The organism is Acinetobacter sp. 24-47-64, assembly GCF_057737055.1.
The window spans coordinates 2,248,223-2,363,565 of sequence record NZ_CM173215.1; the positions used below are offsets into that span (position 1 = coordinate 2,248,223).

The window sequence follows — 115,343 nt, forward strand, 5'->3', positions numbered from 1 at the left end:
TTCGAACTGAGGTTTCATCTCATTAATTTCCGCCACAATATGATTGGCGATTTGATAAATCTCAGCATCGGAATTCACCTTAGATACCTTCTTTGAGAATTTTTCAATGAGTTGCTGAATTTCAGCCACGAGAATATCAGGATAATATTCATCGTCGAACATCGGGAGAAGTACATCATTCAACATATTAAAGCTCAAGTAATAGCATTAACAAAAACCGAGCTTATATAACACAAGCTAGACATTAAACCAACAATAAAAACGAGGAGTAAATCTCACTTTTGATCAAAGTATAACTAAGCTAATATTTTCATTGATGATTTTAACCGTCTTAAATCTGCCTTTAATTTAACTAACACTATTCATTGCTGCCCAAATTTGAATAGCTTGCACCATTTCTTTTACATCATGTGCTCTGACCATACATGCTCCTTGCTGTATGCTTAACAGATGCCCCGTCACCGAACCCACTGCACGTTCATGGGCAGGTACACCACCTAAAGCTTCACCAATAAATCGCTTACGAGATAATGCAGAAAGTATTGGATATCCCAACTCATTTAATTTATACAACTCTTTTAATAATTTCAGGTTTTGATGTGCATTTTTTGCAAATCCGAAACCCGGATCAATCATGATATTTTCAGGTTTAATTCCCGCATTTAATGCTGCATCTAATCGAGTTTGCAATTCTGAAATCACATCTAAAGTAATATCATCATATTGATCCAACTGGTTCATTGTGGTTGGCTCACCACGCATATGCATGATAATGACTGGAATATCTAATTCCGCAGCTGTTTCTAAAGCATGTGGCTTTGTTAATGCTCTGACATCATTCCAAATATGCGCTCCAGCTTTAACCGCCTTTTTAATCACTTCTGGTTGGGAAGTGTCGATTGAGATCACTACATTCAATTTTGACAACGCTTCAACGACCGGAACTACACGATCTACTTCATCCTGAACATCAACAGCAGATGCGCCAGGGCGAGTTGACTCACCACCTACATCAATAACACTCGCCCCTTCAGCAATCATTTGCTTTGCTCTCTCTAGTGCCGCCTCTACACTATTGTGTTTACCACCATCACTAAACGAATCTGGCGTTACATTTAACACACCCATTACATGAGGCTTTGACAAATCAAGTTCCAATGCACCACATTTAAGAATCTGATTAGGTAAAGAGATAAGTTGCATATTGATGTCCCTAGAAAATCCATTCACATGATATCAAGTAAAATTTAAACATGAGGGATAATTTCAACACAAAAAAAAAGAGCCTCATAAGAGGCTCCTTCATTTTAGCTTGCAGGCAACGGTGGAGGCGTTGAAGGACCATCTGTAGGGGTTACATCTACGATTGGATTCTCAGCCACATATACCTTAGGTGGTTGAGGTTCACGACCTTCCATAATGTCACGGATTTGATCACGATCAATCGTTTCCCACTCAAGCAAAGCTTTTACCATCGCATGGGCAATATCTTTATTATTTTCTAAGATATCACGTGCAACTTTGTACTGCTCATCTAGGATACGGCGAATTTCACGATCAACTTCAAGTTGAGTCGTTTCAGAAATAGTACGACCACCTAGACTACCCATAAATGACTGTTGAGCATCTTCTTCATAAACCATGACACCCATCTTGTCAGACATACCGTACTTAGTCACCATTGCACGCGCCATTTTTGTTGCACGTTCAAAGTCGTTAGAAGCCCCAGTCGACATCTGATTAATGAAAATTTCTTCTGCAATACGACCACCAAACAGAATAGAAAGCTCATTCAACATTTTGTCTTTGTAATGACTGGTTTGATCAAACTCTGGAAGCTGCCAAGTTACACCTAATGCCCAACCACGTGGCATGATCGTGACTTTATGTACTGGGTCTGTGCCTGGAAGCATTTCAGCTACAATCGCATGACCTGCTTCATGATAAGCCGTTGCGCGACGCTCTTCTTCACGAAGAACCATTGATTTACGCTCTGGCCCCATATAAAGCTTATCTTTTGCATCTTCAAAGTCATGCATATCGACCGTATTTTTATTACGACGTGCAGCAAATAACGCAGCTTCATTGACTAAGTTTGCCAATTGCGCACCAGAGAACCCTGGAGTACCACGTGCCAATACTTTGACATCCACACCAGTCACTGAAGGTAATTTTTTCAAATGCACATTCAGGATTTGCTCACGACCTTTAATATCTGGAAGTCCAACCATCACTTGACGGTCGAAACGTCCCGGACGAAGTAAAGCTTTATCTAGCACGTCAGCACGGTTAGTCGCAGCAATAACGATGATACCTTCATTACCTTCGAAACCATCCATTTCTACCAACATCTGGTTCAAGGTTTGTTCACGCTCATCATGACCACCGCCAGTACCTGAACCACGATGACGACCTACCGCATCAATTTCATCAATGAAAATGATACACGGCGCATGGCGTTTCGCTTGCTCAAACATATCACGTACACGTGATGCACCAACACCAACGAACATTTCTACGAAGTCTGAACCTGAGATACTAAAGAATGGAACCTTAGCCTCTCCAGCAATCGCTTTCGCAAGTAAAGTTTTACCTGTACCCGGTGGACCTACCATCAGGACACCGCGAGGAATGCTCGCACCAAGACGCTTAAACTTTGTTGGATCTTTCAAGAAATCAACAATTTCAACGACTTCTTGTTTCGCTTCGTCACAACCCGCAACATCTGTGAAAGTGACTTTGATTTGGTCTTCTGAAAGCATTTTTGCTTTTGACTTACCAAAACTCATCGGGCCGTTTTTACCACCAGCACCGCCACCCATGTTGCGCATAAAGAACATGAATAACAAAATGATTAAAAGTACTGGAAAGCTTGCGATCAAAAGCTGCATCAATAAACCTTGACGTTGCGGAGCAGTGCCCTCAACAACGACATTATTTTTGATGAGATTCGGCATTAACTCAGGATCTTGAACCGCAGGACGAATACTCTCAAATGGAGAACCATTTACTTTTTCGCCACTAATTCGTTCACCGTCAATGGTAACTTGTTTAATTTGACCAGCATTAACCGCTGCAACAAATTCTGAATAGTTCAATGCAGCAGGCTTATCACGGTCACTAATGTTGCTGAAAATTAATATCAGCACACCAAGTATAACAAGCCATAAAACGGCATTCTTAAAGAGATCGCTCAAAGCTTTATTCCCATATCAATCTAATTTGATCATGCCCAAAATTGGGTGACCTTTAACAAAAAGCGAGTAAATCAATTTCGCAATAAAATATTCAAAAGGTACAAAATGCACATTTTTTAGCGACTTGGCAAGTCACTTTATTGCGATTTCTTTTTACGGCCCTGTCCAATTAAAAAAACTTCCTTCGAACGAGCACGCGAGGCAGCAGGCTTTGCAGTTTTTAATACTTCAAAACTGTCTACAACTTCCTTACGGAATTCGTCAAAACCAGTTCCTTGGAAAACTTTGACAACAAACTGTCCTTTCGGACCTAAAACTTTATTGGCAAAGTCTAATGCAAGTTCACACAAATAAATTTGTCGAGGTTGATCAACGGCCTTATTACCTGATGTATTGGGGGCCATATCTGAAATTACAACGTCTACAGTTCGTCCATTTAAAATATTTAACAATTTTTCGAAAACTTCCTCTTCTCGAAAGTCTCCTTGCAGGAACGTCACATCTGGAAGTGCATCCATTTCCAAAATATCTGATGCAATCACTAAACCTTTATCACCCACTAATTTTCCGGCGATTTGGGACCAACTACCAGGTGCAGCACCAAGGTCCACGACAGTCATACCAGGTTTAATGATTTTGTATTTCTCTTGGATTTCAAGCAATTTATATGCAGCACGCGCACGATAACCTTCCTTTTGTGCTTTTTTCACAAACGGGTCATCTAAATGCTCTCTCATCCACGCACGACTACTTTTGGATAACTTCTGATTGGTAATGCGTGTTGCCATAACTCTTTAAATACACGTAATCTTCTAACTTTTTATTGTACGTGAATTTTATCCCCCTTGCAGTATTCATCTGTATCTAATTCAAGATTATCGTTTATGTTTTTTTGATTTAAGTTGATCGATTATTTCTGAGAAACATAAGCGTTTGATCTCTTGATTTGCTATACTAAGTCGTTTTTAAAATTAGGTTATCTTTATGGCGGCTTTATCAATTCAGGAACGCAAACGTTTGCGTCAAATCGGACATGCACTTAACCCAGTGGTAATGTTAGGTGGTCAAGGTTTAACTGAAAATGTCATTGAAGAAACTCAACGTGCTTTAAATGATCATGAGTTAATTAAAGTAAAAATTGGCGGTGAAGATCGTGATGCTCGTGCAGCAGTCATTACTGAAATCGCCGAAGTCACTGGTGCAGAGGTTGTTCAAACCATTGGAAAGATTGCACTTTTATATAAGAAAGCGGCAAAACAAAATCCTAAACTTTCGAATCTTGTTCGCCACGCACATCTTTCTAATTAATTTGAGTTGCATTGAATGGCAAGTTACGAACTAAATTCTTTTGACCGTTACTTTGATATCTCCTTGGTTGGTGCAATTGAACAAGCGAGTCCATACACACTAAATGTGGGCTATTGGTTACGTGACCCAAATCAATACTTAGTTTATCCGGAAATTGTAGCTGGTCATCCACGACGAGATTTTCTTTGGGAAGAAACCTGCTTTGAAATTTTCATTGGGGTGAAAGATCAGGACTTTTATCGTGAAGTCAATCTCTCCCCTTCTCAAGCTTGGCAAGCGTATCAATTTGAAGAGTATCGTTACCCTGAAGATATGCCACCTCAAGCAGCTTATGACATAGAACTGAATTCACTCAAAAAGACGCACTATGGTTTAAATGTGAGCCTTGATCTAACGGAGTTTATGTTAAAACATAAATTGAAATGGCAGGATATTTTTATTGGCTTATCCGCTGTATTAAACACATCGCAAGCTAAACATTATTATGCGATGCAGCATAGTAGTCCTGAAGCTGACTTCCATAACAAGCGCGATTGGTTGCATCAGTTTTAAAAAAAATAGTGAGATTTAATCTCACTATTTTTTTACCCCAATATTTAAGTTCTATAGTTGTAGACTCTTCCGACCTCTTTTAGAGTTAAGTTTTATACAGCTGATCTCAACGTGTTATATCTAGTTATATTTGTAATTCCTGTTATTCATTTCTAATTTCAAAATTGTCCTTAATCACTTGAACAGCCAAATCTGCTCTTAAATATTTCTTCACAAACACCGAAGTAGCGTCAAATCTCTTTAAATTCGATCTCGGTTTAATTTTTAAAACCCAGCATGCTAACTACCAATTTCATCTTTGAATAATTGAACCAACGCTTTTAACAAGCAATTCAATATTTACCTCTATTTTCCATATTTAATCAGTCCTTTCTAAAATACTGGTAAATTGACCTAATCAGTACTTTTTTCGAACTTTTAGGAAGCATTTGGAGCAACTTCAACATTTGTTCTATTTAACAAATCAGCTTTTTGGAAGCTTTGTTATTCTGTTTCATAAACTTAGCTTATTAATTGTAAGTCTACATAAATTTTGATACATCGTGATAAAACTTAACTTTTGAATTATTAAATAATTCTTACATTCTTAGACTTTTGTCCAAAGTTTAAAAAGCAGACTTTTAAACAAATTACAAGGTATATATCTGACGAATTCAGGTTTATTTACGTGGACTTTATCAAGGTGTTTGCGTATAATGCCGTGTTAAGTTCAAGCGAGCAGATGTAAGGAGGGTGGGTTTTAAAGTAGCCTTCCTTTTTTTTCGTCTACTCGCTTTTTTACAGCCTAAATTTCAGGAGCTTTGGTTTGAGCACCCCAGCAATTTTAGCCCTTGCCGATGGTACGATCTTTAAAGGAACGTCAATCGGTGCATCGGGTAGTACGACTGGTGAAGTCGTTTTCAACACTGCCATGACTGGCTATCAAGAAATTTTGACTGACCCAAGTTATGCACAACAGCTTGTTACGCTTACCTATCCACACATTGGTAACACAGGTTGTAATGATGAAGACGCTGAGTCAGGTCGAATTCATAAAGTATGGGCAAACGGATTGATCATTCGTGACCTACCTTTATTGCACAGCAACTTCCGATCTACGCAATCTTTAGGCGAATACTTAAAATCTCACAATGTTGTCGCTATCGCTGACATTGATACACGTAAACTGACACGTATTTTACGTGCTAAAGGTGCACAAAACGGTTGTATCTTAGCTGGTGAAAATATTACAGAAGAAGAAGCTTTAGAAAAAGCTCGTGCATTCGGCGGTCTGAATGGTTTAGACCTTGCGAAAGAATGCTGTGATCCAAACGGTTTCGAATGGACTGAAGGTTCTTGGAAATTAGGTCAAGGTTTCTCCCAACCAGAAGCAAAATTTCATGTTGTCGCATATGATTACGGTGTCAAAACCAACATCTTACGTATGCTCGCAGACCGCGGTTGTAAATTAACTGTTGTGCCTGCACAAACTCCTGCTGAAAAAGTTCTTGCTCTAAATCCAGATGGCGTATTCTTATCGAATGGTCCTGGCGATCCTGCAGCATGTGACTATGCAATTGAAGCTGTAAAAACAATTGTTGAAGATGCTCGTAACGTACCTGTATTTGGTATTTGTTTGGGTCACCAAATTCTTGCTCTCGCTTCTGGCGCTAAAACGGTGAAAATGCCTCATGGTCACCATGGTGCTAACCATCCTGTACAAAACATCGAAGATGGTACAGTGATGATTACTTCTCAAAACCATGGCTTCGCAGTGGATGCAGAAACTTTACCTGCAAACCTTAAAGCGACGCACAAATCATTATTCGATCAAACTCTTCAAGGGATTCATCGTACAGATAAGCCTGCGTTTAGTTTCCAAGGTCACCCAGAAGCAAGCCCAGGTCCACATGACTGCGCACCTTTGTTCGATCATTTCATCGAACTTATTGAAGCATCTAAGAAGTAATTGAGGAGCAAATAATGCCAAAGCGTACGGATATTAAAAGCATCTTAATTATTGGTGCTGGTCCAATTGTTATCGGTCAGGCGTGTGAGTTTGACTACTCAGGCGCACAAGCATGTAAAGCATTACGTGAAGAAGGTTACCGTGTAATTCTGGTAAACTCTAACCCTGCAACGATCATGACTGACCCTGCAATGGCAGATGCAACGTATATCGAGCCAATCACTTGGCAAACTGTTGCAGCGATCATTGAGAAAGAACGCCCAGACGCAGTTCTTCCAACAATGGGTGGTCAAACTGCATTGAACTGTGCCCTTGCCCTTGATGAGCATGGCATTTTAGAAAAATTCAATGTTGAATTGATTGGTGCAACGAAAGAAGCGATCGAAAAAGCGGAAGACCGTAAACTTTTCGACCAAGCAATGCGTAAAATTGGTCTTGAATGTCCAAAAGCAGCAATCGCTGAATCGATGGAAGAAGCTCTAGAAATTCAAGCACGTTTCGGCTTCCCAGTGATTATCCGTCCATCATTCACCATGGGTGGTTCAGGCGGTGGTATCGCATACAACAAAGAAGAATTCCTTGAAATCTGTGAACGCGGTTTCGATCTTTCTCCGACCAAACAATTATTGATCGATGAATCTTTAATTGGTTGGAAAGAATATGAGATGGAAGTTGTTCGTGACAAAAACGACAACTGTATCATCGTCTGTTCGATTGAAAACTTTGACCCAATGGGCGTACACACAGGTGACTCAATCACTGTTGCACCTGCACAAACATTAACAGATAAAGAATATCAGTTAATGCGTAATGCATCTTTAGCAGTGTTACGTGAGATTGGTGTAGAAACAGGTGGTTCTAACGTACAGTTTGGTATTTGTCCAAATACTGGCCGTATGGTTGTGATCGAGATGAACCCACGTGTATCTCGTTCTTCTGCATTGGCTTCAAAAGCAACTGGTTTCCCTATTGCGAAAATCGCTGCGAAATTAGCGGTTGGTTATACCCTTGATGAGCTTAAAAACGACATCACTGGCGGTACAACTCCAGCATCTTTCGAACCTGCGATTGACTACGTTGTAACTAAAGTTCCACGTTTCAACTTTGAGAAATTCCCACAAGCTGACGCAACTTTAACCACACAGATGAAATCTGTTGGTGAAGTGATGGCGATTGGTCGTAACTTCCAAGAGTCTATGAACAAAGCACTTCGTGGTCTTGAAGTGGGTGCAACTGGCTTTGATGAAAAAATCGAAGTGGGTGCTGAAGGCGCGCGTGAGAAAATCTTACAAGAACTTCGTGTTCCGGGTCCTGAGCGTATTTGGTATGTTGCTGATGCATTCCGTCACGGCTTTACATTAGAAGATGTATTCCAAGCGACTAAGATCGACAAATGGTTCTTGATCCAAATCGAAGACATCATCAAAACAGAAAACCAAATCAAAACTTTAGGTTTTGGCGATCTAAATGCGGACAACATCCGTTCATTTAAACGTAAAGGTTTATCTGACCTTCGTATTGCGAACTTGATGGGTATTTCACAAAAACAATTCCGTAAACACCGTTGGAACTTGGGCGTAACGCCAGTTTACAAACGTGTAGATACATGTGCTGCTGAGTTTGAATCAGACACAGCCTATATGTATTCAACTTACGATGAAGAGTGTGAATCTAATCCGTCTACCAAAGACAAGATCATGGTCATCGGTGGTGGTCCTAACCGTATTGGTCAAGGTATCGAATTCGATTACTGCTGTGTACACGCGGCGCTTGCAATGCGTGAAGACGGTTATGAAACAATCATGGTGAACTGTAACCCAGAAACGGTTTCTACTGACTATGACACATCTGATCGCCTGTACTTCGAACCAATTACACTTGAAGATGTGTTAGAAATCGTACGTATTGAGAAGCCAAAAGGCATCATCGTACAGTACGGTGGTCAAACACCACTTAAATTGGCTCGTGCTTTAGAAGAAGCTGGTGCACCAATTATTGGTACATCTCCTGATGCGATTGACCGTGCAGAAGACCGTGAACGTTTCCAACAAATGATTCAACGTCTGCAACTTCGTCAACCAAACAACAGCATTGTAAAATCTGCTGAAGAAGGTATGGCTGAAGCAGCGAAAGTTGGCTATCCACTTGTAGTACGTCCATCATATGTACTTGGTGGTCGCGCGATGGAAATCGTATACAACGATGAAGAGTTACGTCGCTATTTACGTGATGCTGTTCAAGCTTCTAACGATGCCCCTGTTCTTCTTGACCGCTTCCTAGACGACGCGATCGAAGTTGACGTAGACTGCGTATCTGACGGTAAAGACGTGGTGATCGGCGGTATCATGCAGCACATCGAACAAGCAGGTATCCACTCAGGTGACTCTGCATGTTCGATCCCTCCTTACTCTCTTTCTAAAGAGATTCAGGACGAAATGCGCCGTCAAACTATCGCGATGGCGAAAGAGCTTGGTGTTGTTGGTTTAATGAACGTACAGTTTGCTGTTAAAGGCGAAGACGTTTACATCTTAGAAGTGAACCCACGTGCATCACGTACAGTTCCATTTGTATCTAAGTGTATCGGTGAGTCTTTAGCGAAAGTCGCTGCACGTTGTATGGCGGGTCAATCTTTAGAATCTCAAGGATTCACTACAGAGATTATCCCTGAGCACTTCTCTGTTAAAGAAGCAGTGTTCCCATTCAACAAGTTCCCTGGTGTTGATCCAATCCTTGGGCCTGAGATGAAATCTACAGGTGAAGTAATGGGTGTTGGTAAAACATTTGGTGAAGCGTTCTATAAAGCTGTATTAGGTGCAAATGAGCGTTTACCAGGTCTTCCAACGGAAGGTGAAGTTAAACATGCGTTCATCTCTGTACGTGATTCTGATAAACCGCGTGCAGCTGGTATTGCAAAACAACTTGCTGACTTTGGCTTCAAAATACTTGCTACTGGTGGCACTTACGATGTCATCAAAGCGGCTGGTATTGAATGTGAACGTGTAAATAAAGTGACTGAAGGTCGTCCAAATATTGTGGACCGCTTGAAAAATGGCGAAATACACCTCATTATCAATACAACAGAAGGTAAACAAGCTCAGCAGGATTCGTTCTCAATCCGCCGTTCTGCACTTCAAGGTAAGGTCTATCATACGACTACCCTTAATGGTGCAGATGCAGTTTGCCAAGCTTTAGCAATCAAATTGCCAATGGATGTATATCGTTTGCAAGACTTACAAACAGTAGGTTAATACACTACCAAGAAGTCCCGCCACCTCTTGGTGGCGGGCTTTTTTTCATTTATAGACTTAGTATTTTTCATACTTACTTTTTTGAGGGACAACTATGCAACGTTATCCTATGACACCTCAAGGCAAAGAAGCGCTTGAGAAAGAATTACACCAACTTAAAACGGTAGATCGTCCTCGTATTACAGCAGCGATTGCTGAAGCGCGTGAACACGGAGATCTCAAAGAAAACGCGGAATACCACGCTGCACGTGAGCAACAAGGTTTCTGTGAAGGCCGTATCCAAGATATCGAAGGAAAATTGGGTGCTGCACAAGTGATTGACGTTAAAGAACTTGAGCAAAATGGACGCGTTGTTTTTGGCGTGACTGTCACAATTGAAAATTTGGATACTGAAGAACGTAAAACGTATCAAATTGTTGGTGACGACGAAGCAGATTTTAAAATTAACAAAATATCTGTGAATTCTCCTATCGCTCGTGGTCTTTTGGGTAAAAATGAAGGCGATGAAGTTAAAATTACGACACCTCAAGGTGAAGTTGAATACGAAATTGTGAGCGTAGAATATCTCTAATTCTTGATATTTTAGGCTATAAACCCCTCTGATGAGGGGTTTTTTTATACTCTTTTTAATTGATTCATTGTTTTTGCTAGATGCACTTTTCCAGCTTCATGAATCTTCGTAATAACATTACGAAAATCTTTTTCCTCTCTATTTTGACTTAGTTTTGATTTAGCGATGATTCTTTCAATTTTAATTTCAAATACAACCAAATGGTTGAGCATTTCCATCAAGTAATCTTTAGGTGCATCTGCCATTTTCCAAGCATTTTTACCATTCGTGATACGTTCATGTTGTTGAGTGAGTTGACCTAATACTGCAAGTTTAGTTTTCTGATCATGAAAAAACTGAATTTCACCATTAATGTGTACAACTTGATAATTCCAAGTAGGTACTTTTTTGTGATCTTCAAATTTTGAAGGATAATAATTCGGTGAAATATAAGCATCTTCTGCTTTAAAGATACATAGTATTTGGTTATTCAAAATCGAATGATTGAATAGTGCATTCTGTAATGAAACATGTCCTCTCAATGTTTGTTCATCAACTAATATGAGCGGGATATGTTCAGCAATTAACCCTGTTTGGGTCTGTGCGACCAAAGATGCAAGAGGATACTCCTTTATTATTCTATATATTTCTTCAGGTCTATCTTCTCTAAATTCTGTTTCAACAAACATAGCTTTTCCGTTCTTCTAATGCTCAATGAATATAAAAGTTTTCATTCAGGATGTAAGTTTTAATTGGTATATAATGCCCTAAAATCTTCTCCTTTTATTTCATCATGTCTGAAAAGTTGATCAACTCGCCTGTCAATCATTGGTGTGAGTTCGAATTTATTTCTAAAACGGTAAAAAATCCGAATATCCATATCAAAGGCAATTATAGTTATTACTCAGCCTATTGGGATCAAGGTTTTGAGCGTTGTGTGGTGCGTTACCTACATGACAAACCTTCCACACCTGAAAAACCCATCGATCAGCTTTATATTGGCAATTTTGTCTGCTTTGGCGCTGAGTGTGTCATCATGATGGGTGGAAATCAGTTACACCGTACCGACTGGATTTCAGCATTTCCTTTTGATACGCGTAGTTTTGTGCCTGCTGGCGACACGATCATTGGTGATGGTTGTTGGATTGGTAGTCGTGCCATGATTATGCAAGGGGTAAAACTTGGTGAAGGTGCAGTCGTTGCTACAGGTGCAGTCGTGACCAAAGATGTACCGCCTTATGCTGTAGTCGGTGGTGTACCTGCTAAAATTATTAAATACCGTTTCCCTGAACAAGATATTAAAAAATTGCTTTCTCTTAAGCTATATGACTTAGATGAAAAGCAGTTTTTAAAAATGCGTGAACAGTTGCAGACGGATGATGTTTCAAGGTTAATTAACTATTATACTCAACATACTAATTAACCATCATTTACTTTTTTTCCAAAATTAAATATTGAAAATGATCTGCTTGCATGTTGAGTATGTGAAACAGGATTTAATTTAAATGCTTCTAGATTGGTATCTAGCAATTTAATTTTCAGTTCATCAGCTCCTTGGACACCAAGTTGTTCCAATTGTTCAATTTCAGCTCTGTAGCGCTCATAGGATTTAGCTAATGACTCTTTATGTGAATACTCTTGCTCAAGTCTAGAAAATCTATTTAAGTTTACATTCGCTATCGTTGCAATCCATATCAGAGGTGCATTAATAGTTACTTTAAACAACAAGGTATGCAGTTCCATATTTTTAAAATCATCAGCATCAAAAAGCCAAAGATTAAAGCCAAACATACATAAAACCGTTACCACAAAAACAACCAAACTTATTAGACGAGCTGTATTTGCTTCTTTTCGTTTGGCAACAAACCCACCTGCCAACCCTGCTTCGCTCGATAAATCAATCGTAGCTTTAGCTCTAGTTTCTATATCTTTTAAATTTTCCAACCTATTATCTAATTCTTGTTTTAAAGATGGTATTTGTTTTTCTGTGTCCCCATAGACTCTTGAATAAAATTGATCTATTTTCTGCAAACGATCATCAATTAATTTACTTTTAATATCTCCATCTTCATCTTCAGTAAAATATTCATCCCACATTTCCTCCAATTTCTTTATTTTGGATTCCATTTCTTCAAATAAGTTTTCTCCATCAGCATTGTACTCTTCAAAAAGATTAGTATATTTTTCTTCTATTTCTTTTATTTTTGATGAAAGTTGATCTACTAGTACTTTTTGATTTTCATCTGCTTCAAATAACTCATTATATTTATCTAGAATTTCCTGCTTAGAATTTTCAATCTCCTCGATGCTTTCATCAGATATTAACTCCACTATACGATCGTATGAAGAAACACCCTGCTCATCTACTGCTAGTTTTCCTTCTATTTCTTTTATAGTTTCCAAACACGCTTGTATTTTTTCTTTGACTTTTAATGTTTCATCACAAGCTTCTGCCAACCTCTGCTGATTGCTTCTAATTTTATCCAATTCATCTTGAAGTAATTTACCAACTGTAAAAGATCTATTATTTAAATCCCTTAAATCTGCACGTAATGAATATTTAGACCCTAGAGAATCATTTAACTCACTCAACTCCTTTAGCATATGTTTCAGACGAGCTTCATCTTTGCTTCTTATCTCAAATATCCCCATATTTTTAATGCCTTATTAAAATCTAATTATTAGGTTAATTATTACACAAATATTATTTAAGCCATAAAAAAAACCTCTCAATCGGAGTTGGTTTTTTTAGAATATGGAGTCTAAATTAAGACTAATACTTTTTTAATTCTAAACATCAACTCCATACTCTATAGAGATGTTACGCCCCCTTAATTACATCTCTACCCATCACAATATTTTCAAATTGATCTTTTTATGATTCAGTTAATCAAATTTCATTCTTCATAGTTCGTTACCATCTTATATCTCTAAAATTTTCAGATAATAAATTAAAAACAATAACTTAATATAAAAAACCATAGCTTTACACTTGGTTTTATTTTGAACAATTTAGGTCTATGATGAACTTATACACTTTTAAATAGAACGGTTAAAAAGGAGAACAACATGAGTTATCAACATATCCTTGTTCCAGTGGATGGTTCAGAAGTAGCACTCAACGTCGTTCAGCATGCTGTTGAATTGGCTAAAGCATTTAACAGTAAAATTACTGTTGTTCAAGTGATGACACTCGATCCCTATATCGCAGCCGAATATCTCTCAGATGGGCAGTCAAATCTTTTAATTGAACGAGCACGAAAATTTATTGAAGATAACCTAGCTCAAGCTAAGGCAAAGTTTAATGAATATGGAGTAGACGTAGAGACAAAAATACTCGAAGGAGAAAGTATTCACCGTACCATAATGAAGTCAATTGATGAGCTTAATATTGATCTGATTGTTATCAGCTCGCACGGTCGCTCAGGATTCAAGAAATTAATTATGGGCAGTGTCGCACAAAGCCTCATCACTGAAGTCAATGTACCTGTTTTTGTCGTAAAGCAATAATAACTGATAGCTCCGTATATCGTCATACGGAGCTACTCGAACCATCCAAAAACCTTGAAATCTATTTTGCCATTGTTAAACACAACCCCCTCTTCAAGCAATCTAGCTTCCTGGCAATTAAAACCTTGATCATCCAAACGCTGATGACTAATTTTACCTTGTGCATTAATGACACGATGCCAAGGCAAGTCGCTACTCACATCTAATTGATTCAAAACACGACCAACCAAACGGGCATGTTTAGGCAGTCCTGACATCGCAGCAATTTGACCATAACTGGCTACTTTCCCATAAGGAATTTGTGATACTGTGGCCAAGATCAACTGTGCCATTTCCGCTGATACTGATCGATTCATCAATAATTGACCTATAGTTTATCGGATGATTGATTTGAGCAAATGCATTTCATAACAGACTCACTTAATCTAAATTTGCACAATAACAATACACAGAGAAATACAATGAAAAGGATATTTTCACACTTACTTGCTGCTTCAATTGCAGTCGGTACAATCTCTATTACATCGACGACTCAAGCCGCGCCAAGCAGTATAAATATACAAAATATTTTACAACAAGAACGTGCTTGGGCTGGACTGAATACCAAGCGCATTAAAGTCTCCGACATCGATTGGGCTTACAGTGAAGGTGGAACCAAAGGCAAATCAGTACTTATGCTTGTGCATGGTCTTGCAGGCAGTCGGGATAATTGGAACCGAGTCGCTCGCTATCTGACACCACATTATCACGTCATTATCCCTGATTTACCTGGACAAGGTGATAGTAAAGTAGCTGCAGATTTTGATTATTCAATTCCAAATCTAACCGAAAAATTACGTCGCTTTGCCGAAGCCATTCATGTTGATCAAAATCTAAATGTTGCCGGTCACTCCATGGGCGGTGCTGTAGCATTACTTTATGCAGCTCAGTATCCAATCGATACTAAATCATTACTACTCATTAACAGTGCAGGTGTATTTAAATCTGCCAATACGCCTTACTTAAAAGACCCAAACTTACTCAAAAATTTTATCGTTTCTAAACCTGGAGATTTTGATCGATTATTTAAAATTGCTACGCAGCAACCTCCATTTATACCGAACGAACTGAAAGTCGAACAAGAAAAGCTCATGATATCCAATGTTACGAATAACACGAAACTCGTTGAGCAACTTATTCTCATGTCCAAATCATTTACACCTGAAACATTTGCGCTAGCTGCTCGTTCAATCGATCAACCAACACTCATCATTTGGGGAGATCGTGATCAAATTATTAATGTAGAAGCTGCAGCTGAACTGAAAGGATTACTGAAAAATGCTCAAGAGCCTATCATCTTAAAAGGTGTAGGTCATACACCAATATTGGAACAAGAACAAATCCTCGTACAACATTATTTAAATTTTCTTAATCTACTCAAATAAGTTATAGACAATGAATGGGACATTTTAAATGTCCCATTTTTTTTATTCTTGAATAAAAAAAGAGGAACCGAAGTTCCTCTTTTTCACATTAGTCTATTAGAACAACAAGTGGTTTTTGTTCAACAAGTCTTGAAGTGAAACATCAGTATTGTTGAAAGTAATTAGGTCAACCTTGTTATAAGTTGTACCTGCGCCATCACGATCAATACTTAACTTCGTATTGTTTCCGTCTTTCTCGACAAAGATGAATTTATCAATGTTTTGAGCAGTTGCACTATCAGATAACAACTCAGAAACATCAATCTTCACATTGCTGCCTAATTGGAAGTCATTGATTGTGTCAACGCCATTACCACCGTTATGGCTGTTGTCATTTAACACATTAAAGATCAACTTATCCAAACCTTTAGCAGAAACTGTTTCATTCAAGTAAGTAGAATTAAACTTACCTGCTGTTTCATTCGCCAATGCATCAGCATCATTCGCGTTTGCTTCTGGTGTGAATTTGCTCCAAGCCAATGGTGAACCTGATTTAGAATCAATTTGAAGTACTAATTGAGCTGTATCAGACTTACCAGTTACAGGATCAGTAATCGTGTATTTAAATACATCCGTTTTACCAATCGCGTTAAGGTTTGCATTTGGCTTATAAGCGTATGTACCGTTTGCATCGATAGTTAATGTACCAAACTCACCTTTAATTGTTGTTGCACCATTAATCGCAACACCATTTACAGCTTTCACAACAGCACCGGAAACTACAAGATCTTTACCATGTATAGGATCAAGATCAGTAATCACATTACCCTTCGCTTCAGTGATTGACTTCACTACAGGCGTTGTACTTGTATTAGTTTCTTTAATTACTAAATTAGTCTGTACATAACCTGGTAAAGAAGCAAGGTTACCATTACTCATTTCTATGCAATATTTACCTGCAGGTAAATCTTCTAAATTGATATGAGCAACTTCTCCAAATAAGCCGATGAAATCAAATAATCCTGCAGATTTATTATTGGCAATTGGTACCCACTTACCAGAACTATTTTGCTGGTAAAGAACAATTGATACTGAGTCTAATAATGTTCCCCATGATGCTGATTTTACTTGAAGCTGCACATCTGCAGTTTTGTTTGCACCAATTGTAAACTCTGTAGCACCACTTGTTTTACCAATCGCAAAACCGGCGAAGCCAATCAACCAATTATAAGAAATTGCATCTTTAATGAATTTCTCTGTAACAGGATACTCGTATTCAATACCAGCTTTAGCAACATTATCAATGGCATCCAACGGAATGTTTGGAGCAGTCACTTGACGTGGTGCAGATTCACCCGCTACATCCGAAGCGGTCACATATACATTTTGTCCATCGTTTAAACTTGGTATCAACTTAATTGAGTAGTTTCCATTGCTATCCGCAGTGGTTGTACCAATCACGTTGTTGTTTGCATCTTTTACTTTAACAGTTGATAAAGCTTGTGCAGTACCTGTTACTAATGAACCATCTGCATTAAATGTTGCCGTTGGCGCATCTGGAGGAGTCACATCCAAATCGAAGCCGATGCTTGATGAAGGACCGACATTTCCAGCTTCATCAATCGCTTTAGCTTCAACGATAATTGTACCTTCTGGTAAATTATTGTTGATTGGATATGTCCAATTACCATTTTGATCAGCAGGAACAAGTGCAGAATCAATAATTCGACCTGTAGAGTCCTTAATCACTAATTCGACAGTAGTATTCGCTTCAGCTTTACCTGTTAATACTGGTTTCAAGTCACTTGGATCTGTAATTGGATTAATAATCACAGCATCAGGAGCTTGAGTATCAACTGTTAATTGCTGAGTTTCAGTTGTTTTGTTCTTAGCTAAATCAGTAGATGTTACTTCAACTGTGTAATTTCCATCCGCTAAATCTCTTGGCGGTGTAAATGTCCAATTGCCTGAGCTATCTACAGAAGCTGGTGCATCTACAACAGTATTTCCATTCTTATCTTTGATCACGACTTGAACTTTAGAATATTGTTCAGTTGAACCAGAAATTGCTGGAGTAGTATCGTTTGTAGGATATAACTCTTCAACTGACAAATCAGGTGAAAGTGTATCCACTGCAAACTTTTGAGTAACTTTAGCACCACTATTGCCTGCTTTATCTCCTGGTACAGCTTCCAATACATATACACCATCGGCTAAAGGCTCAGAAGGCTTATAAGACCATCGATCAGCTGTCAATATTGCAAGACCACTGGAAACCACCACACCATTTTGATCCTTAATTTCAACATTAACTTGTGATGGATTATTCTGAGTTTTACCACCAAAAGTTCGTTGCGGATTGTTAGTGTAGTTTAATGATGGATCAACCGCCGTTACTTGAGCTGCTTTTACTACTGGTTCAGCTACAAATAATGAGCGTGCAGCGAAAGCAGAGAATGCAGCAATTTGAGGCTCAGCAGCTAATGATACTGCCTGTACAGATGCAGCTTCACTCACATCCCATGCAGCTTCTTCATCATCCCAAGGATCGATATCTAACCAAGGATCATTATCATCTTCCCACGGATCAATATCGATATCTGGTGGTGTCAAGTCGATTACAAAATCTTGTTCAGTTGGATTACCTACGTTTCCAGCTTCATCCTTAGGAGTAGCTTCGATTTTGTAGTCACCTTCTTCCAACTCAGCTTCTGGCTTATACGACCATTTACCATCTTCTCCAACTTCAACAGTTGCCTTCTCTTCGAAGCCATCTGGACCAGTGATCACGATATCCACTAGCGAACCTTTCTCACCTGTTCCTGTAATTTCCGGTTGAGGATCATTCGATTCGAAATCATCACCACCAATTGGATCAATAGTAATGTCAGAAGGAGGTGTTGTATCAACTTCTAACTGTTCTTTAGAAGTATCACCTTTGTTACCCGCTTTATCAGTCGGAGTTACTTCAATATCGTAATGACCTTCTGGTAATTCTTCAGTCGGTGTATACGTCCAGTTACCTTCTGGATCAACTTCTGCTTTACCTTCAGAGACAATTTCACCGTCTTTGTCTTTGATCACAACATCAACTATCGCTCCTGGTTCTGTTTTACCAGTAATTTCAGGAGTGGTATCGTTTGTTGGCTTAAGCTCATCGATGGTTAATTCAGGCGCTACTGTGTCAACCTCGAAGCTCTCTGGCTGAGATTCACCTGTGTTACCTGCTTGATCTGTTGCTTTTGCAACCACGTCATATTCGCCATCTGCCAATTCAACTGATGGTGTATATGTCCATGTGTCACCTGTAACTGTCGCTGGACCTTCTGCAACAACTTGACCGTCTTTGTCTTTAACAACGACATTTACTGTTGTTCCTGGTTCAGTTGTACCTGTGATTTCTGGTGTTGTATCGTTTGTATCCGCAATTGGATCAATCGTTACATCGGTATCAGATGGTGCAGTTGTATCTACAGTTAATTTGCCATCCGCAGTTTCAGTAGCAGTATTACCCACCGCATCTTTCGCTTCAGCTTTAACTGTATATTCACCTTCTGGTAATTCTTCAGTCGGTGTGAACGTCCAGTTACCTTCTGGATCTACAGTCGCATCACCTGTTGCTACAGGGTTGCCATCTTTGTCTAAGATTTCAACTTTTACTGTTGCACCTGGCTCAGTCTTACCTGAGATTGTTGGTGTAGTATCGTTTGTTGGCTTAAGCTCATCGATGGTTAATTCAGGCGCTACGGTGTCAACCTCGAAGCTCTCTGGCTGAGATTCACCTGTGTTACCTGCTTGATCTGTTGCTTTTGCAACCACGTCATATTCGCCATCTGCCAATTCAACTGATGGTGTATATGTCCATGTGTCACCTGTAACTGTCGCTGGACCTTCTGCAACAACTTGACCGTCTTTGTCTTTAACAACGACATTTACTGTTGTTCCTGGTTCAGTTGTACCTGTGATTTCTGGTGTTGTATCGTTTGTATCCGCAATTGGATCAATTGTTACATCGGTATCAGATGGTGCAGTTGTATCTACAGTTAATTTGCCATCCGCAGTTTCAGTAGCAGTATTACCCACCGCATCTTTCGCTTCAGCTTTAACTGTATATTCACCTTCTGGTAATTCTTCAGTCGGTGTGAACGTCCAGTTACCTTCTGGATCTACAGTCGCATCACCTGTTGCTACAGGGTTGCCATCTTTGTCTAAGATTTCAACTTTTACTGTTGCACCTGGCTCAGTCTTACCTGAGATTGTTGGTGTAGTATCGTTTGTTGGCTTAAGCTCATCGATGGTTAATTCAGGTGCTACTGTGTCAACCTCGAAGCTCTCTGGCTGAGATTCACCTGTGTTACCTGCTTGATCTGTTGCTTTTGCAACTACGTCATATTCGCCATCTGCCAATTCAACTGATGGTGTATATGTCCATGTATCACCTGTAACTGTCGCTGGACCTTCTGCAACAACTTGACCGTCTTTGTCTTTAACAACGACATTTACTGTTGTTCCTGGTTCAGTTGTACCTGTGATTTCTGGTGTTGTATCGTTTGTATCCGCAATTGGATCAATCGTTACATCGGTATCAGATGGTGCAGTTGTATCTACAGTTAATTTGCCATCCGCAGTTTCAGTAGCAGTATTACCCACTGCATCTTTCGCTTCAGCTTTAACTGTATATTCACCTTCTGGTAATTCTTCAGTCGGTGTGAACGTCCAGTTACCTTCTGGATCTACAGTCGCATCACCTGTTGCTACAGGGTTGCCATCTTTGTCTAAGATTTCAACTTTTACTGTTGCACCTGGCTCAGTCTTACCTGAGATTGTTGGTGTAGTATCGTTTGTTGGCTTAAGCTCATCGATGGTTAATTCAGGCGCTACGGTGTCAACCTCGAAGCTCTCTGGCTGAGATTCACCTGTGTTACCTGCTTGATCTGTTGCTTTTGCAACCACGTCATATTCGCCATCTGCCAATTCAACTGATGGTGTATATGTCCATGTGTCACCTGTAACTGTCGCTGGACCTTCTGCAACAACTTGACCGTCTTTGTCTTTAACAACGACATTTACTGTTGTTCCTGGTTCAGTTGTACCTGTGATTTCTGGTGTTGTATCGTTTGTATCCGCAATTGGATCAATCGTTACATCGGTATCAGATGGTGCAGTTGTATCTACAGTTAATTTGCCATCCGCAGTTTCAGTAGCAGTATTACCCACCGCATCTTTCGCTTCAGCTTTAACTGTATATTCACCTTCTGGTAATTCTTCAGTCGGTGTGAACGTCCAGTTACCTTCTGGATCTACAGTCGCATCACCTGTTGCTACAGGGTTGCCATCTTTGTCTAAGATTTCAACTTTTACTGTTGCACCTGGCTCAGTCTTACCTGAGATTGTTGGTGTAGTATCGTTTGTTGGCTTAAGCTCATCGATGGTTAATTCAGGTGCTACTGTGTCAACCTCGAAGCTCTCTGGCTGAGATTCACCTGTGTTACCTGCTTGATCTGTTGCTTTTGCAACTACGTCATATTCGCCATCTGCCAATTCAACTGATGGTGTGTATGTCCATGTATCACCTGTAACTGTCGCTGGACCTTCTGCAACAACTTGACCGTCTTTGTCTTTAACAACGACATTTACTGTTGTTCCTGGTTCAGTTGTACCTGTGATTTCTGGTGTTGTATCGTTTGTATCCGCAATTGGATCAATCGTTACATCGGTATCAGATGGTGCAGTTGTATCTACAGTTAATTTGCCATCCGCAGTTTCAGTAGCAGTATTACCCACCGCATCTTTCGCTTCAGCTTTAACTGTATATTCACCTTCTGGTAATTCTTCAGTCGGTGTGAACGACCAGTTACCTTCTGGATCTACAGTCGCATCACCTGTTGCTACAGGGTTACCATCTTTGTCTAAGATTTCAACTTTTACTGTTGCACCTGGCTCAGTCTTACCTGAGATTGTTGGTGTAGTATCGTTTGTTGGCTTAAGCTCATCAATGGTTAATTCAGGCGCTACTGTGTCAACCTCGAAGCTCTCTGGCTGAGATTCACCTGTGTTACCTGCTTGATCTGTTGCTTTTGCAACTACGTCATATTCGCCATCTGCTAATTCAACTGATGGTGTATATGTCCATGTATCACCTGTAACTGTCGCTGGACCTTCTGCAACAACTTGACCGTCTTTGTCTTTAACAACGACATTTACTGTTGTTCCTGGTTCAGTTGTACCTGTGATTTCTGGTGTTGTATCGTTTGTATCTGCAATTGGATCGATCGCTACATCTGTATCAGTTGTATCTACAGTTAATTTGCCATCCGCAGTTTCAGTAGCAGTATTACCCACCGCATCTTTCGCTTCAGCTTTAACTGTATATTCACCTTCTGGTAATTCTTCAGTCGGTGTGAACGTCCAATTACCTTCTGGATCTACAGTCGCATCACCTGTTGCTACAGGGTTGCCATCTTTGTCTAAGATTTCAACTTTTACTGTTGCACCTGGCTCAGTCTTACCTGAGATTGTTGGTGTAGTATCGTTTGTTGGCTTAAGCTCATCGATGGTTAATTCAGGTGCTACTGTGTCAACCTCGAAGCTCTCTGGCTGAGATTCACCTGTGTTACCTGCTTTATCTGTCGCTTTTGCAACTACGTCATATTCGCCATCTGCCAATTCAACTGATGGTGTGTATGTCCATGTGTCACCTGTAACTGTCGCTGGACCTTCTGCAACAACTTGACCGTCTTTGTCTTTAACAACGACATTTACTGTTGTTCCTGGTTCAGTTGTACCTGTGATTTCTGGTGTTGTATCGTTTGTATCCGCAATTGGATCAATCGTTACATCGGTATCAGATGGTGCAGTTGTATCAACTTTAAATGAGCCATTAGATGTCGCTTCACCAACGTTACCAGCTTTATCTTTCGCTTCAGCTTTAACTGTATATTCACCTTCTGGTAGTGCTTCAGTCGGTGTGAACGTCCAGTTACCTTCTGGATCTACAGTCGCATCACCTGTTGCTACAGGGTTGCCATCTTTGTCTAAGATTTCAACTTTTACTGTTGCGCCTGGTTCAGTCTTACCATTAATTTCAGGAGTTGTATCACTAGTATCTTCTAGAGGATCGATTGTAATTTCCGGATCGATTGTATCAACTTCAACCGTAGTTTTAGCAGGTTGACTTACATTTCCTACCGCATCACGAGCTGAAGCCTCGACACTATATGTACCATCTGGTAATGCTTTAGATGGCTTATATGTCCAGCTACCATCGGCTGCAACATTCACAACTGCAGATTGAACAACCTTGCCAGCTGCATCCTTGATTTCAACACGTACTTGTGTTGCACCATCTTCAGTTTTACCTTTAAAAGTAGGCGCATCAATGTTAGTAAGTGGTAACTCTTCAATCGTTACTTTAGGTGGAGTAATATCCACAGTAAAGCTTGAAGTAGCGACTTTACTATTACCAGCCGCGTCATATGCTGTTGCTTCTAGTTTATAGTCACCTTCAGCTAATGTTACAGGTGATTTAAACTGCCATTTACCGTTGGTCACTGTAGCAGGACCTTCTGCGATAATCTTACCTGAACTATCGCGAATCACTACTTTTACGCTCTCACTATCTTTAGTGGTTCCCGTAAATGTAGGAGTTTGATTTTTAGTTGTAGTCACTGGATTATTCTCCGATTCCGAAAGAGTATTTGCGATTGCAGCGATTGCAAAAGTTGATTGATTCGTTGCTGTATCCCAACCCTCAGGTTCAGGATCAGTAGGGATTGGATCGATGTCTATGTCTGGAGGAGTTAAGTCAACATTGAATTCTTGTTTTTCTTCTTCACCTTTATTTCCTGATTTATCAATAGGCGTTACGATAACTTCGTATTTACCTTCATCCAGGTTTTTCTCAGGTGTATATTCCCATTTACCATCTTTATCAACAGGAACAGTTTCTTTATCAACCACGTTCCCATCTTTATCTTTAATTTCTATTTCAACATTAGATTCTGGCTCACCTTCACCTGATAATTTAGGTGTTTCTGAGTTTGTTTCACCCTTATTTCCAATTTCATCAATAGTGATGTCTGATGGTGGGACAGTATCAAGCGTGATTGTCTTAATCGGTGATTTATCACTTTCTTGACCACTTACAGTTTGTGTGACAGAAAGCTCATAGATACCATCTTTTAAATCTTGATCAGGTGTAAAACTCCAATCACCATTAGACAATGCAACCGTCTCACCAATTAGTTCATCGCCATTATAGATTTTGATGATTGCACCAGGTTGAGCTCCAGAACCTTTGATTTCTGGACGAGCATCATTTGTTACACCACCATCAGCAACTTCACCGATATGCTCTGGCACATCATCAATGACGATTGGTGCATTTAATAATGCACTTGGCTTTGGCTGAGGCGTAGGATTAGAGTCAGAACCATTATCTGCGACTGCTGCAATTGCACCAGCTGCACCAGCACCAATTAACCAAGGGAGAATACCACCGATAAAATCATCGGAATAAAGAAGAGGTTCGATTTCTTCAATTGGGTAATACAGAATTGTTTCTGCAATTGAGCCATCTTCATTGGTAAATTTAACCCAATAAAGTTGACCACTTTCATCTTGGAATACGAGGCTGTTATCAGCAAATGAAGGATTGAAATAGTTTTCAATCACAATCACTTCACCATTACGCAAATTGATTAGAGCATTATTATTATCACGAGTGATTGAAGCTACATCATCTTTAGATACTTGAACGACAACTACAGAGTTTTCGTTAAGCCCCACTTGACTAGAGTTGACATTCTCTAATACCTGATGACTCTCTTTAGATATTACGGAGATATTAGCCATGGTAAATTCTCACTTATAAATTTTATTTTTATCGATCTTTCTACATCTAAGATACAAAAAAGATAGACACTATTATCTATAAGTGAGATTTATATCACATTTTTAAGATTTAATGCGAATAGATTTTGCGTATTTTATCAGCTTTTTGTAACCGCTCATCCACAATCAAAATATATCTTTTATTTACAAATACTTATGACATAAGAATTAATATTTTTACTTACTTTTAGGATATTTCAGGTCACCAAATTTCAAAGGCTTACTTATCATAATTTCTGCTATATTTAGCTTAACTACATACGGTAACTTGCTCACCTAACATTTTAATGTTAGTAAACTAGTATACTTTTCATTTTATATTGAAAATTAATACTAACTTTTTAGTAAGTTAAGAAATAAAATTTGCTTTAAATATGATGTAATTTTCACATATTAATTTTATATTTCATCGATAAAATTCTGCGTAACTGAATAAAATATTTAAACAATATCACTGTTATCTTCTGCATTGATCATGCTTAATTCATAAAAAAAAGAGCAAGCACTATCATGCTTGCTTCAATTAGATATAATTTTTTTAGAAATTTTCTGGATTTTCTAACTTCTTCACCTCTTCAGCTTTAGCGGGATGATGGACGATTGCCACACCATCATCAGAAGTCCGATCTAATATCACTTCAGGATTATAAATCGTAATAATCTCATTACCTTTACTATCTTCACCAACAATATATTTAAATCCTTTACGATTAAGCTTATTACATAATCGCTGATATATTCCCTTTAAGCCCTCTTTTTCCTCATTAGGGTTGTAATAGAAAGCATTCATGACTGCTGGCAAACCTAAACCACATACTACGCCCGATAATAAAACAACAATAAAAGTATAACCAATCAAGATACTACTGTATTGCCTTAACTCTGGGACATTAGCAACCGCAAGAATTAGAGCCAATGAAATCCCCCCTCTTACTCCCCCCCATGATAAAATTGCTAGGCTACCGTTATAGCTTTTCTTACGAAACGATGGGAAAAATGCAAAAGCCAGAAAGTTCGCAGCAAAACGTGAAATATGTAAAATTACAAATGCGATAATACCGCCAAGTATCATGCTGGCATTAAGATCAAGAATAAACAGCTCTAAACCAATTAAAGTAAATAAAAAAGAATTAATGATACCTTCAACTGTATGCCAAAAGTGATTTACTTCTTGGATTTCACGATTTTGTAAAATTTCTTTCCATTTATTACCAACAATAAGTCCACCAATCACACATGCGATTGGTGCTGATGCATGAGCAAATAAAGCAACCAAATATGAACCACAAGCCAGTAAAGCTGTCGTTAGGATTAATGATTCCATTTCATGCTTCCCGCGAAGCAATCGTAAAATCCCCCAACCAAATACCAAACCAATAATTACAGCTACCACAATTTCATAAAGGAGTGTTTGTAGTGTCAGCAACAGACTAAAATGCTCGCCTTCAAGCACATTCAACAATGTCATAAATACAGCGATACACATTGCATCATTGAACAGTGATTCACCCTCCAATTTCACCATTAAATGATGTGGTGCACGTACAGAACTGAGTACCCCTTTGATTCCGATTGGATCTGTAGCCCCTAAAGCAGAACCGAGTAATAAAAGTACGAGTATTGGTACAGGGTTACCAATCAAATATTGAAATCCAAATAATAATCCACCAAACAATGCTGCACACAAAACCAAAGCAATAGTGGCAAGAATACTAATTGGCTTCCAATACACTTTTAGATCAGACACTTTAAATTTCAATGCCGACGATGTAAGAATGAAGCAAATAACACCATTTACGAGAAAATCATAAAAATCAATATGACGAACTGCTTCTTCAATATTTGCCAAATTAATGGTGATAAAACGATTATCCCCTAATAAATTGGCAGCCCATTGCAGAATAAAGACAAAAATTGCTGAAACAATTGGCACCCCTATCGCTTGGGGAAAACCTAGAATTCGTTTATTGAATATGGTGGTGGCAATTGAGAGGGCAAAAACCACTGTAAATACTTGGAGAAAAAAAAAGTTGCCCATTTTGCACTCTATGATATGTTTTATTTAAATGAGATCATTTAAATTTTAAATGAAAAAACTATAGCCATTTATTTATTTTATATAAAGAATGTTTACTCGCAATCCCTTTTTTTTTAAAGATGTGTAGCCTTCCTAATAAATTATTCCATTAGCAGGCTACATGTATTAACTTTGCAAAAAAATCAATCGATTCTGCTTGGTAGATTTAGATTGAGGTATTGAATGTATCACATTGGTTCACATCACCTGTTTTCATGCCACGATCGAACCAATACATTCTTTGTTGGCTTGTGCCGTGGGTAAAGCTATCAGGAACCACATGTCCTCTAGCCTTTTTCTGAAGATAATCATCACCAATCTTATGCGCCGCATCCATTGCCTCTTCAACATCACCTTGCTCCAAGAATTGAGTTCGTTGATGTGTATCTTTTGCCCACACACCAGCTAGACAATCAGCTTGCAATTCCAAACGGACTGATAATTGGTTCCCTTGAGCTTCAGTAGCTCGTTGTCTAGCTTGTTGGACTTGAGTTGAAATACCTAAAAGATTTTGAATATGATGTCCGACTTCATGCGCAATCACATAAGCTTGTGCAAAGTCACCAGCAGCATTTTGTGTAGATAATTCTGATTGATTTCGTTCACCCGATATACCCATTTGCTGACGCATATCTTTAAAAAAATCAGTATCAATATAGATTTTTTGGTCTGCAGGACAATAAAATGGCCCCATCGCTGACTGGGCTGTACCACAGCCTGAATTGACTACACCACTAAACATCACTAGTTTCGGTGCTTGGTATTGCATTCCCTGTTTTTGAAAAACGGTGGTCCATGTATCTTCAGTATCAGCGAGTACCGTACCAACAAATGCCGCTGTTTCTTGTTGCTCGGGTGTTGGGTTTTCAATCCCTATCGCTTGTTGCTGATTGTTAGAAGTCACTTGTTTAGTTGCCTGATAGGCTTGTTGTGGATCAACCCCAAAAAATTTCCAAGCAACAAATGCAACAACTAAACCGAGAATACTAATTCCACCAGCTTTAGCCCCACCGCCTCCACGGCGATCTTCTAAATTACTACTTACTCTCCGGCCTTTCCAACGCATAATCTCAGCCCTTTTTAATCATATAACTTCATATAATACGTTATTTCATCAAACTCTAAACTTTTCTAGCGTTCCATAGTTTTTGTATTCCTGAAACAACGACCAAAACGATAAGTCCTGCAATAAAACCTATGACAAAGTTTAAGAGCGTCGGGGTTAAAGCACCGATGATACTGCCTACATTTGGAATATGTTCAATATAATCGACTGAATCTTCAGTAAAGTGATGAAATAATGGAATGGTATGATTAATAATACCGCCACCAACCAAGAACATCGCGATTGTTCCGACAATGGTTAGTGTCTTCATAAGTTTAGGCGCAAAAGCAAGTAAGCCCTGACCAATTCTTTGTTTCAATGTAGACGTTTGCTTGACGAGATAAAATCCCAAATCATCAATTTTAACAATCATAGCAACCAAACCATAAACACCAATCGTCATTAAAATTGCGATGACTGACAAAACTGCAACCTTAATTCCAAAAGTAGCTGCTGCAACTGTACCCAATGAAATCACGATAATTTCAGCAGATAAAATAAAGTCTGTTCGTATCGCGCCTTTGATTTTATCTTTCTCAAAAGTTGCTAGATCTACATTTAAGTTTTCGAGTTCTTTTTCGGCCTGTTCAGATGTTTTAGCTTTTTTATGGTGTAATGAGTGAATTACTTTTTCTACACCTTCATAACATAAAAATAATCCACCTAACATCAATAAAGGATTTATAAGCCAAGGTGCAATCACACTAATTAATAATGCTAATGGAACCAAAATTAATTTATTAACAAATGAGCCTTTTGCAACAGACCAAACGACAGGCAATTCACGGTCGGCTTTCACACCACTAACTTGTTGAGCATTGAGTGCTAAGTCATCACCCAATACACCGGCCGTTTTTTTTGCAGCCATTTTACTCATCAGCGCAACATCATCAAGAATGGTGGCTATATCATCTAATAGCACCAATAAACTATTTGCCATTATTGTTATCCTTCTTTGTTTTTTGGAATTTTATTCTTCTATTTCAATTTATTCTGTATCAACATTATTAAAAGTATCTCAAATAAGGTGTTTTTAATTCGATTCTTTCGATGCTTTATGCTGACATAAAAAAAAATAATGCCGTACAATATTGCGAAATTTTAAAAATTCAGCCCTAGTGTTGATGACTTTGGTATAGAAAATGAGTAATCAAGATAATCGCCCTGTTATTTTGACAGGTGACCGTCCAACTGGACAACTTCATTTAGGCCACTTTGTCGGTTCTTTACGTTCACGAGTAGGTTTGCAAGATTCCCATCACCAACATCTATTATTGGCTGATGCACAAGCTTTTACAGACAATGCTGATAACTTCGAAAAAGTTAGACGTAATATTATTGAAGTTGCAACTGACTATCTCGCTGTTGGGATCGACCCGACAAAAACAACAATTTGCGTTCAATCAAGCTTGCCAGCTTTGAATGAACTGACCATGCTTTATTTAAACTTTGTCACAGTTTCAAGACTAGAACGAAATCCTACGATTAAGTCTGAAATACAAATGCGTGGGTTCGAGCGTGACATCCCAGCTGGATTCTTATGCTATCCAGTTGCTCAAGCAGCTGATATCACTGCTTTTAAAGCATCGATTGTGCCCGTGGGTGAAGACCAAATTCCAATGATTGAACAAACAAATGAAATTGTTCGTCGTTTAAATCGTCAGATTGGTCAAGAGCTTTTGCCTGAATGTAAGGCACTGCTATCGAATGTTGGTCGATTACCAGGATTTGATGGTAAAGCTAAAATGTCTAAATCATTGGGCAATACAATTGTTTTAGATGCTTCTGATAAAGACATTAAAAAAGCGGTAAATGCTATGTATACAGATCCTAATCATCTTCGTATTGAAGATCCAGGTCAGGTGGAAGGTAATGTTGTATTTACTTATTTAGATGCTTTCGATCCAAATCCAGAAGAAGTAGCAGAGCTTAAAGATCACTATCGTCGTGGTGGTTTAGGTGATGGCACAGTCAAAAAACGCCTTGAAGGTGTTCTAAAAGAGTTGATCACGCCTATTCGTGAACGTCGTATGGAGCTTGCTAAGGATCCTGATTATATTATGGATATCTTAAAAACTGGTACTGACAAATGTCGTGATATTACGCAAGCAACATTGGATGAAGTTAAAGCAGGATTAGGTGTTTTTAAATTTTAATCCCTAAAAATAAGCAAACTTAAAGCCGCATCACATTGCGGCTTTTTTTATGGTTATTTATTAGTCTATTTAAAATTAACCTTCAATTAAACTTATTAACGTAATCTTACACGTTTTAACCCGACTACCAATGAGTTGCTAAATGAAATTGAATATCATTTAATTACTGTTATGAATACCCCCAAAATTCATAACATTTCTCCTTAACCGAAACTGTGTAAGCAGATTCGTTGTTCTGCGCAGTGATCACCCCAATCACTGCGTATTTTTTATGTTGAATCCATTCAAAATGAAATCAATATTATATAATTGATAATTACGTCACTTTATTTTATTATTTTGATTAAAATTTGATAAAAATTCTAATATCTATAAGAGACTACCCATGTGGGACATGTTTATAAATCCGTCGAACCTATTCTTCAGTATTAGTATCTGCTTGATGTTTTTTATAGGCATTCTTGAAGTCTTTCTATTAATAACAGGTCTCAGTATTCAAGGATTTTTAGAGCAATTTCTACCTAGTTCATTAGATTCTTCTCCTGAAATGATCGTTGACCATCAATCTAGTATTTGGATGCAATTTTTAGATTGGCTTTATCTTGGACGTATTCCTGTATTAATTTGGCTGATCATCTTTCTCACGACCTTTTCAATTGTTGGCTTCTTAGCCCAATCTATCATCCATCATGTATTTGGATCATTTTTAACAGTCTGGCTCATTACTCCACTGGTACTTGTGGTCTGTATGCCATTCGTACGGCTATTCTCAAGATGGATAGCAAAAATCATCCCTAAAGATGAAACCACAGCAATTCATAGCGACGATTTAATTGGACTTCGAGCAGAAATCATTTTAGGCACTGCTCGACTGCACTATCCTGCGCAAGCAAAACTCAAAGATCGCTTTGGTCAAACACATTACATTTTGGTCGAACCTGAAGCTGACGAAATATTCGTACAAGGTCAGCAAGTCTTACTTACACAACGTAGTCTCAAAGGCTTTCAAGCAATTTCACAATAAATCAACTTAGAGAAAAAAATGTTTAGTTCAAGTTTTTATCAAATTATTATAATTGCAGGACTTATTCTCATTGCACTGGTTGTCATCGGAACCATTATTGCACGACTATATAAACGCTCTAGCAAGGAAGTTTCATTTGTCAGAACTGGATTTGGTGGGGAAAAAGTTATACTAGGAGGTGGTGCAATTGTACTTCCTGTTTTACATGAAGTCATTCCTGTCAATATGAATACCCTTCGCTTAGAAGTTAAACGTGCAGCTGATCAAGCCTTGATTACGCGTGATCGAATGCGTGTAGATGTGATGGCTGAGTTCTATGTTCGTGTTAAGCCAACAGCTGAATCGATTGCTACCGCAGCACAAACTTTGGGTCAAAAAACCATGTCACCAAATGAATTAAAAGATTTGGTTGAAGGTAAATTTGTAGATTCCCTGCGTGCAGTAGCAGCAGAAATGGCTATGGAAGAGTTACATGAAAAACGTGTCGACTTCGTTCAGAAAGTTCAACAAGTAGTTTCAGAAGATCTGTTCAAAAATGGTTTAGAACTCGAAACTGTATCTTTAACAGGACTTGATCAGACCAGCTTTAAATTTTTTAACCCACAAAATGCATTTGATGCAGAAGGTTTAACAAAATTAACAGAAACTATTGAAGATCGACGAAAAAAACGTAACGATATTGAACAAGATGCTGACTTAGCCATTAAAGCGAAAAATTTAGAGGCTGAACAAGCACGCCTTCAAATCCTGCGTGAAGAAGAATACGCAAAGATGCAACAAGAGCGTGAAATTTCGATTCGAAAAGCTGAACAACTTGCTGAAATTGCAACGCAAGAAGCTGCCAAAAAGCGTGAGGCAGAAGAAGCCCAAATCGCTGCAGAACGTGAAATTGAATTAAAACGTATTTCAGCTGCACGTGATGTCGAAAATCAAAATATTCAAAAAGCACAAATTATTGAACAAGCGCAAGTAGAACAAAAGAAAACCATTGAACTTGCGGAACAAGATCGCGCAATCGCGATTGCCGAGAAATCTCGTGCTGAATCTGAAGCCAAAGCACTTGCTGACCAAGCTCGTGCGCAAGCAGTGAAAGCTGAGGAAGAAGTTGTGACTGTTCGTGAAACACAGCGAGCTGAGCGTATTAAAGCGGTTGAACTTGTTGCTGCAAAACAGGCTGCAGAAACTGATGCTATTTCAATTACTGTGGCTGCCGAGGCATCAAAACAAGCTGCTGTAGATGAGGCTGAAGCTGTGCGTACTGCGGCTGAAGCAGAAGCAGAAAAAGTTCGCCTAAAAGCTAAAGGTGAAGCTGATGCTAAAATTTTATTGGCTCAAGCTTTAGAAAAACAATACCAAGTCGATGCTGAAGGGACACGCGCAGTCAATGAAGCAAATAATATCTTGTCGAGTGAACAAGTTGAGATGCAAATTCGTTTGGCGCTTTTAAAGTATTTGCCTGAAATCATACGTGAAAGTGTTAAACCAATGGAAAATATTGATGATATCAAGATATTACAAGTGAATGGTCTGGGTGGCATTACTGGCGCCACAACTTCAGCTGATCAAGCAGATCAATCACAATCTGTTGCACTTTCAGACCAAGTGGTGAATAGCGCACTCAGATATCGTTCACAAGCCCCTCTTATTGACAGCTTAATGAGTGAACTCGGTATTCAGGGTGGAGACATCAACGGTCTTACACAAAACCTAAAACCTAAAACCAATTAATGATAAAAGCCCTGATTTTCAGGGCTTTTATTCGCTTTACTGCTAGCTATTGCTTTTCTTATTATTTTTAAGATAACAAATATTATTTTAGGATTGATCAGTTTTCCCTACCCGACGATCTTATGCATTTTTCTTTTACTCCTGCTTCAGCAATTGATGCAGTCACCTTATGACGTTATGTATCTTTATTCTAGGCGCAATTTTTGCTGGATTTATTCAAGGTCTCATAGGTTTTGCCTTCGCTCTTATTGCGATGTCTTTTTGGGTATGGATTCTACCGCCTCAGATCACCGCCCCCTTGGTCGTTTGTGCATCACTATGGTGTCATATCATTTCAATGTATAAAGAACCAAGAACCTTTATAAAGCCTTCTATCGTTTGGGTCTATATTATCGCTGGCTTAATTGGAGTACCTTTGGGTACTTTTTTGCTTCATTATATCAATGCAGACACGTTCAAATTACTACTTGGGATATTTTTATTAATTTGGTGCCCACTCATGTTCTTTAATCCGCAACTACATTGTTTAAAAGATACCAGACTCAGGATGGACGGCTTGATTGGTTTTTTGGGTGGAATTTTAGGTGGGCTCGGTGGATTCTGTGGTGCAATTCCCTCGGCTTGGGTGATGCTTAAACAACTTCCTAAACATGAGCAACGCAACATTCTTCGACATTTTAATTTTGCCATCCAACTGTTTACTTTGATCATCTATTTATTTAACCAGACCATTAACGTGAATCACTTGTCTTATTTGTGGATTTTGATCTTTGCAGTTAGCCTACCTACGATCATTGGTGCAAAAATTTTTTATCAAATATCTGAGCAAAAATTTAAATCGATTGTCTTAACTTTATTGTTTTTTTCAGGCTTTATTTTAACCTTAAACGCAATTTTCTTGTATTAAAAAGGCAGATTGTTCTGCCTTCTCCATATATTAACTGTTGTGTGAATATCGTTGGTCAACACTAAATTTTTCGGGGAATTTAGCTGAAATCTTTGAATAAAATTCCATAATTTCTGCCATATCCACTTCTATATCTCCAGTAGGATAAATAATTTTACCTACACCGCATTTTTTTTGACTGTAATCCATATATGCTAAAGCGATTGGGACATTCGCTGTAATTGCTACATGGTAAAAACCCGTTTTCCATTTTTCTTGTTTTGACCTTGTTCCCTCTGGCGTCACCAACATGACCAATTTTGGATGATCTTTAAAAAGATCTGCCATTAATTGCACCATGCTTGGTCTTTCCTCTCCCTCTTTCTTTGGTCGGCGATTAATTCCGATCCCTCCCATAGCCCGGACAAAAGGACCAAATGGAAACTTCATATAGCTGTCTTTGATTGTAATTCTGACATTTACACCTAAAGCTTTGAGCGCTAATCGCGCGTATAAAGCATCCCAGTTACTGGTGTGTGGTGCAGCAATCATGACACATTGGTCTAAATCTAAGGGCCAATGGTTATCAATTTCCCAACCTAATGCATTTAAACTCTGTTCAGCAAATTTTTCAAACATATAAATATACAAATGTAAATTTTCGGGATTGTAACAGCTTTGGCATTACTTTTATTCAAAATATGTATTCGGTTTTACTATCGCTGTTTTTCTATCTATACATCAATTAAATTGGCTCATGTATTTAGTTAAATCATTGCATTGACAATAAAAAAACCCTGCTTACGCAGGGTTTTTTTGAATCAGTTCAGTGCTTATGCAGAGAATTGGTTCATTGTATTTTTCGCATCGTCACCCGCTTTAAGCGCGTTGTCGCCAGCGAAGATTTCTTTATGGTCATCACCGATGTCTGAACCAGCCATTGCTTGGTGTTTAACACAAGCGATACCGCCACGGATTTCTTTACGTTGTACACCAGCAACATAAGCCAACATACCTTCAGAACCGAAGTAACCTTCTGCAAGCTCATGTGTAGAAAGCGCAGCAGTGTGGTAAGTAGGAAGTGTAATCAAGTGATGGAATACACCTGCTTCACGAGAAGCATCAGCTTGGAACGTACGGATCTTCGCATCAGCATCAGCAGCTAATTCAGTATTGTCATACTCAGCGCTCATTAACTTAGCTCGGTCGTAAGCAGATACGTCTTTACCTTCAGCAACCCAACGGTCGTAAGCTTGTTGACGGAAGTTTAACGTCCAGTTGAATGATGGTGAGTTGTTATAAACAAGTTTTGCATTTGGCACAACTTCACGTACACGGTTCACCATGTGAGCGATTTCTTCAACGTTTGGCGTTGCAGTTTCGATCCAAAGAAGGTCAGCACCGTTCTGTAAGCTTGTTACACAGTCAAGTACAACACGGTCAATTTGAGTACCTTCACGGAATTGATATAGACCAGAAGCTAAACGCTTAGGACGGTGTAATTTACCATCACGTTTGATTAGGATTTCGTCTTCTTGCGCTTCTGAAATATCAATTTCAGTGGTGTCTAAGTAGCTGATGTATTGAGAAGCGATATCGCCTGGCTCTTTAACCACTGGGATTTTTTGAGTCAAGTCAGCGCCTTCAGAGTCAGTACGTGCAACGATGATACCGTCGTCAAGACCCATTTCTAAGAATGCATAGCGAAGTGCATGGATTTTCGCAATGAAGTCTTCGTGTGGAACAGTTACTTTACCTGCTTGGTGACCACATTGTTTCGCGTCAGAAACTTGGTTTTCGATTTGAAGTGCACATGCACCCGCTTCGATCATTTTCTTCGCAAGTAAGTAAGTTGCTTCTTCGTTACCGAAACCAGCGTCGATGTCGGCAATAATTGGCACAACGTGAGTTTGGAAGTTGTCGATTTGTGAAGTAATTTCAGCAGCTTTAGCAGTGTCACCCGCTTCTTGCGCTTTTTTAAGTGCACGGAATAAGTCGTTTAATTCTTTTGCGTCTGCTTGACGTAAGAATGTGTAGATTTCTTCGATCAATGCAGGAACTGAAGTTTTTTCGTGCATAGATTGGTCAGGAAGTGGACCAAACTCAGAACGAAGTGCAGCAACCATCCAACCAGAAAGGTAGATGTAACGGCGTTCAGTAGTACCGAAGTATTTTTTGTTCGCAATCATTTTTTGTTGTGCGATGAAACCATGCCAGCAACCCAAAGATTGAGTATATTTGCTAGAATCAGCATCATAAGCAGCCATATCACGACGCATAATCGCAGCTGTGTATTTCGCAATATCTAAACCCGTTTTGAAACGGTTTTGAAGTTGCATACGTGCAGCATCTTCAGGACTGATGTCTGCCCAAGTGTTGCCGAATTTTGCTTTTAATTCGCGGATTGCATCAATCGCTGTTTGGTATGTAGTCATGATATTTTACCCTGTATATAATTTTAGGATTTATCAATCGAAGGACTAAATCTACTCGGTATTAATTGTTCAGATTTAGAGCGCTTCGTTGCTATGGACTTAGCTTAGATTGACTCTAGAAATTAATCCAATATTTTCGTTTAATTCTCAGTATTTATTTAAAAAATATGTAGATTAAAGTCGTAATATAAATGAAATACCATTCAATAAATTATTGATTTTAATAAAATTTATAAAATAAGTCTTTGTACACTTTTAACACAATTTGAGTAATTCTTATTCATTAGACTTAAGTATCAAGCTCACCATTACGTTTATTTTTTCTTCAAACATCTTTAGATTTTACCGTTCAATTGACTTTTTTGACAGAGCATTATTAATAAACTGTTAGTTTTAAATGAATATTTTTTAAACTGTGAACCATATTGATGGAATCAACAATAAAGCATTTAAATTGAGATAAACCTAAAAACAATTTAGAACATAGCATGGTAATTTCAAAAACAACTAAAGCCCTATTTTTTAAATAAATGTATAGGGTCTGTCTTATGACAAAAAAAACGTAAATTTGATGAATATATGTTAAATTATGCTGAAAAAATCAGCATAAAAACACACAAACCTAAGCGCTTATGGCATAATTCCCCACGATTTCAAAAATTTATTTTCGGTATTTTTTTTATGAATCTTGAGCGGGTTGATCTCAATCTCTTAATTTACTTAGATGTTCTTTTGCGAGAGAAGAATGTTACACGTGCAGCAGAACAATTGGGTGTTACTCAGCCTGCAATGAGTAATATTTTACGTCGTCTTCGTAACTTATTTAATGATCCGCTTTTAATTCGCTCTTCTGAAGGAATGACTCCTACAGAAAGGGCTTTAGAACTACAACCTCGTATTCGTGATGCCCTTTCTGATCTATCTATGATCTTAGAACCACGAACAGAATTTAGACCTTATACGTCAAATCGTGTTTTCCGCATCATGACTTCAGATTATGCTGAAGCTACACTTGTGCCTCGCTTAGTTAAGGCTCTGCGTTCTGAAGCACCAAATGTTGTTTTAGATTTTCTAACACCGAGTGATGTATCCTATCGTGATATGGAACAAGGCAAAGTTGATCTTGCTATCAACCGTTTCAACGAAATACCACAAAGTTTTCATCAGGTTCTGGTGTGGCGTGACAGCTTTTCATGCTTACTCAATAATAAGCATCCTGCCGTAAATAATTTGAATCTAAAAAGTTATCTAGATGCGCAACATATCTGGGTTTCTAAAACTGGGATGGGGGTAGGATTTGGTGTTAACCCAGAAAAACAAGCTGGTTTAGGTTGGATTGATCAAGCTTTAGAACGTATTGGTCAAAAACGCAAAATTTCGGTATTTACACGTCATTATCAAATGCCAGGTTTATTAGCGTCTAATGTCGATCTCATTGCGACATTACCGACGAAAATCGCTCGCCTACAAGCTAAAAGTCAAAACTTGATGCTCAAAGACCCTCCATTTTACATTCCTGAATTTGAACTCAAAATGGCGTGGTGCCCTCTATTACATCATCATCCTGCTCATCGTTGGTTACGTCAGTTGATTTTATATGTTGCTCGTCAAATGACTGAGGAAGAAAATCGTGAATTTCTTTCAAATAACAATACCCACTTCTCACAATTTTGATTGAGTAGAGCTGATTTAAATCAATACTTTAAAATTTTTTACTCAATAACTATGATATTGAGGTAGTGTAAAAATTCACTACCTCTATGTTTTTTGTGATAAAACTTTCCTCATAAATAATTTAAAAACAAAGGTGTTCGTGTGAGCCTCTTTCAGAATTTCGTGATCATTATGATTTTGATTGCTGGAGCTGGATTCTTATCATTAAGTGAAATCGCACTTGCAGGATCACGTAAAGTGAAACTGAAAATTTTGGCTGAGTCTGGTGATGATCGTGCACAAAAAGTGCTTACGCTTCAAGAAAATTCAGCTGATTTCTTTGCTGCCTCGCAAATCGGCTTGAATGCTATTGCAATTTTGGGGGGGATTTTAGGTGAAGCTGCATTTAGACCTTATTTTGTGATTTTGGTCGATCGTTTCTATGATGGTCCTTGGTCACAATCAATTGGTTTTGCATTGTCATTTACTTTAGTGACATCACTGTTTATTTTATTTGCTGATCTTATGCCTAAACGATTGGCAATGATTGCACCTGAAAAAATCGCTGTCTCTTTAATTAATCCTATTCAGGTATTCATTACTGTTTGTCGTCCATTAGCTTGGTTTATCAATGCAATTGCCAACCTCTTATTCCGTTTATTCAAAGTAAATACTACTCGTGATGATAATATTACTTTTGATGATATTTCCGCGGTAATGGATGCAGGGGCACAAGCAGGTGTCTTACAAAAACAAGAACATCACTTTATTGAAAATGTATTTGAACTTGAAGAACGAAATGTTCCTTCGAGCATGACTACACGTGAAAACGTAGTTTTCTTTACCATCAATGAATCAGAAGAAAGTATTCGTCAAAAACTGGCTGAATTTCCCTATTCAAAATATTTAGTCTGCAATGAAAATATTGATCAAGTGATTGGCTATGTTGATGCTAAAGATATCTTGATTCGTATTTTAAATAATCAAAAATTTAATCAGTTGAATGAATCCACTATCCGTAATGTATTAACGATTCCAGATACACTTACACTATCAGAATTACTTGATCGCTTCAGATCTAGTAAAGAAAAGTTTGCCGTAGTCATCAATGAATATGCCTTGGTGGTTGGTGTTATTACCCTATCTGATATTATGATTACCGTGATGGGTGACTGGGTTACGCCAACGGATGAAGATCTTCAAATTATCAAGCGGGATGATCATTCTTGGCTGATTGAAGGCAGTACACCTATTGAAGATGTCAAGCATGCATTAGAAATTGATGAAATGCCTGATGATGAAAACTATGAAACTTTAGCTGGGTTTATGATGTTTAAACTTCGTAAGATTCCACGTCCTGCTGATAGTGTAGTATTTAATGGTTATAAATTCGAGGTGGTCGATGTTGACCATTTTAAAATTGACCAACTACTCGTGACCAGATTACTTGATGAAAAAGCAGAATTAGAATCAACTGTTGAATAAGACACTATCCACCACTCAGGTGGATTTTTTTATTCAGTTTATCTAATTAAACTTGAGATTTTTCGCCTTCAAAAATTATTAAAATTAGAATTTATACTCAATTTTTATTACAACTATCGCACTTAAAAATCATGTTTAATGTCTCCAATCACAAAATATAAATTTTAAACTTATGAATTTTAACTACTATTTTTTATAAAAATTATGGTTATTTTAATATTTTCTAAACAATATTTAGTTTAATCATAAATTTCTCTAAGATGGTCGGCGTTTTCGAAGATAACAAATACTGTAATAGAAACAATATTGATTAAAACGCTAATCTAAGGATAGATCCATGTTGACCTTGCTTGGTTTGGGCATGATTTTGTGCTTTATGTACCTCATTATGTCTAGACGTATGACTCCCCTCGTCGCACTCACGCTTATTCCCGTTCTTTTTGCGCTAATTGCATATGGATTAGGTTTTTTTGTAGATAGTTTGAACCATATTCAACTTAATGAACTTGGTGAAATGATGTTAGATGGTGTTAAAAAGTTAGCACCTACCGGCGTCATGTTGCTATTTGCTATCTTGTATTTTGCCATCATGATTGATACAGGTTTATTCGATCCATCAGTGAAATTTATTCTCAGATTGGTAAAAGGTGATCCCCTCAAAGTAGTATTAGGTACGATTACCTTAACATTGATCGTGTCTTTAGATGGTGATGGCTCTACCACTTATATGATCTGTGTTGCTGCCATGTTACCGCTTTACAAGCGATTAGGCATGAGCCCTTTAATTATGGCCTGTCTCATGATGTTAGCCAGTGGAATCATGAATTTAACGCCATGGGGTGGACCTACTGCACGTGCGGCAAGTGCACTCCATGTAGATCCTAGCGATGTGTTTGTTCCTATGATTTTACCGATGCTGTTCGCCATTGGTTGGTTGTACTTTTTAGGAACCATGTATGGCCGAATGGAGCGAAAAAGATTAGGCATCATGGAATTGGATATTAGCCATGGCGACAATATTCAAATTTCATCAAACCCAGAGGCAAATCGAGCGCATTTGAGATGGTTTAATGGATTATTAACTCTTGCACTGATGGCCAGCCTAGTCATGGGTATTTTGCCTATGCCTATTTTATTTATGATTGCATTGTGTATTGCTTTAGTCGTGAACTATCGTGATATTGATATGCAAAAAAGCTTAGTCGCTCATCATGCTGGTAGTGCTTTAAATGTCGTTGGTATTATTTTTGCCGCTGGTATTTTTACAGGTTTACTCACTGGCACGGGTATGGTCGATGCCATGTCAAAAGAGTTAGTAGCGATTATTCCAGATAGTATGGGTCCATATTTGGCACCAATCACAGCCGTTTTAAGCATGCCTTTAACGTTCTTTATGTCAAATGATGCTTTTTACTATGGTGTTCTGCCCATCTTATCTGAAGCTGCAGCACATTATGGCATCTCTCCTGTGGAAATGGCTCGTGCATCGATTGTTGGTCAACCCGTTCATCTGCTCTCACCCTTAGTTCCATCTACCTTTTTACTCTGCGGGCTTGCTGGGATTGAGTTTGGTCAACACCAAAAATTTACCATTAAATGGGCGATTATTACGTGCTTAGTGATGCTTGCAAGTGGATTAATATTTGGGATGTTCCCATTCTATTCTGCTATTTAATCGTATCTCTAGTTTCGGAGTGATTTTTTGATCACTCCAATCTCTTATTTATAAAGGCTTATTGAGCTTGAGTCTCATTCCAAATATTCAAGTTCCCCATGTTAGATAAAAGTTGATACCTCACCACTAAAAACTCTGTCAACAAGGTGGAATAATTCATTTTTGCTTCATTCAACACATTCTGAGCATTAAGCACTTCGAGTAAATTTCCTACACCCGCTTTATAACGTCCTTGGGCGACTTCATAGGCTTCTGAAGCACTTTGATTCAATATCGTTAGCGCCTTAATATTGTCATGGATTGCATTTAGCTCATTATAGCTTTTCCAGATTTCAGCATTAATTTCAAGTTTCAATCTTTCTTGCTCTAATTGCTTTAATTTTAAGTTTTCTTGAGCAACGACAATTTGATTTTTTCGATTATAACCATCAAACAATGGGAAATTGACTTGCACACCTGCTTGTAGAGATTGGCGATCACTGCCATAACTGTCACTCGTTTGTTTTTGCTGATCATAAATGCCGTTAAAACTAACAGATGGATATCTAGACCGCTGTATTGCCTTAATTTTATTTTCAGCTGCGAGTGAATCATATTGTGCAGCTTTAAACTTTGGATGCATTTTTTCAGCATCATGAATGAGCATTTCAATCGGTTTAAGATCTAGCTCTTTTGGAATTTTTAACTGATTATTAATTTTGAAATTTTGGTATGCAGGCTCACCCATTAATGATGCTAAAAGTCCTTTTGCTATTTTTAAATCACCTAAAAGCTTAGTTTGATCTGACTTCGCTTTCTCCAAATTAGCGGACATTTGTAATGCATCTGATTTGATACCAACACCCGCACGATATCGAGCGTTTGCAATTTCATAGTTTTTTTCTGCAAGTACAACCAACTCATTAATATTGTTTAACTTTAACTCAGCCTGAATAATTTGATAATAAGTCGAAATCGTTTTGATGATCATATTTTGCAAAGCAACATCATGCTGTGCCAAAGACATCGCTAATAATTTTTCGGCTTCTTCTGCTTGATAAAATCGACTACCAAAATCATAAAGTAGCCAATTGGCTCTTATTCCAAGTCCGTAACGGCGTAAATCAGTGTCATAACTCAAAACAGGACGATCTTTTACTTGATTATCATCACGTGACCAATCGTAATTCAAGGTGCTATTCACTTGAGGATAATAATTAGCTTTGGAGATTTCGAGCTGAGCAGCTTGAATACGCGTTTGTACCCAAGCACTTTTTGTCTCAGGATTACGACAAACTGCTCGTTCAATGGCATCAAGGAGCTCTATTTGCTGTTCATTCTTGAGATTATTTTGAGATAAACAATGTCGAGGTTGACTTAACATTTTCTGATTTTGAAGATCAAGTGACACACTTTGATTGAGTTGTTGTTCTATTTGCTTACGTTTTGTCTCATTCTCACGGGCTTTACGCTGAGCCGTGAGCTCATCAAACCATAAAGTCTCGCGCTGTTTTTTTAGATTTGGAGTCAGTTTTGACAACCAACTCTCTGCATAAGCCAACGAACTATGTCCGAATAGAGACCCAGCAACAACAATGAAAGCGATGTATGTAATTTTCATTTAGGTTGCAAATCCTTGGTCAACATATCACGGACAATCACGCCATCTTGTAAAGCGATAATCCGCTCAGCAGATGAAATCGTTTCTGGACGATGTGCAATAATCAATTTGGTAATATTCAAATGCTTGAGATTTGCGTTAACCTCTTGTTCTTTTAATACGTCTAAACTACTGGTCGCCTCATCCATAAATAAAATCTTTGGTTTTTTATAGATAGCACGAGCCAATAAAATTCTTTGTTTTTGTCCTCCTGACAACATATTACCAATATCCCCCACTAAGGTTTGATATCCCATTGGCATACGGCTAATGTCATCATGAATTGCGGCATAGGCTGCACATTCTTGTACCCATTGCATGTCTGGATTTGAATCAAAAAAGCAAATGTTTTCTGCGATTGAACCAGCAAATAGAATGTCATCTTGTAACACTGTCGCGACTTGATCTCGCACAGCGTTTAATCCTAATTGTTCAAAGTCACGCCCCATGATTTTGACTTCACCTTCATTCTGTTTAAATACGCCTAACAGAACATGTAGCAGTGTGGTCTTACCGCAACCTGTTGCCCCGACAATGGCGACAGATTGATTTTGGGGAATCTTAAAACTAATCCCCTTGAGTACATAAGGATCATTTTGTGAATATTTAAAGTGCAGATTTTCGACTTCAATTGCATTCTCAACCTGATCTACATTTGTGATTTCAGCATCACCGTATAATTTTTCTTGTTCTGTTAACACAATATCGGATAAACGCTCTACATCAATTTGAAGCATTTTAACTTCGATAAACTTATCGATTAGTCCTGCAACCCGACTATCAAATTGGCCTTTATACGCCATAAATGCCATCAGCACACCAACTGTAAAATTACCCTCCAATACCAATGTGGCACCTAACCAAATAATTAGAATGTTCTGAATCCCAAATAAGACTCCATTCGCCAATGAGAATCCTAAACCTAACTTTTGGGTCGTTAATCCAGCATTGACTTGATTGACCATAAGATTTAACCAAGTCGAACGGCGAACATCTTGTCGTTGGAACAGTTTTATGGTTTTAGCTCCACGCACAGTTTCCATAAAATGGCTGCTTTGCTTCGCTGCATGAATAATCTGCGCTTCAGTCGCTCGTTTCAAAGGTGCATACCAAATCCATCGGATTAAGGCGTATAAGCCCATAGTAAAAATTGCAATCCAAGCTAACTTCGGACTGTATACAAACATTAAAATCAACGTAAATACAGTCATTAATCCATCAAGAATCGCAGCTAAGAACGTTGTGGTGAGCGTGGTTTGAATGTTTCCAATTGATCCAAATCGTGAAACAATGTCACCGAGTGATCGTCTTTCAAAATAAGAGACAGGAACATTAATCATGTGATTAAAGACGTTGGCTTGCCACTGCACACTTAAATGTGTGCTCATATACATCATGATCCAAGAACGAAGTAGCCCGATAAACTGCTGAAGTAACATTAACATGCCAAAGCCAATAGCCAGTATCGTTAAGAGATCCCGATCTGCAGATACGATCACATGGTCGATCACCCATTGCATAAAGAATGGGCTAATTAATGAAAAAACTTCTAAGGCTAAAGCCAAGATCAAAATTTGCCCGAGAGATTTCCATAAACCACGAACATGACCGATTAGACCTTTAAGCTGAATCTGATTTTTATCTTCTTTTTTTTCAAATTCAGTATCTGGCCAAAGCTCTAATGCAACACCCGTAAAATGTTCAGACACCTCATTGAGTGTCAGTACACGTTTACCAAATGCTGGATCTAAAATCGTGACTTTATTGGCACTGACTTCTTGCAATACCACAAAGTGGTTGAAATCCCAATGTAAAATACATGGGGTTTTAAGCTGATCTAAATCTTCTAAATCCAGCTTTAATGGGCGTGTTACCATTTTCAACTGATTACTAATTTTGATCAGCTGATTGAGATTTGAACCCTTTTGAGAAACTGAAAAACGACGTCTTAACGTTAATAAATCAGACTCATAGCCATAATAATGCGCAATCATCGCAATACAGGCTAATCCACATTCTGTCGCTTCCGTCTGTAAAATGGTTGGAATTTTCCGTCCAAATCCAAGAGAAATTTTGTCTAATATCTGCATGTTATTTCTTCTTATATCTTGCCAGTGATGCTATATAACGGTTCGAGTACCCATTCATATAGTTTTCTTTTTTCTTGCATGATATCTGCATCAAAGGCCATGCCCACTTTAAGAGGCTTACTTTCACCATAGGCTTTTACAAACTGTTGTTCTAATTTGACTTTGACTAAATACACAGGTTCACTTTGGTTAAGTGTTACACCCTGACTTAACTCGCCTAAATTGGTCAGTTCTTGTGGGTTCATCGTCGTCGCTGAGATTGAATGAATCACACCTTCACCTTGACCAAATTTTTGGTAAGGATAGGCTTGAAAACGAAGTTTTACGGTTTGACCAGTCCTTATAAATCCAATTGCTGAACTGGGTACAAAAAGATGTGCTTCTAAATAAGAAGGCGTCGGAACAATATTCATGACAGGAATATTAGGAGAAATAAACTGACCAACCTCTGCATTAATCGATGCTATTTGTCCTGTCGCATTGGCTTGTAATAGCAAACTATCCCGCGCTTTATTTTCTAAAAATTCTTGCTGATTCGAAGCTAATTGACGATCGACCAAAGTCAGCTCACTTTCCAACTTCGATGCTAGTCCTTGCTGAGCCAATAATTTATTTTCTAATTCAGCTTGTTTAGTATTTTTTTCTCGCTCATAGCTCTGTAAAGCAACTTTTAGGCTGATATAGTTATCTTTCTTCAGTTGATATTCTTCAATCGAAATATATTCTTTATCTTTTAAATCTCGATAACGATGTGCATTTTCTTGTGCAAGTGCTAGACGTTGGCTTTGCTCGGCAATTAAGCCATCTAATTTTATTAAATCTAAACGTATAGATTGAATTTCTGCATTTAATTGTTGAACACTATTTAAATGTAAGTCTTTTAGTTTATTTTTTTCAGTATCTAAACTTTGTTTTTTTAACTCAATTTGTTGTTGTACAGACTCATGATAGTTACCTGTACTATTATAACGCGTCATTTTTAATGCAATTAATGGTGTCCCTTTCTCCACTAACTGACCTTCTTTGACGAATTTTTCACTGACTGTGCCGCCTTCAGCACTATAAACTCGGATTAAACCCGTATTAGGAATCAATAATCCTTTAACACTCGTCCTCTTCGTGTAGCTTCCAAAAAAAATAAAACTCACTAATAAAACAGTAAAAATGGCGACAACAATTGTGAGTACCGTAAATGAAAATGGTCGAATCAAAATGACTTCACCAATCCACTTTGACTTTTGTGCATCAATCGCTTTGTCTCTAAACAGCTTATTTGTCATATATATTTGTAATTAATTTTTCAAGTACGAGTTTTTATATTGAATATTCATCAAGTTGACTGCATTTCAACAGCGTGCTTAAAAGAGACAAACACAAACCAAAAGTTTTCAATAAAATAGTCATGATCTGTGTTGTCTCCCGTTCTATCCCATACCTCACTCACCTAAATCTGCTTTGAATAAACTCAGTTGCATACTGATTTCAATAGATTAAAAACGAAGCGTTTATCTCGTTTTATTTCAAAACTCGATTGACTAAAGGTGCTGTGAACAAAGCATGAGGATCATATTGCTTTAAAATATGACTACTCGACTGAATGGTTAAATGATTAGATTGACCCTGAGCATGGACGCGTGGAATTTCGTAATCGATATAAGTTGAACTATCCCAAGCTTTTTGATTGGTATAGCCCCACCCTTTAGACCATTCTGGTCGCATCAAAGAATCACCTTGATAACGTTGTGACATCCACTCCTCAACTTCTGTGTAAAATTGCGCTGAGAATGGCGTACCTGGCAAGGTTAAAATATCAAACCAAACGGCACAGTCCCATTCAGGATGATCAGGACAAGGTTTAATGGCTGATAATGCTGCTGTTTGAGCGCCGTGAACAATTGAATCTTCTGGATGATCCAAGCCCGTAACTCGAATTTCAACAGGTCCATTCATTGGGAAACGACCCAATTTTTGATATTGCTTCATCTTAGTGCCGTAATAATCACAAAAATCAGCAATAACCCGTTGAACGTTTGCACGACTGGTAATGACAGCATAGCCATTTGCCGTAACACGCAAAGTTGTTGGTTTGACATACAGTAAAACGTTTTTTGACGTCCCCCATAAATCATAAGTTTGAGTAGAAGCCAAACCACCAGTCAAAATCGTCGTTATTCCAGATAATGGCGTACCATTTAAACCTAGTTTAGAGATTTCATACTGAGTAAAACCGAAGGTTGGCGTGAGATAAGTACTTTTATTGACGATGATTTTATGAATCAAATCAGTAATAGGTTTGATTAAATTATCTGAGAACCAATAATTGAATGGTTTGACTGTCTGTCGAGCAGTCAAAGGACGATACGGAGTAACAGTCCAAACTTTTAACCAAGGATAATCGGTGAACGGAAACCAAATTGCTTCTGCACGACCAGATTTATCCAGAAAATGAGAGAAGGTACGTCCAGCATGCTTATCTTGAGCAAATAGCTCATTGATATGAATGTCGGTATAGCTTTCACAACGAATATATTGATTTTTTGACGTTTGTAATTGTGCAGATAAAATAAATGCACGACCTATATGAACTAAAAATGCACGAATTTCAGGATCATTTCGCAGGAAGGTTTTTGCAACGTATCGACCTTCTCGTTGGTCGAAAACAGCAGCAGTGATCGATACCACTAAATTACTGATCGAACCATAAGTTTGACCTTCTTGTTTTTTTTCCCCTACGGCAGGTACACCTGTGCCATGACCATCAATGGCCAACACACCACCCAAAGTTAAATCTCCAGGTGCGGGCACTGCTACAAATCCACGATTACGGTATTCCATTGCGGTTAACAATGCTTCCATTTGAATGCCTGCTTCGGCAGTCACAATACCTTTTGCATCAATACTGACTTTGTTGATATGCGTTGGCATATCAATCAATAAAATTTTAGTAATCTTGTCTTGATCATCCAACAATAAAGGTGACCAATTATGTGACATCCCTTTGGGTCTGACTTTATAGCCATTTTGATATGCCCAGTTAATGGCTTTTAAAACTTGTTCTTGATTTCTCGGTGATGCTGTCCATGCATTTTCATAACGAGATTCCCCAGACCAATTTTCATATTTCTGTTTAAAAATTGAGATTTCAGTTGGGAAATTTACTAATCTTTCTTGTAAAGGAAAAAACCAAGCTTCTGCCTTTTGTGTTGGAAGCCATGCTGAAACAGCACCAACAGCAGCTAAGCTACCCATTGTTTTTAGAAAGTTTCTTTTATCGTGATCTATTTGTTCTGATGAATTCTGCATTGTTATAGCCACCAAAAGTTTAGCTTTATTATTTCTGTTACTGAAAGCAGACCAGTACTCATGACCAGTCTGCCTTTAACACTTTATTTAAAACTTATGAAAGCCAAGCACGAACGCCATTTAAAGTCGGAAGAAGTTTATATTGACCTTCTGCCTTTTCTTTTTCGTAATGGTTTGGAGTTTCAGCTACATCGCCACCAAGTGCACGACCAAGACCAATTAATGTTTTTGATGCCACTAAACCAGTAGTATCAGCAGCTTGGTGTACTAGCCCTAAACCTACTGCACTAAATACAACACCAACTGATGAAATCAGTTTTGAATTAAGTGTTTGATTGAATAAGTTCACACCGTGGATGATTGAGTCACCAATCAATGTTCCAGCACCAGATACTTCATTGATTTCTTCTTGCTTTAATTCTACTAAGCTCATGATTAAAACCTCGTTATAAAGAATTTATGTTAGATACACCTAACTTTTGTTAAGCACTTTTTAATATACAGAATGAATTGTGTATCTATAATGAAAACTGTATGACACTATTTAATTATTTTGTGATTTATTTAACATTAATTTTGATAATTCGATTGACTCAATATTCTTGAAAATAACAGCCCAATTTCAAATAATAGATAGATCATTGTGCCCCCAATCGCCATTGATAATATGTCTGGCGGCGTTACAAACATGGCAATAAAAAAACAAAAGATAAAAATGTAAGGTCTATTTTTTTGGATGGTCTCAATGTCTACTAATCCAAAATACACCGTGATCATAATGACCAATGGCACTTGAAAAATCAGCCCTAAGACGAAGAAAAACTTAATACAAAACAATAAGTATTGTTGAATATCTGTCATAGGGGTCACACTATCTGGCGAAACTCCAATAAAGAATCCCAATACAGCGGGCAGAATAAAAAAGTATCCCAGTGCAATGCCCGAGTAAAACAACACAATACTTGAGGGAAAAAAGAAAAAGAAAATTTTACGTTCTTTCAGATAAAGCGCATGTTTTAAAAAAACATATAATTTATAAAAAATAAAAGGAAAAAGGATGATCAGCGTGACAAAAAATACCAACTTAATGGGTGCTACAAATGTACTGGTAATATCTGTCGCAATCATATGCGCATTTGCAGGTAATTTAGCTTGTAGAGGCAGTGCGATCGCGTTATAAATTTTGTTCGCGAATGGCACTAATCCAACAAAAATAACTAAAAAGCCGATAACGACATGAATTAAATTTCGCCTAAATTCTTCAAAATAATCAGAAAAATGACTCAGTGTTTTTTTGAGGTCGGAAGTTTCAGACATATCTCACTCCCATTACATGTATATCAACACACGACCAATGCGCTAAATGAGTCATTAGAAAATCTGTTTTATAAGGTGCTGGAACATAAAACTTTTGTATTGGGAAATATTGTTTTTGTTTCTGATCAATTTGATCATCTAGATGCGCGAAATATTCCTGCATTTGAGTTTCAAGCTGTTTAACATTCTGAATTTCGTCTTTTAATTCTTCACGAAGTTGATGAAGCTCAAGTTCTAGATCTACTTTCTGTTTAATATCGGATTTTATTTCACTTATTTTTTTCAAGCTTCGAAGCGCAAAACGAATCGCATCGGGTAAACGATCAGGACCCAAGACCACAATTACAATCAGTCCAAGAAAGAGTAGTTCTCCAAACCCAACATCAAACATAGGTTAAAACACCACAATATTGCTTTGAATATTGTTTAAAAAAGATTATTGATGAGTGTCTTTTTTATCTTCGCGAACAGCATCTTTAAAATCTTTTACAGCGCCGCCGACATCTTTGCCAAAATTCTTTAATTTAGCTGTACCGAAAATGACCAAAATAATTATGGCAAATAGTGCGATATGACCAATTGAAAGACCCATCATTATAGTTATCCTTATTTTTTAATATTGCTTAATAATAACAGACCAACAATGCATAGAACTCTTGAAATGTCTAACAATCTCAGCATACATATTTGAGTCTGTTAAGATTTTTTATTCTGCTTTCAAAATATAAGCTACTGATAAAAGTAAAAAAACCGATTTAAGCCTTTGCTTAAATCGGTTTTCAGTCACTTGGTTCGCTAAACTACGTTTTCAATTCTTCGTTTAACTTGAATAATAAAGTATTAGCGACCATAGATTTCTAAAAGTTTATCTAAAGTTGCTTGATAATGAATATCGATATCTTCAGCTAAAATAGCATACGCATTATCTAACTGAACCATTGGCCAGCCTTCTTTCCAAAACGGAAAAATATTGTGTAGATCACGCGTTACGATTGCTTCTTCGCGTGTAATCGCCTGTGCAACCTGCGATAAAACTTGTGCTGTTTCAGCACCATCAATCTCAAGATAATCAATACCACGCGCTTTAAGAATACGAATTCTGTCTTTTTTATATTTAATTTTTTTTGCTTGTGCTTCATTTAAACCTAAAGCAAGTGTCACTGCTTCAACAAACTTTTCTTCAAAAGATTGATGTAATGCAACCAAGGCTTTTTTATGTGCTTCCTGACGCCCCTCTTTACCACCACTACGAATCAGTTTATTCGCCTCAACATTAAGTTCGTCAGATTTCATAGACTGTAAAATATCTAAAATTTCGATATCACTTAAAGATTCAGCATTGTGGTGTGTCATGGGAGTACTTCAATTCAACTTAATCTTGCATTTTCTCATAATTCAACACAAATACATAATCTAATTCAAATTGAATCGATAAGCTTTCAAATGATTCTAAATATTTGGAATTATACTTCTGAGTTTTAATGCAATATTAAAGTCAAAACGATGGGTAGTGTGATTGCAGCACCGATAATTTGCAGACTAATTATGCCAGCCATTAATTGACTGTCACCACCCAATACTTTTGTCAGAATATAAGCAGCTGAAGCCGTTGGTAATGCAAAATATAAAATAAAGATTTGCGTCTCTAAAGCATTGAAGCCCAGCATTTTACAGACCAGCCAAGCCAAAATCGGCATTAAACATAAACGCGATAGCGTGTTGATCATTAGAGGTAATGATTCTTTTTTAAGAGCCACAAATTGCAATGCAGCACCGACACACATTAGTCCCATAGGTAAGCTACATATCGCAAGTTGGTAAATTAATGACTCTGCACCTTTCCATAATGGCAGCCCGGATACATTGTAGAGCACCCCAACCAGACAACCTAAAATTAAAGGATTTTTGAGTAACGATATAATCACTGCGCGAAAATTCATATTTTCATGATCGGTCAGTGCCAATACCGAGATGATATTCACAACAGGAATACTGATCGCCAACAGTAATGCAAAAATCGTCATGCCTTCTGCTGGAAAAAGCGAAGCAACAACTGCTAAACCAATATAGGTATTAAAACGTACATTACTTTGAACATAGACTCCAAATCTTCGTGTTGGGGTCTGAAAAATTCTTTTTAAAATATATAAAACCGCACAAGCAATTGGAAAGACCACGAGTAAAATGACTAAAATTTTACTCACCATCTCCATATGAATATCAGCTTGAGCCAAATTACCAAAAAGCATGGCAGGAAAAAACACAAAATAGTTAAGTTTCTCTGCACCCGCCCAAAACTCGTCTGTTAAATACGATTTCTGTTTAAGAAAATATCCAATTAATATGAGTCCTATCAGCGGCACTAAGGATAAAACAATGCTGTACATAAATGATGAGCCTAATCGAGTGCAGATCGCTCAGCCCTAATACGCTCAATCAACCACAGTAGTTTATTGCATGCATTTTGAACTGATCATTTTATATTACACTGCATCAAGCTGATCGTCTCAAAAATTCATCATTTACATCATGCATTGACTTGTTTTATATACGCTAAAATTTCAGGCAAAGTCTGAATTGTTTTATTTAACGGCGGTTGATGTTCAGCTAAGGATTGGTGAAACCCCGCCAAATATAGTCCATCTAATCCAGCCTGAGTAGCACCCCAATAATCATTCAATGGATGATCACCAACATAAAGACAATGGTCAGGTGCAATTCCTAATTGTTGACAAGTCATATGAAATATTTCTGCTTGAGGCTTTGACACACCTGCCTTCTCAGAACTCATGATTACATCAAAATAATGCGCGATTCCTAAACCTTCGATAATTTTGTGTCGAGTGAAATGTCCTCCATTCGAAATGATTGCCAACTTAAATCCCTCGCTTCTAAGCTGATCAAGCGTCTCAATAGCATTTGGCATCATGACTGCGTTTAGTCCAAATTGATTAAACCAATAGTCACTTAATTCATCTAATTCTGGTGCTTTTTTCCATTTCAACTGATTGAGTAATGCATGAGCGACGGAACCACCAATGGTAGGTGCAGTCATTCTTTCTCGGATGGGATAGCCACCATGATCAATATATCGAATCGTTTCGAGAATCTCAGCTTGCGCAGACGAGGCAGATTGATCGATTTGCTGTTTATAAGTATTAAATAATGCCCGACTAAAAGTTTGAACACTTAAATCTCGGTGTGTCAGTGTATTGTCCAAATCAAAAATAACAGCTTGAATTTTCATAGTGCTCAGAGGAGTGTATTCATTTGCCCATGCTATCAACTCTCCGCAATCTCGATTATTCCTTTTTATTTCATCCTAAGCATGAAAATGAATAAAAGATAGATTACAGACTAATTCCATTGATGTTTGTTTTGAACTGTATACCGACTCCATACTAAAATTGGTATGAACAAAAATAATCCTAATATACAGATCAAAATGAGATATGAGGTATAACCAAGCCAATCGCCTAATATGCCACTCAAGGTATACAGTGCTCCCGCAATGGAAGCCATCAATGCGACTTGGAAAGTAAAATCTGTTCCTGCAAATTCTTTCCGACTGTATTGCATCACCAAGGTTAGAATAATCACCAATAACATCGCAGCGAACATATCTTCTAAAGCATTGATGATATAGATCCACACGACGTTCAATTCAGAAGGTCGCGCCTCATAATGCGATAACCATGCAAATCCAATGAGACTCAATAATTTAAGCAGTGAAAAAGTAATTAAAGCACTTTGACGCGAATAAAACCTAAGTAGCCAACCTGCAATACCTGCTCCGATCAAAGCAGCAAATGCTCCAAGCATGGTCACATTGACACCAATTTGCGTCTTAGATAGTCCTAAATCGACCAACAATGGTTTAAGAATAGGTCCAGACAAACCATCCGTCACTTTAATGCTACACAATACAAAAAACCAAAGTCTGAGTTCTCGATTTTGAAAAAAATATTTTAAGTAATGACTTAAAGCTTTCACAAAACTTTGAGTTTTAGATGATGAATCATCATCTTGATGATTATTGATACTTTGTGAAGCATGTTGAGGCTCACGATACAATAATACGGGTAGCGTATTAAATGCCACCAAAACAGCCAAGCATAAAAAAGTGGTTTGCCAAGTCAATGCATCTAATACCCACAATATCGCACCGCCTCCCACAATAAAGCCCAATCTTGAACCAATCACTTGGAACATATTGCCTAGATGCTGTTGTTCGCCTTTTAGAATATTCACAGCTAAGCCATCAGTTGCTATATCTTGAGTCGCTCCGATACTGTTCATTATCAACAGTGCCATGAAAAATCCAAAGAGATATTGAGGTTGATTCAGTGATTGAATGGGGATAAATGATAAGATAATCAATGTGATAATTGTGAGTAACTGAGTGGGTATAATCCAACTGCGGTAATGCCCTTGATTGAACAAATGATGGCGATCAACCAATGGAGCCCATAAAACTTTGAGTGCCCACGGAGCCATCAGCAATCCAAATCCACCAATATGCGTTAAGGAAACACCTTCAGCACGCAGAATCACGGGCAAAGTATGTGTCATAAATCCTACTGGCAATCCTTGCGCCCAATAGAGTGAAAATAAAAGCACATACATTTTGGTATTTGGTGACATGAAAGAGGTGTCCTGCAACTGATGTTTTCTTAATCAATCCGTATTGAGATGTCCTTGTCACTTGATTCTTATTCTGCCAATGTATCTCATACACAAGGTCTTTATAATAAGTTTAAAAAGCAATTATACAACGCACAATGAACAATAGATTTCCAAAATTACCATCACAAGTTCCTCAACGCGGTTCAACGTTGAGTCGAGCAGCGTTCAAACAGCTTTATCTTCGACAAGGCTGGTCTTTTGAAGGAGAATTTCCAAATTTTCCCAAAGCTGTCGCAATTGTGTCCCCGCATACATCAAATTATGATGGACTGTATGCCTTTCTCGCGATGCTTGGCATTGGCATTGAAGTCACAATCTTTGGAAAAGATAGTCTGTTCAAATCTCCACTCAAACATTTACTCAAATGGATCGGGGTGATTCCGGTAAAACGCGATACCCCCCAAGGCTTGACTCAACAAATTGTTCAAGCTATTCATGAACGAGATAAAATTTGGGTGGCAATGGCACCTGAAGGTACACGAAAAAGTGCTAAAAAGATTCGCAGCGGTTTTTATCACATTGCCTTAGGTGCAAATATACCAGTGGTAATGTTTGCATTTGACTATGATCATAAAGTCATACGATGTTTAGGAAGCCTTGAAATGACGGGAGACTATGAATCTGATCTGCACAAAATATTAGAATATTATCGTGGAAAAATTTCTCCTAAAAATATAAGTCGTTTAGCATTACCCTTTAAAGAACTTTTGTAAAAATGCTAGAAAAATAGACAGCAATCTGTTGAGATATGCCTAAAATTTTGACACTTTTTAACAGATTAATGTCTATGTCATTGCTCCTCAATCTTCCCAAAATCAGCTTCATTGGCCTGAGTTTATTGGCGCTATCAGGCTGTAACTCTACTGTAAAAAATCCTACACAATCCACTCAAATTCAAGCACGCGAGCCAGTGATCGCCATTGCTCTAGGCGGTGGTGGTGCAAAAGGTTTTGCGCATATTGGTGTATTAAAGGTTTTAGAATCTCATGGTATAAAACCCAAAATTGTTACGGGTACAAGTGCTGGAAGTTTTGTCGGTAGTATTTATGCTTCAGGCAAATCTCCCTATCAACTACAGCAAATTGCACTTCAGCTGAAAGAGTCCGATATTCGTGATTTAACTTTAAATCGACAGGGTGTGGTCCTCGGTCAAAAGCTCCAAGATTATGTCAATCGACAGGTTGGGAACAAACCGATTGAACAATTCCCGATTCGATTTGCTGCAGTTGCCACACGTTTAGATAATGGTAAACGCGCTGATTTCGTCAAAGGTAATACAGGTCAAGCCGTAAGAGCGTCATGTAGTATCCCTAACGTCTTTGTTCCAACAACGATTGGCAAAACCAAATATGTTGATGGTGGACTCGTGAGTCCAATTCCAGTTCAAACTGCCAAAAATATGGGTGCAGATATTGTGATAGCAGTTGATATTTCTGCACGCCCTGCAGGCAATAAGCCGATGAGCATGTGGGGACTGTTGGATCAAACGATTAATATTATGGGTCAACAAAGTATCAATACTGAACTCAATGCAGCTACAGTCGTGATTCAGCCAAAAGTTGGCCATTTAGGAACTTTGGATTTGAAAGCCAGCAATGAGGCAATACTTGAAGGTGAGAAAGCAGCGCAACTGAAAATTAAATCAATAGATACCGCAATTGCCAATTTCAAAAAATCTCCTGCTGCTTTCAAACCTGCACCAGCAGCTCGCTTTTAAGCATTTTTTATAGGCTTCTCTGCCCTAGTCTGTTATCTTGATATAGATGTTTTCGTCTATAACAAGATAACGATTAGAGTAGATGTATGGACTTATTGATTGAACCTTGGCATTGGTTTGTATTAGGTATTTTGCTCATCCTGTCCGAGCTCATTTTACCGGCCTTTGCTGCACTGTGGTTTGGTATAGCTGCAGTCATTATTAGCATACTCGTGTGGCTATTTCCTTCTATGGGGCTTCCAACTCAAATTATTTTATGGGTTGTCCTATCGATTTCATGTACGGTGGTTTGGTTTAAATTTATTAAACCACTTTCCGTTGATAAGACTAAAGCGGGGCTCTCACGTGAAGCGACAATCGGACAAGTTGGGATGGTGATTCAAATTGGTCATGAACCTGAATTGGTCAAAGTTCGTTTTCAGCTTCCAGTTCTCGGCTCTGACGAATGGAATTGCAGAACACTGAGCCCTGTTCAGGTCGGTGATCGTGTCAGAGTTACAGATATTTTAGGTAATGAGCTGGTCGTTCAAGCGCACAATAACCTCAATTCACCGTTATAAACAATAATTCTTAAAGGAGTAGAAATGTCTGGTTCAATTATTGCCATCGCATTTTTGGCATTCGTCGGGATCACTATTTTTAAAGGGGTTCGTATTGTTCCTCAAGGCTATAAATGGATCGTACAACGTCTGGGTAAATACCATACAACCTTAAGTCCAGGTCTAAACTTTGTGATTCCTTATGTTGATGAAGTCGCATATAAAGTCACGACAAAAGATATTGTTCTCGATATTCCATCTCAGGAAGTAATTACAAGAGATAACGCAGTTCTTTTAATGAACGCTGTTGCCTATATCAACATTACTACACCAGAAAAAGCAGTCTACGGTATCGAAAACTATACTTGGGCGATCCAAAACCTTGTCCAAACTTCTTTACGCTCAATCGTCGGTGAAATGGACTTGGATGATGCTTTATCTTCACGTGATCATATTAAAGCGAAGCTGAAAGCAGCAATTTCTGATGATATTTCAGATTGGGGAATTACGCTTAAAACGGTTGAAATCCAAGATATTCAACCATCAGGTACGATGCAATCCGCAATGGAAGCACAAGCCGCAGCTGAACGTCAGCGTCGTGCGACAGTGACACGTGCTGATGGTGAGAAACAAGCTGCGATTCTGGAAGCTGAAGGTCGTCTTGAAGCATCACGTCGTGATGCTGAGGCTCAAGTTGTACTTGCTGAAGCTTCAGAAAAAGCCATTAACATGGTTACCAATGCTGTAGGCGACAAAGAAATTCCTGTCGCTTATCTACTTGGTGAACAATATGTAAAAGCAATGCAGGATATGGCTAAATCTAATAATGCTAAAACTGTGGTATTGCCTGCTGACATCATGAATACGATTCGTGGGGTAATGGGTCGTAATAATCCTTAAATCGCTCAAACACTCTTCAAAATTTAAAAAGGCAGCTTCGGCTGCCTTTGTTATTGATATGACTCAAGATTCAATTCTTCAGCATTTATTTTAAATTTATGGTTAAATTTCGCATCCTGAAAGATTGCATGAAAACAATCTATCGTCTAACTGCATCATGGAAATTGTATGAGCACCTTTGATCCCACCTTAATCACTTTCATGTTCTATATTGTCGCCATGGTCGTGATTGGTTTAATCGCGTATCGAGCGACCACGAACTTTTCAGATTATATTTTGGGTGGACGACGCTTGGGAAGTTTTGTAACAGCCCTTTCAGCTGGTGCTTCTGACATGAGTGGCTGGTTACTTATGGGTTTGCCAGGTGCTATTTATCTTTCCGGTCTATCAGAAATGTGGATTGCAATTGGTTTAATTATTGGTGCCTGGCTCAACTGGCTGTTAGTGGCAGGACGTCTCAGAGTTCATACTGAAGTTCAACACAATGCCCTTACACTCCCAGATTACTTTTCCAATCGTTTTAATGATCAGAAAAAAATTCTACGAATCGTTTCCGCATTTGTCATTTTAATCTTCTTTGCCATTTATTGTGCTTCAGGCATGGTGGCAGGCGCTCGATTATTTGAAAGTATGTTTGATCTTTCTTACAGCACTGCCCTTTGGATTAGTGCAATTGCAACGATCAGTTACGTTTTTATTGGTGGGTTCTTAGCTGTTTCTTGGACAGACACCATCCAAGCGGGATTAATGATTTTTGCCTTATTGCTTACCCCCATCGTGGCTTTACTGACTTTTTCCGATTTATCTCAAGTGAATCTAGCACTTGAAGCAGCGCGACCAGAAGCAAGCAGTTTAATGGGTAACTTAAGTACCGTCGCAATTATTTCATTACTGGCTTGGGGTTTAGGCTATTTCGGACAACCTCATATTCTCGTACGTTTTATGGCTGCTGATTCAGTTAAATCGATTCCTAATGCTCGTCGTATTGGTATGACTTGGATGATTCTGTGCCTTGGTGGTGCAGTGGCTGCTGGATATGTCGGTATTGCTTATTTTCAGCAAAATCCACAGTTCGCTAATATTGTGAATGCTAACCCTGAAACTGTATTTATGGAGTTAACGAAAGTTCTATTTAACCCATGGATCGCCGGCATTGTATTAGCTGCCATTTTGGCTGCGGTAATGAGTACATTGAGTTGTCAACTTCTTGTTTGTTCAAGCACTTTAACCGAAGATTTTTATAAATCTTTCATCCGTAAAACTGCTTCTCAAAAAGAACTGGTTTGGGTGGGTCGCTTGATGGTGCTACTGATTGCTTTACTTGCGATTGTTTTAGCGTCAAACCCTGAATCTAAAGTACTTGGTCTAGTTGCCTACGCTTGGGCAGGCTTTGGGGCAGCATTTGGCCCGCTCATTATTCTGTCTTTATTCTGGAAACGCATGACATTAAATGGCGCTTTGGCGGGGATGATCATTGGTGCAGTGACCGTTATTGTATGGAAAAATATTTGGGCTGATACTGGAATCTATGAAATCATTCCTGGCTTTATTTGCTCCCTCATCGCAATCATTGTTGTGAGTTTATTAGGTAAGCAACCGACCTCAGATGTTACTGACCGATTTGACGAAGCAGACCGATTATATAAAGCGACAAAATAACAAATGAAAAAGAGGACTTTCAGTCCTCTTTTTTTTTAACTTTTTCGAGCAAGTAAAAAAGCTGAAATCTGCTTAAGTTCAGATGCTGAATCACCAAAATAATCTAAAGCACTAATGGCTTGCTGATGAAGCTTATTTGCATATTCTTTTGCAGCATCTAAGCCCAATAAAGCTGGGTATGTTGATTTTTCGACAAGTTCATCTTTTCCAGCGGTCTTTCCAAGCGTTTCAGTATCCGAAACTATATCTAAAATATCATCTTGTACTTGAAATGCTAAACCTAATGCCTGACCAAATTCACGCAATTTCGGTATTCCTGCATCTACACCGTCCATCACTGTCACTGCTGACATCATGATTGCGGCCTGAATCAGTGCACCAGTTTTATTACGATGAATATTTTCCAATGCTTCCTGATCAATTTTCTTGCCTTCCGCTTGCAAATCTAGGACTTGACCACAAACCATCTTAGAAGATGATGTCGCCAATATCTGCATTTGCTTCAACACAATAGAAGGATCTACAGTGACTTGTGTATCAAAAAGGCGACTTCCTAAAACCTCAAATGCCATCGACTGCAAGATATCTCCCGCAAGTAGTGCTGTATCTTCACCATATGCAACATGACAAGTTGGTTGACCACGACGCAACAAATCATTATCCATACATGGTAAGTCGTCATGAGCAAGTGAATAGCAATGAATTAACTCGACTGCAACTGCTGCACGTCGCACAGCAGCAAAATTTTTATGATCTTCACTTAATTCTGCTGTTGCATACGCTAAAGCTGGACGAACCCTTTTTCCACCTAACATGACTGCATGATTTACAGCACTTTTCAATGGCTCTGGAATGAAAAATGCATCTAGGGCAATTTTCAGATCCTGTTGGATTTGCTGTTGAGCACGTTGTAATACTTCACTATTCACAGAGATATGTACTGTCACTGCCGTCTTTGAACCTCAAGTTATACCGTTTCATGTCGGTATATATAAAATTGTCCTTATTCTACAACCAATTGTGATTGCTACAAAACACAATGCTGATTTGTTTTATTTAGTGATAGGTTTAAATGAAGAGTGACTATTCATCTAACACATGAATCGAGTTTCGACCCAATACATGTGCAATGTCAACCGCACGATCTAAGGTTTCTAATATTTGCTTTTCTGAGTACATTTTTTGGCAATTAGGATGAAAAATCCCAATCGCACACGTGAGTACCTCATCCTCTTGAGGATCGAAATAAATTTTTTCACGGACCAATGTTTGTTTTAGGCGTTCAGCAATGGTGAGAATTTTCCAAGGAGTCGATTCTTGAATCACCAAGATAAAACTTGCAGAATTCAAACGATAGACTTCTGCTAAATCTTGATTCAACTCCTCTTTAATCAGAGATCCAATACGACTCAAAATTTCATCGCCAATGGTATAACTATTGAGCTGATTAAACTTTTTAAAATTTTCGACTTCAAACTTGATAAAAGAATAATTTTTCCGATCTTGAATAAGGAAGCGATCTTTTAAAAACTGTTCAAATGCCAGCTTATTGTTCATCCCAGTCACAGGATCCAAATATAGCTCTTCAAACAACCTTTTATTATTTTGGATCAAGACACGTTCACGTCTTTTCAATTTTGTTATATCTGCACATACGATCAACACGCAATCCAAAGAGGTTGATTTATCTCTTAAAGCACTAAAATAAATTTGAAAAAAATGCCCTTTTGAATAGAACTCATTTTCAATTTTGTATAAGCGTGAATCATGTCGAAACAATTGCAGCGCATCTTGAAATAATTGGTAAACCGTCGTTGATACGAAACCTAATTTCTTTCCGAGTAAATAGAGTGCATCACTCTCATAGATATCAGCAAATAATTGATTTGCACTAATAAATACACCATCATGCTGAACTAGCGCCACAGGCACAGGGATTTTGGCAATCACAGATACCAAATCTAATTTATTTGTAGCATGAATTTGGTTTAGAAACTCTTGATCAATCTTGGGCGTATCCTGCTCAAAATTATTATCCTTCTTCATTGGTCTTTCTCATTTTAATTATTCGTGGAGCGAAGGCTATTCAGCAACTTAATTTTATGAATTCGGTGAATATAATCACGTTGACTTATTTCCTTAATATAACATGTCAAAATTGTCATAGTCTCAATTATTTATGAGTGAATCGTACTGTTAGTAATGCTTTCAGGCTAATTTAGTATACTTATCACATATTTTAAGCGCGTAAAAAAACCACTCGAAAGTGGTTTTTTCATCTTAAAACGTATCGCCAGGAATTCGCACCCATCCTTCCATGAGTACTCGAGCACTGCGACTCATAATGGCCTTTTTTACAGTCCATTGGTCATTAATTTTCTCCGCTTCAGCGCCCACTCTGAGTGTCCCAGAAGGATGCCCAAATCTGACTGATTTTTTTTCACCACCACCTGAGGCTAAATTGACTAATGTTCCAGGAATTGCAGCGGCGGTTCCAATCGCTACAGCTGCGGTTCCCATCATGGCATGGTGCAGTTTACCCATAGATAAAGCACGAACCGTCAAGTCGATCTCATCAGCGTGTACTGCTTTTCCGCTAGATGAGATGTAATTTTTAGGCGCAGATACGAATGCAATTTTAGGTGTATGCTGACGTTGAACCGCTTCATCAATATGCTGAATAATACCCATCTTTACAGCACCATAAGCACGAATTTTTTCAAACTTGGCCAAGGCCTCGACATCATTATTGATATGATCCTGAAGTTCAGTTCCTTCATACCCCAAGTCTGAAGCACACATAAAAATAGTTGGAATACCCGCATTAATCAGCGTCACCTGAAAGCGACCAATATCTGGGACTTCCAGTTCATCAACCACATTTCCTGTGGGAAACATGGCAGCCCCATCCTCTCCATCATCTGCGGGATCTAAAAATTCTATTTGCACCTCTGCAGCTGGAAATGTTACCCCATCAAGCTCGAAATCACCTGTTTCCTGAACCTGACCATTTGTGATTGGGACATGCGCAATAATCGTTTTCTGAATATTGACCTGCCAAATCTTTACCGTACAAATTCCATTCTCTGGGATCTTTTCTGCACTCACGAGACCATTTGAAATCGCAAATGAGCCTACAGCAGCCGTAAGATTGCCACAATTACCACTCCAGTCGACGAATGGTCGATCAATTGCAACCTGTCCAAAAAGATAATCTACATCATGATCAGGTTGAGCGCTTTTAGAGAGAATGACTGTCTTACTGGTACTAGATGAAGCACCACCCATTCCATCGATTTGTTTGCCATAAGGATCAGGGCTTCCTATCACACGTAATAAGATCTGATCTCTTGCTTTACCTGGAACTTGAGCTTCTTTGGGTAAATCATTTAAGTTAAAGAAAACACCTTTACTCGTTCCTCCACGCATATAAGTGGCTGGAATTTTAATTTGTGGTGTTGAACTCATAGCTCATTCCTTCTCTTTTAATATTTGTTATCAATCGTGATTTTTAGTTCAATACAGTATAAATGATTTTTTATGTGAACATGAGCACTTAACACTATGGTATGAATTTCCATCAATTACGATAGATTAAATTTAATTCACTCTCACAAAAACAAATTCTAATAAAATTAAATGATTGATTAAAAAATAATTAAATCATTTTTCTATAATAATTTTATTTTATTTAAATCATAAAAAACATTCATGAACGCTGACGTACTAGGCTAATGCAATTTGATCTATTACAATCTTGTAACTTATTTCAATCGTCGGGCTGAATACTTTGAATAACAAGTCTTCACAACTTCAGCGTGGCTTAAAGAATCGTCATATCCAATTAATCGCTATGGGTGGTGCAATTGGTACAGGCTTATTTTTAGGTTCCGCACACGTGATCCAATCTGCCGGCCCATCTATTATTTTGGGTTATGCAATTGGTGGTTTAATCGCTTTTTTAATTATGCGCCAATTAGGCGAAATGATTGTTCATGAACCTGTTGCAGGATCATTTAGTCATTTTGCAAATAAATATTGGGGTAAGTTTCCTGGATTCCTAGCAGGTTGGAACTATTGGATTCTTTATATTTTGGTCGCGATGACCGAATTAACAGCTGTTGCAAAATATATTAACTATTGGTGGCCTCACATTCCTGCTTGGTCATCAGTTCTTTTCTTCTTTATTATCATTACCTTAGTTAACCTCTGTAATGTTAAATTTTATGGAGAATCAGAGTTTTGGCTGTCTATTATTAAAGTAGCAGCTGTCGTGTCGATGATTATCTTCGGTCTATTCTTGTTGTTTACAGCAGGATCTGACTCTACTGCATCATTCAGTAATCTTTGGACTCACGGTGGTTTCTTCCCTCATGGATTCGAAGGTTTATTCTTCATGTTGGCATTCCTGATGTTCGCCTTTGGTGGTATTGAACTGATTGGTATGGCGGCAGCTGAGGCTGAAAATCCAGAGAAAACGATTCCTAAAGCAATTAATCAAGTTGTTTTCCGTATTCTGATTTTCTATGTTGGGTCGCTTACAATTCTTCTTTCTTTAGTTCCATGGAATCAACTGCAACTTGGTGGTCTAGATAAAAGTCCATTCGTAATGATCTTCAGTCAACTGGGTATTGATTGGGCTGCTCACCTGCTCAACTTTATTATTTTGACTGCTGCGCTATCAGTATATAACAGTGGAATGTACGCGAATAGCCGTATGCTTTTTGGTTTAGCAAAACAAGGGAATGCCCCTAAAATTTTTGAAAAAACCAATAAACAAGGTGTACCTGTTCCAGCGGTATTGTTGTCAGCGGTGTTAATTTTCGGATGTGTTTTATTAAACTATTTCGCACCTGAAGATGCTTTAAGTAATTTAATTTATATTGTTGTTGGTGCTCTAGTACTTAACTGGGCGATGATTGCGTTGACTCACTTGAAATTTAAACAAGCGATGAAACAGTCGAATACCACTTCAAAATTTCCTGCTTTATGGTCACCAGCGAGTAACTATTTGGTTCTTGGGTTTATTCTTGTCGTGCTTTACATCATGTGGACTCAAGGCTTAAGCGGTGCTGTGATCATGATTCCGATCTGGATTATCCTGATGTTGGTATTATTTAAATTACTTTACCGAAAATAGTAAGACGCATTAGAAAAAGTTATTGCTAAGCAATAACTTTTTTTCAAAAATTTATTTAATTAGATTAGTATGCGTCCTTAGCTTAACTGGATAGAGCAGTTGCCTCCTAAGTGACCGGCGTGGGTTCGAGTCCCGCAGGGCGCACCATTTTCTTAGATTAATACACTTATCAACAAATTGACCCAAAATAAAAAAAATAATGTCATTTCAGTCAAATTTTTGTTGCATCTCATTACCTTTATGATATGTTGTTTGTAGAGCAAAAAATAAACATTTAAGCATAAATCGTTTATTTATCAGCTCTTAAGGAAATAACTAAAAAAATTCTATTAAATTAAAAATTCACATTATCTAAGGATAGATAACATGAAATTAAAAACCATCAGTGCATCTGTATTATTTGCTTTATTACCGATTTCTGGGGCTTATGCAGCCGCTATGGATCGCTCAGGTCAATCGATAGGAGCATTTTTACAACCGAATAACTATTTTGAAGCTGGTATCTCCATTATTGACCCTGATGTATCTGGTAAAAACCAACTTGGAAATATCAGTGATATGGCTGAGGATTATTACTTCCCAAGTGCTGCATTAAAACTGCAATTAAATGAAAAATTCTCTTTCGGCTTACTCTATGATCAACCCTTTGGAGCATCAGCCTATTACACAGATGGATTACTTCCAGGATTACTGCCAGATAGTACACTTCCTCTCTCTTCAACAGAGGTTAAAGTAAATTCAAATAACATATCAGCTATTGTTGGGTTTCAACCTAATGAAAATTTGAATATTTATGGCGGTGGTGTATATCAGGATGTGAGAGGTAATTTAACTTTATCTAGTTTAGCGAATTATCAGGCTCATTTTAAAAGAGATGAAGGTTATGGTTGGTTAGCTGGTGTTGCATATCAAATCCCTGAAATAGCGTTAAAAGCATCCTTAACATATAGATCTGAAATTGACCATAGTTTGGAAACTACGGAAGATGCCAATGGTTTGATAAACGCTTATTCAAGTTATTTTGGTTATCCTAGTTTTATTGTTGAGAGCATAGTTGGACCTCAAGTAGCTCAAGTACTAACTAATCTTAAAAATTTAGATTCGAGTGGGGCATTAAATACACCTTCTCAGAATACTAAAATCAGCACTCCACAATCAGTTAATTTAGACTTTCAAACAGGCATCATGGCAAACACCGTTGCTTTTGCAAATGTTCGATGGGTTGAATGGGGAGGTCTAAAAATTGATATTGATAAATTTAGATTGTTAACACAAGCTGTTACTGGTCAAGGACAAAATATTATTGAATATGATAAGGATCAATGGTCTGCAACGGTTGGCGTTGGTCGTAAGATTAATGAAAAATGGGGCGGTGCATTATCCGCAGGTTGGGATTCTGGAGCTGGGAATCCAGTAACCGCACTTGGACCAACAGAAGGCTACTGGAATCTAGGTTTGAGTGCTCAGTTTAGCCCTACTCCTGCAACCTTTATCGGTGGCGGTGTAAAATATTTTTGGTTAGGAGATGCTGATGGCCGATCTGTTGGTCGTGAAGTGGGTAAGTTTGAAGATAACAATGCTTGGGCATATGGTCTAAAAATAGGTTATCGTTTCTAAATTCCATTTAGTTATCAAAAGAGCACTTTTGTGCTCTTTTTTTATTTAATCATGAATGCCATTGACTGACTGTATAGTTCATTTAAGTATTAACCATAAGATAGTGTCGTTAAAAATTAAATAACTCATAAATTCAATAATTTATATAAAAAATAAAATTCCTATTATTTTTATCAGAATTAAAATTCAATTATAAATTTATTTCCTTAGAGTATTTACTCTGATTCTTAATGTGTTATTTTGTGAACATAAGATTTAGGATCAGTTTAAGATAACTAATCCTCAATTCAATTGGAAAATACAAAATAATTCATTGAAGAAGATCAGGGAAAATTCAAGTGAAATTAACAAAATTATCAGCTGCTGTATTATTCGGTTTAGCATCATCAGGCACTTTTGCTGCTGCATTAGATCGTTCTGGACAATCTATTTCATCATTCCTTCAACCAGGAAATTACTTCGAAGCTGGCATCTCAATTTTAGATCCATCTGTCTCTGGTAAAGACTTATCTGGTAATTACACTGGTGATATGGCTGGTGATTACTACTTTCCTTCTGCAGCATTAAAAATTCAAGCGACCGATAAAATTTCATTTGGTTTGATTTATGACCAGCCTTTCGGTGCTGATGCAGCATATAAAGGTAACAATAATTTTACCACACAAGGTTCTGATACCATTTTAGGTGCACTCCCAGTTTACCTTGGTGAAAAGCCAGCAAGTGCTCCTATAGGTGTAGGTTTAAATACTGGTGTAACAGGTGGCACATCAGTCGAAGTAGATACACAAAATATTTCCGCTATTATCGGCTTCCAACCTAACGAAAATTTTAATTTCTATGGCGGAGCTGTTTATCAAACTGTTAAAGGAAATGTAAAATTAAGAGGATCGACGTATAGTATCTTTAATGGATACGATGCTGATATTAAAGAAGACGGCGACTTCGGTTGGTTAGTCGGTGCAGCTTATCAAATTCCTGAAATCGCTTTAAAAGCCTCTTTAACATATAGATCTGAAATTAGTCATGACGTTGAAGTAAATGAAAGTATTCCTGCTGCAACCGCATTAGCAAATCCAGCAAATGCTCCTCAATTGATTAACCTCATTACAACTTTGACTGCACTTGGACAAATCGATCAAGATACAGCAGGTAGCCTACAAGGAGCAATCGGTGCTTTAGGTGCTGGCTTCAAACCTGGATCTACAAATGTTACTACTCCACAATCTGTCAACTTAGATCTACAAAGTGGCATTATGGCGAACACCGTAGCATTTGCAAACATACGTTGGGTGGATTGGTCTAGTTTCTCAATTAAGCCTAATAATTTCGGTCAATTGGCTGATGCACTTGGTAGTGCCGGACTTATCCCTGGCAAACCTAATGGATTTAACCTAGTTGATTATTCTAAAGATCAATGGTCTGTAACAACAGGTGTAGGTCGTAAATTTAACGAGCAATGGGCTGGTAATGTTTCAGTTGGATGGGATTCCGGTGCAGGCAATCCTGTAACGACACTTGGACCAACAGAAGGTTATTGGAACGTAGGTTTAGGTCTTCAATATAGCCCTACTCCAGCTACGTTTATTGCAGGTGGTGTTAAATACTTCTGGTTAGGTGATGCTGATGCTCAGACAGGTGCACATAGTGCAGCAGGCAAGTTTGAAGACAATGACGCTTTAGCTTACGGTCTTAAAATCGGCTATAAATTCTAATCATTCGTAAATAAAAAAGACCACATGATTGTGGTCTTTTTTTATTTTTATACAAGTATAAATTAATTGTTTGTTATATCATCATTTAAAATAAGAAAACGACTCAAACTACAATTCCTTTTTTGCTCAATAATACTTTTTAAAAACATGGACATAATTATTTAATCTCATAACTTGATAATGAAGCAATATAAATTTGATTATATTTCAATCACTTCCGAGCATTTACTCTTTTTTTATTTGTGTTATTTTTCATGCAATTTTTTCGCCATATGGCATTCATGGATGAACATCATGAAATTTAAAGTACTTTCATACTCAGTCTTATTGTCTACGCTCCCATTAACTTCAATTTACGCCGCAGGATTAGATCGTTCAGGTCAGTCGATTTCAGCATTTCTCCAATCAGGTAATTATGCAGAAGCTGGCATTTCTGTTTTAGATCCCACCGTTAAAGGTTCTTCCACAGTGATTAATAAAATCACTGGTCAGGATTTAACAGGCGAAAAAATTACAGATATGGGCAGTGATTATTATTTTGTAAACACTGCTCTTAAACTACAGGTTACTGACCAAGTTTCTTTAGGTTTAATTTACGATCAGCCTTTTGGTGCAGATGCATTATACGATGCTAAAAATCAATCATTTGGCAATAGTTTAAGTGGTACATCAGTTGAAGTTAAGACACAAAATTTAACTGCACTCATTGGTTATCAACCCACTGAAAATTGGAATTTTTATGCTGGTCCAGTATGGCAAACAGTTGAAGCTGATATCAATTTAAAAGGTAGTGCATACCAAGTCTTAAATGGCTATAACATCCATGTAGACCAAAAAGAAGCTTACGGCTGGATTGCAGGTACTGCATACCAAATTCCAAAAATTGCATTAAAAGCATCTATCACTTATCGCTCTGAGATTAAACACAAAGCTCAGTCGAATGAAACCTCGCTCCTTCCACTTTACGCCGATGCATTAAAAAAGCCTGAGTTTAATAGATTAGATAAGATCGCTGCAGTAACTGAAGCAGTTACTCCACAATCTGTAAATATTGATTTACAGTCTGGAATTGCAACAAACACTTTGGCGTTTGCTAACCTGCGTTGGGTTCATTGGGATCAATTTACGGTTACACCTAAATTACTTGGATTAGTTGGACAGGACCTCATTTCGTATTCTGATGATCAGTACTCTGCAACCTTAGGTGTTGCACATAAATTTAATGATCAATGGGCAGCAACCACAACTGTAGGCTATGACTCTGGAGCTGGAAACCCTGTAACCACTTTAGGTCCAACTGAAGGTTATTGGAGTGTAGGCTTAGGTGGTCAATTCAACCCATCACAGCAAAGCTTTATTCAAGCTGGTGTTAAATATTTCTGGTTAGGCGATGCAACTGCTCAAACGGGTGGCATAAATGTTGGAGAATTCAGCAACAATTATGCATTAGGTTATGGCATGAAAATCGGGTATCGATTCTAACAATTGTTATAAAAAAAGGACGCTAAAGCGTCCTTTTTTCAAAGTAATAACTTAGGCTGGAATATCACGTACAGAAGCGTTGCGGATCGCTTCTTTCAATGCAGCATAACCATTAATCGCAGGAAATTGTGGGAATTCTGCAATTACATTATCCGGCGCATCAAATAAGAAACCTTGATCTGCTTCACCGAGCATCGTAGTATCGTTATACGAGTCGCCTGCAGCAATTACACGGAAATTTAAACCGTGTAAAGCTTGCACTGCTTTACGTTTTTGATCAGGTTGACGTAGTTTATAATTTGTAATCATACCATTTTCGTCAGTTTCTAATTTGTGACAGAAAATCGTAGGCCAACCTAACTGCTTCATCAATGGATGAGCAAATTCATAGAATGTGTCTGATAAAATGATGAGTTGGAAATGAGTACGTACCCACTCGACAAACTCCTTAGCGCCTTCAAACGGTCCCATATCTGCAATAACAGCTTGAATGTCATTTAAACCTAAACCATGCTGTTTAAGAATATTTAAACGCTGAGTCATGAGCACATCGTAGTCTGGAATATCTCGAGTTGTTGCTTCAAGCTCTTTAATTCCTGTTTTTTTTGCAAAATTAATCCAAATTTCAGGAACCAAAACGCCTTCAAGATCTAGACAAACGATTTCCATGATACTGCCCTCAGCATTAATAAAATTTGCAATATCATAGCCGAAGATTGCCGAATATCGATGTAATTTTTTAAATCTATTTTATTCATAAGTATTTATTTTTATTTCATAAGATAAATCTCTGAATTCAACTAAAATATACATCAAATATTTTAATATAGGACTTGTTGTTTCCAAGCCTATATCGCCAGGATTCTCATGACTACCATTCCAAGCATAGATTTAATTGATGCACTTGCATCAGAGTATGAAGATAAATCCCCTTCGGAAATTATAGCCTTAGCTTTAAATCAAACAGGTGAAATTGCCATTTCATTTTCAGGTGCTGAAGATGTTGTATTGATTGATATGGCTGCAAATTTAGGTAAACCTTTTCGCGTGTTTAGTCTTGATACAGGTCGCTTGCATTCTGAAACTTATCAATTTATTGAGACTGTTCGTAAGCACTATAATATCAACATTGAAATATGTTTCCCGGAAGCTGAAGCTGTTCAGAATCTGGTCAACGAAAAAGGACTGTTTAGCTTTTATCAAGATGATCATAAAGAGTGTTGTGGTATCCGTAAGGTTCAACCTCTTCGTAAAAAGTTAGCAACACTTGATGGTTGGATCACGGGTCAACGTAAAGATCAAAGTCCGGGTACACGTACTGAAATTCCAGTGATTCAAGCTGATCTAGGTTTTTCAGGTGAAGGTAAACAACTCATTAAATACAACCCTTTGGCGAATTGGACGAGTGCTGACGTTTGGAATTATATTCGCATGATGGAAATTCCATATAATCCATTGCATGAAAAAGGTTTTATTTCAATTGGATGTGAACCATGCACGCGTCCAGTACTTCCAAATCAGCACGAGCGTGAAGGTCGTTGGTGGTGGGAAGAAGCAACGCATAAAGAATGTGGTTTACATTCAGGTAATTTAAAAAAGTAAAAACTGTCTCACAAAGTTTTAAGCCACTGATTTAAAGTGGCTTTTTTGTACTGACCATTCATTAAAAAAATTTATGCCCCCTCCAACAAATACGTCTATACTGATCTCTTGGATTGATAATTCTAAAAAACAATTTTAGAAATTTGCAGTGAGGCAAACCTAGACTATGCGCCCATTACACCCGCTTGATTTTATTTTCTTATCTTTGGAAAAAAGACAACAGCCCATGCATGTTGGCGGATTATTTTTATTTGAAATTCCAGAAGATGCGCCACCAACCTTTATTCAAGATTTAGTGGCAGATATTCGCAACTCAAAATCTATTCCAATTCCACCGTTTAATAATAAATTAAACGGACTGTTTTGGGATACAGACACTGAATTCGATCTTGATCATCACTTCAGACATATTGCTCTACCACATCCTGGTCGTATTCGTGAGCTACTCACCTACATTTCCCAAGAGCACAGTTCATTAATTGATCGAGCTAAGCCATTATGGATGTGTCATATCATTGAAGGCATTGAAGGGAATCGTTTCGCCATGTATTTCAAAATACATCATGGGATGGTCGATGGTATTGCAGGCATGCGTTTAATTGAAAAATCACTCTCTCATGATCCAAATGCAAGAAGTATCGTTCCGCCATGGTGTGTTGAAGGTCCGCGTGCTAAGCGACTTAAAACACCTAAAGTAAGCCGTGCAAAACAAATCTTGTCTAATTTGAAAGGTCAAGTGCAGTCTACACCGGGTGTATTCAAAGTGCTGTCTGAAACTGTCTTTAAAGATATGGGACGTAATCCGGACTATGTATCTAGTTTTCAAGCCCCAAGTAGTATTCTGAATCAAAAAGTCAGCTCATCACGTCGTTTCGCTGCTCAGTCATATGAGTTTAAGCGTCTCAACCATATTTCAAAATCACTGGGTGTGACCATTAACGATATTGTGCTTGCGATTTGTTCCGGTGCTTTACGTGAATATTTAATCAGTCAAAGTGCTTTACCAGAAAAACCATTAATCGCTATGGTTCCTGTCTCCGTTCGTACGGATGATTCAGATATGTCAAATCGTATTACGATGATTCTGGCGAACTTAGCGACACATAAAGCCGATCCATTAGAACGACTCGATCTTATTCGTCGTAGCGTAATGAATGCAAAACAAAAATTTAAACGCATGACTTCAGATCAGATTCTCAACTATAGTGCCTTCGTATATGGTCCTGCAGGTTTAAATATCATCTCTGGTTTAGCACCTAAGCGTCAGGCATTTAACCTCGTTATTTCTAACGTACCAGGACCTAAAGAGCCGCTATATTGGAACGGAGCACGTTTGGACGCACTTTACCCTGCTTCTATCGTACTTGATGGTCAAGCGTTGAATATCACAATGACCAGTTATATGGATAAATTAGAAGTCGGTTTAACCGCATGTCGAAATGCTTTGCCTAAGATGCAAAATTTATTGACCCATTTAGAAGATGAGATTCAACGATTTGAAAAAATTGTGGGTCTACCTGAAGATGAAAAACCGCAGATTATGAAAAAGGCTACTAAGCGTAGTGCAGCAAAGAAACAAGTAGTAGCGGATATAGAAATTGCAAATGAAAAACCAGCTTAAGGCTGTATATTTCGATATTCACAAAAAAATTAAGGGGCTTTAAAAAGGCCCCTTAATTTTTAATATTACGACACTGCTTGATTAATTGCTGACAGAGCGAAACGACCATCGCTTGTGTAACTCGAACTTCTTGACCTTGATCGTTGAGCATCAAGCAAGCGCTTTTGTTTGAATCCACAATTTGACGATGGCTACCCGCTAATTGTTCCGTTAAATTCATACCCACTTTGACCTCACTTTGCTAAGACAACATCGCTGTCTTTGGCTATTCGATTTGATTTCTTAAGTATTGAGAAATCGAGATCGAATGTAAAATCTCAGTTGTAACAAGTGTTTAACGATATTCTGTTACAATTTCAATTCAAAATGATATCGTATTGCTCTTGCGTGTATAAATTTTCGACTTGGAACTTAATGACACGTTTCACAAAATGCTCTAAATCAGAGACGGCCGCAGCTTCTACGGTTAATAATCGATCCACAACCGATGGATGCGCAACGACAGTAAAGTCAGTCTGAGACTCAAAATCTCGAGCATATCTTAATATCTCTCGAAAGATTTCGTAACAAACAGTCTCGGCACTTTTCACATAACCACGTCCCTGACACGTTGGACAAGACTCACATAACAAATGTTCAAGTGATTCACGCGTCCGTTTACGCGTCATTTCTACCAAGCCAAGCTCAGACACTTGGGTGATTTTAGTTTTTGCATGGTCACGTTCTAAGACTTTTTCAAATTGCTTAAGCACTTCATCACGGTGTGAGGCCTCTTGCATATCAATAAAGTCAATAATGATAATTCCACCTAAGTTGCGCAGTCTGAGTTGACGCACAATGACTTGTGTCGCTTCCATGTTGGTCTTAAAGACGGTGTCCTCAAGAGAGCGTCCACCTACATATGAGCCTGTATTGACGTCAATAGTGGTCATGGCCTCCGTCTGATCAATCATGAGATAACCACCAGACTTTAAAGCAACACGTGTTTGCAGTGCTTTTTGAATATCTGTTTCAACATTGTATAAGTCGAATATCGGACACTCACCAGGATAATGTTTCAGACGATCAACCATATTTGGTACAAACTCAGCCACGAACTCTTGTAGCTTGCCAAACACTTCTCTTGAATCGACTTGAATTTTTACCGTATCTTCATTTGCCAGATCACGGATGATACGTTGAGGAAGTGGTAGCTCTTCAAAGATAAGTGATGGCACCACGACACTTTTTTGTTTACGCTGAATAAATTCCCAAAGTTTTGCCAAATACGCCATATCTTGCGCAATAGCGGCTTCTTCGATCCCCTCTGCTGCAGTTCGTACAATGACAGAACCGGGTAACTTATGTTCAGCTTGAATACGCTCAATGATCGAACGTAAACGATCACGCTCTTCTTCTGATTCGATTCGCTGAGACACGCCAGTATGATGTCCATAAGGCATCATCACCAAATAGCGAGAAGGAATGGAAAGATCAGTACTTAAACGCGCACCTTTCGTGCCTAACATATCTTTCATGACCTGCACTGTCAGAATCTGACCTGGTTGCAGAAGATCAAAGACATTTGGCGTCGGTTGATTACGAGGCCAAATCATGTCATTGATATGTAAAAAAGCAGTACGAGATAAGCCAATGTCTACAAATGCCGCTTGCATACCAGGCAATACACGTACAACTTTGGCTTTATAAATATTCCCGACTAAACCACGTTTAGCGTTGCGTTCAACAAATAGTTCGTTGACCGTCCCATTTTCAACTAACGCCACCCGACACTCCATTGGGGTGACGTTAATCAACAACTCGTCAGACATAAAAAACACTCAAAACATTATAAAAATTTTTTAAAAGGTTAATTTAGTGCCTTAACCACTTTTCAATATTTGATTCAGTAACTGTGATGTTTCATGTAAAGGCAAACCCACCACATTGGTGTAGCTACCTTCAATACGAGGAACGAACTTTGCGGCGATTCCTTGTATTGCGTAAGCCCCTGCTTTTCCTACAGGTTCCCCAGTTGACCAATATTCTTCCATATCATGATGACTGAGTGATTGAAAATCAACCTTTGTGCTCACTACTGTACTTATTGTTTTATGTTGTGAAGACACACAAACGCCACTGAGGACTTCATGCTGACGTCCTGACAAGGATTGCCAAATTTCAAACGCATGTTGCTTCGAGTCAGGTTTGCCAATAATTTGTCCATCTAAACTGAGGCTTGTATCTGCGGCAATGACCACCGCATCTGGAAATTGTGCTAAAACAACCTGAGCTTTTTGTTCTGCCAAACGTCGAACATAATCATGCGCTTGCTCACCATCATGTACAGACTCATCGATTTCTGGACTAAAAATATCAAATTTCAGTCCAAGCTGTGCAAGCAGCTCTTTACGCCGAGGCGAGCTCGACGCCAGAATTAAATTCGCCATTTTCTAAGCAAATAATACAAGATGGGCCAAGTTAAAATACTGCTCATTAGTGGCTGCCAATGACGAGTAATCGAAAATTGCATATCGGAAATAATTTGTGCAAAAAGGACATAAATCAAATGTGCCAATATAGCAACACTAGCGATTGCCCAAGTATTTCCAAACGTCATTAAACGGCGTTCACGCACAAACCAACGGATGCTAAATGTTAGTAAAACGAAGCTTAACGCATGTAATCCAAGGGGTGCATCAAGCAGTAAATCGGTAAATAATCCGACTGCAAAAGCAAACCAAACGCCACACCATGTCGGTTGAAGCAAGATCCAATACACCGTAATCATCAACATGATCAGCGGTCGCCATCCTGCCAATGTATAAGACAGAGGATACACCACCAACACCGAACCAATAATGATTGAAAGCACGATAATCCATAGTGGATCACGTGTTTTAACTGATGATATTTTTTTAGCGCTGAGCATGAGGTTGCTCCATGGCTAATGAGTCTGAGAACAGTACCACCACATGGTGTCCACCTGCCAATTGAGCTGCAGGTTTCACGTCTATCTGCGCAAACTCACCGGTATTTTCACGTTTAACTTTGGACACTGTTCCGACCAAATAACCCGCAGGAAAATGTTGTCCTAAACCTGAACTATACACCTTGTCCCCGACTTTGACGTTAGCGCTGGTCGGTACATATTCCATTTTCAAACGACCTAAATCACCAGTGCCTGACACAATGGCACGCATCCCAGAGTTTTCAAGACGTACAGATAAGGAGTGTTCTTTATCAGACAATAACATGACACGGCTACTGTGCGGATAAACATTGATGATCTGCCCCATGATACCGTTATCGTCCAACACCGTTTGCCCGACACGCAGTTGGCTCGCAGCACCTCGGTTAATGATAATGATATGACGTAACGGATCAGCATCTGTGCCGATCACCTCAGAGATTTCCATACGACCGTCAATGATCAAAGGCGTATCCAATAATCCACGTAAGCGCGTATTTTCAGCAGAAAGTTCTGAGAGTTTTTGAAGGCGAACCTGAGCCTGAAGCAACTCTGCCTGCATCGCAGTATTCTCACGACGCAGTTGCGCTTCAGACTTGGTTTGTTGACTGAGCCATTCTTTCGATAAAACGGGATAGCTTGCAATGGCATAAATGGGATTGTATGCCGCGTACAAGACATCTCTTGCTGGTTGAATCAAGTGTGGAGCGCGCCAATTAAACATTAACACGAACAAACACACGATGACTGCAATGATGAAAGAGCGAAAAGATGGCGGTTGTCTTGAAAACAGATTCGGTTGCACCGCCTCGTCCTTAAATTAAATTACAGAAAATTAACCAACAAACAGCATGTCATGGTTCGGGTTGTCAAAGAGTTCTAAGACTTTACCACCACCACGTGTTACGCAAGAAAGCGGATCTTCAGCAACTACTACTGGCAAACCTGTTTCTTGTGACAATAACTTGTCTAAGTTACGTAATAGCGCACCACCACCAGTCAATACAATACCGCGCTCCGCGATATCTGATGACAACTCAGGAGGTGTTTGTTCAAGCGCAGATTTCACTGCAGAGACAATGCTTTGCAATGGATCAGTGATTGCTTGAGTAATTTCATCAGAAGTCACCGTAATTGCGCGCGGAACACCTTCCGCCAAGTTACGACCTCGAACTTCGATTTCTAGCACTTTGCCATCTTCATCTGGAAGTGCCATACCCACTTCTTTTTTGATGGTTTCAGCTGTCGTTTCACCAATGACGCAACCGTGTGCTTTACGAACATAATGAATAATTTGTTCGTCAAAAACATCACCACCAATGCGTAATGAGTCTGCATAGACACAACCTTGCAATGAAATGATTGCAATTTCAGTTGTACCACCACCTACGTCTACGACCATCGAACCACATGCTTGCTCAACTGGCATGCCTGCACCAATCGCTGCTGCCATTGGCTCTTCGATTAAACGTACATCACGTGCGCCTGCATTGAATACAGCCTCACGAATCGCACGACGTTCAACCAAAGTTGATTTACATGGCACACACACCACAACACGTGGCGCTGGTGGGAAAAGACGCTTTTCATGCACTTTACCAATAAATTGGTTTAACATGGTCTCAGTGACTTCGAAATCCGCAATCACGCCATCTTTCATTGGACGAATTGCAGAAATATTCGCAGGGGTACGACCAAGCATTTGCTTAGCATCCAAGCCAACAGCGGCAACTATTTTTTGTGAACCACTGTGACGAATTGCCACAACAGTCGGTTCATTTAATATAATGCCCCGTCCTGGCGCATAAATTAGTGTATTAGCGGTGCCTAAATCTATGGCTAGATCTGGCGAAAACAAGCCAATTAGTCGTTTTAGAATCACGGGTCGTTCTCAGTTCAACGTTATATAGACGTAAGATGGCAACTTTAACTAAATGTGATGCTTTGGACAAGTCAATCGCTTATTATAACGCATGATATTTTGAATATTTTTATTACTGATTAGGTGAGACAGCATGTCAGCATCAGATGCTCAGCAATCTGCAGATTTAAATGCACAAACCGTTTCAAGCATTGCACACTTAGCACGCTTGTCTTTGGATGACACTCAATCTGCTGAATATGCTCAAAGTTTGAATAAAATTTTAGGAATGATGGAAACCTTGAAAGGCATTGATACCGAAGGTGTTGAGCCATTAAAGAGCCCATTTGACCATCCGCAGCCATTACGTGAAGACGCTGTGTCTGAACAAAACCATCGTGATGACTATCAAGCCGTTGCACCAGCTGTGCAAGACGGTTTGTATCTTGTTCCACGTGTAATTGAATAATTGTTCAGTTTTGCCCTATTTAAATTTTAGTTAAGAATTTTTCTCATGACAGATTTACATCGCTTATCGGTTCGTGAACTTATCGATGGTTTAGCAAACGCTAAATTCTCTTCACGTGAATTGACGCAACATTATTTAAACCGTATTGAAAAAATTGATGCACAAGTCAAATCATATGTCACTGTGACTGCTGAACAAGCATTGGCTCAAGCTGATGCAGCTGATGCAGCGATCAAAGCAGGTACAGCAACCACTTTGACTGGTTTACCTATTGCACATAAAGATATTTTCTGTACGCAAGGCATTAAAACCACGGCTGGTTCTAAAATGCTAGACAACTTTATCTCTCCGTACGACGCAACCGTTGTAGCGAAAGGTAAAGCTGCGGGCCTAGTGACTTTAGGTAAAGTGAACATGGACGAATTTGCCATGGGTTCTACATCAGAATCATCTTACTTTGGTGCAACGGCGAACCCTTGGGCGCTTGACCGTGTTCCGGGTGGTTCTTCAGGTGGTTCTGCTGCGGCAGTTGCAGCTGACCTTGCACCGTTTGCGACTGGTACAGATACAGGCGGTTCAATCCGTCAACCTGCATCGTTCTGTGGTCTTACAGGCTTAAAACCAACCTATGGTCGTGTATCACGTTTCGGTATGATTGCCTATGCATCATCACTTGACCAAGGCGGTCCAATGGCGCGTTCGGCAGAAGACTGTGCTTACCTCATGAACGTGATGGCAGGACATGACGCAAAAGATTCAACCTCTGTACAAAAAGATGCTGATGACTACGTTGCAAACTTGAACGGCACGTCTGTAAAAGGATTACGCATTGGTATTCCTAAACAGTACTTTAATGTTGAAGGTTTGGCTGCTGACGTTAAAGCACGTGTTGAAGAATCTCTAAAAAAATTGGAAGAGATGGGCGCAACGCTTGTTGAAATTGACCTCAACATGACTGAAGCTTATGTTCCAACCTATTACCTGATTGCCCCTGCTGAAGCATCGTCTAACCTGTCACGTTTTGACGGCGTACGTTATGGCTACCGCTGTGAAGATCCAAAAGACATCATGGACTTGTACAAACGTTCTCGTTCTGAAGGTTTTGGTGCTGAAGTTCAACGCCGTATCTTGATTGGTACTTATGCGCTGTCTGCAGGTTATTACGATGCCTACTATGTCAAAGCACAAAAAGTACGTCGTTTAATCCAACAAGATTTCTTAAAAGCATTCGAGTCTGTTGACGTGATTGCTGCGCCATCTGCACCAACAACGGCCTATAAGATTGGTGCAAACCTTTCTCCAGTTGAAATGTACTTGGGCGATATCTATACCATCGCGGTCAACCTTGCAGGTCTTCCTGCGATTAACGCGCCTGTTGGTTTTGATCAAAATAATTTACCTGTTGGCTTACAGTTGATTGGTAACTACTGGTCAGAATCTCAATTGTTGTCTGTGGTGCACCAATACCAACAAGCAACTGATTGGCACACCAAACGCGCTGTAATTGCTGAGGAGAATGCATAATGGCGAAGAATAATGCAAAACCTAAGTCAAATTTGATTGATGGTTGGGAAGTCGTTATTGGTATTGAGATTCACACTCAACTTGCGACTAAATCTAAAATCTTCTCAGGTTCTTCAACTGAATTTGGTCAAGACCCAAATACACAAGCGAGCCTTGTTGATTTGGCAATGCCGGGCGTACTGCCTGTATTGAACAAAGAAGTGGTTGATCTTGCCATTCGCTTTGGTTTGGGTATTGATGCGTATATCGACCAAGCGTCTGTATTTGCACGTAAAAACTATTTCTACCCTGACTCTCCAAAAGGCTACCAAATCAGCCAAATGGACAACCCGATTGTGGGCTTGGGTCATATCGACATCCAACTTGAAGATGGCACAGTAAAACGCATTGGCGTGACACGTGCGCACCTTGAGGAAGATGCAGGTAAATCGATCCATGACCAATTTGAAGGGATGTCAGGCATCGACTTAAACCGTGCAGGGACACCACTTCTTGAGATTGTATCTGAACCCGATATGCGTTCGGTTGAAGAAGCAGTTGCTTACATTAAAGCGATTCACACACTTGTGCGTTGGTTAGGTATTTCTGATGGTAACATGGCGGAAGGTTCATTCCGTGCCGACTGTAACGTATCACTGCGTCGTCCAGGTCAACCATTCGGTACACGTTGTGAATTGAAAAACTTAAACTCATTCCGTTTCATTGAACAAGCGATCAATGTTGAAATTGAACGTCAAATGGAAATCTTGGAATGGGATGGCACCATCGACCAAGAAACGCGTTTGTTCGACCCTGTGAAGATGGAAACGCGTTCTATGCGTTCGAAAGAAGAAGCGAACGATTACCGCTACTTCCCAGATCCAGACTTGTTGCCTGTGATCATTGCAGATGAGCAAATCGAAGCGATTAAAGCGACTATGCCTGAGCTTCCTGCTGCACGTCGTGCGCGTTTTGTAGCGGACTTTGGTGTGACTGAGTACGATGCTCACGTTCTGACATTGACTCGTGAAATGTCAGAGTTTTATGAAGAAGTTGTTAAGGCTGCGGGCGGTGCTGCACAAGGTAAGATTGCTGCAAACTGGGTGATGGGTGAATTCTCAGGGGCGCTGAACAAAGCAGGCTTAGAATTGGCTGATTCTCCTGTATCTGCTGAGAAATTGGGTGGCATGATTGCACGTATTGTGGACAACACGATTAACGGTAAGATTGCAAAACAAGTGTTCGGCTTTATGTGGGAAGAAGGCAAAACTGCGGACGAGATTATTGCTGAAAAAGGCTTGAAACAGGAAACTGATACAGGCGCAATTGAAGCGATTATTAAAGACGTGCTTGCTGCGAACGAGAAAATGGTTGAAGAGTATAAATCTGGTAAAGAGAAAGCCTTTAACGGTCTTGTTGGTCAAGTGATGAAAGCCGCGAAAGGTAAAGCTAACCCTGCTCAAGTCAATGAATTAATGAAGAAATTGATTGGTTAAAACTGATTAATTTTGGAATAAAAAACCCGCTTTAGAGCGGGTTTTTTAATCTAATAAAATGATAGTTTCTATTGAAATGCAGTTTTACTAATCTTCTTACATTCCTCAATCAATTTTATATTCTTTTTATAGTCTTGAATTGTATCAGTATCTAGGTCAAAAAAATATTGATAAGGCATATTTCTAAGAAATCCAAGCTCTTCAATTAATTGCTTAAGTTTTGATTTTTCTAAGCTATAAATTGCAGCCATTTGAAGTATTTCCTGAGGAATTACTGCTATTACCACTTCAGTATAAAAGTTGATTCTTTGGTCTCTCTCTTCATTTTCCAAGTTAATCTCCTTTAATTTTACTTGAATAAAATTTAGTAGATTTTCCAAGGAACGAAAATAATTTATGAACTTATATTGTTTCTCCCAATTAAAATTACCACTTTCTATTTCTATAAATAATTTTCTATAAACTTCTCTATGCTCATTATGCTGAGAGTAAAAAACATTAAGATATTGAAAGTTCTGTAATAAACTACAAAATAAATTATCAAATTGTTGTAATTTTTGAGTTTTCTGAATTTCTTTTTGAGTATTGGCATTATCTTCTAGTGCTTCTGTACTTTTGCTTAATTCTTTACGACTTACTTTTAATGTTTGATATGTCACAAACCATGTAGCAAATAACAGAATTATACTAATGAAACCAATAATTGGATTTAATGTGCCACCAACAAAATCTCCAAATGCTCCCCAAGTTGAAACATAGTCGTCTTTAGCATTAGGTAATAAAAGAGGTAATTGATGTCTTAAAATTGAATTTTCTGTTTTGATTACATCTTGGTAAAAAAAATAATAAAGTTTTGCAAAGTAAAAAAATGTTCCTAATGCAATTAGTACTCCAATTACGCCTAAAAATATTTTTAAATCCTTCATACTAAATTCAACAAATATCTTTTAATATCAAAATTATACTTTATAAAAAAGGGAAATATCTCCTTAAATAGAACTTTTAATAATAGAGCAGACTTAGAACATATATTTAGAACCCTGATCCTCTTGCGCAACAGTGCAGCTCATCCCATTGGGAGAGGGAGTGTCATGTAATTATTTTGATACGCGGTGTTCCCTCTCTTGAGCAATATTTAAAGCATTGCTTTTAAATCGAAGCGCAAGTGATGAGAATCCTCAAAATATATTTTGAGTTCGCAAGGGAGAGGTATCTTTTAAAGTAAAAAAATCTAAACATCAGAAAACACTGTTCTATTTTTCGATCTTCATTTGCCTGCTTTCACTCTTCTATACTGATTTCATCATCAAGAAGAAATGAATCAAATCATGAAATCAACAGTAATGAACGCCCAAAGCTACGGACAACCCGAAGTCCTTGAATTTACAGACTACACACTCCCACCATTAAACACTGAAATGGCACGCATCCAAGTCAAAGCCGCAGGGATTAACCCCATTGATGCACGTCGCATGACAGGTGAATTCAAACATGCACAACTCCCACAAACTTTCGGAACTGAGTTTGCAGGTGTAATCGTAGACGTAGCTGAAAACAGTGCATGGAAAGTCGGTGACGACGTGCTGGGTTCTGGTGGAGCATTTACCCATGCAACCGTGATAGACGTTCCTCTCGCCAATTTAGTCGCAAAACCGAAAAATATAGAATGGTCGATTGCAGGCTCGATTGCAGGAGCAGCTCAAACTGCCATGACCATTTTAGATGAAACTGGTCCAATGCAAAGCTTATTGGTACACGGAGGATCAGGCGGTGTGGGTTCAATCACCATTCAATTGGCAGTGAATCGTGGCATTACAGTTGTGGCAACAGCATCAGCAAAAAACCAAGACTATATCCGCAGTTTAGGGGCGATTCCTGTCGTGTACGGCGAAGGTTTAATTGAGCGTCTGAAACAAGTCCATCCAGATCAATTTGATGCTTCAATTGATATGGCAGGTAACGAGGATGCCACTCAAGCCTCATTGGCAACAGTGAAAAATGGCGGATTTATGGGCACGATTGCAGGACGTAAACTCTCATCTGCTAAAATTCAAGCAGTATGGGTTAAACGTAATGTTTCCAATTTAAAACACGTGGTTGAAGGCGTTGCAAATAGCACCTTCAATTGGACAGTTAGTCGTGAATATCTTTTTAAAGAAGCACAGCAAGCCTATCGAGACATTTTAGAGGGTCATACGCAAGGTAAAAGCGTACTGTTATTCAAATAATTTCTGTGCGTACAATGTGAAAAAGGCAGGATAACATCCTGCCTTTTCTCTAGTTTGAATTATGATATTGAGTAACTCTACACTACATTCATCAAACGCTAAATTATGTATATTCTTACGATTGATTGAAATTCGAATTTAGCGAGTGATCCCAAGCTTGTTCCAAATATCTGGGGTGAGGAATGTTGTCACCAATTTATTTAAATCAATATAACGCACCACCCCTTTCAGCTGATTATTCACTTCAGGGTTTTTAATGATTTCCTCCCCTGCACTACGACCCAATGCTTGGAAACTTTCACCAACAGCTTGAATACCCTCAGCTTGAATCACCGCTTTGGTCTGTGTTGAACATTGTTCTACGATCACACGTTGCAAGACTTGCGCTAACTTTTGATCCAATGCAGTACGTTGCTCAGCACTGACATTACTAAAGCCTTTTAAATCAGGATGAGTAGACAGTGCTGAATATGTCCACTGTAATACTGTCGTTTTATCAGCAGCGGTCGTCGACTTAACCAAACAATCACTCAATTGATCTACAGCTTGTCCCGCATTCGAAAATGTCGATACACCCATGATCAAAGCCGATGCACACAATGTACGTAAAGCAGTTTTATTCATTTTTAATGTCATCACTTAAACTCAATTTTCATCGTTGTCATTATGTTTTTGTTGTATCACATCCTGAGTGCATTTCCCTACAGATACACTGTAAAACAAGTAAGCACATGAAAATTTAGGTAGTAAATTTGCTAAATCATGCACATGAATGATCATATATTGACAATAAAGCTTCAAAAACAGTGGGAATAGACGTCAAATTCAAACTATCAATTTTTTAAATAGTTTTTACCAAAAAATATAAATTGGATAAGTATTTAAAAATCAGTAATGATCTTATTCAGGGCAAACAACTCGGAATTGAATCATGGAAAGAAGAATTAAGATTGCGCTCATTGGTGGTGGTATTGCTGGATTAGCTTTAATGACCAACCTGGTAAGAAATAAAAAATTTGATGTGCATTTATATGAGTCAGCAGCACAATTTTCAGAAATTGGCGCAGGCATTTCATTTGGTGCCAATGCTGTTAAAGCAATTGAGCTTTTGGGCTTAGGTGAAGAATATCACGCCATTGCGGATACAGTTGCTGCGCCTTATCAAGACATCTGGTTCCAATGGCGTAATGGCTATACGGATGAATACCTATCGGCTTCAATCGCACCTCAAGTCGGTCAATCTTCTGTGCATCGTGCTGATTTTTTAGATGCACTTATTCCATTCGTTCCTTCACAAAATGCACATTTCAATAAACGTGTGCAATCTGTTGAAGCTTCGAGCGCTGGTGTTCGTTTAACTTTCCAAGATGGTGAAGTGGTTGAAGCTGATTACGTGATTGGTTGTGATGGTATCCATTCTGTTGTGCGTGATCATGTATTGGCATCCCATCAACTTCCAAAGGTTGATCCTCAATTTTCAGGAACATGGGCTTATCGCGGCATTATCAAGTATTTAGATTTTAAACAGGTCATTGCAGAACTTGGACACGATCCTGAACTTGCAGATGTCCCACAAATGTTATTGGGTAAAGACAAACACATCTTAACTTTCCCTATTCGTAAAGGTGAAGAAATCAATATTGTTGCCTTTAAATCAGATCGCAAGAATACAACTCTGCCAGAAGGGACTCCTTGGACACGACCAACAACCAAAACTGAAATGCTGGCTGATTTTGCGGATTGGAGTGAGAGCTGTCGCGCATTACTGAACTTAATTGAAAAACCTACCATCTGGGCCCTTCATGAGATTGAGCCACTTAAGACCTATCAAAACAGCGAACACAATGTAATTTTGATTGGTGATGCAGCACATGCGATGTTGCCACACCAAGGAGCTGGTGCTGGTCAAGGTCTTGAAGATGCTTTAATTCTTTCTGCATTATTCAAACATCTGGAACATCACTCAGCGCAAATCAGCACTGAAGACCTTGCACAACTCTCTCATGTCTATGAGCAACTGCGCAAAGAGCGTGCCATCCGTGTACAAAACACATCACGAGAATCTGGTGAGATTTACGAATTATATTCACCCCTGTATCCAGACTTTGACAGTGTAGGTCAACATTTGGCACACCGTTTTGATTGGTTATGGCAACACGATTTAGAAAAAGACGTTGTACTCGCACAACATCGCTTAGGCCAAGCAATAGAGAAACATCTCGTGGCTGAAGCCATATAAATAAGCAAAAACATTAACAGGACTGTTATCAACCGATTCATTGACCAGGGAGGTCTCCATGAATACGTTAAATGCAAATGAGATTATTGATCATGCCAAACTCAAAGCCATTCACTGGCGAGTCATCTTACTCAGCGCATTGATTATTATTTTTGATGGCTATGACTTAGTCATCTACGGTGTGGCATTGCCTAAACTCATGCAAGAATGGGCAATCGATCCAATGACGGCGGGCTTCTTAGGAAGTCTTGCCCTCTTTGGCATGATGTTTGGAGCCATCATTTTTGGCAGTATGAGTGACAAACTTGAAAAATATGGCTTTAGCCGTAAAAAACTGATTGCAGTTTGTATTGTCATTTTTAGTGGTTTTACCGTGATGTGTGGACTAGCGAGCAATCCTCAAGAGTTCGGGATCTATCGCTTTATTGCTGGCTTAGGTCTTGGTGGCGTGATGCCGAACGTTATTACACTAATGACAGAGTATGCGCCTAAGCGTTTACGCTCCACCTTAGTGTCATTGATGTTTAGTGGTTACGCTGTAGGCGGAATGTGTTCTGCCATTTTAGGCATGTGGCTAGTACCGCAATTTGGCTGGAAAATCATGTTTATGATTGCAGGTATTCCACTCATTCTATTGCCAATCATTTGGAAGTTATTGCCTGAATCCATCGATTATTTGGTTCGTCAAAACAAGCATAAAGAAGCTGCTCATATCTTAGAACAAATTGACACAAATCTAAGAATTCCTGCTGATATGCGCATTAGTCTGCATCAAGAAAACCAAGAATCGTCTAAATCACCAGTGAAAGACTTATTTACTGAAAGTCGTGGTGTAACTACTGTTCTATTCTGGGCAAGTGTCTTTATGGCATTGGTATTGGTATATGCACTTGGTAACTGGTTACCTAAACTGATGATGGAAGCTGGCTACAACCTCTCAACCAGTTTAGTGTTCCTATTTGCGCTCAATATTGGTGGTATGCTGGGTGCAATCTTTGGTGGTTTTTTTGCTGATAAATTCAGTTTACCTAAAGTTCTTTGCACCTTGTTTGTGAGCGGCGCAATTTCCCTATTCTTATTAAGCTATAACTTACCTACCATGGTGCTTTACTTCTGTGTAGCAGTCGCAGGTGCAGCATCGATTGGCGGACAAATTTTATTATTGGCTTATATGTCACAATATTATTCATCTAACATACGTGCGACAGGCCTAGGTATGGCACTTGGCGTAGGTCGTTTAGGCGCGATCTTGGGTCCGATCTTATGTGGATGGTTACTCAGCCTTAATTTGCCAGTTCAATATAATTTCATTGCCTTATCTATCCCTTGTATGATTGCAGTGATCAGTGTGACTGCGATCCATCTGCGCAATAAAAAAATTGCAGGCGCAGCAAACGGCGTTAAAAACGTGGCTTATGAGTAAATGATTCATCAACAACATGTAAGTCATTAAAAATAAAAGAGAGAGTTAACTCTCTCTTTTTTTGTTACAGTGGTTATTCGATATAGCGACTGTCTCTAAATATTTACAAGGAATGTAAAGTTGATCGATTTAAGTCTGATTAAAGTTTTTATTATTATTTATCAAACTCAAAATATCAGTCACGCCGCAGAACGTTTGAATCTCAGTCAACCTTCCGTCACCTATAATTTAAATCGACTGCGGAAAATGCTGAATGATCAGCTTTTTGTACGTGACAAGTTTGGTGTTAAACCCACAAAGCTTGCACAAAGTCTTTATCCAAGTTTCTACGAAGCAATTGTTAAAATTGATATGGCAATTGATTCTGCCAAGCATTTCGACCCGCTAACCTCTTCAAAAGTATTTCGTTTAGGCATTTCTGATTTAGGAGAAATTTGTTTACTTCCCTCGCTGATTGAATATTTAGAACAACATGCTCCCAATATCAAACTTGAAATTGAGGAAATTCACTCAGAAAAAGTAGAGGAATGGCTGGTTGAAGGCTTTTTGGATGTGGCTGTTTTTAATAGCAGTCACACCATTATGCCCAAAATTGAATCTCGAAATTTGTTTGAGGAACGTTATGTCTGTATCGCTAAAAAAGAGCATCCGCGCATACAGCAAAAGCTCAGCATGGACGCGTATTTATCGGAAAAACATGTTGCGATCAAATCGAGTACTGGTCATATTGAAATTGATCAGCGTTTAAAAGAACTTGGTCATTCTCGTCAGATCATGCTTGAAGTCCCCCACTTCAGTGTTTTGCAGAACGTGGTAAAACACTCAGAACTTCTGGTTACTCTGCCTTCGAGAGCCGCGAAGGTTTATCAACAGCATACGGATATCCAAATTTTTGAACTCCCTTTTGAAGTTCGCCCATTCAATGTCAGTGTTAACTGGTATAACCATAAGGATGACTTAGACGCACGTAAGTGGTTTTGTAAGATTCTAAAAAATATTTTCAGCACGCTCTAAGTTCTCACTCAGACATAAAAAAGGCTCGTATATACGAGCCTTTTTTTAATAATTTAAATCCATGATGGGCACTACTTATCCAAAATAGATTCAAATGCTTTTAGACGTTTACGGATAGAAAGTAGCTCAATAATCGTTTTCCACGAACTCACCAAGTATTGGAATGACTCACGAACACGATTGAATACACCCATAATTTGTTGGATCAATCCCAGTGTCAACAGGCCTGCTGCAATCGCGGGGAACAACACAAATAACATATACAGATTATCCAGTTGTCCATACCAACGTGCAAACAAGTTGAAATAGGCATAATGGAAATACAATTTAAAATAGTTAGCACGAATATTCTTAAAAAGTTGTTTTAAGGTTGCAGGTTGCGCACGATTTTCATGGTCTTCGCCGTATACCAACTCTTTACGATATGCCGCTTCCACTTTTTGATTATTAAATTCTAATCCTGGCAGTTTCATACCCACCACCATTAATAAGACAGTTCCAAATACCGCCCATCCAATCGCTGCCCATACTAAAGAATATTGCAACTCACCAATAAATGGTAAAACAGGCACTTTCGCAGACAATGCAAATAATAAAGGAAGAAAGGCAATTAACATCAGTACTGCACGGACTAACTCGACCCCTAAATCCTCAACGATCGTTGCAAAACGCATGGTGTCTTCCTGTACACGTTGAGAAGCACCTTCGATATGACGTAATTTCTCCCAATGCTGAACATAGTATTCGTTCATTGCTGTACGCCATCTAAAAATATAGTGACTGGTAAAGAAAGCGCTGATGACGCCTGATGTCACTGAAATACTGGCCAAGCTGATAAAAGTCCATGATTCCGCATAGAGTTTATCCACCTCACCACCACCAGAATTTAAAATCTGTTGAATAGAATCCCAAAATGGTACATACCATGCATTCACAGCAACGCTGACTTGTACTGTTAACCAAATATTAAAAAGGATAAATGCAGATCCCCATACTGACCAACGCTGCCACGGATTGTCTGATTTTATTTTCCAAAACAGTGCAAATAAGGCGGTCGCCACCAAGAACCATAGATAGAACCACAAAAATTGCGGTGACCAAAAACGACTGATATTAATCGCAAGTTCAGCTTCTGCATAACCTTGAGGAAAACCTAAATATTCGCCCCATTGTTTTCCATCCGCAAAAAACCATAAAGCGAGATTAATAAAAAACCATAAGACGACAGAGAGAAAAAACCACTTTGGGTTCGGAAAAAATGACTTAAACATTCAGCGCTTATATCCCTAATTTTGTTTGAATGAATTTTCTGAATAGTAATCCTAATTCTGCTGAGTCGGTGCGTTTTTTAGAAATTTTTTGTTATATCTATTGCACGCTCAGGATTGTTGTAACATAAAAAAGCCCCGCAATGCAGGGCTTTTCATCGACTTTAATTAATCGCGAGTTTTTACATCGTACAATTCAATTTCAAAGATTAGATTAGAATTGGCTGGAATAATATTCCCCATTTTACGCTCACCATAAGCCAAATGTGCAGGCACAATCAGTTTACGCTTACCCCCAACTTTCATTCCAATAATACCTTGATCCCAACCTTTAATGACACGACCTGTACCAATCACAGTCTCAAAGTAATTACCACGGTCTAATGATGAATCAAACTTCGTACCATCTTCCAACCAACCAGTATAATGCGTGGTAATTAAAGCACCTTTTACAGCCTCTTTACCTTCACCTACCACCAAGTCAATAATTTCTAATTCAGCCGTCATGTGCTTACTCCAAATTTAATCGTTAAAATCTTAGTGGCTTACTGTAATTGAGTCCACTCAATCTCAGCTTGACCTTGATCAGAAATCAATGTCCACTCGCCATCCATCACATTCAATTGCAGTTGCATTGTACGTTCGCACAATGCTTGGATTTGTGTCGTTGTTTGTTCACTGAGTTGCCAGATTTGCACATTTTTCAATGTTTTCAATTTACTGTTGCGCTTATACCATTCATCCACTGATGATCCATAAGTGACCACCGCAACTTCTTTACAACGCGCACTCGCTTTTTTTACTTTATCTTCGTCTGGACTACCCACTTCAATCCACTTTTCCAACTGACCTGTTAAATCTTTCTGCCAAAGTGCTGGCTCATCAGTTTCAAATAAATCTTTAGTAAATTCTAAATGCTCATCTGCAAAACGAGCATATGCCAATACTCGAACCATCAAACGTTCAATCGTTTCCGACGGATGTAGAGCCATCGTTAACTGATAGTCGCCATATTGATGAACATCCATATTGGCTATGTTTAAATCTGCTTTATAAATCGTCGCTTTTAACGCCATAAGGGGTATCCTCAAATTTGGTGCTAAGCATACCCGATTCAGCGTACATTGAGAAAATGCTTTTCAATCCGTCTGTATTCTGAGTTGAATGATCTAACGATTTTATTGATCATCGATTCGCGCCTTAAGAATTGATTGCTCTAAATGCTCCCAATCTTGATTCTGCTGGGTTATCACTTCAATCCTATTATCAGTATTCTCTTCGCCTGATTTGTAATTGAATTGATCAGGATTAAAATTGAATGTCATCCAACCTTGGTTGGTATTGAAGATGCCTTTAATACGTACCCAGTGTTTTAGCTCACAAAGGATGTCTAATAATTCATAAAAATCAAACTGCCAACGTTTTGGAAGCTTCCATCCTGCCACAATATACCCTTGAGCCTGTTCGACGTAATGATATGGAAGTTGCTTTACAGCTGGCATTTCCTCCTCAGCTTTGAACTGTCGCTGAACCTTGAATAAGGGTTGCATTGAACGCTGAATTCCCACATAAGGATAATCAATTTGTTCTAAGCGAATATTGCCTTGATCAGCTTCAAGCCAATGTGGAATATAAGCTAAATATTGTTGTTTTAAACCAGCCAATTGTTTTCGATCCATGTCATTCATGTCCGAAGCATGAGACACAACCACAACTTGAGCCGCTTTTAACTGATCTTGATATAAACTCTGCCTCATCCAATCAGAGTCATGTAAACGAGATCCATCAATCACTGTTACTACAGAACGCATCGCAACTAAATGTTGCCAATGTGGTTCAGTCAGTTGTTCAACCAACTGTGCAGGATGACCCAACCCTGTCGGCTCTATAAATAGCCGATCTGGTTGAGATTCTTGTAATAACCGAGACAATGCAATTTGCATTGGCAATTGACTTGTACAACACAGACATCCACCCAATAGCTCTTTGATTTCATAGCCATCATTATTTGGCAATAACTGTTGATCAACGCCAATTTGACCAAACTCATTCATCAATACAGCCCATCGCTCATTTTTAGGTTTAAATTTGAGAAGTTGTTGTAAAAGCGTGGTTTTCCCTGCACCTAAAAAACCTGTAATGATATGTGTAGGCACTGACTGAGTTGCAAGTACTTTCAAAATGGATCTCTGAATTTGAAGAGGTGTACGGATTCTTGTCGGAATTTATCTAAAAAACAAGTCTAGGATAATTTTCCTCATAATTTATATGAATGCATGAATTCTAAAGACTAAATGATTGGAATTAAATAGGATAAGTGAACTGTTGAATCAAAATTAAAAATATGTAAATCTATTTCACAGATCATTACTCTGAATTTAATTCAAAACTTCAATTTTGATTTTCTAATCGAACCTTTTCAAATGTAAAACTAAGTAAAAAAATTGCTGTTTTTTTCTTCACCATGACATATTTTTTGACAACTTTATGAGGCATATTGACTCTCATTGAGACAAAAAAACTACATTACACCTTGGTTTGTTAGTCGTGCGTTAACTATCGTGTTTCACTTTGTTGCATTGATTGCCCAATTGAGCTTCTGGACTTAGGATGAATTTCGTTGACTCGCTAACCGTATTAGATGCGATTCAGCTTTTAACATTTTACGCGATGATCTAGATTTAATTTCATATTCGCTTCTCTCCTCGGAAAGCTTATGAGATTAAATTCTAATTTATTTTATTGAATAAGGATGCCACTCATGAATTTAGTTAAAACTTTATTAGCAACTACACTTGCCTTCACAGCTTTCTCAACATTTGCTGCAACAGAAGCAAAAGATGAAAAAAAACAGGAAGTGTTGATTTCTTCTCAAGAACAACCAGTGAATGCTGAAACTACTGCTGCTGGTCAACCAACAGCTGCTCAACCGGGTACAGAGGTTGCAGCTGAAGAAGGTACTGAAGCTCCTGTAGCTCAACCTGCTCAGTAATTAATCAAAAATAAATTGACTGAATTTTAGACCAAGTCTTCCCCCGATGGCTTGATCTGATTAAAAGTAGAGCTTTGCTACAGCTCTACTTTTTTATGCCTGTTTTTTTTTGAATAATTCTCTATAAATTACGATAAACACATATACATAATTATTACAAAACGATATAAATGACAAATAAATCGCATATTTTAACCAAAAAGCCAATTTAATTCTAAGCACGTGACATGAAAATGAAGAAATTTCTTGGGATATTTATACTCAGCCTATGGTTGGTTGCATGTTCCAAACCTTTACCAGAGGATAAACTGGATTATGTAGGACATTGGATTAGCGCGGACAGTCGTGTTCAATTGAATATTACTGCTAATGGTCGTATAGAATATAGTAACAATCAGCTCAGTAAAAAAACCGCCGTTTCAGCTCCAATTAAACAGTTTTCAGATACTGGATTTGAAACAGGTTTAGGTCCTATCAACACGAAATTTATTGTCACTCGTCAACCCTACAAGGATGCACAAGGCAACTGGTACATGATTGTCGATGGACATACCCTCGCCAAGCTACAAAATCCATAAAAAAAGACTTCACCATGTGAAGTCTTTTTTTTTAAACCGATTTCTTATATATGCTGCAAGAAGGATGATGATTTTCATTCAAACGAGCAATTTTACGGTGCTCAGCAGCTTCAAAACGACAACGTTTCCAGTCATTATCTAGGTTTAGCGGTGGAATTTGTTTTGGTTTCCCATTCTCATCCACAGCGACCATTGTGAAATAACAACTATTGGTATGTCGTACCGTACGTTTTTGAATATTTTGTGCTTCAACGCGGATCCCAATTTCCATTGAGGTACGCCCCACATGATTCACACTGGCTAAGAAAGTCACCAACTCACCCACGTGGATTGGTTCTTTAAAGTTCACTTTATCAACAGATAAAGTTACCACATAAGAACCTGAATATCGACTTGCACACGCATAAGCAACTTGGTCAAGCAGCTTTAAAATTGTTCCACCATGTACATTACCTGAGAAATTCGCCATATCCGGCGTCATTAATACAGACATCGTTAATTCAGACTGATCATCTGCAAGCGGTAACGCTTGGTTAAATTCGGACATAAATATTAGAACTCAATCATGACAGGAGATTTAATACACTATTATAACTTTTTTCTTGATTATAAAATGTTTAAATCAGAAACAAACTCCAATAATTTCAAGACTTGATAGCTTAAAAGTATCAGAGGAAATCATTCACTCTCTGAAGCTATGATAAATTTGCTTAAAATTTATTCATCTTTGACTAAACGAAGCATCTCAGCAGAAATATTATCGTATTTTAACTTTAACGATGCTTGATTCTTGACTTGGATTTCATAAGTTTCATCATAGTTAATTCGTATTATTTCGAATGTAATATCTGAATTTGACGCTAAATAAACAATTTGACCAACTTGAAAAACTGACACACTACACCTTAATTTATATTTCATCTTTTTAAGGGTTAGATAAAGTACTAACCCTCGTTTTTATCACCCCAATATACCAATCATTCAATTTATAACAATGATTTTACTTATTTTTTATAAATATTTTATGAGACAATTAAGATCTGATTTAATTTAGCAATTTAAACAAACAGCTCTTTTACTATCATCATGGGCAGGATACTGATGAGCATCATATTGTCCTATCGTCCGATGACGTACCTGTTCTAATAAACTAACCTTATTCAATGCTGCAGTCATACCTGCTTGAATCGTATTTTCACGACCCTTAACATCAAAGATATGTGGTTTTTCTCTTAGATCTGGCTGTATCACAATATCTGCATTTTTTAGCTCGTTATACGCGATCTTATTTTGCATAATATTTATATTTTGATTAAACATCCCCCACACATTCGAGGTTTCCGTGTGCTCTGGCTGGGCCAAAATATCAACAGCAATGACAATATCTGCCCCTAATTCTCTCGCCACATTGACTGGTACAGGGCTCACTAAACCGCCATCAACATAATCCTTATCAGCAATTTTTACGGGAATAAACATGCTTGGAATAGAGATAGAAGCTCTCACTGCTTGCCCAGTATTACCATAGTTAAATACTGTTAAATTTCCATTTTTTAACTCTGTTGCCACCACATACATTGGAATAGGAAGCTGTTCTAAGGGCATAAAGTCCACTTGTTTATTGACATAGTTCTCAACCTTAGCTCCATCAAAAAATCCTTGAATACCAATGTTAAAATCACGTACATCACTGACTTGCATATTTAATGCAACTTCACGTAACGATTTTGCTGATTTTCCACTGGCATATATTGACCCGACTATACTCCCTGCGCTGGTACCAACAATAAAATCAGGCTTGATTCCACGTTGCTCTAAAACTTCAATGACGCCAATATGCGCATAGCCTCGCGCTCCCCCACTCCCAAGCACCAATGCGATACTTGGAGCATCAGTTTTCTTATGCTTATTTTTAATGATATGAGATGAAGCATCCACCAAAGGTGTAGACACAGATTTTGAAAGCTGAGCTTTGGCTACAACCTGTTGACAGGCTTGTAAGCCAATCAAAGGTAAGAGGGAAATCAGGAGTACAAACTTCTTCATTGCATCAGAAATTAAAAAACAAAAATGAATGAAAGCATATCATTGACAAGTCGTCTGTATGAATTTTTTATGACAAAAAGCCCCATATGCGGGGCTTTTTGTACATGACATTTTATTAAGAAGATTTTATGTTAAGCAAAGAATTTTAAAATCATCTGAATTACAGTTGCATTAATTAAGTCAACAAAAAATGCGCCACATAAAGGTACAATGAGGAATGCTTTATGTGAAGGACCATACATATTTGTAATCGCCTGCATGTTTGCAACAGCTGTTGGTGTTGCTCCCATACCGAAACCACAGTGACCTGCTGCAAGAACTGCTGCATCGTAGTTTTTACCCATCACACGGAAAGTGACAAATGCTGCGTACAATGCCATAGTTAAGGTTTGAGCTGTTAAGATCACAACCAATGGGCCTGCAAGATCAGCCAATTGCCACAACTTAAGTGAAAGAAGTGCCATTGCTAAGTATAACGATAAAGAGGCATTACCAAATACATCAATTGCACGATCAAAGATTTCAACTTTCATCAGACCTTCGAGGATGTTACGCAGAATAACACCACCACCTAATGCCCAAACGAAAGTTGGAAGCTCAAACCAAGTGCCTTTACTATAACCTGTCATAAATTCAGCAAATGCCAAACACGCAGCAAATAAACCTAATGTGGTAATCGCATTATCCGCAGTGATTAAACGAACTTGATTACGGTTTTCAAAAGGCACAAACTCGCCTTGATCATTCGGATTTGCAATTGCATTCGCATCACGTGTGTCTTTTTCAACCGAATTAGTCACTGGTGATGAAAGCTGGTGCTTATTAATCAATAATTTCGCTAATGGACCACCAATCAAACCACCAATAATCAAACCAAATGTCGCACTTGCCATACCCAGTGCTAAAGCACCTTGAATACCATGCTCGACTTCTAAAATCTCACCCCATGCACCAGCAGTACCATGACCACCCGTTAAGGTAATAGAACCTGCAATTAAACCAATAAGTGGATCAATACCAAGTAACGTTGCAAGGCTCATACCGACAAAGTTTTGTACGATAATAAATGATGCGACACAGATCAGGAAGATCACCAGTCCCATACCACCTTCTTTGAGTTTGGCGAAGTTTGCACTCAAACCAATCGAGGCAAAAAACACCAACATGAAACTGGTTTGCAATTCACTACTCGTGGTAATGCTGTAGCCCCACAAATTGTGAACAATTAACGAAACTATGGCAGCAACCAAACCACCAGCTACAGGCTCTGGGATATTATATTTTTTTAAGAAGTCGATTTTGTTGACAAGAAAACGGCCAAGCAATAAAACTATTACTGCAGCAATTAACGTGTAAAAAGCGTTAAAAGTAAATTCCATCATTAATTCTCAGCAAATACAGATGACTGTTAATTCATATTATGCTTGTTTTTTAATCAATAAGATTTATTTCGAATCTCACATCCAAAAATAAACATATCCTTATTCAATATTGATTATCTAAAGGAATAGATAAATTTTTTAATTGAGTAACAATATATTAATTCCTCGATTTCATTGGATTCAATCTTGTTAATAAAAAACATACACTTTTCAAAATAAATCAGTTGCTCAAAACGCACTCTATTCTTAGACATACGTTTGGCTAGATACAATTGATTTATGGCTTAAACAAACACTTAAATATGTTTTAGTGAACTTAAAATGATTAAGAAATTCCTGATGATCAGGACTGCTCACTGTTTAAGCCGAACATTATGCACTTTTTTTTATAATTCGCATTACTTTTGTTTATTCAATCAGCAAAATTCAGACATTCTTTAGTCTGAACTGATGAATGACAAGTGAATAAAAAAACCGAGACTATGCTCGGTTTTTTATAACTCATGCTTAGAAGCTGTATTTCGCCATTAAGCCTACACGGTCATCATTATAGCTTTGACCTGCGAAAGTCTCACGCTTACCATTGATATATTCAACACCTAAATCAACAGGTTTCACAGGTGTATAGATAAAGTTAATCCATGCTTGTTGAACAGTTTCATTTGCACTTGGGTTCGCTTTAGCATATCCCGTGCTGTCATCAGCATAGTGTGCGCCATAAGCCAGTGTTGAGCGTAACTGAGGTGAGAACTTATATGTAGCACCAAGTTGGGTTGCAATAAACTCATTTTGTTCAATATTGTTATTTGCATCGACAACATAAGCACTATTTGAGCCATATAAATAGTTGCTGTTCCCTTTTACATAAGACACGTCAGCAGATACTTTGAGTGGTTCGCTAATTTGGTAATTTGTACCGATCGCTACACCCAAACCAGTCTTATCATCACCAGCGGTATCAGATTTATAATTTTCGATTAAGGCACGAGCTGAAGCATTACCTTTACCCTCTGCATAAGCTTGCGTAACTTTTGCAGTCAAAGTTGGAAGGCGGTATTTAATAGCATCTCCAGTAGAATTACCCTCTTCAGCTGAAATAAATAATTGAGTTGTAGGCGCTAATTTATGAGACCAACGCACTTGCGGTAAACGGTTTGTTCCGCCACCAATGTTGGTACCAAAATCGATCATTTCTGGTGCATGATTGGACAAGAAGTTTGAAGTAGTTTGACCGAATAACCAATTATTCAGTGTTAAATATGCATGACGAATACGTAGTGCTTCATTTGAGCCTGCAAAGTCCACTTCTACTTTACCACCAACATCAGCCCCTTCTACTTTAGATTTGAAATCTAAACCAAGACGTGTTGTTTTAGCCGTTGCACGTAATTTATCTTCAACTAACGGATTATTACTTGTTCCAACGCTGTTTACAGCATTAAAGTCATTATCAGCACCTTCAATGATATAGTTTGCATCCCCACGTACAAAACCATATAGATTCACTTCAGCACCTGCTTTAGTTTTCAAGTTTGTAGGCGCTGCTGCTACTGGTTGAGCTTTAACTTCAGCCAATTGTACTTGCTGCTGTTGTTGTACTTGATGTTGCTGTTGAATTAAAGCTTTTAACGCTTCAACTTCTTGGCGTAATTTTTGAATTTCATCTTTTTCAGTCGCTGCTTGTGCAGTAGAAACTGCAAAAGTTGCAACTGCGATTGCTAAACTTTTCTTTAAAAATGTTTGATGTTTTGATTGACTCATTAAAAATCTCCAATTATTTCATCTTGCATCCGTGCATATATGCTTGGTCAACCTGCTGAATCCCAATCACAACGTTTGATTAATTTAAAATAATCAACGATGCACTAAACTGCTTTTTTTTAAATTTGATGAATTGATTAAAATAAATACGTAACATAATGTGTATTCGTTGTAACTTAATCTAGCAACTTATGTTTCATAATTAAATGTTTTTTATTGTCAAAACCAATTTTCTCAATCACAATTTCTGATGATGAATTGAAAAAAGTTTATATCTGTATAATTTATAAAATCTTTATTTAAAAGCACATTCAAAATTATACCTTAGTCGTAGTGACATCATGAATCATCCAAAATTATTCAAATAGGAGTTGCAATGTCCACAGAACATACTCAAGCCGTTGATGAAGTGATCACTGGCCGCCAATCTATACGTGCCTTTTTAGATCACCCCGTAGATACAAAACTTATCCAAGAAATTTTAGAAGTCGCATCAAGAGCACCTTCTGGCACAAATACTCAACCCTGGAAAGTCTATGTGGTGACAGGCGCACGTCGTCAACGTTTAATTGATCAAGTTTGTCATGCACAAATGCAACTTTATCAAAACCCTGAACTTGCTCAACAATACACCGAGACTTTTGCTTATTATCCAGAAACATGGATTTCCCCGTATATCGATCGTCGTCGTGAAAATGGTTGGGGACTTTATGGATTGCTGGGCATTCAAAAAGGTGAAAAGGATAAGATGGCTGCACAACATCTTAGAAACTATCAATTATTTGATGCACCTGTTGGCATTTTCTTTACCGTGGATAAAGCCATGGGCATTGGCTCTAAAATGGATATTTCCATGATGATTCAAAATGTTATGCTAGCAGCAAAAGCACGTGGTTTAGACACATGCCCTCAAGCGGCCTGGAATCATTTTCATCAAATCGTCACTGATGTTCTTGAAGCTCCTGCCAACGAAGAGCTCGTTTGTGGGATGGCTTTAGGCTATGCCGACACCGATGCGCTTGTAAATACGTTTAGAACACCTCGAGTTCCAGTTGAAGAGTTTGCTGTTTTCTTGGAAGACTGATTTTTAAGGATTAAAACACTCATCCAGTTTGAGCGGTTTAATAAAGACAAACAGTTAATTTCAAGCATATAATCCCAATTTAAATTAGATGAATATTCAACTAATATTCATCTATCCCTATCCTCTATTTATAAAGGGTTCTGGTTTGAACAAATGGCTGATTCAGCTTAAAAAAGCAACCTATAATACTTCATTCATGTATAACCTGCGGATGATTGTGGCTTTCGCAGGTACCGCGTTTATTCCCTATCTGTTAGATCAGCAATTGATGACGATTCCATTAACATTAGGGGTTGTTGCTGCTGGGCTGAGCGACATCGATGATCGCTTCTCAGTACGTATCATGAATCTGATTTATACCTATATTGGGTTCTTTATTGCGGCAGCTTCTGTTCAATTGTTATTCCCATATCCTGTGCTTTTTGCTTCAGGCCTGATCATCTCTTGTATTGGTCTCATTTTACTAGGCTCATTAGGCAGACGTTATGCCACCATCTCATATGGTTGCTTAGTAATTTCTGTCTATGCCATGCTAGGTGTTGATATTTTTGACGAATGGTACATGCAACCCAGTCTTTTGGTGATTGGTGCCATTTGGTATGGGATCTTGTCTACGCTTAGTTTCTTGCTTTTTCCAGCTCGACAAGTTCAAGATCAACTCTCGAAAAGCTATTCTTCACTCGGTGATTTCCTTTTTGCTAAATCCAATCTCTTTGATGTGGATATGACAGCGAATAGCTACCAAAAAAGTATGATCAGCTTGTCGCTGGAAAATGGGAAATTAGTAGGTATCTTTAATGATATGAAAACCACACTCCTTACCCGATTAAAAGGAGATCGTGGTCAAAGTGATACCCGTCGCAGCTTACAATATTATTTTATTGCACAGGACATTCACGAGCGAGCTGACTCGGCACATATTGATTATCAACAATTAACCAAAGCCTTTGAACATAGTGATATTTTATTTCGCTTCCAACGTATTCTTACACTGCAAGCAAAAGCATGTAAAGATTTAAGTGAAAGCATCTTAAATCGCACAACTTACCAGCATAATCCACGTTTTGAACATGCATTTAGTAATCTCAGAAAGTCATTAGAAAAAATCCGTGATGAACAAAAACATGATCTTATCTGGGTTAATGCTCTTTTTGCCTTACTCCAGAACTTAAAAGCCATCGATGCTCAATTACGAAATCTTGAAACTGAACGGCATATTAAATTTGACCGCACTAAACATTTAGAAAACCAACTTAAAGATGACGATCTGAAAGGTTGGGAAGATATCGTTTCTCGTATCAAACAAAATTTAACCCCTGAATCCGTACTCTTTCGACATGCAATTCGTGTTTCCATCGTACTTTTCATCGGATATGTTTTTGTTCAAGTCACCAATATCGAATACGGTTATTGGGTACTGTTAACAGCCCTATTTGTTAGTCAACCAAACTTCAACGCCACAAAACGTCGACTCAGACTCAGGATCATGGGAACACTCGGTGGCATAATTCTTGGTTTTGCAATTCTGTATTTCGTTCCTTCTGTCGAAGGTCAACTCTTATTATTAATTGTGAGTGGCGTCCTATTTTTTGAATTACGCAGTAAGCAATATGCGCAAGCCACTGCCTTTATTACGATCTTAGCCTTAATTAATTTCAATTTGGACGGTTTAGGTTTCCAAGCGGCATTTCCTCGAATGTTAGATACTTTAATTGGCTGTGCATTGGCATGGTTTGGGGTGAGCTTTATTTTTCCAGATTGGAAATTCAGACGACTCCCCCATTCAATCAGACGTTCACTTGAAGCTCAATGCCAGTATCTTACTGAAGTCGTACAACAGTATCATCATGGACGTAATAACAGTTTGAACTACCGCGTGGTCCGCCGCACTGCACATAATCGTGATGCTGATGTTGCATCACTCATATCGACATTAGCAACAGAACCTGATTTTGATCCAACACAAAAAGCTTTAGCATTTGAGTTCCTCTGTCTCAATCATACATTTATCAGCTATATTGCTGCGCTAGGTGCACACCGTGAAAAAATTCAAGATCAGTCAACATTAGAGCTACTTCAGCAAGCGTTAAATGATATCCAAGGTGCTTTTTTGCGAGATGAATTCCCTGAGCTAAATCTGACAAATTTGGAGTCCGCGATTCGTGAACGTTTGAATAAAGATGATCAGGATTCACATAAATCATTGATTGTTTTACAGCAACTTTCTTTAATGCTTGGTGTATTAAGACGATTGAGTACCTTAAAACAAAGTTTAAGTCATGAACATGATACTCAATCCAGCGCATTGGCATCACTGTAAATGTTGAATTTTCAAGGCAGTAAATTAGTACAATATACTCCCTGATTGTATTAATTTAATGCTAAACTCTGCTCAGATATACACATTTTGTTAACGAAACTATGACTGCAAAAAACTTATACGCCTACACTTTACAACCCGTTCCTTACGAGGTTACTGAAGCTGAACAACGCCATGCGCAACTCGCAATCTGGCGCAGCACAAATAAAATTGGAACTAAAGCTTGGGCTATTATGGGTGCAATTACTGCGCTTGCAATTTTGGGTCTAATTTTTATTAAAAATTACTCTACTGTATTTTGCTGGGTGGCTTTAGTCTGTGTGCTGACATACTTTTTAGTGCGAAAGTTTGGACTAGAATGGTACGCTAAACGTAAAATGAATGAGTTTCCAGTACAAGAAATTACTGGAATTAAATTAGGTGTTCAGCCTCATGGTATCGTGATGCGTCAAAAAATGGGACTACAAGAAGGTGTAGGTTCAATTGGTTGGAAAGATATCTATGAGTGGTATAACACGCCAGATTTCATTTTGGTGAACTTTAAAGTTAAAGGTCAGCAAGGCGCTTATATCTTGCCAAAACGAATGAACAGCAAAAATTTCTCTTTCGAGACCATCCGTAAACATCTAAAAGAAAGCGTTGGTGAGCCAAAATCACTGTAAATACGGCTTTATATTAAAACCTCCAACTTTGGAGGTTTTTTTATCACAATTTTTTATATGAGAATGAGAATAAATATTATCTTCAAATACATTCCACTTTTTTTGAGTTAGGTTATAATCGCACCATTCAAAAATTCCAATTCACTCAGACCCTTATGTTCAAGAAAATATTTTTCCAGTTACACTGGTTTTTCGGAATAACAGCAGGCCTTATTTTGGCACTTATGGGTGTCACTGGGGCGATATATTCTTATGAGCAGCAAATTATCAAGCTGATCAATCAGGAAAGTTATACAGTTGTTGCTGAACAACGCCCAAAATTAACGCCAGCTGAAATTTATCAACATTTCCAGCAGGAGCATCCTGATCTTAAAATCAATAGCATTACGATTGCTGCTCAACCTACTGACTCATCGAGTATCAATGTTGCGAAGGAAGGTGAACGTCGTGGTTTAACCATGATGATCAATCCCTACAGTGCTGAATTACTTCCTGAAATTAAAGGTCGAAAATTCTTTGCATTCGTACAACAACTTCATCGTAACTTGACAGTAGGACCAGTTGGAAAACAAATTACCGGTGCATGTACACTGATTCTTATTTTCTTTGTCCTCAGTGGCTTATATCTACGTTGGCCGAAAAAACACAGTTTCAAACAATGGTTTTCAGTTAAACCCAAATTAAAAGGTCGAAACTTTATTTGGGATTTACACGCAGTCGTTGGAACATGGGTGGCCATTTTCTATCTCATGTTGGCTTGTACAGGTTTATATTGGTCATATGACTGGTGGCGCAACGGCATGTTTAAAGTGCTTGGTGTTGAGCGCCCGCAACCCCAAATGCAAGCGGGAGGTCCTGGTTCAAATGCTGGACCAAATGCTCAACGTGAAGGACGTGAAGGACGTGAAGGACGTGAAGAGCGTAAATCACTCCAAACAGAACAGATTCACTTTGCGCTCAACCAATCTTGGTCTACTTTTAATCAACAGTTTAAAAATCAATTTTCTTCCGTAACCTTCACCATTCCTAAACGTGCAAACGGTGAATTAGAACTGAGTTTCGTTGATCCTGTTCCGCAACATGAACGTGCTCGTAACAAAGCGACTGTCGACTTAAATACGAATCAATTGAAAGATGTTGAATTGTACGAAGACAAAAAGCTCAATGAAAAAATCATGAGCAGCATGTTACCTGTACACCGTGGCAGCTTCTTTGGTCCTATTTACCAGTTCTTCGCGATGTTAGCTGCACTCGCTATGCCGTTATTCTTTGTGACGGGTTGGATGCTCTACCTCAAACGCCGCAAGCAAAAACAATTGACCCGTGAAGCGAAGCAAAATTTAGCAGTGGTTGATGTTGATCCAAATGCCAAACCTTGGCTCATCGCTTATGCAAGTCAAACTGGTGTATCCGAGCAATTGGCTTGGCGTACAGCTTCAATTCTGCAAGCAGCACGCCAACCCGTCACTGTTAAATCAGTGCAAAGCCTGACCACTAATGAGCTACAAACAGCATCTCAAATTCTAGTGGTCGCGAGTACTTACGGTACAGGTGAAGCTCCAGACTTAGCTGCAAGCTTTGAAAAGAAATTGATGTCTCATCCACTGAATCTAAGTCATGCTCAATTCGCAGTTATGGCACTTGGTTCACGTGAATATCCTGACACTTATTGTAGTTTTGGTCATCGTATTTATGACTGGTTCAATGCATCTGGTGCAACTCCCCTCTTTAATGTGATTGAAGTGGACAATGCCAATAACCAAGATATTCAAAATTGGACAGATGCACTCGCACAAGCTGCTCAATTGGAATTAGCAACACTATCTATTGATAAAGTCTTTGATCAATGGAAACTTCAAAAACGTACACTGCTTAATCCAAACAGTTTGGGTCAACCAGCTTATAATTTAGAGCTTGAGTCTGATCACGACGCGATCTGGCAAGCTGGAGATATTGCGGAAATTCAACCCGGCAATAGCATTGAACGTATTCAAGCATTTTTACAACAGCACAACTTAGATGAGGCTTTAGTTCTCGCAACTACAGGTCAAACCTTAGTTGAAAGCCTGTGGAATAAAAATTTAAATAGCGAGATTCAGCCATTTGCTACAGCTGAGGAACTCGTTGAGCAGCTTGAAAATTTACCTACTCGTGAATATTCGATCGCAAGTATTCCAACTCAAGGCATGATGCGCTTGGTGGTACGTCAACAACGTGATGAACAGCAGCAACTCGGCTTAGGCTCAGGCTGGTTAACACATCATGTTGCGGTTGGTAGTCAGGTACAACTTCGTATTCGAACCAATGAATCATTCCATTTAATTGATGATAATCGACCGATTATTTGTATCGGTAACGGGACAGGAATCGCAGGTCTAATGAGCTTAATTTCAGCTCGCGTACGTTTGGACTACACTGACAACTGGCTCATCTTCGGTGAACGCCAACGCGAACATGATTTCTTTTATAAAGAAACAATCGAAGCTTGGCAAAATACAGCGATGTTAAAGCGTATTGATCTCGCGTTCTCTCGAGACCAACCAGAAAAAGTCTATGTACACCATATTCTGCGTCAAAATGCGGATGAAGTCGTTAAATGGATTCATCAAGGTGCTGTCATCTATGTGTGCGGCAGTATCAATGGTATGGCAAGCGATGTTGATCTAGCCTTAATTGAAATCTTAGGTGAAACTACTGTAGATGAATTAAGACAAGCTGGTCGCTACCGTAGAGACGTTTACTAACACGGTTATTATGATCAAAACCGAGCACGATTTTTATTTAATCTGCTCGGTTTTTTTATGCGATATACTTTTTCTCATTTCCCACTAGTGATGACATCGAATGTATATAAGGATTTTAAAATTTTTCGCTTGGTTAATAGCATTGATACTATTAATCGATGGAATCATTTTAATCAGTCAAAATAAAATTCATTTAGGTACTGTACTTCCAGCATTTATTGGCATAATGATCATTGTATGTCTGTTTTTTAATAAGAAAATCCAACACTACCGTTTGAATCATTCTAACTTTAACTTGTTTTGGAAAATGGGATGGACAATTTTTTCCATCTGGTTAATCAGCTTGGCTATTTTTTTTAATTTTTTAGCTAAACCAAATCATTCCCCCATCATGAATACACCACCTGATGCGATTATTATTTTGGGTAGTGGTTTAATCAATAACCAACCCTCCCCAACTCTTCAGGCTCGATTAGACCAAGGTGCAACGATCGCCGCTCAATATTCCAGTAGTTCTATTATTGTAACTGGCGGTTTAGGTTTTGATCAGAAAATTACTGAAGCTGCAGTGATGAAAGCATATTTGATCGACAAGTATCGTATTCACCCACAGCGTATATTTGAAGAAAGTCAAAGCACCAGCACCGAACTCAATTTAAAAAACAGTGTTCCGCTGCTAAACAAAATAGACTTAAACCAAGATAGTCATATTGTGGTTGTCACCAGTGATTTTCATACCCCACGTGCTGCAGCCATTGCCCGATTTCAAGGTTATACCCAAATCACATCAGTCAGTGCTGAAACTCCTTTAACCACACGATATAACGCATGGCTTAGAGAATATTTTGCTTATATTAGTGGCTGGATCTTAAAAGAATACTAAATTTTTTATTTATCATGTATTCGGATTTTTCGAGGAGAAGGAACCCCTTCTCTATTTAATTTTTCAGGTTGATCGATCGATAACTGGTATAGATAAGCTTTTAGGTCAATTAGAAATTGTCGCCCCGATACCAAAACATTTTGACCTTCTGGCATCAAGTTCAGTGACAAGTGAGTATTATGTTGTCGAATATAAGGAACAACTTGTTCAATAAATGGTATCAGTTGGATTTCCTCCACATGATATTTTTCCCACTTATCACGAACCAATAATTGTGCCATACCTTTACTTTGCCAAACAGCAAGCGTGCGCTGACCAGATGGAGTGGAGCACAATGCCCAGCCATCATTATATAAACTATAAACTTTAGCCTGAGCGACAATTGTTTCCATAAATTGTTGGTATTGTTCTTTTGGAGAGACAACTGTAGAGGCAATAGAGGTACTTGAAGGCTTACGCTGGTATGGATTTCTCATAATTCTATTATAAACATGAATTCATCATATTTTATATAAATTATAGAAACTTAAAAGACTTTTTATAGAAAGAATATGGTGGGCGCTGACGGGATCGAACCGCCGACATTCTGCTTGTAAGGCAGACGCTCTACCAACTGAGCTAAGCGCCCTTGAGGAATAAAAATAGCACCGCTATTTTTAAGATGCAAGAAAGAAATCTTGCTGATTTAAACCATTATATCTAGACAAGGGATCTAGAAAATGGCGCAGCGGACGGGACTCGAACCCGCGACCCTCGGCGTGACAGGCCGATATTCTAACCAACTGAACTACCGCTGCAACGGTAACTGCTTACGCAATTAGGGTCATATAAGCTTTGCAGCTTGAATATGGTGGGCGCTGACGGGATCGAACCGCCGACATTCTGCTTGTAAGGCAGACGCTCTACCAACTGAGCTAAGCGCCCTTATTAGGCTTTGATTTTTAGGATGGCGCAGCGGACGGGACTCGAACCCGCGACCCTCGGCGTGACAGGCCGATATTCTAACCAACTGAACTACCGCTGCATCACAAAAAATCTGGTGGGCGCTGACGGGATCGAACCGCCGACATTCTGCTTGTAAGGCAGACGCTCTACCAACTGAGCTAAGCGCCCTTAATAAGGTCATTACATAAAATGGCGCAGCGGACGGGACTCGAACCCGCGACCCTCGGCGTGACAGGCCGATATTCTAACCAACTGAACTACCGCTGCACTTATGTAATATCTCTATTAAAGTACAAACAATCTATTAAGTTTAAAGTGGCGCAGCGGACGGGACTCGAACCCGCGACCCTCGGCGTGACAGGCCGATATTCTAACCAACTGAACTACCGCTGCACTAAAACTTAACGTAAAGGCTTGGTGGGCGCTGACGGGATCGAACCGCCGACATTCTGCTTGTAAGGCAGACGCTCTACCAACTGAGCTAAGCGCCCTTTACGACTTCATCGTTTGTGTGGTGCATTATAGAGAATCCTCAGATACTGTCAAACGCTTTTCTACAGGTTTCTCAGTTTTTCAGTTTGAATGATTAAAAAATAGATCATTTCTCTTGAAAAATCGCTTTTTTGTCTATTATTTGCCTGATTAGAGATATGTTTTTATTTTTATTCAAAGTTTTTATCACAACACATTTTACGATTCTGATTTAAATTTGATCCAATTGGATCTCTTGTTCTGAAATATAGACTAAAGTGCCTTCGTCCAATATATCAAATAGCTCAATGACATCTGCACTGTGCATTCGAATACATCCATGTGATTTAGGAATACCTAAAGGTTCTGACTCTGGCGTACCATGAATATAGATATATCGATTATAGGTATCACAACCCTCCCCTTGATTAAAACCAGGTTCTAAACCTGCTAACCAAAGAATTCGAGTTAGAATCCAGTCACGTTCTGGAAATTGCTCACCAAGTTCCACATCATAGATCTCCCCAGTCCAAATACGTGCTTTAAAAACAGCATTGATTGGGTGGTCATCGCCAATTTTTTGTTCAATGCGATGCCATCCTCTTGGTGTTTTACCTGAATTTTCCTGTTCACCTATACCGTTCAATCCAGTAGACACCAAATAGCTTTTTTTCATACGTGGTACATATAGAACTTGTTTCGCCATATCAATCAGGATATCCGCCTGACTTAGGGTATAACTTTCAAGATTTGGGTTCATACAAAACTCAGCGTTAAATTATTTTTAATCATTTATTTAAACAATATTTTTTGATTCAGGTCTTAACCACAACCAAATCGCGACAATTAGCATGGTGAGATTCGTAAAAATTTTCACTAAATCAGGAGCATTGGTATAAAGCATAAGAATACCGCTGATCAACATCATCATCGAGGCGAGCCATTTTGCTTTGCGTGGAACCGTGCCATGCTCACGCCAATTTCGCAGTGTTGGTCCATATTTAGGATGATTGAGTAGCCAATCATCAACCTGTGGCCAACCTTTTGAAGCAGCCCATGCGGCAAGAATTAAAAAGACTGTGGTTGGCAATCCTGGCAATAGCACACCAATAAAACCTAGAGTCACAAAAATAATGACCAAGCTCCGCCAAAACACGATTTTCATACCGCAACTCATTCAGTTGAATCTCACTAGTATATATGCTTTTGTGGTAGTGTCTGATTGTAAATTTATTTTCAATTTTGAATTCTAGTTGGAGAAACGGTGCAATCTGATTTTTATGAGCCATGGCAGAACTTTCATCATACAATTGTACGTCAACTGGCTTTTGTCATCGCAAGTCCTAATATTATTCGTTTTGCGCCTAAAGAATTAACGATCGTTCATCCTTTTGAATTGCACCATGAACAATTTTGGCAAACTCAGTACGAAAAATATATCTCCAGACTGCATGATCTAGATCAAAACCCACAAGAGCTGATTGATTTTATTCAGCAACTTAAAAGTACGCGTCTAGGTTTGCGCTTTGAATATTTAATGTGGTTCTGGCTGCAAGATGATCAACGCGATCAAGCTGATTTTTCGCTGTTAGATCACAGTGTTCAAATCATTGACGGCCGCCATACTTTGGGTGAAATTGACTTTGTGATATTAAATCATCACACCCAAGAAATTGAACAATGGGAAGTTGCACTGAAATTTTATTTAGCAGAACAAGACTTTCAACTTCAACATTGGTACGGATTAAATCGAAGCGACACTCTATTTAGAAAGCTCAATCATTTTACGCAAAAGCAATTTCAATTTACTCAAGCCAATACTTATAAAATTGATCGAAAAATTGCGGTGATGAAAGGTCAACTCTACTTTCCGTATCATACCGAACTTCAAACCATACCCAACTGGGTCAGCCCACATCGTCGTATAGGCACATGGGGACATCAATTACGATCATCTTTTTATCGACTGGAAAGACAGGAATGGATTTGTCCGAATGCGAGTCAGACTTCAAATGAAGCACATTGGTGGAGCAATGGGCTTTATCACAATGTACAGACAAATCAGTTTTATATGTACCGTCAACCAGCATTAAAGCTTCCTTACGTGTAGTTCGTGTAATAAAAAAATGTATCGAATACAATTAATAACATTCTGATAATAAAACTCTCATATTCTTCTAAATGATTAATTTTTATTCTGATTAAGCATCAAAATAATTTACAATCATTGGAGATAATGATGAAAAAAGTATTAGCCGCTTCATTCGTAGTTGCATTTGTATTAACTGGTTGTAATACATTCAAAGGTTTTGGACAAGACGTTTCAAAAGCTGGGGAAACTGTAACAAATACTGCTGAAAAAACTTCAAACGAAATTCGTAACAACTAATTCGAAGTTGAAGCTAAAAGCCCTATTTTTTAATAGGGCTTTTTTTATTTAAATTTGATTCCCTTGAATGATTAATATTTTGCATCAAATTCAACATACTTTATGATAGTTCGACTTTGACCAATTCGATTTCTTTCCATGACCCAATCTGCAACACTCGATTTAAGCTTACAATTACTTCGCCAACCTTCAGTGACTCCAGTCGATCATAACTGTCAAAATATTATGGCTGATCGATTATCAAAGATTGGTTTTAACATTGAAAATATGCGTTTTGAAGATGTTGATAACTTATGGGCTCGTCGCGGGACTGAATCACCTGTGTTTTGTTTTGCGGGTCATACTGATGTTGTTCCTACAGGCAATCTAGAAGCGTGGAACTCCGATCCATTCGCCCCAGAAATTAGAGATGGAAAGTTATACGGGCGTGGCAGTGCAGATATGAAAACGGCGTTGGCAGCCATGGTAATTGCCTCTGAACGTTTCGTTGCTAAGCATCCAGACCACAAAGGTTCGATTGCTTTTTTGATCACTTCAGATGAAGAAGGTCCATCTATCAATGGAACAGTGAAAGTTGTAGAAACTTTAGAAGCACGCCAAGAAAAAATGACATGGTGTTTGGTCGGTGAACCATCAAGTACGAATACTTTAGGTGACATTGTTAAAAATGGCCGTCGTGGGTCTCTCAATGCCAATTTAACAGTGAAAGGTAAGCAAGGGCATGTGGCCTATCCACATTTGGCAATTAACCCAATTCATACAGCCTCAAAAGCAATTGCTGAATTATGTGAGACAGAATGGGATCAAGGCAATGAGTATTTCCCTGCAACGTCTTTCCAAATCTCGAATATTTCTGCTGGAACGGGTGCAACCAATGTTGTGCCTGGCACGATGAACTTATTATTTAACTTCCGTTATTCTACAGAAGTTACTGCTGATGAATTAAAAGCACGTACACATGAAATTTTAGATCGCCACGGCGTTGAGTATGATATCGAGTGGACACTATCAGGTTTACCATTCCTTACCCCTGTTGGAGAGCTCGTCAATGCTGCCAAAAAAGCGATTTTGGATGTGACTGGCACGACAACAGAATTATCAACCAGTGGTGGTACATCAGATGGTCGCTTTATCGCACCAACTGGAGCTCAGGTACTCGAACTGGGAGTACTTAATGCCACGATCCACCAGATTAATGAGCATGTTGAAATCGCACATTTGGAACCTTTGGCTGAAATTTATGAAAAAATCTTAATTGAGCTATTGGCATAACATTAAAATTTAAGAGCAATGAAAGATAAAAAAGGATGCGAATGCATCCTTTTTTAATTCGCTTAAAATACTTTAATCCTGTTTTAAAAGCTGATTGATCTGCTCAATCAACACTGCTTCTTGGAAAGGTTTACCCATATAAGCCGATACACCAAGTTCAAGAGCATGTTGTTTATGCTTATCCCCCACTCGTGAAGTGATCATAACCACAGGTAAGTTCTGCAAATGTGGTTGATTTCTCAGCCATTGCATCACTTCAAAACCATCCATTCTTGGCATTTCAACATCAATTAACATTAAGGCAGGTGTTGAATGCTGTAAATATTCAAGTGCTTCAATGCCATCTGTAGCTGTGACAATCTGGTAACCATAACGCTCAAGTAGTTTAGATGTCACTTTTCGAACTGTGACCGAATCATCAACCACTAAAATCATAGGTGCCTCATTGTCATGATTTAAATTTGAGAGCTTCGACTCTAGATGTACAGACCAATCCTCCTGAGTGAGATATTGAACCACACGATTTACATTTAAAATTGGGCAAATTTCTCCACTACCCATAATGGTTACACCGCTGAGATAATCAATTTGATGGATCAGCCCCCCAGTCTGTTTCACAATAATTTGTGAATTAGTTCCTAAGACTTCATCAACGAATAAAGCCACAGGTTGAGACTGGTGCATATTCACCAAAATCACTGGAACTTTTTGGGTTTCTAAATATGGTGAGTTTCTTTTTATATGTTGATTTAACAATACAAAGTCAGCCAAATCGTTTAATTGATAACTTGCTTCATGCACTCTCAACAACTGACCCTGTTGTTTCGCGTGATTTAAATCATGTCTATCGATCATTTCAACACGTTGTATTTGATGTAACGGTAAGGCAAAGAATTGGTCCGCAACTTTTACCATCAAGGCTTCAGTAATAATTGAAGATTTAGGAATTCTGATTTCAAAACAAGTTCCTTGTCCTCTTTCCGAAGAAACATGAACATGCCCACCCAGTGCCTGTATTTCACTTTTAACGACATCTAAACCGACACCACGTCCTGAAACGGTTGTTAATTTTGCAGCAGTGGTAAAGCCTGGTCTAAAAATCAATTGTAATAGTTCAGTTTCAGAATATTCCCGTTCAGTATTAAGCCAACCAAATTCAACAGCTTTTTGCTTAATCTCTTGTGAATCAATTCCTCGACCATCATCCTTGATCAAAATACTCAGCTCATTGTGATGATTCACCAGTGTCAGTTGCATGACTGCTTGTTCAGGTTTATTTAATTTCAACCGCTGTTCTGCTGACTCAATTCCATGATCAATCGCATTACGCAGAATATGCTCAAGTGAGGTGATCAACTTTTCAAGAATACTACGATCTAATTCAATGTCTGCATGTTCAATCTGTAACTGAACAGATTTATTCAGATTCATCGAAAGTTGCTTGCATAAACGTTCAAGACGCATTTGTATCGTCTTGAATGGTACGACACGAGTACGCATCAACGAGTGTTGGATGTTGTTTTGTATTCTTGCCTGCTGAATCAAAATACTTTCTGCAGATTGAAGCTTTTCATGCAGAGAGTTTCTGATATCTAACAAGTCTGATGTTGACTCTGATATTGATTTTGAGAGTTGATTAAGTGATGAATATTGATCCATTTCTAATGGATCAAATCCATGCTCGGCGGAATTATATGATCTACGTTGTAATAAAATTTGGGATTCTAATTCCCCTTCCATCCGTCTCAATTGTGAAGTAAGGCGCTGAATGGTTTGATCCATTTCTACCAAATTTGACCGATATGATTTTAATTCTACTTCGACTTGCGAACGTTGAATCAAATCCTCCCCAATCAAATTAAGGGTTGCTTCAATTACAGCAGTAGAGACTGAAAGTGTCTCGTTCGCTACGGCAGATTGCACAAACTTTTGCAAATTACCACTCATTGGAGGCGGTAAAACACTCTCATTAGCGTTAGATGGTTCATTCTGATGTGAGTTTTGCTGAATGTAAGAAGAGTCAAACTTTGATGAATTATTATGCGTAGTGACTAAATCACTTAAATTGGTTTCAAGGTCCGCTGATAAAGTTGAATGAATACTAAAATCTGAAGACATGTGGTGAGTGATATCATTTTGCATCGAATGTACTAAGTTCAGCTTCGAGTCACCACCCTTAAGATTGAAATGTCCAAGCTCAATTAAACCCTGAATAAGCCTTGATGCCTGCTCTATCGGATAATCGACAGACTCAATTTTAATGATATTGACACGCCGTACCAAATCCTGCTGTAAAGCTTTAATCAAAATAATGAAACTTTTTATATCAATGTGTTGCTCTGAAATGAGTTGAAGATATAAAGATTCAAGCTCATGGATTAGATTTGCAAAGTAATCTGCTTGCAACATGTATGCACCACCTTTCAACGTGTGCAATTGCCGCATAATTTTTTGGATACACGTAGCATCTTCTTGATACTCTAACCATGTATTGAACAAGTCTTCGATTTGAGACAAGATTTCTTCCGCTTCCTCGACAAAAAAACCACTTACTTCGCGATCTAAGCCCTGTTTTGCTTTCGCTGAATCTTTGAGTGCGTAATCTATATTGAGTAATGTCAGAATTGTTTCATCTAAGGAGCGAGCAGATACTTCGCTCTCCTGCTCTATAGTGGAAATGCAATTTGATTGATTGGAAAAGCTGAAGTATTCATGATTAAGTTGTTTTAAATCACCTAATAGCTGCTGAGAAGCTTCATTATTTTGAGCAAATTGACCTATAGCGAGTTCATCAAATATTTCTAAGAGTTTTTCATGCCCTTGTTGTAAAACTCGGTGGACATTTGAGTAGGCAATTGAATTCGGTTCTCTTGCAATGTTGAAGTGAATTGAACTCAAAATTTCTGAAATTTTTTGAAGGAGATCAAAATCAACTTTAATGGCAAATTTAGCAATTGAACTGAGTTGTTGACTCAGTAAGCTCGAACGTTCAGTAGTACGTGTAGAACTAACGAGGTTAGAAATACCATCTTGTACAAAGGTATCGATAAGGAAAACATCTTCTACACCCAAATCTACAATTTTCTTGAGTAAATCATGCGGATCAAGATTTGGATCGTTCTGTGTAATCTGTTCTGAGAAGTCTCTCAATGCGATTAAAAAAGTATGCTCTAATGCCTGAAACTGTTGTTGTCTCGTTACGTTGTCACCTGTTGTTTGCAAGCTTTCTAAGTAATACTGGATTAAATCAATATACTGTGTTGTGAGCGCTTGCAATTCTTTATTGTTGGTATCAAGAAATTGATTACGTTGTATTATTTTTTCGAATGACTGACTCAATACTTCAATTTTCTCAAGTCCAACAATTGCAGAACTCCCCCTGAGAGAATGGACAACACGTGCAAGCGTATCCACCTGAAATTGTTGATTGGATTTATCCAACATATCTTGCAGGGATTTCAATTGTTCTGAAGCTTCAGCATAAAAACTTTGCAGAACCTCGTTATCCCATATTTGAGTATTCTCAATTGTGGCTGTTGCTGAGAGTGAATTTGAGTCATTCAAACAATGACATTCAATCCTGAAATCTAGATCTAGCTGTGTGAGATGAGCGTTGATCGCCAACAAAGGATGCAATGATTGATCTATGATATTTGAATGTTCTAATTGCCGACCTAAAAGCAATAGAGGTTTAACATCTAATTGAATCGCTTGTTTCACTGTTAAACTAGGCACAATGATGTAGCGATATATACGAGAGATCAGCTCAACATACTCAAGGACCAGTTGACTCCATGAACGTTGCTGATCAAGCCTAATATTCAGTATTGTCTCAACGGTCCATGCAAGCTCAGAAACTGAGTTGAATCCAAGCATTCGACCTGAACCCTTTAAGGTATGAAAATTACGGCGCAATGCTTGCCAAATATTTACCTGTTCTAAATCATTCGATAAGACTTGAAGATTTTCTGATATTTCTAGAAGTAATTCCTTAAGCTCTTCAGCAAAGGTGGTAATAAGCTCCTCATCTTCAAAATTTGATTCATCCTGAGGAAGCTGCATATCTATATATGCACGATAGAGTGCTTCTGAAAGATATAATTGTATTTTATTAGGATTATTATTTTTCATGGCTCAATCACTCAGGTAATTTGAAGTTTGCAACTGATTTCCTTAAAGAATCAGCCATTTGAGTGAGTTCTGCTATCGATTGTGCAGTATCTAAGGTTGAAGCATGATTTTCTCGTGTGACATCTTGCACAAGCGACATTGTTTTCGCAATTTGACCCGCAGCAGCTGACTGAACTTTTGAGGATGCTGAAATATTCGCAATCAGTTGAGCCAACTGTTTTGAAATCAACTGAATATCTGCAAGTGCTGCTCCTGCATCTTGAGCAAGTCCAGTCCCCTTAACCACCTCAGAAGTTGTTTGCTCCATAGAGCGAACGGCCTCATGCGTATCTAATTGAATATTTTTTACCAATATCTCAATATGTTTGGTCGCAGCAGTTGAACGTTCAGCTAAACGCTGCACCTCATCAGCAACACTCGCGAAACCTCGTCCAGCATCGCCTGCCATTGCGGCTTGAATGGCTGCATTTAAAGCCAACAGATGCGTTTGCCCTGCAATGTCTTCAATGGTTGCAACAAAGTTTCCAATCTCTTGAGTAGATTCACCCAGCCTTTTAATTTTTTTTGATGTTTCTTGAATCTGCCCTCGTATTTGATCCATTCCATCTATTGATCGTTCAACCACTTCCCCACCCTTCGCTGCGATAAGTACAGCGCGCTGAGCAACTTTTGCAGATTGCGCTGCATTTTCATAAACGTGATCAATTGAGTCCGCCATGTCATGAATGGCGAGCGATGTATTTTGGATTTCACGAGCTTGCAGCTCTGAAGATTGCGCCAATTGTGAACTCATGTGCTGAGTTTGATGAATATATTGGGTAACTTGTTGAGAAGCCTGATTAATTCTCATCACCAAATCACGCAAATGATCTATCGCTACATTAATTGAATCCGCGATTGTCCCCGTAAAATCTGCAGAAACTGCAGCATATTTGGTCAAATCGCCTTCAGCTAAATCCCCAATTTCATCTAAAAGTCGATAAATCGCGGTTTGATTTTTCTTATCTTTATCCACCAGTTCCATTAAACGCAAACGATCTTCTTGGCTTCTTAAAATAAAAAGTTTAATCACTGCAAAGGTGAAGCTCGATAAACTAATCAACAATAAAAGTGACAGTAAAATCAGTAACCACGTCGAACCTGTGCGAATTTCATTGAGAGCAACTTGAATTTTTTGTAACTGAGATTCCGTGATATTGCTTTGAGACTCTAACCACAGTCGATCTACTTCATTTAAAGCTGGACTATAAAAATAAACTGATTTTACATTTTCAAGTTGTGAACTAAAAATAAGCTGAGAGTTTTTGAGAATCTGTAATGTGTAATCTGTAGGATTATCCTCAAACTGTTGAGTCTGAATAATCATCATTTGATTG

Annotated in this window: 92 protein-coding genes, 9 tRNA genes and 2 pseudogenes (1 of these 103 cut by a window edge); 44 read left to right on the plus strand and 59 right to left on the minus strand. The window is 38.4% G+C overall.

Features of this window, described 5'->3' with window-relative positions; genetic code table 11:
• From AC1M85_RS10750 to rlmE, 4 genes are all read right to left on the minus strand, one after another.
• Positions 1 to 186, minus strand: the 5' portion of a protein-coding gene (locus AC1M85_RS10750; protein WP_488213056.1) for a DUF5713 family protein. The gene continues 126 nt to the left of window position 1, outside the view; 186 of the gene's 312 nt are visible here — the first part of the coding sequence; it begins with the start codon at positions 184 to 186; its stop codon lies beyond the left edge, outside the window.
• Positions 187 to 348: 162 nt separating this feature from the next.
• Entirely contained in the window at positions 349 to 1,203 is an 855-nt protein-coding gene (gene folP, locus AC1M85_RS10755; RefSeq protein WP_488213057.1) for a dihydropteroate synthase, read from the minus strand.
• 104 nt (positions 1,204 to 1,307) lie between these two features.
• Positions 1,308 to 3,197: an ATP-dependent zinc metalloprotease FtsH gene (gene ftsH, locus AC1M85_RS10760; RefSeq protein ID WP_035266907.1), complete on the minus strand. Its 1,890-nt coding sequence runs from the start codon at positions 3,195 to 3,197 to the stop codon at positions 1,308 to 1,310.
• 137 nt (positions 3,198 to 3,334) lie between these two features.
• Positions 3,335 to 3,985, minus strand: coding sequence for a 23S rRNA (uridine(2552)-2'-O)-methyltransferase RlmE (gene rlmE / locus AC1M85_RS10765; RefSeq protein ID WP_035266905.1), 651 nt, complete (start codon positions 3,983 to 3,985; stop codon positions 3,335 to 3,337).
• A 196-nt stretch (positions 3,986 to 4,181) separates the two neighbouring features.
• Here rlmE and yhbY point away from each other — a divergent pair, with 196 nt between their 5' ends.
• The 5 genes from yhbY to greA all read left to right on the plus strand — a co-directional run bounded on the left by yhbY (position 4,182) and on the right by greA (position 10,824).
• Positions 4,182 to 4,505, plus strand: coding sequence for a ribosome assembly RNA-binding protein YhbY (yhbY, locus tag AC1M85_RS10770; RefSeq protein ID WP_035266903.1), 324 nt, complete (start codon positions 4,182 to 4,184; stop codon positions 4,503 to 4,505).
• A 15-nt stretch (positions 4,506 to 4,520) separates the two neighbouring features.
• On the plus strand, positions 4,521 to 5,057 hold the full coding sequence (locus AC1M85_RS10775) for a DOMON-like domain-containing protein (protein WP_180028122.1): 537 nt from the start codon (positions 4,521 to 4,523) through the stop codon (positions 5,055 to 5,057).
• 805 nt (positions 5,058 to 5,862) lie between these two features.
• Positions 5,863 to 7,005: a glutamine-hydrolyzing carbamoyl-phosphate synthase small subunit gene (gene carA, locus AC1M85_RS10780; protein ID WP_035266900.1), complete on the plus strand. Its 1,143-nt coding sequence runs from the start codon at positions 5,863 to 5,865 to the stop codon at positions 7,003 to 7,005.
• Between the two features lie 14 nt (positions 7,006 to 7,019).
• A complete protein-coding gene (gene carB / locus AC1M85_RS10785) occupies positions 7,020 to 10,253 on the plus strand; it encodes a carbamoyl-phosphate synthase large subunit (protein WP_488213058.1) in 3,234 nt (1,077 codons plus the stop codon).
• A 94-nt stretch (positions 10,254 to 10,347) separates the two neighbouring features.
• Complete coding sequence (greA, locus tag AC1M85_RS10790) at positions 10,348 to 10,824, plus strand: transcription elongation factor GreA (RefSeq protein ID WP_035266896.1); 477 nt, start codon at positions 10,348 to 10,350, stop codon at positions 10,822 to 10,824.
• A 44-nt stretch (positions 10,825 to 10,868) separates the two neighbouring features.
• Here the strand turns inward: greA and AC1M85_RS10795 are convergent, their stop codons facing one another.
• A complete protein-coding gene (locus tag AC1M85_RS10795; protein ID WP_092765925.1) occupies positions 10,869 to 11,492 on the minus strand; it encodes an FMN-binding negative transcriptional regulator in 624 nt (207 codons plus the stop codon).
• Between the two features lie 104 nt (positions 11,493 to 11,596).
• On the opposite strand from AC1M85_RS10795, the gene AC1M85_RS10800 reads away from it, so the two are divergent.
• Positions 11,597 to 12,226: a CatB-related O-acetyltransferase gene (locus AC1M85_RS10800; RefSeq protein WP_488213059.1), complete on the plus strand. Its 630-nt coding sequence runs from the start codon at positions 11,597 to 11,599 to the stop codon at positions 12,224 to 12,226.
• On the opposite strand, the gene AC1M85_RS10805 is transcribed toward AC1M85_RS10800, so the two are convergent.
• Positions 12,223 to 13,455 carry a hypothetical protein gene (locus AC1M85_RS10805; RefSeq protein ID WP_481951774.1) on the minus strand — a complete coding sequence of 411 codons (1,233 nt, stop codon included), beginning with the start codon at positions 13,453 to 13,455 and terminating at the stop codon, positions 12,223 to 12,225. The genes AC1M85_RS10800 and AC1M85_RS10805 overlap by 4 nt on opposite strands.
• 417 nt (positions 13,456 to 13,872) lie before the next feature.
• On the opposite strand from AC1M85_RS10805, the gene AC1M85_RS10810 reads away from it, so the two are divergent.
• A complete protein-coding gene (locus AC1M85_RS10810) occupies positions 13,873 to 14,313 on the plus strand; it encodes a universal stress protein (protein ID WP_488213060.1) in 441 nt (146 codons plus the stop codon).
• 32 nt (positions 14,314 to 14,345) lie between these two features.
• Here the strand turns inward: AC1M85_RS10810 and AC1M85_RS10815 are convergent, their stop codons facing one another.
• Positions 14,346 to 14,669, minus strand: a complete 324-nt coding sequence (locus AC1M85_RS10815) for an MGMT family protein (RefSeq protein WP_488213061.1) — start codon at positions 14,667 to 14,669, stop codon at positions 14,346 to 14,348.
• A gap of 105 nt (positions 14,670 to 14,774) precedes the next feature.
• Here AC1M85_RS10815 and AC1M85_RS10820 point away from each other — a divergent pair, with 105 nt between their 5' ends.
• Positions 14,775 to 15,737, plus strand: a complete 963-nt coding sequence (locus AC1M85_RS10820; protein ID WP_488213062.1) for an alpha/beta fold hydrolase — start codon at positions 14,775 to 14,777, stop codon at positions 15,735 to 15,737.
• Between the two features lie 96 nt (positions 15,738 to 15,833).
• Here AC1M85_RS10820 and AC1M85_RS10825 read toward each other — a convergent pair whose 3' ends face one another.
• From AC1M85_RS10825 to AC1M85_RS10840, 4 genes are all read right to left on the minus strand, one after another.
• A complete protein-coding gene (locus AC1M85_RS10825; protein ID WP_488213063.1) occupies positions 15,834 to 24,569 on the minus strand; it encodes a BapA/Bap/LapF family large adhesin in 8,736 nt (2,911 codons plus the stop codon).
• A gap of 577 nt (positions 24,570 to 25,146) precedes the next feature.
• Positions 25,147 to 26,646 (minus strand): cation:proton antiporter, encoded by a 1,500-nt coding sequence (locus AC1M85_RS10830; RefSeq protein ID WP_179998547.1) that lies wholly within the window; start codon positions 26,644 to 26,646, stop codon positions 25,147 to 25,149.
• A 205-nt stretch (positions 26,647 to 26,851) separates the two neighbouring features.
• Positions 26,852 to 27,751, minus strand: coding sequence for a KPN_02809 family neutral zinc metallopeptidase (ypfJ, locus tag AC1M85_RS10835; protein ID WP_092767025.1), 900 nt, complete (start codon positions 27,749 to 27,751; stop codon positions 26,852 to 26,854).
• A 55-nt stretch (positions 27,752 to 27,806) separates the two neighbouring features.
• Positions 27,807 to 28,730, minus strand: a complete 924-nt coding sequence (locus AC1M85_RS10840) for a DUF808 domain-containing protein (RefSeq protein ID WP_092767024.1) — start codon at positions 28,728 to 28,730, stop codon at positions 27,807 to 27,809.
• Between the two features lie 202 nt (positions 28,731 to 28,932).
• On the opposite strand from AC1M85_RS10840, the gene trpS reads away from it, so the two are divergent.
• The 4 genes from trpS (at position 28,933) to AC1M85_RS10860 (ending at position 33,605) form a co-directional block, all read left to right on the plus strand.
• Complete coding sequence (trpS, locus tag AC1M85_RS10845) at positions 28,933 to 29,946, plus strand: tryptophan--tRNA ligase (RefSeq protein ID WP_092767023.1); 1,014 nt, start codon at positions 28,933 to 28,935, stop codon at positions 29,944 to 29,946.
• A gap of 385 nt (positions 29,947 to 30,331) precedes the next feature.
• Positions 30,332 to 30,970 (plus strand): YqiJ family protein, encoded by a 639-nt coding sequence (locus AC1M85_RS10850; RefSeq protein ID WP_488213064.1) that lies wholly within the window; start codon positions 30,332 to 30,334, stop codon positions 30,968 to 30,970.
• A gap of 18 nt (positions 30,971 to 30,988) precedes the next feature.
• Positions 30,989 to 32,698, plus strand: a complete 1,710-nt coding sequence (locus AC1M85_RS10855; protein WP_092767021.1) for a flotillin family protein — start codon at positions 30,989 to 30,991, stop codon at positions 32,696 to 32,698.
• A 169-nt stretch (positions 32,699 to 32,867) separates the two neighbouring features.
• Complete coding sequence (locus AC1M85_RS10860; protein WP_488213065.1) at positions 32,868 to 33,605, plus strand: sulfite exporter TauE/SafE family protein; 738 nt, start codon at positions 32,868 to 32,870, stop codon at positions 33,603 to 33,605.
• 30 nt (positions 33,606 to 33,635) lie between these two features.
• Here AC1M85_RS10860 and AC1M85_RS10865 read toward each other — a convergent pair whose 3' ends face one another.
• Together AC1M85_RS10865 and AC1M85_RS10870 are read right to left on the minus strand one after the other, a co-directional pair.
• The gene (locus AC1M85_RS10865; protein ID WP_180028109.1) at positions 33,636 to 34,223 is read right to left on the minus strand and encodes a 1-acyl-sn-glycerol-3-phosphate acyltransferase; all 588 of its coding nucleotides are present in this window, start codon (positions 34,221 to 34,223) and stop codon (positions 33,636 to 33,638) included.
• A gap of 194 nt (positions 34,224 to 34,417) precedes the next feature.
• Positions 34,418 to 36,019 carry an isocitrate lyase gene (locus AC1M85_RS10870; RefSeq protein WP_035267987.1) on the minus strand — a complete coding sequence of 534 codons (1,602 nt, stop codon included), beginning with the start codon at positions 36,017 to 36,019 and terminating at the stop codon, positions 34,418 to 34,420.
• 681 nt (positions 36,020 to 36,700) lie between these two features.
• Between AC1M85_RS10870 and AC1M85_RS10875 the strand changes: the two genes are divergently transcribed.
• The 3 genes from AC1M85_RS10875 (at position 36,701) to AC1M85_RS10885 (ending at position 40,832) form a co-directional block, all read left to right on the plus strand.
• Positions 36,701 to 37,693, plus strand: coding sequence for a LysR family transcriptional regulator (locus AC1M85_RS10875; RefSeq protein WP_035268043.1), 993 nt, complete (start codon positions 36,701 to 36,703; stop codon positions 37,691 to 37,693).
• A 141-nt stretch (positions 37,694 to 37,834) separates the two neighbouring features.
• Positions 37,835 to 39,157: a polyamine export protein PaeA gene (paeA, locus tag AC1M85_RS10880; protein ID WP_035267989.1), complete on the plus strand. Its 1,323-nt coding sequence runs from the start codon at positions 37,835 to 37,837 to the stop codon at positions 39,155 to 39,157.
• Between the two features lie 337 nt (positions 39,158 to 39,494).
• Entirely contained in the window at positions 39,495 to 40,832 is a 1,338-nt protein-coding gene (locus AC1M85_RS10885; RefSeq protein ID WP_092767019.1) for a CitMHS family transporter, read from the plus strand.
• A 58-nt stretch (positions 40,833 to 40,890) separates the two neighbouring features.
• Here the strand turns inward: AC1M85_RS10885 and AC1M85_RS10890 are convergent, their stop codons facing one another.
• From AC1M85_RS10890 to AC1M85_RS10945, 12 genes and pseudogenes are all read right to left on the minus strand, one after another.
• Positions 40,891 to 42,432 carry a TolC family protein gene (locus AC1M85_RS10890; protein ID WP_488213066.1) on the minus strand — a complete coding sequence of 514 codons (1,542 nt, stop codon included), beginning with the start codon at positions 42,430 to 42,432 and terminating at the stop codon, positions 40,891 to 40,893.
• Positions 42,429 to 44,561, minus strand: a complete 2,133-nt coding sequence (locus tag AC1M85_RS10895) for a peptidase domain-containing ABC transporter (RefSeq protein ID WP_488213067.1) — start codon at positions 44,559 to 44,561, stop codon at positions 42,429 to 42,431. Before AC1M85_RS10895 ends, AC1M85_RS10890 begins: the two co-directional genes overlap by 4 nt.
• Before the next feature lie 11 nt (positions 44,562 to 44,572).
• Positions 44,573 to 45,841, minus strand: a complete 1,269-nt coding sequence (locus tag AC1M85_RS10900) for an HlyD family secretion protein (RefSeq protein WP_488213068.1) — start codon at positions 45,839 to 45,841, stop codon at positions 44,573 to 44,575.
• A 235-nt stretch (positions 45,842 to 46,076) separates the two neighbouring features.
• Entirely contained in the window at positions 46,077 to 47,864 is a 1,788-nt protein-coding gene (locus tag AC1M85_RS10905) for a cholesterol oxidase substrate-binding domain-containing protein (RefSeq protein ID WP_488213069.1), read from the minus strand.
• A gap of 94 nt (positions 47,865 to 47,958) precedes the next feature.
• Positions 47,959 to 48,297, minus strand: coding sequence for a hypothetical protein (locus AC1M85_RS10910; protein WP_035268003.1), 339 nt, complete (start codon positions 48,295 to 48,297; stop codon positions 47,959 to 47,961).
• Positions 48,298 to 48,434: 137 nt separating this feature from the next.
• Positions 48,435 to 49,181 carry a twin-arginine translocase subunit TatC gene (gene tatC / locus AC1M85_RS10915; RefSeq protein WP_051586588.1) on the minus strand — a complete coding sequence of 249 codons (747 nt, stop codon included), beginning with the start codon at positions 49,179 to 49,181 and terminating at the stop codon, positions 48,435 to 48,437.
• Positions 49,174 to 49,572 carry a Sec-independent protein translocase protein TatB gene (gene tatB, locus AC1M85_RS10920; protein ID WP_051586589.1) on the minus strand — a complete coding sequence of 133 codons (399 nt, stop codon included), beginning with the start codon at positions 49,570 to 49,572 and terminating at the stop codon, positions 49,174 to 49,176. The genes tatC and tatB overlap by 8 nt, the downstream gene beginning before the upstream one ends.
• Before the next feature lie 54 nt (positions 49,573 to 49,626).
• Positions 49,627 to 49,776 (minus strand): annotated as a pseudogene (gene tatA / locus AC1M85_RS10925) (twin-arginine translocase TatA/TatE family subunit); the annotation flags it as partial.
• Between the two features lie 245 nt (positions 49,777 to 50,021).
• Positions 50,022 to 50,534, minus strand: a complete 513-nt coding sequence (locus tag AC1M85_RS10930) for a hypothetical protein (protein WP_180028102.1) — start codon at positions 50,532 to 50,534, stop codon at positions 50,022 to 50,024.
• 125 nt (positions 50,535 to 50,659) lie between these two features.
• Positions 50,660 to 51,568, minus strand: coding sequence for an AEC family transporter (locus AC1M85_RS10935; protein WP_035268008.1), 909 nt, complete (start codon positions 51,566 to 51,568; stop codon positions 50,660 to 50,662).
• Positions 51,569 to 51,708: 140 nt separating this feature from the next.
• Positions 51,709 to 52,428 carry an HAD family hydrolase gene (locus tag AC1M85_RS10940; protein WP_488213070.1) on the minus strand — a complete coding sequence of 240 codons (720 nt, stop codon included), beginning with the start codon at positions 52,426 to 52,428 and terminating at the stop codon, positions 51,709 to 51,711.
• Between the two features lie 110 nt (positions 52,429 to 52,538).
• Positions 52,539 to 53,825: an MFS transporter gene (locus tag AC1M85_RS10945; RefSeq protein ID WP_488213071.1), complete on the minus strand. Its 1,287-nt coding sequence runs from the start codon at positions 53,823 to 53,825 to the stop codon at positions 52,539 to 52,541.
• Positions 53,826 to 53,962: 137 nt separating this feature from the next.
• Between AC1M85_RS10945 and AC1M85_RS10950 the strand changes: the two genes are divergently transcribed.
• The 5 genes from AC1M85_RS10950 to putP all read left to right on the plus strand — a co-directional run bounded on the left by AC1M85_RS10950 (position 53,963) and on the right by putP (position 58,682).
• Positions 53,963 to 54,580 (plus strand): lysophospholipid acyltransferase family protein, encoded by a 618-nt coding sequence (locus AC1M85_RS10950; protein WP_481591646.1) that lies wholly within the window; start codon positions 53,963 to 53,965, stop codon positions 54,578 to 54,580.
• Between the two features lie 74 nt (positions 54,581 to 54,654).
• Positions 54,655 to 55,584: a patatin-like phospholipase family protein gene (locus AC1M85_RS10955; RefSeq protein WP_488213072.1), complete on the plus strand. Its 930-nt coding sequence runs from the start codon at positions 54,655 to 54,657 to the stop codon at positions 55,582 to 55,584.
• A gap of 86 nt (positions 55,585 to 55,670) precedes the next feature.
• Complete coding sequence (locus tag AC1M85_RS10960; RefSeq protein ID WP_180028098.1) at positions 55,671 to 56,144, plus strand: NfeD family protein; 474 nt, start codon at positions 55,671 to 55,673, stop codon at positions 56,142 to 56,144.
• 24 nt (positions 56,145 to 56,168) lie between these two features.
• On the plus strand, positions 56,169 to 57,023 hold the full coding sequence (locus AC1M85_RS10965) for an SPFH domain-containing protein (RefSeq protein ID WP_035268029.1): 855 nt from the start codon (positions 56,169 to 56,171) through the stop codon (positions 57,021 to 57,023).
• Between the two features lie 168 nt (positions 57,024 to 57,191).
• Positions 57,192 to 58,682 carry a sodium/proline symporter PutP gene (gene putP / locus AC1M85_RS10970; RefSeq protein ID WP_488213073.1) on the plus strand — a complete coding sequence of 497 codons (1,491 nt, stop codon included), beginning with the start codon at positions 57,192 to 57,194 and terminating at the stop codon, positions 58,680 to 58,682.
• Positions 58,683 to 58,717: 35 nt separating this feature from the next.
• On the opposite strand, the gene AC1M85_RS10975 is transcribed toward putP, so the two are convergent.
• The 3 genes from AC1M85_RS10975 to prpF form a co-directional block, all read right to left on the minus strand.
• On the minus strand, positions 58,718 to 59,629 hold the full coding sequence (locus AC1M85_RS10975) for a polyprenyl synthetase family protein (RefSeq protein WP_092767007.1): 912 nt from the start codon (positions 59,627 to 59,629) through the stop codon (positions 58,718 to 58,720).
• 136 nt (positions 59,630 to 59,765) lie between these two features.
• Positions 59,766 to 60,728: a GGDEF domain-containing protein gene (locus AC1M85_RS10980; protein ID WP_481593594.1), complete on the minus strand. Its 963-nt coding sequence runs from the start codon at positions 60,726 to 60,728 to the stop codon at positions 59,766 to 59,768.
• A 234-nt stretch (positions 60,729 to 60,962) separates the two neighbouring features.
• Positions 60,963 to 62,150: a 2-methylaconitate cis-trans isomerase PrpF gene (gene prpF / locus AC1M85_RS10985; RefSeq protein ID WP_481589110.1), complete on the minus strand. Its 1,188-nt coding sequence runs from the start codon at positions 62,148 to 62,150 to the stop codon at positions 60,963 to 60,965.
• A gap of 322 nt (positions 62,151 to 62,472) precedes the next feature.
• On the opposite strand from prpF, the gene AC1M85_RS10990 reads away from it, so the two are divergent.
• The 5 genes from AC1M85_RS10990 to AC1M85_RS11010 all read left to right on the plus strand — a co-directional run bounded on the left by AC1M85_RS10990 (position 62,473) and on the right by AC1M85_RS11010 (position 68,633).
• On the plus strand, positions 62,473 to 63,822 hold the full coding sequence (locus AC1M85_RS10990) for an amino acid permease (RefSeq protein WP_180028093.1): 1,350 nt from the start codon (positions 62,473 to 62,475) through the stop codon (positions 63,820 to 63,822).
• 71 nt (positions 63,823 to 63,893) lie between these two features.
• Positions 63,894 to 63,969, plus strand: a tRNA-Arg gene (locus AC1M85_RS10995).
• 219 nt (positions 63,970 to 64,188) lie between these two features.
• A complete protein-coding gene (locus tag AC1M85_RS11000; RefSeq protein ID WP_481613276.1) occupies positions 64,189 to 65,439 on the plus strand; it encodes an OmpP1/FadL family transporter in 1,251 nt (416 codons plus the stop codon).
• Positions 65,440 to 65,777: 338 nt separating this feature from the next.
• Complete coding sequence (locus AC1M85_RS11005) at positions 65,778 to 67,151, plus strand: OmpP1/FadL family transporter (RefSeq protein WP_481587252.1); 1,374 nt, start codon at positions 65,778 to 65,780, stop codon at positions 67,149 to 67,151.
• Positions 67,152 to 67,445: 294 nt separating this feature from the next.
• The gene (locus AC1M85_RS11010; RefSeq protein WP_488213074.1) at positions 67,446 to 68,633 is read left to right on the plus strand and encodes an OmpP1/FadL family transporter; all 1,188 of its coding nucleotides are present in this window, start codon (positions 67,446 to 67,448) and stop codon (positions 68,631 to 68,633) included.
• Positions 68,634 to 68,684: 51 nt separating this feature from the next.
• Here the strand turns inward: AC1M85_RS11010 and thrH are convergent, their stop codons facing one another.
• On the minus strand, positions 68,685 to 69,302 hold the full coding sequence (gene thrH / locus AC1M85_RS11015) for a bifunctional phosphoserine phosphatase/homoserine phosphotransferase ThrH (protein ID WP_035269809.1): 618 nt from the start codon (positions 69,300 to 69,302) through the stop codon (positions 68,685 to 68,687).
• Positions 69,303 to 69,500: 198 nt separating this feature from the next.
• Between thrH and AC1M85_RS11020 the strand changes: the two genes are divergently transcribed.
• Together AC1M85_RS11020 and AC1M85_RS11025 are read left to right on the plus strand one after the other, a co-directional pair.
• Positions 69,501 to 70,235, plus strand: a complete 735-nt coding sequence (locus AC1M85_RS11020; protein WP_035269807.1) for a phosphoadenylyl-sulfate reductase — start codon at positions 69,501 to 69,503, stop codon at positions 70,233 to 70,235.
• Between the two features lie 166 nt (positions 70,236 to 70,401).
• Positions 70,402 to 71,856: a WS/DGAT/MGAT family O-acyltransferase gene (locus tag AC1M85_RS11025; protein WP_051586630.1), complete on the plus strand. Its 1,455-nt coding sequence runs from the start codon at positions 70,402 to 70,404 to the stop codon at positions 71,854 to 71,856.
• Positions 71,857 to 71,908: 52 nt separating this feature from the next.
• On the opposite strand, the gene AC1M85_RS11030 is transcribed toward AC1M85_RS11025, so the two are convergent.
• The 6 genes from AC1M85_RS11030 to AC1M85_RS11055 form a co-directional block, all read right to left on the minus strand.
• Positions 71,909 to 72,076, minus strand: coding sequence for a PA1571 family protein (locus AC1M85_RS11030; protein WP_171076802.1), 168 nt, complete (start codon positions 72,074 to 72,076; stop codon positions 71,909 to 71,911).
• A gap of 136 nt (positions 72,077 to 72,212) precedes the next feature.
• Entirely contained in the window at positions 72,213 to 73,667 is a 1,455-nt protein-coding gene (gene rng / locus AC1M85_RS11035) for a ribonuclease G (RefSeq protein ID WP_035269804.1), read from the minus strand.
• Between the two features lie 51 nt (positions 73,668 to 73,718).
• Entirely contained in the window at positions 73,719 to 74,285 is a 567-nt protein-coding gene (locus AC1M85_RS11040; protein WP_488213075.1) for a Maf family nucleotide pyrophosphatase, read from the minus strand.
• Positions 74,273 to 74,767, minus strand: coding sequence for a rod shape-determining protein MreD (gene mreD / locus AC1M85_RS11045; RefSeq protein ID WP_488213076.1), 495 nt, complete (start codon positions 74,765 to 74,767; stop codon positions 74,273 to 74,275). Before mreD ends, AC1M85_RS11040 begins: the two co-directional genes overlap by 13 nt.
• Positions 74,754 to 75,611 carry a rod shape-determining protein MreC gene (gene mreC / locus AC1M85_RS11050; RefSeq protein WP_035269796.1) on the minus strand — a complete coding sequence of 286 codons (858 nt, stop codon included), beginning with the start codon at positions 75,609 to 75,611 and terminating at the stop codon, positions 74,754 to 74,756. Before mreC ends, mreD begins: the two co-directional genes overlap by 14 nt.
• Before the next feature lie 30 nt (positions 75,612 to 75,641).
• The gene (locus tag AC1M85_RS11055; RefSeq protein ID WP_035269793.1) at positions 75,642 to 76,688 is read right to left on the minus strand and encodes a rod shape-determining protein; all 1,047 of its coding nucleotides are present in this window, start codon (positions 76,686 to 76,688) and stop codon (positions 75,642 to 75,644) included.
• A gap of 133 nt (positions 76,689 to 76,821) precedes the next feature.
• Here AC1M85_RS11055 and gatC point away from each other — a divergent pair, with 133 nt between their 5' ends.
• The 3 genes from gatC to gatB are packed head-to-tail and all read left to right on the plus strand — an operon-like array spanning position 76,822 to position 80,135.
• Positions 76,822 to 77,136, plus strand: a complete 315-nt coding sequence (gene gatC, locus AC1M85_RS11060) for an Asp-tRNA(Asn)/Glu-tRNA(Gln) amidotransferase subunit GatC (protein WP_035269791.1) — start codon at positions 76,822 to 76,824, stop codon at positions 77,134 to 77,136.
• Positions 77,137 to 77,181: 45 nt separating this feature from the next.
• Positions 77,182 to 78,660 carry an Asp-tRNA(Asn)/Glu-tRNA(Gln) amidotransferase subunit GatA gene (gatA, locus tag AC1M85_RS11065; protein WP_488213077.1) on the plus strand — a complete coding sequence of 493 codons (1,479 nt, stop codon included), beginning with the start codon at positions 77,182 to 77,184 and terminating at the stop codon, positions 78,658 to 78,660.
• The gene (gene gatB / locus AC1M85_RS11070; RefSeq protein ID WP_481595093.1) at positions 78,660 to 80,135 is read left to right on the plus strand and encodes an Asp-tRNA(Asn)/Glu-tRNA(Gln) amidotransferase subunit GatB; all 1,476 of its coding nucleotides are present in this window, start codon (positions 78,660 to 78,662) and stop codon (positions 80,133 to 80,135) included. Before gatA ends, gatB begins: the two co-directional genes overlap by 1 nt.
• Before the next feature lie 68 nt (positions 80,136 to 80,203).
• Here gatB and AC1M85_RS11075 read toward each other — a convergent pair whose 3' ends face one another.
• Positions 80,204 to 81,061 carry a putative phage abortive infection protein gene (locus AC1M85_RS11075; RefSeq protein WP_481593601.1) on the minus strand — a complete coding sequence of 286 codons (858 nt, stop codon included), beginning with the start codon at positions 81,059 to 81,061 and terminating at the stop codon, positions 80,204 to 80,206.
• Positions 81,062 to 81,463: 402 nt separating this feature from the next.
• Between AC1M85_RS11075 and AC1M85_RS11080 the strand changes: the two genes are divergently transcribed.
• Positions 81,464 to 82,363 carry an NADP-dependent oxidoreductase gene (locus tag AC1M85_RS11080; protein WP_488213078.1) on the plus strand — a complete coding sequence of 300 codons (900 nt, stop codon included), beginning with the start codon at positions 81,464 to 81,466 and terminating at the stop codon, positions 82,361 to 82,363.
• A 138-nt stretch (positions 82,364 to 82,501) separates the two neighbouring features.
• On the opposite strand, the gene AC1M85_RS11085 is transcribed toward AC1M85_RS11080, so the two are convergent.
• Positions 82,502 to 82,987 carry a hypothetical protein gene (locus AC1M85_RS11085; protein ID WP_488213079.1) on the minus strand — a complete coding sequence of 162 codons (486 nt, stop codon included), beginning with the start codon at positions 82,985 to 82,987 and terminating at the stop codon, positions 82,502 to 82,504.
• 307 nt (positions 82,988 to 83,294) lie between these two features.
• Here AC1M85_RS11085 and salA point away from each other — a divergent pair, with 307 nt between their 5' ends.
• The 3 genes from salA to AC1M85_RS11100 all read left to right on the plus strand — a co-directional run bounded on the left by salA (position 83,295) and on the right by AC1M85_RS11100 (position 87,039).
• Positions 83,295 to 84,602 (plus strand): salicylate 1-monooxygenase, encoded by a 1,308-nt coding sequence (gene salA / locus AC1M85_RS11090; RefSeq protein WP_488213080.1) that lies wholly within the window; start codon positions 83,295 to 83,297, stop codon positions 84,600 to 84,602.
• Positions 84,603 to 84,660: 58 nt separating this feature from the next.
• Positions 84,661 to 86,025: an MFS transporter gene (locus AC1M85_RS11095; protein ID WP_051586596.1), complete on the plus strand. Its 1,365-nt coding sequence runs from the start codon at positions 84,661 to 84,663 to the stop codon at positions 86,023 to 86,025.
• Between the two features lie 123 nt (positions 86,026 to 86,148).
• Positions 86,149 to 87,039 (plus strand): LysR family transcriptional regulator, encoded by an 891-nt coding sequence (locus AC1M85_RS11100; protein ID WP_481591665.1) that lies wholly within the window; start codon positions 86,149 to 86,151, stop codon positions 87,037 to 87,039.
• A 71-nt stretch (positions 87,040 to 87,110) separates the two neighbouring features.
• Here the strand turns inward: AC1M85_RS11100 and sbmA are convergent, their stop codons facing one another.
• From sbmA to AC1M85_RS11120, 4 genes are all read right to left on the minus strand, one after another.
• Entirely contained in the window at positions 87,111 to 88,310 is a 1,200-nt protein-coding gene (sbmA, locus tag AC1M85_RS11105; protein WP_481589098.1) for a peptide antibiotic transporter SbmA, read from the minus strand.
• A gap of 165 nt (positions 88,311 to 88,475) precedes the next feature.
• Positions 88,476 to 88,814 carry an FKBP-type peptidyl-prolyl cis-trans isomerase gene (locus tag AC1M85_RS11110; RefSeq protein ID WP_035268363.1) on the minus strand — a complete coding sequence of 113 codons (339 nt, stop codon included), beginning with the start codon at positions 88,812 to 88,814 and terminating at the stop codon, positions 88,476 to 88,478.
• Between the two features lie 38 nt (positions 88,815 to 88,852).
• Positions 88,853 to 89,383 (minus strand): YaeQ family protein, encoded by a 531-nt coding sequence (locus AC1M85_RS11115; RefSeq protein WP_481593645.1) that lies wholly within the window; start codon positions 89,381 to 89,383, stop codon positions 88,853 to 88,855.
• 102 nt (positions 89,384 to 89,485) lie between these two features.
• Positions 89,486 to 90,487, minus strand: coding sequence for a CobW family GTP-binding protein (locus AC1M85_RS11120; RefSeq protein WP_180028078.1), 1,002 nt, complete (start codon positions 90,485 to 90,487; stop codon positions 89,486 to 89,488).
• 581 nt (positions 90,488 to 91,068) lie between these two features.
• Here AC1M85_RS11120 and AC1M85_RS11125 point away from each other — a divergent pair.
• Positions 91,069 to 91,299, plus strand: coding sequence for a hypothetical protein (locus AC1M85_RS11125; protein WP_035268355.1), 231 nt, complete (start codon positions 91,069 to 91,071; stop codon positions 91,297 to 91,299).
• Between the two features lie 233 nt (positions 91,300 to 91,532).
• Positions 91,533 to 91,877: a hypothetical protein gene (locus tag AC1M85_RS11130; protein ID WP_488213081.1), complete on the plus strand. Its 345-nt coding sequence runs from the start codon at positions 91,533 to 91,535 to the stop codon at positions 91,875 to 91,877.
• 31 nt (positions 91,878 to 91,908) lie between these two features.
• On the opposite strand, the gene AC1M85_RS11135 is transcribed toward AC1M85_RS11130, so the two are convergent.
• The 5 genes from AC1M85_RS11135 to AC1M85_RS11155 form a co-directional block, all read right to left on the minus strand.
• Positions 91,909 to 92,424: an acyl-CoA thioesterase gene (locus AC1M85_RS11135; protein ID WP_179998589.1), complete on the minus strand. Its 516-nt coding sequence runs from the start codon at positions 92,422 to 92,424 to the stop codon at positions 91,909 to 91,911.
• A 170-nt stretch (positions 92,425 to 92,594) separates the two neighbouring features.
• Positions 92,595 to 92,774 (minus strand): hypothetical protein, encoded by a 180-nt coding sequence (locus AC1M85_RS11140; RefSeq protein ID WP_035268348.1) that lies wholly within the window; start codon positions 92,772 to 92,774, stop codon positions 92,595 to 92,597.
• Positions 92,775 to 92,927: 153 nt separating this feature from the next.
• Positions 92,928 to 93,923 carry a patatin-like phospholipase family protein gene (locus AC1M85_RS11145; protein WP_488213082.1) on the minus strand — a complete coding sequence of 332 codons (996 nt, stop codon included), beginning with the start codon at positions 93,921 to 93,923 and terminating at the stop codon, positions 92,928 to 92,930.
• 131 nt (positions 93,924 to 94,054) lie between these two features.
• Positions 94,055 to 95,302 carry a sodium/glutamate symporter gene (gene gltS / locus AC1M85_RS11150; RefSeq protein ID WP_180028146.1) on the minus strand — a complete coding sequence of 416 codons (1,248 nt, stop codon included), beginning with the start codon at positions 95,300 to 95,302 and terminating at the stop codon, positions 94,055 to 94,057.
• Between the two features lie 510 nt (positions 95,303 to 95,812).
• A complete protein-coding gene (locus AC1M85_RS11155) occupies positions 95,813 to 97,066 on the minus strand; it encodes a DcaP family trimeric outer membrane transporter (RefSeq protein ID WP_488213083.1) in 1,254 nt (417 codons plus the stop codon).
• Positions 97,067 to 97,442: 376 nt separating this feature from the next.
• Between AC1M85_RS11155 and AC1M85_RS11160 the strand changes: the two genes are divergently transcribed.
• The 5 genes from AC1M85_RS11160 (at position 97,443) to AC1M85_RS11180 (ending at position 104,759) form a co-directional block, all read left to right on the plus strand.
• Complete coding sequence (locus AC1M85_RS11160; RefSeq protein WP_481610934.1) at positions 97,443 to 98,150, plus strand: nitroreductase; 708 nt, start codon at positions 97,443 to 97,445, stop codon at positions 98,148 to 98,150.
• 145 nt (positions 98,151 to 98,295) lie between these two features.
• Positions 98,296 to 100,470, plus strand: a complete 2,175-nt coding sequence (gene yccS / locus AC1M85_RS11165; protein ID WP_180028073.1) for a YccS family putative transporter — start codon at positions 98,296 to 98,298, stop codon at positions 100,468 to 100,470.
• A 101-nt stretch (positions 100,471 to 100,571) separates the two neighbouring features.
• The gene (locus tag AC1M85_RS11170) at positions 100,572 to 101,132 is read left to right on the plus strand and encodes a YcxB family protein (RefSeq protein ID WP_035268336.1); all 561 of its coding nucleotides are present in this window, start codon (positions 100,572 to 100,574) and stop codon (positions 101,130 to 101,132) included.
• Positions 101,133 to 101,287: 155 nt separating this feature from the next.
• On the plus strand, positions 101,288 to 103,876 hold the full coding sequence (locus AC1M85_RS11175; protein ID WP_481591623.1) for a PepSY domain-containing protein: 2,589 nt from the start codon (positions 101,288 to 101,290) through the stop codon (positions 103,874 to 103,876).
• A 100-nt stretch (positions 103,877 to 103,976) separates the two neighbouring features.
• Complete coding sequence (locus tag AC1M85_RS11180; protein ID WP_481590489.1) at positions 103,977 to 104,759, plus strand: YdcF family protein; 783 nt, start codon at positions 103,977 to 103,979, stop codon at positions 104,757 to 104,759.
• A gap of 5 nt (positions 104,760 to 104,764) precedes the next feature.
• Here AC1M85_RS11180 and AC1M85_RS11185 read toward each other — a convergent pair whose 3' ends face one another.
• The 11 genes from AC1M85_RS11185 to AC1M85_RS11235 all read right to left on the minus strand — a co-directional run bounded on the left by AC1M85_RS11185 (position 104,765) and on the right by AC1M85_RS11235 (position 107,340).
• Entirely contained in the window at positions 104,765 to 105,235 is a 471-nt protein-coding gene (locus tag AC1M85_RS11185; protein WP_035268330.1) for a DUF2750 domain-containing protein, read from the minus strand.
• Between the two features lie 76 nt (positions 105,236 to 105,311).
• Positions 105,312 to 105,387 (minus strand) — tRNA-Val (locus AC1M85_RS11190).
• A gap of 92 nt (positions 105,388 to 105,479) precedes the next feature.
• Positions 105,480 to 105,556, minus strand: a tRNA-Asp gene (locus tag AC1M85_RS11195).
• 51 nt (positions 105,557 to 105,607) lie between these two features.
• Positions 105,608 to 105,683 (minus strand) — tRNA-Val (locus AC1M85_RS11200).
• A gap of 23 nt (positions 105,684 to 105,706) precedes the next feature.
• A tRNA-Asp gene (locus AC1M85_RS11205) sits at positions 105,707 to 105,783 on the minus strand.
• 13 nt (positions 105,784 to 105,796) lie between these two features.
• Positions 105,797 to 105,872 (minus strand) — tRNA-Val (locus AC1M85_RS11210).
• 22 nt (positions 105,873 to 105,894) lie between these two features.
• Positions 105,895 to 105,971: transfer RNA gene (locus AC1M85_RS11215), tRNA-Asp, on the minus strand.
• A 49-nt stretch (positions 105,972 to 106,020) separates the two neighbouring features.
• Positions 106,021 to 106,097 (minus strand) — tRNA-Asp (locus AC1M85_RS11220).
• Between the two features lie 22 nt (positions 106,098 to 106,119).
• Positions 106,120 to 106,195: transfer RNA gene (locus tag AC1M85_RS11225), tRNA-Val, on the minus strand.
• A gap of 212 nt (positions 106,196 to 106,407) precedes the next feature.
• Positions 106,408 to 106,935, minus strand: a complete 528-nt coding sequence (elsL, locus tag AC1M85_RS11230) for a cell wall-recycling L,D-carboxypeptidase ElsL (protein ID WP_488213084.1) — start codon at positions 106,933 to 106,935, stop codon at positions 106,408 to 106,410.
• A 36-nt stretch (positions 106,936 to 106,971) separates the two neighbouring features.
• Complete coding sequence (locus tag AC1M85_RS11235) at positions 106,972 to 107,340, minus strand: YbaN family protein (RefSeq protein ID WP_481954618.1); 369 nt, start codon at positions 107,338 to 107,340, stop codon at positions 106,972 to 106,974.
• A 99-nt stretch (positions 107,341 to 107,439) separates the two neighbouring features.
• Here AC1M85_RS11235 and AC1M85_RS11240 point away from each other — a divergent pair, with 99 nt between their 5' ends.
• The 3 genes from AC1M85_RS11240 to dapE all read left to right on the plus strand — a co-directional run bounded on the left by AC1M85_RS11240 (position 107,440) and on the right by dapE (position 109,836).
• Positions 107,440 to 108,285: a DUF1853 family protein gene (locus tag AC1M85_RS11240; protein WP_481587273.1), complete on the plus strand. Its 846-nt coding sequence runs from the start codon at positions 107,440 to 107,442 to the stop codon at positions 108,283 to 108,285.
• Positions 108,286 to 108,411: 126 nt separating this feature from the next.
• On the plus strand, positions 108,412 to 108,564 hold the full coding sequence (locus AC1M85_RS11245) for an entericidin A/B family lipoprotein (protein ID WP_092766976.1): 153 nt from the start codon (positions 108,412 to 108,414) through the stop codon (positions 108,562 to 108,564).
• Positions 108,565 to 108,702: 138 nt separating this feature from the next.
• Positions 108,703 to 109,836, plus strand: coding sequence for a succinyl-diaminopimelate desuccinylase (gene dapE, locus AC1M85_RS11250; RefSeq protein WP_035269063.1), 1,134 nt, complete (start codon positions 108,703 to 108,705; stop codon positions 109,834 to 109,836).
• 72 nt (positions 109,837 to 109,908) lie between these two features.
• On the opposite strand, the gene AC1M85_RS11255 is transcribed toward dapE, so the two are convergent.
• Both AC1M85_RS11255 and AC1M85_RS11260 read right to left on the minus strand, forming a co-directional pair.
• Positions 109,909 to 113,967 (minus strand): hybrid sensor histidine kinase/response regulator, encoded by a 4,059-nt coding sequence (locus tag AC1M85_RS11255; protein ID WP_488213085.1) that lies wholly within the window; start codon positions 113,965 to 113,967, stop codon positions 109,909 to 109,911.
• 7 nt (positions 113,968 to 113,974) lie between these two features.
• Positions 113,975 to 115,099: pseudogene (locus AC1M85_RS11260) on the minus strand (methyl-accepting chemotaxis protein); the annotation flags it as partial.
• Between the last annotated feature and the right edge of the window lie 244 nt (positions 115,100 to 115,343).

Coding starts and splice junctions, on each gene's coding strand:
- salA (WP_488213080.1), top strand. CDS start 83,295: ATGGAAAGAAGAATTAAGATTGCGCTCATTGGTGGTGGTATTGCTGGA.
- AC1M85_RS11175 (WP_481591623.1), top strand. CDS start 101,288: ATGTTCAAGAAAATATTTTTCCAGTTACACTGGTTTTTCGGAATAACA.
- AC1M85_RS11185 (WP_035268330.1), bottom strand. CDS start 105,235: ATGAGAAATCCATACCAGCGTAAGCCTTCAAGTACCTCTATTGCCTCT.
- AC1M85_RS10850 (WP_488213064.1), top strand. CDS start 30,332: ATGTGGGACATGTTTATAAATCCGTCGAACCTATTCTTCAGTATTAGT.
- AC1M85_RS10830 (WP_179998547.1), bottom strand. CDS start 26,646: ATGGGCAACTTTTTTTTTCTCCAAGTATTTACAGTGGTTTTTGCCCTC.
- AC1M85_RS11155 (WP_488213083.1), bottom strand. CDS start 97,066: ATGAGTCAATCAAAACATCAAACATTTTTAAAGAAAAGTTTAGCAATC.
- AC1M85_RS10860 (WP_488213065.1), top strand. CDS start 32,868: ATGACGTTATGTATCTTTATTCTAGGCGCAATTTTTGCTGGATTTATT.
- AC1M85_RS11245 (WP_092766976.1), top strand. CDS start 108,412: ATGATGAAAAAAGTATTAGCCGCTTCATTCGTAGTTGCATTTGTATTA.
- thrH (WP_035269809.1), bottom strand. CDS start 69,302: ATGGAAATCGTTTGTCTAGATCTTGAAGGCGTTTTGGTTCCTGAAATT.
- AC1M85_RS10800 (WP_488213059.1), top strand. CDS start 11,597: ATGTCTGAAAAGTTGATCAACTCGCCTGTCAATCATTGGTGTGAGTTC.
- AC1M85_RS10875 (WP_035268043.1), top strand. CDS start 36,701: ATGAATCTTGAGCGGGTTGATCTCAATCTCTTAATTTACTTAGATGTT.
- AC1M85_RS10965 (WP_035268029.1), top strand. CDS start 56,169: ATGTCTGGTTCAATTATTGCCATCGCATTTTTGGCATTCGTCGGGATC.
- AC1M85_RS11145 (WP_488213082.1), bottom strand. CDS start 93,923: ATGAAGAAGTTTGTACTCCTGATTTCCCTCTTACCTTTGATTGGCTTA.
- AC1M85_RS10940 (WP_488213070.1), bottom strand. CDS start 52,428: ATGAAAATTCAAGCTGTTATTTTTGATTTGGACAATACACTGACACAC.
- AC1M85_RS11025 (WP_051586630.1), top strand. CDS start 70,402: ATGCGCCCATTACACCCGCTTGATTTTATTTTCTTATCTTTGGAAAAA.
- AC1M85_RS11115 (WP_481593645.1), bottom strand. CDS start 89,383: ATGGCGTTAAAAGCGACGATTTATAAAGCAGATTTAAACATAGCCAAT.
- AC1M85_RS10945 (WP_488213071.1), bottom strand. CDS start 53,825: ATGTCACCAAATACCAAAATGTATGTGCTTTTATTTTCACTCTATTGG.
- sbmA (WP_481589098.1), bottom strand. CDS start 88,310: ATGTTTAAGTCATTTTTTCCGAACCCAAAGTGGTTTTTTCTCTCTGTC.
- trpS (WP_092767023.1), top strand. CDS start 28,933: ATGAGTAATCAAGATAATCGCCCTGTTATTTTGACAGGTGACCGTCCA.
- AC1M85_RS10895 (WP_488213067.1), bottom strand. CDS start 44,561: ATGCAGATATTAGACAAAATTTCTCTTGGATTTGGACGGAAAATTCCA.
- ypfJ (WP_092767025.1), bottom strand. CDS start 27,751: ATGCGTTGGAAAGGCCGGAGAGTAAGTAGTAATTTAGAAGATCGCCGT.
- AC1M85_RS10905 (WP_488213069.1), bottom strand. CDS start 47,864: ATGCAGAATTCATCAGAACAAATAGATCACGATAAAAGAAACTTTCTA.
- AC1M85_RS10955 (WP_488213072.1), top strand. CDS start 54,655: ATGTCATTGCTCCTCAATCTTCCCAAAATCAGCTTCATTGGCCTGAGT.
- AC1M85_RS11010 (WP_488213074.1), top strand. CDS start 67,446: ATGAAATTTAAAGTACTTTCATACTCAGTCTTATTGTCTACGCTCCCA.
- AC1M85_RS11075 (WP_481593601.1), bottom strand. CDS start 81,061: ATGAAGGATTTAAAAATATTTTTAGGCGTAATTGGAGTACTAATTGCA.
- AC1M85_RS10795 (WP_092765925.1), bottom strand. CDS start 11,492: ATGTTTGTTGAAACAGAATTTAGAGAAGATAGACCTGAAGAAATATAT.
- putP (WP_488213073.1), top strand. CDS start 57,192: ATGAGCACCTTTGATCCCACCTTAATCACTTTCATGTTCTATATTGTC.
- gatB (WP_481595093.1), top strand. CDS start 78,660: ATGGCGAAGAATAATGCAAAACCTAAGTCAAATTTGATTGATGGTTGG.
- carB (WP_488213058.1), top strand. CDS start 7,020: ATGCCAAAGCGTACGGATATTAAAAGCATCTTAATTATTGGTGCTGGT.
- AC1M85_RS10805 (WP_481951774.1), bottom strand. CDS start 13,455: ATGGGGATATTTGAGATAAGAAGCAAAGATGAAGCTCGTCTGAAACAT.
- AC1M85_RS11040 (WP_488213075.1), bottom strand. CDS start 74,285: ATGGCGAATTTAATTCTGGCGTCGAGCTCGCCTCGGCGTAAAGAGCTG.
- elsL (WP_488213084.1), bottom strand. CDS start 106,935: ATGAACCCAAATCTTGAAAGTTATACCCTAAGTCAGGCGGATATCCTG.
- AC1M85_RS11030 (WP_171076802.1), bottom strand. CDS start 72,076: ATGAATTTAACGGAACAATTAGCGGGTAGCCATCGTCAAATTGTGGAT.
- AC1M85_RS10855 (WP_092767021.1), top strand. CDS start 30,989: ATGTTTAGTTCAAGTTTTTATCAAATTATTATAATTGCAGGACTTATT.
- AC1M85_RS10890 (WP_488213066.1), bottom strand. CDS start 42,432: ATGAAAATTACATACATCGCTTTCATTGTTGTTGCTGGGTCTCTATTC.
- AC1M85_RS10810 (WP_488213060.1), top strand. CDS start 13,873: ATGAGTTATCAACATATCCTTGTTCCAGTGGATGGTTCAGAAGTAGCA.
- AC1M85_RS10870 (WP_035267987.1), bottom strand. CDS start 36,019: ATGACTACATACCAAACAGCGATTGATGCAATCCGCGAATTAAAAGCA.
- AC1M85_RS10910 (WP_035268003.1), bottom strand. CDS start 48,297: ATGAGCTTAGTAGAATTAAAGCAAGAAGAAATCAATGAAGTATCTGGT.
- AC1M85_RS11160 (WP_481610934.1), top strand. CDS start 97,443: ATGTCCACAGAACATACTCAAGCCGTTGATGAAGTGATCACTGGCCGC.
- yhbY (WP_035266903.1), top strand. CDS start 4,182: ATGGCGGCTTTATCAATTCAGGAACGCAAACGTTTGCGTCAAATCGGA.
- AC1M85_RS11095 (WP_051586596.1), top strand. CDS start 84,661: ATGAATACGTTAAATGCAAATGAGATTATTGATCATGCCAAACTCAAA.
- AC1M85_RS11130 (WP_488213081.1), top strand. CDS start 91,533: ATGAAGAAATTTCTTGGGATATTTATACTCAGCCTATGGTTGGTTGCA.
- AC1M85_RS10840 (WP_092767024.1), bottom strand. CDS start 28,730: ATGGCAAATAGTTTATTGGTGCTATTAGATGATATAGCCACCATTCTT.
- AC1M85_RS10980 (WP_481593594.1), bottom strand. CDS start 60,728: ATGAAGAAGGATAATAATTTTGAGCAGGATACGCCCAAGATTGATCAA.
- AC1M85_RS11235 (WP_481954618.1), bottom strand. CDS start 107,340: ATGAAAATCGTGTTTTGGCGGAGCTTGGTCATTATTTTTGTGACTCTA.
- prpF (WP_481589110.1), bottom strand. CDS start 62,150: ATGAGTTCAACACCACAAATTAAAATTCCAGCCACTTATATGCGTGGA.
- tatC (WP_051586588.1), bottom strand. CDS start 49,181: ATGTCTGAAACTTCCGACCTCAAAAAAACACTGAGTCATTTTTCTGAT.
- dapE (WP_035269063.1), top strand. CDS start 108,703: ATGACCCAATCTGCAACACTCGATTTAAGCTTACAATTACTTCGCCAA.
- AC1M85_RS10885 (WP_092767019.1), top strand. CDS start 39,495: ATGTTGACCTTGCTTGGTTTGGGCATGATTTTGTGCTTTATGTACCTC.
- tatB (WP_051586589.1), bottom strand. CDS start 49,572: ATGTTTGATGTTGGGTTTGGAGAACTACTCTTTCTTGGACTGATTGTA.
- AC1M85_RS10865 (WP_180028109.1), bottom strand. CDS start 34,223: ATGTTTGAAAAATTTGCTGAACAGAGTTTAAATGCATTAGGTTGGGAA.
- AC1M85_RS11080 (WP_488213078.1), top strand. CDS start 81,464: ATGAAATCAACAGTAATGAACGCCCAAAGCTACGGACAACCCGAAGTC.
- AC1M85_RS10930 (WP_180028102.1), bottom strand. CDS start 50,534: ATGACACACCACAATGCTGAATCTTTAAGTGATATCGAAATTTTAGAT.
- AC1M85_RS11125 (WP_035268355.1), top strand. CDS start 91,069: ATGAATTTAGTTAAAACTTTATTAGCAACTACACTTGCCTTCACAGCT.
- AC1M85_RS10825 (WP_488213063.1), bottom strand. CDS start 24,569: ATGGCTAATATCTCCGTAATATCTAAAGAGAGTCATCAGGTATTAGAG.
- AC1M85_RS10775 (WP_180028122.1), top strand. CDS start 4,521: ATGGCAAGTTACGAACTAAATTCTTTTGACCGTTACTTTGATATCTCC.
- mreD (WP_488213076.1), bottom strand. CDS start 74,767: ATGCTCAGCGCTAAAAAAATATCATCAGTTAAAACACGTGATCCACTA.
- AC1M85_RS10815 (WP_488213061.1), bottom strand. CDS start 14,669: ATGAATCGATCAGTATCAGCGGAAATGGCACAGTTGATCTTGGCCACA.
- AC1M85_RS10820 (WP_488213062.1), top strand. CDS start 14,775: ATGAAAAGGATATTTTCACACTTACTTGCTGCTTCAATTGCAGTCGGT.
- gltS (WP_180028146.1), bottom strand. CDS start 95,302: ATGGAATTTACTTTTAACGCTTTTTACACGTTAATTGCTGCAGTAATA.
- AC1M85_RS11110 (WP_035268363.1), bottom strand. CDS start 88,814: ATGACGGCTGAATTAGAAATTATTGACTTGGTGGTAGGTGAAGGTAAA.
- AC1M85_RS10935 (WP_035268008.1), bottom strand. CDS start 51,568: ATGTACAGCATTGTTTTATCCTTAGTGCCGCTGATAGGACTCATATTA.
- greA (WP_035266896.1), top strand. CDS start 10,348: ATGCAACGTTATCCTATGACACCTCAAGGCAAAGAAGCGCTTGAGAAA.
- AC1M85_RS11170 (WP_035268336.1), top strand. CDS start 100,572: ATGACTGCAAAAAACTTATACGCCTACACTTTACAACCCGTTCCTTAC.
- AC1M85_RS11180 (WP_481590489.1), top strand. CDS start 103,977: ATGTATATAAGGATTTTAAAATTTTTCGCTTGGTTAATAGCATTGATA.
- AC1M85_RS11020 (WP_035269807.1), top strand. CDS start 69,501: ATGACTACCATTCCAAGCATAGATTTAATTGATGCACTTGCATCAGAG.
- AC1M85_RS11135 (WP_179998589.1), bottom strand. CDS start 92,424: ATGTCCGAATTTAACCAAGCGTTACCGCTTGCAGATGATCAGTCTGAA.
- AC1M85_RS10960 (WP_180028098.1), top strand. CDS start 55,671: ATGGACTTATTGATTGAACCTTGGCATTGGTTTGTATTAGGTATTTTG.
- AC1M85_RS10950 (WP_481591646.1), top strand. CDS start 53,963: ATGAACAATAGATTTCCAAAATTACCATCACAAGTTCCTCAACGCGGT.
- gatC (WP_035269791.1), top strand. CDS start 76,822: ATGTCAGCATCAGATGCTCAGCAATCTGCAGATTTAAATGCACAAACC.
- AC1M85_RS10900 (WP_488213068.1), bottom strand. CDS start 45,841: ATGACAAATAAGCTGTTTAGAGACAAAGCGATTGATGCACAAAAGTCA.
- AC1M85_RS11255 (WP_488213085.1), bottom strand. CDS start 113,967: ATGAAAAATAATAATCCTAATAAAATACAATTATATCTTTCAGAAGCA.
- AC1M85_RS11085 (WP_488213079.1), bottom strand. CDS start 82,987: ATGAATAAAACTGCTTTACGTACATTGTGTGCATCGGCTTTGATCATG.
- AC1M85_RS11000 (WP_481613276.1), top strand. CDS start 64,189: ATGAAATTAAAAACCATCAGTGCATCTGTATTATTTGCTTTATTACCG.
- rlmE (WP_035266905.1), bottom strand. CDS start 3,985: ATGGCAACACGCATTACCAATCAGAAGTTATCCAAAAGTAGTCGTGCG.
- folP (WP_488213057.1), bottom strand. CDS start 1,203: ATGCAACTTATCTCTTTACCTAATCAGATTCTTAAATGTGGTGCATTG.
- rng (WP_035269804.1), bottom strand. CDS start 73,667: ATGTCTGACGAGTTGTTGATTAACGTCACCCCAATGGAGTGTCGGGTG.
- gatA (WP_488213077.1), top strand. CDS start 77,182: ATGACAGATTTACATCGCTTATCGGTTCGTGAACTTATCGATGGTTTA.